Genomic DNA, 111,719 nt, shown 5'->3' with positions numbered 1-111,719 from the left:
CCGTCCCCGTCGACGGCGGTCATCTCCGAGCGCAGCCGCACCTCGATGCCGTACCGGCCTGCCACCTTCTCCAGCACCCGCGACCAGGCGGGCACTTTGAACAGCGCCGGATCGGGGACGACGAGGACGATCCGGATGTCGTCGAGGACCCTTTGCCGGCGCCAGTGGTCGGCGGCCAGGTAGGCGATCTTCTGCGGTGCGCCACCGCACTTCAGCGGGGTCGCCGGATGGGTGAAGACGGCCGTGCCCGAGCGCGTCCGCCGGATCAGCTCCCAGGTGCGCGGGGCGTACTCGGGCGCGTAGTTGCTGCTCACCCCGTCGTGCCCGACGGCCTCGGCCAGGCCCGGCACACCGTCCCAGTCGAGCTGGAGACCCGGCGCCATGACCAGGTGCTCGTAGGTGAGTTCGTGCCGCCGGACAGGGTCACCGTGCGGGCCTTGGGGTCGACGGCCAGGGCGCGTTGGCGGATCCAGCGCACGCCGTCGGGGATTACGGACCCCTCGGGACGGTGGGTCGAGCGCAGGGGGGCCTGGCCGCCTCCGACGAGGGTCCACAGCGGCTGGTACCAGTGGGTGTCGGAGGGTTCGATCAGGGTGATGTCGGTCACGCCGGCGCGGCGCAGGCGGGCGGCGACGCTGACGCCGGCACTGCCGCCGCCGATGACGGCGACGCGGTGGCGACCGGAGATCGGGGCGTCGGTGGGGGAAGGGATGGCGGCCAAGGTGGTACTCCTTTCCAGCTGGCAGCGTGTGCGGGGGCGGACCGGGGGTCAGGCGGCGTGCTCGTGGGAACCGGCCGCGACGGGACGCCCGCCGCGGGCCCAGGCGCCGGTGCCGCCCGCCACGGAGTAGGCGTCGACGCCGCGGGAGGTCATCCAGTCGGCGGCGGTCCTGCTGCGGTCGCCACTGGCGCAGATCACGAACACTGGCCGGTCGGCGGGAAGTTCACCGCACCGGACGGGCACGGTGCGCAGCGGCATCAGGCGCGCGCCGGGGACGTGCCCGGCCGCGTACTCGTCCGCCTCCCGTACGTCGATGACGAGTGCGCCGTCGGCCCAGGCCGCCGCGAACGCTTCCTGTGCCACTTCACGAGCCACTTCGTTGCCTCCTCAATTACCCCCGGGGGTATCTCTCTGGTGAGAGTACGGCGGTCCCGAGGTGAGCGTCAAATACCCCTGGGGGTATTTGCCCCGGGAGGCAACTCGCGGCTCGGTGACGGAGCCCGGACCGAGTCGTGATCCCTGCGGTGCGGGCCTGGGCAGCCGGAGCGTCATCCGCGTTCCGCCGCCCGGCTCGGAGGCCGCGGTGACTGTGCCGCCGTGGGCGGTGACCAGCTCCTTGACGACGGTCAGACCGATGCCGCTGCCGCCCGTGGCGCGAGCGCGGGCGCCGCGCCACAGACGGTCGAAGACATGCGGCGGCTCGTCGGTGGGAATGCCGGGGCCGGTGTCCGCCACCTCCACGCGCGCTTCGGAAGGCGTGGCAGACGTGGTGACAGTGACGGTGTCGGCGGGACGGCAGTGGCGGGCGGTGTTGCTGAGCAGATTGCCCAGGGCATGATGCAGCCGGTCCGCGTCCGCGCGGACCATCAGGGGAACGGGGCTTGGGACAGTGCGCACGGTCAGTCCGGCGGTGCGCAGTTCGGGCTCCCGCTCGGCCGCGGCTGCCTCGGCCAGAGCGGTCAGATCCACCTCGGCCAGGTGCAGGGACACCCGGGCCGACTCCGCCGCGTCGCCCGAGCGGGCCGAGCCCGCCGGGCGGCCACACGCCGCCGCGTGGCGAACGCGGCTCAGGGGTCACGAGACCACCCCAGCCGATAGCCCATGCCCAGCACCGTCTCCACGAGTTCGGGGCCGACGACCCCGAACTTGTGCCGCAGATTCTTCACATGCGAGTCGATCGTCCGCTCGTAGCCGGCGAACTCATAGCCGCGGACCCGGTTGACCAGCTCATAGCGCGAGTACACCCGGCCCGGCACCGACGCGAGCGTGGTCAGCAGACCCCACTCGGTGGGCGTCAGCTCCACCGGCACCCCGTCCAGCACCACCTCGTGCCGGGCCTCGTCTATCCGCAGTCGCCCCTCGCCGTAAGACAGAACCGGTGCCGCGCCCGTCGCCGTCCCCCGTGACCGCTGCAGCACCGCGCCCACCCTGAGCACCACCTCGGTGGGGCTGAACGGCTTGTAGTCGTCGGCGCGAAGCCGCAGTCCGTGGATGCGGTCCTCGACGGTCGTACGCGCGGTCAGCACCACCACCGGCACCCGCCCGCGCTCACGAGCCTCGCGCAGCACCTCGTCCCCGTCCACGTCCGGCAGCCCGAGATCCAGCAGCGCCAGATCGATCCCCGGCTCACCGAGCAGCCGTACGGCCTCGGCACCCGACGCGGTCGTCAGCACCCCGTACCCGGCGCGCTCCAGGTAGCGGCGGAGCAACTCGCGGATCTCCTTCTCGTCCTCGACGACGAGCACGGTGGCGGTCATGTCCCACGTCTACGTGCCGCGCGCCCGCTCCCGGGAGGGGCCGAACAGCCCCAACCCGCCCGGCGGTCGTCTCCATCCCGTCTCCACACGCAGCGCACGGCGACTGCAGGGTCCGGCGCGACGGTGACGGTGCAGGAACGCAAGGACACTCCTGCGGACCCGAAGGAGGTTCGGCATGAAGCGCAACATCAAGATCGCCACGGCAGTCACCGCCGGCGTGCTCGCCATCGGCGGAGTGCTGGCCGTCGGCCCGGCGACCGCGGGCACGGGCGGTGCCGCGTCGGTGGCCGCGCGGACCACGGCCCAGAGTGTGCCGACGGACGCTCAGCACCAGGCCCGCCACCAAGGCGGCCCCACGGACGGCATCCGGCAGTACGACGCAACCTGCAACGGAGCCGCCCCAGCCGAGCGGGGCACCCTGACGGCCGCTCAGAAGGCTGCTGCCAGGGCTCCGGCCAGGCTGTCCTCGCTCTGCTTCAGCAGCCGGGTGCAGGCCGCATGGTCGAGACCGACGACATCGCCGTGCTGACCAAGGCGCTGTCCGGACTCACCGCCCCGGACGCGCACCAGGTGTACACCAACCTGCTCGCCGCCTCCGAGCGGCACCTGGCGGCATTCGAGCACTGGATCGCCGACGAGTAGGGCGAGCAACACAAGACGGTCCCGGCCTGTACCTGGCCGGGACCGTCGGGGCTCCTCGGAGAGAGGCCGGCACCTACACGGCCGCCGTCGGCGTCCCCGCACGCGCCCTGCGGCGGCGCAGCGCGAACACGGTGGTCATCGTGCCGGCGGTCAGCAGACCGGAGCCGACGGTGATCGGCAGGGTCGGCGAGGTGGAGCTCGCGTCGGTGACGTTCTCGGCCCGAGTGGTGGTGCGGGATCGGCTTCACGGACTTGACCGAGCCGTCCGCGTTCAGCAGCACCTGCTTGTTGTTGGGGTGCTTGAAGTCGAACAGGCCCCTCAGGCTGCCCGCCTGCTGGTCGAAGGAGGCGTCACAGATACGGCCGGTGCCCCGGTTGTTCTCGATGAACTTCGTGATCGACGCCTGCTCGGTTGCGGTGTGGTCGACCGGGTTCCCCCTGCTGTAGGGGGAGATGACCGGCAGCGGCTGCCGGGTGCCGGGTCCGCAGCGGTCCGCGTAGCCGCCCGCGGCGGACGGGCCGGCCGAGGGTGGAGTCCCTGGAGCCGTTGAGGACCTTCGAGGTGACGTGGTCGTACCAGCCCTCGGAGTCGTCGTAGGCGACCACGACTGCGGTCACCGGGGCGCCGCCGACGAACAACACGGTGCGCCGCCCGACGACCGGGGCGGGCCTCGGCAGGGCCGGTACGGAACCGGGATCGGCGTCGTGTGCGGCTTCGGGCACGCCGGGCCTCCAGACAGTCGTACGAACGAGGCGGCGCCGACGACCCTAAGCGGGCCGGGGGAGCACAACCGTGTTCGAACCTCGCGGCTTCTTGACGGCGACGGAAGCCGGACCGGCGTTCTCACCGCTCAGGCCGGGCAGGTGGTCGACTACAACTACCGGCCCCTGGTTCGTGCCGCGTGTGCTCTGCGCCGCTCGAACAGCCGGTCCCCCACCGTCCACTGCATGTGTCCGAATGCCGACGGCAGCCGACCTGGAGCGCGGAGGCATCAACGGGGCGACAAGGAACCATACTTGACATGCGGGGACAGCCCGTGATGGCTCGGCAGCGGGAGAGGCAGCAGCACGGTGAGCAGCGGCAGCAAGGGGCTGGGGAAGGTCGAGGTACGGCTGAAGTGGGACCCGAGTCCCTTGCGTCAGCCGCCTCATCACCTCGACATCATTGCGGCGACGTACGCGGCGGATGCGCCGTACGGGCGGCCGGTCTACATCGTCCATTACGACAGCCGTTCGCCGGACGGCACCATCAACATGAGCCGGCACAGCCAGACCGGCCAGGGCTTGGGCTATGTCGAGGCGATGACTCTGGAGCTCGACCGCCTCGCCCCCTCCTTCGCGCGCGTGGTCGTGGGCGTGGCGATCCACCAGAACAGCGGGCCCAAGACCTTCGGGGACCTGTCCAACGCCGGAGTTCTGGTCGTCGAGGGGTACACGGAGCTGCTGAAGGACGACTTCGCGCAGATCGCCGGATCCACGGCCGGGACGGTGGCGGAGTTCACCAGGGACGGTTCCGGGGCGTGGGAGTTCCACGACATGGTCCGCGGGTTCGACAACGACCCGGTGGCCTTCAGCGCGGAGATGGGATCGGCCTCGTAGCGCTGATGGAGCCGCAGCGTGCAGAGCCGTGGCCTGCCGCAGTGTTGGTCAAGGACGCACGGCGCCCCGCCCCGGTGAACGGAGGGGCGGGGCAAGAGATGTGATCTACAGAGTCCGGCATCAAGAGAACGTAAAGATTGCCGGGAACGGGAAATGCCGAGAAGTGCCCGTGCATGTGAACATGCACGCACCGGCACGGTGACGAGGAGGAGAGGCGGTGTGAGCAGGTGGGCTGGTTTCTTGGTCTCGGCATCGGGGGAGTCGTGCTCCTCGCGCTGTCCCTCGTGTTCGACGGCGTCCTCGAAGGACTCTTCGACGGCGTCGGCGTCCTGGACGGTCTCTTCGACGGACTGCTCTCGCTTCCGGTCATCGCCGGGTTCGTGTCCATGCTCGGCTTCTCCGGGGCCATCGCCATGGGCACCACGGGTGTGGGCGCGGTCGGGGCGACCGCGATCGGCACGCCGTCCGGCATCGCCACAGGCTGGCTCGCGTACCACCTGAGCCGAGTGCTGTTGCGTGACCGGTCCGGTGCGGCTCCGCGCGACGACGATCTGATCGGCGCCCCGGGATCCGTGGTCACGGCGATTCCGGCCGACGGCTACGGCGAGGTGCTGGTTCACCTGGCCGGTCAGCCGGTGAAACTCGCCGCGAAGAGTCAGGCGCCGGTGGCCCGGGGGGCCGAGGTCTGGGTGGAGGGCACTCTGTCCCGGACAGCGGTGTCCGTACGCCCCGTGGAGTGCTGACGAAACCGCAGCCCGCTGCCGCTCCCGTCGCACCCCTGCCGGTGTCTGTTCCAGCACGTTCCTTCACCAGTAACCCGTATCGATCCGCCGTCCCCTGGGAGGGCTGAGGGGAATTCGCCATGAGTCCAGTCGTCTTCGCCGTGGTGGGAGTCGTCGTACTCCTCGTCCTGCTCGGCCTGGTCGTCATCACCCGTTACAAGGTGGCCGGCCCGAGTGAGGCGTTCATCGTCACCGGTCGCCGCGGCAAGCAGGCCACCGACCCGGAGACCGGCCGGGTCTTCACCGACAACAGCGGGCAGAAGGTCGTGGTCGGCGGCGGTGTGTTCGTCGTTCCGTTCGTGCAGCAGAAGTTCACCCTCGACCTGTCCTCACGGCACATCCCGGTCGCGGTGCGCGGCGCGGTCACCCTGCGCGGCGTGAAGGCTCACCTCGAGGGTGTCGCGATCGTCAAGGTGGGCGGCACCGAGGACTCGATCCGGGCCGCCGCGCAACGGTTCCTGATGCAGCAGGACGGCATCGTCGGCTTTACCCAGGAAGTGCTTTCCGGTGCCCTGCGTGCCATCGTCGGCCGAATGTCGGTCGAGGACATCATCCGTGACCGCGCCGCCTTCGCGGGCCAGGTCGCTGAGGAGGCCGAGGCGAGCCTGTCCGGGCAGGGTCTCGTGCTGGACGCGTTCCAGATCCAGGACATCACCACCGAGGGCTCCTACCTGGAGGACCTCGGACGTCCCGAGGCCGCCCGCGCCAAGCAGGAGGCCGACATCGCCGAGGCCGTTGCTCGGCGGGCGGCCGAGCAGGCCCGGCTGAAGGCGGAGGAGGAGATCGCCGTCGCGCAGCGGACCTTCGCGCTGAAGCAGGCGGAGATCAAGGCCGAGACCGACGAGGCCGCCGCCCGTGCCGCTGCGGCCGGCCCGCTGGCCGAGGCGGCCCGGCGCCAGGAGGTGCTCGCCGAGCAGGAGAAGGTCGCCGAGCGCCAGGCCGCGCTGACCGACCGCGAGCTGGACACCAAGGTGCGCAAGCCCGCCGACGCCGCCCGCTACCAGGCCGAGCAGGAGGCCGAGGCCCGCCGCATCGCGCTGGTCAAGGAGGCCGAGGCGGCTGCCGAGCGGGCCCGGCTGACCGGTGAGGGCGAGAAGGCCCAGCGCGCGGCGCTCGCCGCAGCGGTGCGTATCGAGGGTGAGGCGGAGGCCGCCGCGATCGGCGCGAAGGGCGCCGCCGAGGCCGAGGCCATGCGGAAGAAGGCCGACGCGTTCGCGCAGTACGGTGACGCGGCGGTGCTGCAGATGCTCGTCGAGGTCCTCCCGCAGGTCGTCGCCAAGGCATCCGAGCCGCTCAGCGCTGTGGACAAGATGACCGTCATCTCCACCGACGGCGCCTCGCAGCTGTCCCGCACGGTCGCCGACAACGTCGCCCAGGGCGTCGAGCTGCTGAGCTCCACCACTGGCGTCGACCTTGCCGAGCTGCTGAAGACCATCACGCAGCGGGCCGGCGGTGCGCAGTCCGAGGCCGCGGCGTCCGCCGAGGCGAACGGCAAGATTGAGATCACCGGCTGACGTTGGTACGGGCAAGGGTGTGAGCCCGGGCTGTTGCCGACCGCCCGGGCCTCTGGGGATGAATGCCGGCGGTGTCTCCGAGCCGCTGCGAAGAGGGAGTGTTGGACGTGTTCCTGTGGGTGTGGGTGGTCGGTTGGTCCGCCTTCGTGCTGCCTCTGTCGATCGCTTCGCTGCGGGGCTGGGCGCCCCGGCGGGTCCGCAGCCGTACGACTTCCTGGGGCATCCGTGTCCGGGGCGTGGCCCTCCTGGTTATGTGGCTCGGCGGGCTGATCGTCCCGCTGGGACGGTGGGGCGGGCTGGTCGGAGGGGACGCGATGTTCCTCCTGCCCGTGGCGGAGGCCGGTCTGTTGCTCTTCGCGGCCGGGCTCATCGCCGGGTCGCAGCTCGGTGACCGGTTCCGGCGGAGCGCCGCGTCCGCGCAGGCCCGTGACCAGGGCATCGGTGTGGAGCCCTGATGGCGTCCCGCCGGCCGGGCCTTGGCCTGTTCTCCCCCTCGCGCTGGTTCTTCCGGTGCCGCCGCGTATGTTTCGCGTCAATGAGCTGGCTCGCTCACCGATGACGTAAGACGGTGGGTACAGCAATCTTCCCAGCAGACGAGGAGTCCGCCATGCGCGCCCGTGACCTGGCGGTCGAGTACGAAACGGTGAGCGTCGACAGCGACGCCCTGGAGGCTGCCTGGCTGATGGCCGAGCACAAGCTGCCGGGCCTGCTCGTGGTGGACGAGCGGGGCGAGCCGAAGGCGGTCCTTCCCGCCTCGCAGATGATCAAGGTGCTCGTGCCCTCCTATGTCGTCGAGGACCCGACACTCGCGGCGGTGGTCGACGAGAAGCACGCCGACCGTCTCTGCCGGGCCCTGGCAGGCCGCCGGGTCGGAGACTGCCTGCCCCACGAGGCAGCCCCGCCACCCATCGCCGGTCCGGACGACACCGCGCTGGAGGTGGCAGCGCTGATGGCGCGGCTGCGCAGCCCGCTCGTGGCGGTGACGGCGGCGAAGGGAAGTCATGGGGAAGGGGGCACCCAACTGCTGGGCGTGATCACGGCCTCGCATCTTCTGCACGAACTCCTCGGGGCGGCGGGAGCACCGGACACCGCTTGAGGGGAGACGCGGCAATCAGCCAGGGGCACCGCTCCCGTGGTGGCACCGGCTCAGGTCGGACGTTCGTCACTCGTCGCCCGGCCGGGCCGCGTGTCGGGCCGTTGGGTTGGCCATGAGATGGCGGGGGTCGGCGGCGCGGTCGATGGCGGACTCCACGGCGGCGATCCTGTCCGCGAGGAGTCCGAGGGCGGCGATCGCCCGGGTGAGCTGGTCCTCCTCCGGGCCGCCGAGCGTCTGCGCGCGGACGTGGGCGGTCTTGATGTCGGCCCAGCGGCTGGCCTGCTCGGACGTGAGGGTGCCGCGTAGTTCGGCCAGCTTCAGCAGGTTGGCCTCCGCGCCGGTGGTGAGGGTCTGGGCCTCGGCCGTGTAGTGGTCGTCGATCAACGCGGCCAGTTCGGCGTCGTTCATGACCGGCTGGACGCGTTGGGCGATCTTGTTCATGTTGCGGTAGGAGCCCTGGAGCTGGAAGGGCGGTTCCGTTCGCGTGGTGTCCGACTGGGCCGGCGACGTGATGTAGGCGCTGTTGACCGCCAGCACCGTGTCCCGGGCTCTGAGCAAGTGGCGTAGGACGGCCAGGATACGTTCCAGCTCGACCGGCGCGTACGGGTGGATGAGCCGGTCGGCCCGGGCCGTGGAATCGCCCTGGGCGAGCCCGATCATCAGGTCCAGGTCCGTCCGGTCGCGGCCCGCGAGCGGGGCCAGGACCGGGTTCGCGGTGAGGGCGTTCTCGATGAAGCTGAGCGCGAAGGCGTCCTGCTTGCCGGTGAGGACGTCGCCGAGGTTCCAGACGTCGGCGCGGTTGGCGAGCATGTCGGGGATGCGGAAGCGGCCGCCGGACTCGGTGTAGGGGTTGCCGGCCATGCAGACGGCGAAGCGCTTGCCGCGCAGGTCGTAGGTGCGGGGCTCGCCGTTCCGGACGCCCTCGATGCGGCGAGTGGTGTCGCACAGCGGAATGAACTTCTGCAGCAGCTCGGGAGAGGTGTGCTGGATGTCGTCCAGGTACAGGAGGGTGTTGGTGCCTGCCTCCAGCGCGAAATTGATCTTCTCGATCTCCTGGCGGGCCGCGGCGTTCGGAGCCTCGGCCGGGTCGAGGGAGGTGACGGTGCTGCCGAGGGCGGGTCCATTGACCTTGACGAGGAGGATGCCGAGGCGGTCGGCGACGTACTCCATGAGGGTCGTCTTGCCGTAGCCGGGTGGGGAGATGAGCAGCAGCAGGCCGCCTGTGTCGGTGCGCCTGCTCTCACCGGTGGTACCGAGCTGCTTGGCGAGGCTGTCGCCGATCAACGGGAGGTAGACCTCGTCGATGAGCCTGCTGCGGACGAACGCGGACATGATCCGCGGCCGGTACTCGTCCAGGTGGAGCCGCTTCTGCTCGGCGGCCACCAACTCTGCGCGGCGGCGCTGGTAGGCGTGGTGACCGGGAACGTCGTGCGTGCGGAACGCGTGGGTGCGTGCGAGGAACTCGTCGATACGGAGGGGCAGGGACCGGTCGGTGATGCGGGGATGAGCGCCGAGCAGTCCTGCGACCGTCTCGGTCAGCGGCGCGTCGGATTCATAGCGGGTCAGGCCGGGGCAGAGTTCGGCGGCCACCGCTTCGGCCAGGTCGCCGGGGGTGATGTCCGTGCCGGTCGCGGCGGTGTACGAGGAGAGCCACGCCTCGACGAGCTGCCTGCGTGCGGCCAGGTCGCCGAGTGCGGCGAGGTCGTCGTCGTAGGCCGACGCGCCGACCGTGTGGTGGAACTTGTCGAGCAGCGTGCGGGCACTGGTGCTGATGACGAAGCCGTCGGGGCCGCTCGTCAGCTCCTCGAAGAGATAGGCGGCCGCTGCTTCCGTGCCGATCGTCTCCGCCAGCTCGGCCCGCAGGTCGTCGATCGCGGGAGTCACGCCGAACGTGTCCCGGGCGCGGGCGAGCGAGACGGCGCGCCGCCGCCAGTCCTGCCGGGCCTCGGCGGTCGTGCCGTGGGCCCAGAACAGCTGGGCGGTGGCACGAGCCGCGGGCTCGTGACGCAGTGGTCCCACGTTCTCGTACAGACGCAGGAGGGCGGTGAGGATCAGGACCGCGTCGTGGTCGTGGACACCGCGCTCGTACCCCTCGTCGTAGGCGGCCTCCGCAGCCTGCCGGACCAGGGCGGGCAGGTCGGCGTCCGCGAGTGCCGTCGGACCATGGTCGTGCAGTAGCCGGGCGGCGAGGTGCTCCGCGCGGTAGACCTCCGGCGACTCCGACAGCAGGTTCCGGTCCCAGTACGGGCGGGTCGCGGCGAAGTCGGGATCGGTCACGGGGGAGCGGTAGTCGGTGCCGGTGAGGGCGAAGGCAAGACCGTCGCCATGCGGGACGAGGGTGAGGTCGAGGGGCTGGCTGTTGACGGCGAAGCGGTGGGTGCCCAGACGCAGGGTGCGACCGTCGTCGGTGTACAGGTCGGTACGGTCGCGCAAGGACCTCAGGGCCTCCTGACGGGCGGCCTTGAGGCGGGCGTCGAGATTCTCCGCCCTGACTTGGTCGCCGAGTTCGCGCAGCTCGTCGGCGATGCGGCGGACCTTCACGACGAGGGGGTCGGAGGTGAAGTACGTGGTGACGGCGTCCGCGTCGGCGAGCGTGCCTCCGCGGCGGGCGACGGTCCGCAGGATTCGGGACGCCGACTCGGAGAGGCGTTCGGCGCGGCGGGCGCGGGCGTCGGCGAGGGTCTGCCTGCGGGCGGAGAACGCCTCGTGGACCTCGTCGCGTTTGTCGGCGAGGTCGCCGAGAAAGTCGTCGAACTCCGCGAACCGGGACTCCAGGTTCTCCACCTGTACGAGGACGCGGGCGAGCTGCTCCTCGCACGCCTCGGGGCTGTCCGCGACGGCGAGCGCGCCGGTGACCGCCTGACCCAGCAGGGCGAACTCGGCGGCGAACTCGGCCCGTCCCTCACGGTCCAGGAGCACGCGGCGACCGCCGTCGAGGAGGGCGCGGGCCCGGTTGACGCCGCCGAGGACCCCGGCGATGCGCTCCAGGATGGACGTACGGACGGTGGCGTCGCCGATGTCGAGACCGGTGACGACCTCGGTGACCGTGCGCAGTCCGTCGGCGAGTTCGTCGAGGCGGGCGGCGACGGGAGCGGTCTCGGCGACGGTGGTGATCGCCTCCGCGTCGGCGACGAGCTGCTCGATGTCGGTCTGGTGGCCGATGAAGGCGTCCTCGCGGGCGAGGTGGGCGACGGCCCGCTGCCCGAAGGTGGCGAGGTCGGCCGCGGCGTCGGCGGCGAGTTCGTCGATGCGGGAGGCGTCGGCGTACCGCATGTCCTTGAGGGTGAGCAGGTGCCCCTGGGCGTGCCTCAGTTCGGTCAGTCCGGTGACCCAGGCGGCGGTGCTGCGGGGTGCTTCGCCCCGCAGACGTCGTACGACTGCGTCGACCCTCGCCGCCGCCTCCGCCAGCGTCTCCGCGGCCTGGCGGGTGAGGGCCTGGACGGTCTCGAACTCGGCCAGGACCTGCTCCGCGGTGGCGCGCACCTGGGTGAGCGGCTCGTGCAGATCGCCGAGTGCGGGCTCGCCCAGCCAATGGTAGGAGTCCCCCGCCCGGACGCACGCGGCGGCCAGAGCCTCGTACATCTCCCTCGTCGGGGTGGTCTCGGTGACGGCGCGCGTGATGGACAGGCAGTCGGAGATGCCGCGCACGAGGTCGGCGTTGCCGACGCGGGCGAGCGGGCCGGTACCGACGGGCCTGGCGGCGGCATGGGTGTCGGAGACGTACGGGGAGTCCCACAGCTGGACGGGGTGCACGCGTTGCGGCTCGTCGCTGTCGGCACGCAGGACGACGAGCGCGCCGTCGTCGAACAGGGCCCAGCCGTGGCAGGACAGCGGGGTGGCGACCTCCTTGCTGATCATGTTGTACGGCAGCAGCAGGCTGCGTCCCTCCACGCGCGCGTGGAAGGCGAACAGCACGTCCTCGCCGTTGGGCGAGCGGACCGCCCGCTCGAACTCCAGCCCCTTGGAGTCGACACCTTCGAACGTCTTGTGCGTGCCTGCGGCCAGGCAGTAGCCGCCGGGAAAGACGATGCCCTGGTCCTCCGGCAGCCGGCGGCACCCCTGCCCGATGCCGTCCATGCGGACGACCGACCTGCTGAGCGTGTTGAACACCAGGTGGCGGTCGGTGTCCTCGTTGTAGGGGCGGATACGCAGCAGGATCAGGGCGCCCACGCGCGCGTACGCGATGTCCGCGTCGGCGAGGGACTGCAGGGGCTCGTCGACGGGCTCGGAGTGGACGCCCTCGCCGGTCTCCGTGTTGTTCTCGACCTTGACGGTGAGGGTGCCGCCGACGGTCTCGACGAAGACCTCGCCCTCGACGGAGACGTGCGGGTGGCGGCCGAGGACATGGTCCTCACGGGACGTCGGCGTCCACGCGAAGTCGTGGGCGGACGGGAAGACGTGGTCGCGCTCGCCCCGCCCGTCCAGGAAGGACACCTGGCCGTCGTCGGTCACGGCCCAGCGCAGGACGCGGATGTCGCCGGCCTGCTCGCCGGTCTGGAAGACGGCCAGCAGCCTGCCGTCGACACGGCGGAGCTGGAGGAGGTGGGCCTGCCGGTAGTAGCGGTAGAGGGCGGTGAACTCACGGACGAAGGCGGGGTCGTCCAGCAGGCCGGGCACGGCGTCGTCGGGCAGCCGGTTCAGGTCCCGGTCGTGCAGCGCGAAGATGTCACCCACGGTCGTCTCCGGCCCCCGGCCGAGGAATACGTTGTGGCCGAAGAGCAGGACGTGGCCCACGGACACGATGTCCCGAGGTACGCAAGTCTGCTCGGTGCGCAGCCGCTCGGTGCCGGCGAGTTCCAGCCGCGTGGAGCCGAACTCCTCGGTGCGGCGGGCGTTCAGCTCCTCGGCGCGGCGGGCGAGTTCCGCGGCCTGCGCGGTGAGGCGGTCGCGCAGCACCTCGTACGTGCCGGTGTCCAGGCCGGTGGTCATGGGATCCCTCTCAGGAAGTCGGAAGGAGAAAATGCGGTCCGGAGCTGCCGTCCCCTGTGCGGCAGCTCCGGACCGCGGCCTGTCAGACCCTGGCGCTGCCGTTCAGCGCGGCGAGCGAGGTGTCGGCGACGCCCAGTTCGCCGGCCCTGCTGAGCAGCTGCTCCAGAGCGCCGGAGTCGGCTCCGCCCGTCTGCATCAGCTTCATCAGCAGGGCGGAGACGGTCAGGTTCTGCACGTCGGCCGTGGAGACCGATCCGAGGACGCGGCCGAGGTCGTCGGTGAAGCTCGACGTACCGTCCAGCCAGGGCCGCGCGAGCGCCTGGGCGGTCTCGGAGTGCTGGACGAACCCGTCGACGCTCCTGCCGAGCGCGATCGAGGAGACAAGGCGGTCGAAGAAGACGGACTCCCCGCCGACGATGTTGATGTCGGCGTTCTCCAGACCCGTGGCGAGCACCGTGGCCTGTGCCTCGGCGACGTGCTTCTGCACGTCGAGTCCGGCCAGCCGGATCTCCTTCTCCGCCTGGAGCCGCAGGCGGTACTCCTCGTGGCCGCGGGACGCCTCGTCGAGCGCGGCCATCGCCGCCGCCTTCTCCGTCAGACCGGCCGCCTCCGCCTTCAGCTTCTCCCCGATGCCCTCGGCCTCGGCGAGCGCCTTCGCCCGGGCGCCCTCCGCCTCGGCCCGCATCCGCGCCTGGGCCGCCTCGGCCTCAGCCCGGCCAGCCTTCTCGATAACCTCGGCCTCCTTGTCCCGGACCCGGACGGCCGCGAGCCCTTCTGCGGCGGCCTCGGCCTGGACGCCCTCGGCGATCCGCAGCTTGGCCTGGGCGTCGAGTTCGGCGCTCTTCAACCGGGCCTCGGCGAGGGTGAGTTCCTCGGCTGCGCGGTGGACGGCGGCCTGCTCGGCGGCCTCCGCGGCCTTGATGTCCTTGACCAGCTTCTCCTGCGCCTCCGCCTCGGCGGCGATGATCACAGCCTGCCGACCGCGCTCGGCCTCCTCGACCGCACGCAGCTTCTTGATGGCCTCCTCCTGCTCGGCGACCGTACGGTCCACCGCGACCCGCTCCCGGGTGACCTCGGCGATCTCCCGCTTCTCGCCCTCGACCTCCTTCGAGGCGGCGATCTGCGTCAGCTGGGTCTCGCGCTCCCGGGCGATGACCTCGAGGAGCCGGTCCTTCTCGATACGCTCGTTCTCGATGGCGATGACCCGCTCACGGTTCTTCTGCGCGACGGCGACCTCACGGGCCTGGTTCTCCCGCTGCACCCCGAGCTGCTCCTCGGTCTTGAGGAACGCCGACTGCGCCCGCAGCCGCTCCTCCTCCACCACCCGGGCCGTCTCCGCCTCCTCACGCGCCCGTACGGTCTCGATTTCCCGCCGCTGCTTGATCTCGGCGTCCGCCTGCCGGCGCTCCAGCTCCAGGATGGCCTCCCGGGCGTCGACGTTCTGCCGGGTGATCTCCTTCTCCTCGGTGCGCTGGGCCTCGTTGGTGCGAACATGCTCCACGGCCGTCAGCTCGGTGATCTTCCGGATGCCCTGCGCGTCCAGGACGTTGGCCGGGTCGAGCTGCGTCAGGGGCGTCTGCTCCAGGTAGTCGATCGCCGCGTCCTCCAGGTGGTAGCCGTTGAGGTCGACGCCGATCAGCTCGATGATCTGGTACCGCAGCTCCTCGCGCTTGGTGTAGAGGTCGGTGAAGTCCATCTGCTTGCCGACCGTCTTCAGCGCCTCGGAGAACTTCGCGTGGAACAGCTCCTGCAGCGTTCTCTGGTCGCTCGCCCGCGCCGTGCCGACGGCCTGGGCGACCTTGATGACGTCCTCGACGGTCTTGTTCACCTTCACGAAGAACGAGATCCGGATGTCGGCGCGGATGTTGTCCCGGCAGATCAGCCCCTCCTTGCCGGCCCGGGTGATCTCGATCGTCTTCACCGAGATGTCCATCACCTCGGCCTTGTGCAGCACGGGCAGCACGACCTGCCCGGTGAAGGTCACGTCGACCTTCCGCAGCTTGGAGACGATCAGGGCCTTGCCCTGCTCCACCTTGCGGAACAGCCGGGAGACGACGAACAGCACGGCGATCACGACGAGCAGGCAGGCGACGATGAGCACACCGAAGCCCACGGTGATGGCATCCATACGAAATCCTTGAAGTCTGCGCGGAGTTGACGCCTCGACAGCGAGGCGGGACGGCCCGCTCGGCTGCGGGCAGGCGCGCCGGACGCGAGAGCGGGTGCGGCGCGATGAGGTATGCGGACGGCTCAGCCGCAGGTGCGGGGACTGCCGGGGTCGTACGGCGCACCGCTTGCCGCGGCCCGCCGGTGCGGCCCGGCGCGGTCGAGGAACAGTCTGGAAAGCGGAGCCGCGCACCTTCGGGCCACGGCCCAGGCGGCGAGCACGGACACCACGAGCAGCACGACACGGGCCACGGCCCCACCAGGTCCCGTCAGGCCGGCCAGGGCGACGAGCACCATTCCGCTGAGGCTGACCAGCCAGGCGCCGGGGATCGCGACACTGGCCGCGACGGCGACCGGCATCCCGTTCAGAGATCGGGCCAACGACGGGGCGTCGGCGTCGAAGTCGCGCACGCCGGCTCGGCCCAGCAGGACCAGCAGCCAGAAGGCGAGCAAGACCACCAGAGCGGAGGTGAGAAGGACGGTGGGGAACCGCACTGCAGTGCCGACGACGTGTCCCATGTCCTCACCCCCGAAGCGATCCCCGAATCCCCTGCCTCTGTCACCGCCATCTTGAACTGGGCATGCCTGCCTGCGCATTGCCGTGCTCCGGCAGTCTTGATGCCTTCTTGATGCCGGGCGACGACAGATCCCCGCAGGCCGGTGTCCGGGAAGGTGCAGCGGTGGGGTATGCAGAACCCGGCCGGGTGCGGCACGATCGTTCGTCCTGCCGAGGGACGGGGGCGCATGGACACGGAGTCCATAAGATCCGCGGACAGTGCTGGGGCGTTGCTCAAGGTTCCGGCGGTGCCGCGGCAGGCAACGAATGGCGACGGACGGGCCGGCAGCGGCCCGTCCGGGACGACCGAACCCACACGATTACTCTGCGCGGCCGCACATCTGCGACCGGACAGGGCCCGGGAGTTCGCCGACCACCTCGAAAAGTGGCGGCGGAAGCAGGCCAGACAGATGCGCGAGAGGCTCACTCCCAGGAAGGTGCGGCAGCGGCGCTTGGAGAAGGCGGCCAAGGAAGCCCTCTCCGGGGAGAAGACCGCGATGGCGAGACTCCTCACCGACGACGAGCCGACCGCACCCAAGCAGCCGAGGGTGGTGGTCGGCCACGAGTACGTGCGCTGGGTGCGCCGCCGTGTGGTGACGGACGGGCGGCCGACACCGTCGTACGGATTCGACCTGGAGGCAGTGCTGATGGCGTGCGCACAGGCCCAGCGGCTGCTGTGGCTGCGTCGCATCCTCATGACCCTGGCCTGCGGGGCCGCGGGGCTGTGTGCGTGGACGCCGGTCGCCTACCTCGCCCCGCTGGTCGCCCTGTCCGGACTGTGGGCCGCTTTCTGGATCGACCGGATGCTTGCCCGGCGGCGCCTGCGCGCGGTGTTCGACGATGACGGGGGCGAGGCGTGGGGAGCCCAGGTGCCGCGCCGGTTCCAGGACGCGGTGGAGCGGATCCGCGACGCGTCGTACGGGGAGGTCGTGCCGTACCGGAACCAGGTGCGCGGCTCGGGGGCGCGCCACCACTTCGTCGGCGCCGGCAAGGTCTGGTTCGAGACCCAGATCGGTATCGACGTGATGCCCGCCAGGCCGCGGGACGACGACGCGGGCGACGAAGGCGACAGCGGTTCCCCGAGGATCCCGCCGAGTGTGGCGGACCTGCTGACCGGCGCCCACACGGGCGCCGGGGTGGTCGAGTTCACCCCGGACGACCTGCACGCGCATGTGGCCCGTGAGCTGCAACGTCCCATCGCCCTGCTGCGCGACTTCCATCCCGACAGCGTGCAGGAGGTGTTCGGGGGCGCGGCGATCTCCGCCGAGCGCTGGGAGACGCTGACACCCGACCGGTGGGAGGGGCTGGTCGCCCTGGCCCACGACGGGGTGCGGGCCGCGGACGCCCAGCGGGCGCCGAAGGTCGCCCGGCGGTTCCTGTGCGCGCGGATGACCTCCTGGGACGGCGAGTTGGTTGCCTCGCTGTTCGTCGGCTTCGCCTACGAGAACCACTACCTCCGGGTCGTCGTCCGCCCCCACGTGGTCAACCCGGTCCACCCGGTCCTGCGCGAGGCGGAGAAGAAGGCGTCGACGTCGGGGTGGGCCTGGCAACGGCGTACCGCCTATCTCGCCGCCGTGGACACCGGCTGGTTCGTGGTCCGGTTGTTCAAACGGGCCAGGGCCGGCGACCAGGAGCCCGAACAGGATCCCGGCACGGGGCCGGTGAGCCTGCGGGAGGCGTACTCGACCCGGCACATGGACGACATGCTCCAGTACGACGACGCCCGCCGCTACATCGAGATGATGCAGGGCCGGGTCCTCGCCTCGGTCGACGGCTTCCTGGTCGGACACGACGTCGACACCGGCGCCTACCGGGAGCGCGTCACAGTGGTTCTCAACAGCGGCGTCATCAACACCGGCGAGATGAGCAACGTGCAGAACCAGCCGGGAGCGGTGGGCTCCCAGCAGTCGGCAGGAGGAGCGAAGTGATGTTCAGCCGCAAGGAACCGCAGCAGCCCTCAGGCACCAACTCGGGCATCCAGAACAACGGATCCATGCAGAACGTGCAGAACCAGCCGGGCGCCTACCAGTCGAACCAGACCCAGGACAACTCGGGCACCGGCCGCAACGAGTTACAGGACATAGCCGCACTGCTGGGCCGGATCCGGCAGGGTATGGACAACGAACGGGGCAGCATCAGGGACTACGACCTGTGCGTCGGCTTCCTGGACACAGTGACCGAGCAGCCCCTGGATAGCCCTGAAGGCCGAGCCGTGGCCAAGAGTCTGCTGGGGAAGATCAAGGAGAAGTGCGGAGGAGTGCCGGGCCTGGTGTCCCTGATCGCCTCCACACTGTCGGCGGTCTCGGCTCTGGCCTGACCCACCTGCCCATGGCCACCCTTGGCATCGGTCGGGCTGCCCGTACGAGCGGGCAGCCACATCAGCGAGGGTAGCGACGGGCGCGCTCCCCCGACAGCCGAGCAGGCACACTGGAAGAAGAAGCCGTCGGTTCTCTCGGCGCAGGGGGTGTCGGTCGATGGCGAGAACACCTGGTACGAGGGTGCGATGGTGGCGGTGGCGACGCAATCCGCTCAAGCGGCCCACCGACGTCGTCGAAGCCTGGCTCGTGCTCGTCCTGTGGCTGTGCGCGGTGGTCGCCGCCGCGCTGGCGGGGGTGTGGGCGGGGACCGCGTCAGCGGAGCACCTGGAGCGGCAGCGGACTGAGCGGCAGAGGGTCTCCGCCGTCCTCCTGGAGAATGCCGAGCCCCGGTCGAGCAGCCGGGTGAGCACCGCTCCCGTGTGGGTCGGCGTGCGCTGGACCGGCCCCGACGGTGCACCCCGTACGGACCGGACCCGGGTCAAGCCCGGCCTGCGGGCCGGCACCCGGATCATGGTCTGGACGGACACGCAGGGCCGGCTCACGGCTCGGCCGCCGTCCCCTTCGGCCGGAGTGCTGCAGGCAACGGCGACGGGCGTCCTCGCCGCGTCCATTGCGACGTCGGCCGTCCTGGGGGCCGCAGCCGTCGGCCGTGGCGTCCTTGACCGTCGGCGTATGCGCCAATGGGAGGAGGAATGGAGGCAGGCCGACCTACGGTGGGGCGGAAGGACCTTCTGAGCGTGAACCGGACCACGATGTGCCGGTGTCACGCGTGTCCGACGGTGTCGGCGTCGTCCAGGGTCTCGTACGTGTCCCGCGTCCCGTCGGGCGTGCTGTCCGGGGGAACCGCGGTCACCCGCGGGCGGAGCCGGCTCAGCAGGCGGGTGGCCAGGGGTTCCGTATAGCGGGCGGTCAGTGGGCCGAGGATGACGAGGATCAGGACGTACGCGGTGGCCAGCGGGCCGAGGGCCGGTTCGATTCCAGCGGTGACGGCGAGCCCGGCGATCACGATGGAGAACTCGCCGCGGGCGACCAGGGTCCCGCCGGCCCGCCAGCGCCCCTTGGAGGCGATACCGGCCTGCCTTGCTGCCCAGTAGCCGGTGGCGATCTTCGTGGCGGCCGTGACCGCGGCCAGGGCGAGGGCGGGCAGCAGGACGGGCGGAATGCTGGCGGGGTCGGTGTGCAGGCCGAAGAAGACGAAGAACACCGCCGCGAACAGGTCCCGCAGCGGTGCCAGCAGACTGTGGGCACCGTCGGCGACCTCGCCGGACAGGGCGATGCCGACGAGGAAGGCACCGACGGCGGCGGACACGTTCAGCCTCTGGGCCAGCCCGGCGATCACCAGGGTCAGGCCCAGCACCACGAGCAGCAGCTTCTCGGGGTCGTCGCTGGAGACGAAGCGGGAGATGTGGCGGCCGTAGCGGACCGCGAGGACCAGCACGAGGACGGCCGCGCCGAGCGCGACGGCGAGCGTGACGCTGCCCGCCGCCAGGCCCGCTCCGGCCAGCAGGGCGGTGACGATGGGCAGGTAGACCGCCATGGAGAGGTCCTCCAGGACCAGGATGCTCAGGATGGCCGGGGTCTCCCGGTTGCCCAGGCGTCCCAGGTCACCGAGGATCTTGGCGATCACGCCCGAGGAGGACACCCAGGTGACACCGGCCAGGACGACGGCCGCGACCGGCCCCCAGCCCAGCAGGAGGGCCGTCGCCGCACCGGGCAGGGCGTTGAGGAGGGCGTCGACGAGACCGGCCGGGTAGTGGGTCTTCAGGTTGGAGACCAGATCGCTGGCGGTGTACTCCAGGCCCAGCATGAGCAGCAGCAGGATGACGCCGATCTCGGCGCCGACGGCCACGAAGTCCTCGCTGGAGCCCAGTGGCAACAGCCCGCCCTCGCCGAACGCGAGCCCGGCCAGCAGGTACAGCGGTATCGGCGAGAACCGGAAGCGCCCGGCGAACCGGCCGAGCAGCCCGAGGCCCAGGATGATGCAGCCGAACTCGATCAGGAAGACGGCGGAGGAGTGCATGGCGGGTCACTCCCGCCCGAGTATCGCGGCGGCCGCCTCCACGCCCTCGCGGGTCCCGATGACGATGAGCGTGTCGCCCCCGGCCAGCCGGAAGTCGGGCGTGGGCGAGGGGATCGCCTCGGCGCGGCGCAGCACGGCCACGATGGAGACGCCGGTCTCGGTACGCATCCGCGTCTCGCCCAGCAGGCGTCCGTTCCAGCGCGAGATCCCTGTCAGTTCGATCCGCTCGGCCACGAGCCCCAGGTCCGTGGTGGACAGCAGGTTCGGCGTGTGATGGGTCGGCATCAGCGCGTCGATGAGCGTGGCCGCCTCCTCCGCGGTCAGCCGCACCGACAGGGCGCACGCGTCCGGATCGTCCTTGCTGTACGCGCTGATCGTCCGCTGCCCGTCCCGGTGCGCGACCACCGACAGGCGTCGGCTCTCCCGGGTCGTCAGGTCGTAGCGGACCCCGATGCCCGGCAGCGGCGTACTGCTGAGGCGTGGCGCACCCATGGCTGACCCCTTCTCTCGGCGTGAGCGTCTTCTCCGGCGACTCGCGTGCGGGGGGCGCCTGACGAGCGCCCAGGTTCGGCCTGTGCGGTTCATCCTAGGCGGCGCGGGTGGGCAGTGCTCTGGTGGATCAACAGCACACCGCACGAGACGCACCCGGGCACTGCGCTCGTCCGCTGCCGCTCCCGTGATCCGCCGCGCATCTGCCAGTCTTGTTCAGCCCGCGTCAAAGACGCGTCGGCAGAGTGCCAAGAACACGGGAGGACGCGTGACAGGGCGGGAGGTCCCCGACGAGTATCTGGAGGGGTACGCCGAGACACTGACCGAGGTGTGCGCGACGGGTCGCCGCCTCACCCGGGACGAGCTGGAGTCCTTGCGGACGCAGGGGGAGCGCGCCGCCGAGGCCGGCTTCGGGCTCCGGGCCGTCGTGCGCAGGCACCTGGCCGTGGCCCGGGACATCTGGCCGGTCCTCTCCGCCGCGGCGGGTCATCGCGCGCTCGCCGCCGTCGAGCAGGCGATCGACGCCTTCGCCGAAGGTCACGAACGGGCCCAGCAACTCGCCGTACGGCAGGAGGAGGCGATGCGGCGGGAGTTCATCGATGACCTGCTCTACGGCCGCAGCGACCTCGGCCGCCTGTCCGAACGGGCCGAACGTTTCGGTCTGCTCCTCTCCCGCGCCCACGCGGTTGCCGTCGCGCAGGGCCGCAAGCCCGTCGAGGAGACCGACCCGGCCACCCGGCAGGTGGAGAGCGCCGTGGTGGGCAGGTTCGGCGAGCGGCGCATCCTGCTCACCACCAAGGACGGCCGGCTGATCTGTATCGCGCCGGGCGACCAGGACGACGTACTGGCGTTCTTCGCCAAGCAGGCGTACGCGGCCACCGAGGGCGGGCAGGTCGCCATCAGCCGCCCGCATCCGGGTGCCGGGGGCGTCGTCCACTCCTACGAGGAGGCCCTCAACGCCCTCGACCTGGCGGACCGGCTGCAGATCCGCGAACCGGTGCTGCGTGCCGCCGACCTCCTCGTCTACCCGGTCCTGACCCGCGACCGGCAGGCCATGGCCGACCTGGTCGACAACACCCTGGGTCCGCTGCTGACCGCGCGGGGCGGTGCCCGGCCCCTCGTCGAGACGCTGACGGCGTACTTCGACGCCGGCTGCGTCGCCGCCGAGGCGGCCCGGCGACTGAACCTGAGCGTGCGGGCCTTCACCTACCGTCTTGAGCGCATCCGCAAGCTCACCGGCGCTGACCCGGGCGATCCTGTCCACCGCTACACCCTGCAGACCGCGGTGATCGGCGCCCGGCTGCTCGGGTGGCCCGACGACGAGATGTGACGACCACCAGCCCGTCGTGACGCAACCGTACGGCAAGTGGGTGGGGCGTCGACGCAGCTGCCGCGTCTTGGCGGGGGCCTCGGTACGTCCGACGATTGCCCACCCGAACATCGGTGGACAGCATCGCGAACAGCGCCGGGTCGGCCATGACCGCCACCAACAGCGCGGCGCCGAACTCCACCACGAGCACCATGACGGCTGCCCCGGATCGGAAGAGAGAGTGATCCCCTTCACGCCGACCAGACTGCCCGGCACACGGTCGGGATCTCCTGAGGGGGTCCCACGGCGGTTGTGGTGGCCGCCGCACGACACCCTGCTCCGGTGGAGCGGCTGCTCCTGCAGAGCGCAGTGGGGCCGGCGCCCTGGCCCGACCACGTACGTACCTCGGTGCTCACGTCGTCTTCGCACCCACTGTGCAGTCGGCGGCGTGGACACTGGCTGACAAGCCCTGCCGGGTCCCTCCCGCCCTCGGACCTCCCGGAGTGGCACGCAGGCGCGACCACGGCCCCGTCCCGCAGGGGCCCACACGCCCGCGGTGGGAGACTGAAAGCTCAGGACGGCCTCACGGGAGGCTTCCATGAGAGCACGAGAACCACACAGGGTGACAGGGACGGCGGTGGTCGTCGGCGCGAGCATGGCGGGCCTGTGCGCCGCCCGCGTGCTGTCGGAGCGATGCCGCGACGTCGTCCTGATCGACCGCGACCCACTGCCCGACGGCGCCGACTGGCGCGCCCATGTCCCGCAGGGCCGTCAGCCCCATCTCCTGCTCCACGCCGGCGCCCGGCTGCTGGAGGCATGGTTTCCCGGCATCGGAGAGGAGCTCTACGCGGGCGGCGCCACCGAGTTCGACGTCTGCCGCGACTTCTACTGGTACCAGAGCGGCGGCACGCTGGTCCGGCCGGTGAGCCGGATGCGGGGCCCGGTGATGTCCCGTCCCTTCCTGGAGGCGACCGTTCGCCGACGCGTGACGGCGCTGCCCCAGGTCACCGTTCGGGAACGCACCACCGGCACGGGCCTCGACACCAACGCCACCGGTCGGCGCGTCGCTGGTGTCCGTCTCGCCGACGGCTCCACCCTGTCCTGCGACCTGCTCGTCGACGCCACTGGGCGCCAGGCCAAGAGCCTCGCCTGGTTGAAGGAGCTCGGGTACGCGGAGCCACCCGTGTCCCGCGTCACCGTCAACACCCACTACGCCAGCCGCGTGTACCGCCGTGACGCGCTGCCCGCACGCGACTGGAAGGCGGCCGCGGTGATCGGTGACCCCGCCACCAAACGCTTGGCCATGGTGCTGCCATGGGAGGGGGATCGGTGGATCGTCGGCCTGGTTGGCATCAACGGCGAGGTGCCCCCGGCCGATGAGGCCGGCAGACTCGCCTTCGCCCGCTCCCTGGACTCACCGGTCATCGCCGATGTCATGGCCGCCTCGCAACCCCTGGGTGAACCGGTTACCCACCGGTTCACCGCGAACCAGCGCAGGCACGTCGAGAAGATGCGTCGCTTCCCCCTCGGCTGGGTGATGATCGGCGACGCCGTGTGCAGCCCCGACCCGATCTACGGGCAGGGGATGAGCACTGCGGCACAGCAGGCGGCGGCCCTCGGCGCCTGCCTGGACCGGTACCCCGCACTCGACCGGACCTTCACCCGCCGGTTCTTCCGCGCCGCGGCCAGACCGGTGGCCGTCGCCTGGTCCATCGCCGCCGGAGGCGACTTCATGTACGAGGGCACCACCGGGGAGAAGCCCCCAGGCACGGACCTCCTCAACCGGTACGTCGAACACGTCAGCGTCGCCGCCCAGCACGACGCCGCGGTCTGTGTCCGTTTCACCGAGGTCGCCGGCCTCATCCGGCGCCCGGAATGGCTTCTCACACCCGCCTTCGTCCTGCGGGTGCTGCGTTACGCGCGCCGGGGACCGGCAGGAGTGTGACACGCGCCTGCCGGGGCCACGTCCGGGCGACGCCGGTGCCGCATTCGTGGTCCGCCGCCGCAAGACCAGCGACACTGGGGTAGTCGACCGACTTACCGATCCGGGCCGCCTTCGGAGCAGAGGATCACGAAGGCGAAGACCACGACGACCGAGCGAGCCGGATCCGCGGTCAGCGGCGACGGCCGCGACCGCATCAGCACTCCCGCGTTCTCGCCACTGTCCTCCTGTCGCCCTGTTCCGCACGGCTGGTCAAGGGCTCGTCAAGATCCCGGTCGCACACCTTGCCCGCGGGCTCGGCAGAGGGAGCATGTGCGGCGTGGTGTACTGGCGGTGTCCGTCGCATCGGGGAGTTGTCGTGAGGCGAGTCCCAACCCGCGAGGTCTCCGAGAGCGAGCTCCCTACGCAGGTCGTCGCGACGGGGCACGGACCGCTGGAATTCCGCCTTGAGCGTCGCGGGTCGGACACCGTCGTAATCTTTCACGGCGCACACATGCGAGCCGGACTGGCCCTGGGTGAGGACGTGTTCAGTGGTGCGGGCTGCTCTCTGCTGGTGCCGTCGCGGCCCGGATACGGCGGTACGCCCGTGACCACCGGCGGTTCGGCGACGGGCTTCGCCGACGTCACGGCCGCGCTCTGCGGGCAGCTCGGCGTCACGCGGGTCACAGCGGTGGTCGGCACCTCGGGCGGGGGCCCCACGGCGGTCGCGATGGCCGCACGACACCCTGATCTGGTGGAGCGGCTGATCCTGCAGAGCGCCGTGGGACCGGTGCCCTGGCCCGGCCACCGCACGTACCTGGGCGCGCACGCCGTCTTCGCACCCCGTACGGAGCCCGCGACCTGGGCACTGGTGCACGCGCTCGTACGACACGCGCCGGATGCGGCGCTTCGGATGCTGTTGCGCGACCTCACGGTCCTTCCGGTCCGGAAGGTGGTGGCGGGCCTGCGGCCCGAGCACCGGGAGACAGCGATCGCCCTGTTCACGCGGATGCGCTCGGGGCACGGATTCCTCAACGACCTTCACGACCTCAGGGCCGGCCCCGACCTCGGGCGTCTGGCGACCGAAGTCGAACAGCCCGGCCTGGTGATCGCCAGCGGCCACGACGGCGCCGTACCGTTCGCCCATGCCCGGTCGCTGGCCGCCGTTCTGCGCCGAGCGGAGCTCCTGGAGAGTCTCGCGGACAGTCACTTCGTCTGGTTCGGCGACGACTGGCCGGCCATCGCCGCGCGCATCCGCGACTTCCTTCGGCCCTGAGGCCGCTCCGCGTCAGAGATCCGTCAAGGCTGGGCCGACGGCCGTAAGAGGAGCGTCAAGGGCGGTCGCCTCCACGTGGAGAAGGGGATTTCCTCTAGAGGTCCGTTCTTACCCGAACCTCACCCAGGAGACTGCGATGGCCGACGTGGCCTTCGTCCTCACCACGGTCGCGGTGTTCGCGCTGGTGGTCCTCATCGCCAAGGGGGTGGCGAAGCTGTGACCGCCGAGAACGTCATCGGACTGGTCGTGGCCGTCGCCCTGCTGGGCTATCTCGTCCTCGCCCTGATCTTCCCGGAGAGGTTCTGAGCCGCGACATGAGCCCGGTACTTGCTGACGTGCTCCTGGTGACCGCGCTGATCGGCGCGCTTGCTCTCGTGCACCGTCCTCTCGGCGACTACATGGCCGCCGTCTACTCCTCCAGGAAGCATCTGCGCGTCGAGCGGTGGATCTACCGCTCGGTCGGCGCCGACCCGGACGTGGAGATGCGCTGGCCCGCGTACCTGCGCGGCGTGCTCGCCTTCTCCGCGGTGAGCGTGGTGTTCCTGTACGTGCTGCAGCGGGTGCAGGACAAGCTGCCGCTGTCGCTCGGTTTCAAGCCGATCAGTCCGGACCAGGCGTTCAACACCGCCGCTTCCTTCGTGTCCAACACCAACTGGCAGTCGTACTCGGGCGAAGTGGCGATGAGCCACGTCACCCAGACCGCCGGGCTGGCTGTGCAGAACTTCGTCTCGGCGGCGGTCGGCATCGCTGTCGCCGTGGCGCTGGTGCGCGGCTTCGCCCGGTCCCGGACCGGGGACCTGGGCAACTTCTGGGCAGACCTGGTACGGGGCACCGTCCGCATCCTGATCCCGGTCTCGGTGGCCGCCGCCGTGCTGCTGATCGCCGCCGGCGCCATCCAGAACTTCGGCGACATCCACACGATCACCACACTCACCGGTGACAGGCAGGCCATCAGCCCCGGCGCGGTCGCCTCGCAGGAGGCCATCAAGGACCTGGGCACCAACGGTGGCGGCTTCTTCAACGCCAACAGCGCCCACCCGTTCGAGAACCCGGGCGGCTTCACCAACCTGCTGGAGATCTTCCTGCTGCTGGTGATCCCGTTCTCGCTGCCGCGCACCTTCGGCAGGATGGTCGGCAACGTCAGGCAGGGCTATGCCGTCGTCGCGGCCATGGGCGTCATCTGGTTCGCCGGTGTCGTGGCGGTGACGTGGATCGAGTACGCCCACCCCGGCACCGCCTCGCAGTTGGCGGGCGGGGCGATGGAGGGCAAGGAACAGCGGTTCGGGGAAGGACCGTCGTCGCTGTTCGCCGTGTCGACCACGATGACCTCGACCGGCTCGGTCAACTCCTTCCACGACTCCTTCAGCGGGTTGTCCGGCGGTGTGCTGCTGCTCGGCATGATGCTGGGAGAGATCGCGCCCGGCGGTGTCGGCTCCGGCCTCTACGGCATGCTCATCATGGCGGTCATCGCCGTCTTCATCGCCGGTCTGATGGTCGGCCGCACGCCCGAGTACCTGGGGAAGAAGATCGGCACCCGTGAGATCAAGCTGGCCGCCTGCTACATCCTCGTCACCCCGGCTCTGGTGCTGATCGGCACCGCGGTGGCCATGGCCCTGCCGGACGGCAAGGACGCCATGACCAACATCGGGGCGCACGGATTCTCCGAGGTCCTGTACGCCTACACCTCGGCGTCCAACAACAACGGCTCCGCGTTCGCCGGCTTCGGCGCCAACACGGACTTCTTCAACACCACCTTGGGGCTGTGCATGGTGCTGGGCCGGTTCCTGCCCATGGTGTTCGTGCTCGCGCTGGCGGGCTCGCTCGCCGAGCAGAAGCCGATCCCCGCCACGGCGGGCACCCTGCGCACCGAGAAGCCGCTGTTCACCGGTCTGCTGGTCGGCGCGATCCTGATCATCACCGGTCTGACGTTCTTCCCGGCCCTCGCGCTGGGCCCGCTCGCCGAGGGGCTGGCGGCATGACCACTCGTATCGAGAAGCAAGAGGACCCGATGCCCACGGCCGCTCCCACCCGGGCGCCGCACAGCGACGTCCCGACCGGTCACCAGGACCATGGCCGTGTCGGTGCGGGCCTGTTCGACCCGAAGCAGCTGCTCAGGTCGCTGCCGGACGCCTGCCGCAAGCTCGATCCGCGGGTGATGGTCACGTCGCCCGTGATGTTCGTCGTGCTCATCGGCTCCGTCGTCACCACCGTGCTGGCCGTCAAGAACCCCGGTGACTGGTTCGGCTGGACCATCGCCGCCTGGCTGTGGCTGACGGTCGTCTTCGCCAACCTGGCGGAGGCCGTCGCCGAGGGCCGCGGCAAGGCGCAGGCCGACACCCTGCGCAAGGCCAAGACCGACACCGTGGCACGACGGCTGCTGAAGGACGGTACGTCCGAGGAGCAGGTGCCGGGGACGGACCTGACCATCGGCGACCTGGTCGTCTGCGAGGCCGGCGACATCATCCCCGGCGACGGTGACGTCGTCGAGGGCGTCGCGTCGGTCGACGAGTCCGCCATCACCGGAGAGTCCGCACCGGTCATCCGGGAGTCCGGCGGCGACCGCAGCGCCGTCACCGGCGGGACAAAGGTCCTTTCCGACCGGATCGTCATCAAGATCACCACGAAGCCGGGCGAGACCTTCATCGACCGGATGATCAACCTCGTCGAGGGCGCCGCCCGGCAGAAGACCCCCAACGAGATCGCGCTGAACATCCTGCTCGCGTCCCTCACCATCGTCTTCCTGCTCGCGGTCGTCACCCTGAAACCGTTCGCCATCTACGCGGGCGCGGACCAGCAGACCTCGATGATCGTGCTCACCGCGCTCCTGGTCTGCCTGATCCCGACCACGATCGGCGCGCTGCTGTCCGCGATCGGCATCGCGGGCATGGACCGACTCGTGCAGCGCAACGTCCTCGCCATGTCCGGCAGGGCGGTCGAAGCGGCCGGAGACGTCTCCACCCTGCTGCTCGACAAGACCGGCACCATCACCCTCGGCAACCGGCAGGCGTCCGAGTTCGTGCCGGTACGCGGGACGACCGAGGCCGAGGTCGCCGACGCCGCCCAGCTGTCGTCGCTGGCCGACGAGACGCCCGAGGGCCGCTCCATCGTCGTCCTGGCGAAGGAGAAGTACGGGCTGCGCGAACGCCACCAGGGCGAGCTGACGCACGCCGAGTGGATCTCCTTCACCGCCCAGACCCGCATGTCCGGCGTGGACGTCGACGGCAGGAAGATCCGCAAAGGTGCCGCGGGATCGGTCGTCACATGGGTGCGGGAGCAGGGTGGCGAAGTCGCCCAAGACGCCTCCCGGTTGACGGACCGGATCTCCGAGGCCGGCGGTACCCCGCTGCTCGTGGCCGTCGAGGACGACCGCGGGGCACGTGTACTCGGGGTGATCCATCTCAAGGACGTGGTCAAGGAGGGCATGCGGGAGCGGTTCGACGAACTGCGCCGGATGGGCATCAAGACGATCATGATCACGGGTGACAACCCGCTGACCGCGAAGGCCATCGCCGAGGAGGCCGGCGTCGACGACTTCCTCGCCGAGGCCACCCCCGAGGACAAGATGGCCCTCATCAAGCGGGAACAGGCGGGCGGCAAGCTTGTCGCGATGACCGGCGACGGAACCAACGACGCGCCCGCGCTCGCGCAGGCCGACGTCGGTGTCGCGATGAACACGGGTACGTCGGCCGCCAAGGAGGCCGGCAACATGGTCGACCTCGACTCCAACCCGACCAAGCTCATCGAGATCGTCGAGATCGGCAAGCAACTCCTCATCACCCGGGGCGCCTTGACCACGTTCTCCATCGCCAACGACGTCGCGAAGTACTTCGCGATCATCCCGGCGATGTTCGCCGTCGCCCATCCGTCGCTGGACAGGCTCAACATCATGGGCCTGGCCTCGCCCGAGTCGGCGATCCTGTCCGCCGTCGTCTTCAACGCGCTGATCATCATCGCCCTGGTCCCGCTCGCCCTGCGCGGCGTGCGGTACCGCCCGATGAGCGCGGACAGGATGCTGCGCCGCAACCTCGGCATCTACGGCCTGGGCGGACTGATCGCCCCGTTCATCGGCATCAAGCTCATCGACCTGCTCATCTCGCTGATCCCCGGGATCGGATGAAGGACATGAACAACTCCGTTACGAACACCGCACGGATGCTGTGGGCGGCCCTGCGTATGCTCCTCGTCCTCACCGTCGTGACCGGCCTCCTCTACCCCCTGCTGGTCACCGGCATCGGGCAGGCCCTGTTCCATGACAAGGCCAACGGCTCGATGGTCGAGGTCGACGGCAAGGAGGTCGGCTCGAAGCTGATCGGCCAGAGCTGGAACATCCAGGGCACCGACAAGCCCGACCCGAAGTGGTTCCAGGGCCGTCCGTCCCACAGCGGCTACGACCCGCTGGCCACCGGCTCCGGCCAACTCGGCGCGAGCGACCCCGGACTGGTCGCGGCCGTCAAGGCGGCCAAGGAGCAGGTCGCCGCCTTCAACGGCGTACCCGAGTCCGAGGTGCCCAAGGACGCGGTCACCGGCTCCGCCTCCGCCATCGACCCGGACATCTCACCGCGGTACGCGGACATCCAGGTCAACCGGGTGGCCAGGGCGAACGGGCTGACCGTCGCCCAGGTCCAGAAGCTGGTCGAGAACCAGACCCGGGGCCGCACGCTCGGCTTCCTCGACCAGCCACGCGTCAACGTCCTCGAACTCAACATCGCGCTCAGGGCACTGGCCGAGAAGAGCTGAGACCAAGGGGCCCCCGCCCGGCTCAGCTCCCGCTCCCCAAGGAAGGCGGCACGGCAATGACACGGGTGCTGGTCGTGGACGACGATCCCCAGCTCCTCAGAGCTCTTGTGATCAACCTCAGGGCCCGTAGGTACGAGGTGGACGCCGCAGCCGACGGGGCGACCGCCCTGCGGGTGGCCGCCGCCCGGCCGCCCGACGTGGTCCTGCTGGACCTGGGCCTGCCGGACATCGACGGCCTCGACGTGGTCCGGGGGCTGCGCGGCTGGAGCCGGGTGCCGATCCTGGTGGTCTCCGCCCGCCGGGCCGAGGGCGAGAAGATCGAGGCGCTCGACACCGGCGCCGACGACTACATCACGAAGCCGTTCAGCATGGAGGAACTCCTGGCGCGGCTGCGGGTGGCCCTGCGCCACCTGGAGACCGCGCCACTGGGCGACGGCAGTCCCATGGTCGTCCGTACCGAGGCGTTCACCGTCGACCTGTCGGCGAAGAAGGCCACCCGTGACGGCGGGCAGGTGCGCCTGACCCCGACCGAGTGGCACATCCTGGAGACGCTGCTGCGCAACCCCGGGCGGCTGATCACCCAGCGGCAACTGCTCCAGGAGGTGTGGGGCCCCGCCAGCCACGCCAAGACCCACTACCTCCGTGTCTACATGGCCCAGCTGCGGCACAAACTGGAAGCGGACCCCTCCCATCCGCGTCACCTCATCACCGAGCCCGGCATGGGCTACCGCTTCGAGGAGTGAGAGAGCCATGGCACGCGGCAGGCTTCGGATCTACCTCGGCGCGGCGCCGGGTGTCGGCAAGACGTACGCGATGCTGTCCGAGGCCCACCGCCGCGTCGAACGAGGTACCGACTGCGTGGTCGCCTTCGTGGAGCACCACGACAGGCCGCGCACGGAGGTGATGCTGCACGGCCTGGAGCAGGTGCCGCGCCGCGAGATCTCCTACCGCGGCACCGTCTTCACCGAGATGGACGTCGACGCGGTCATCACCCGCCGTCCGGACGTCGCGCTGGTGGACGAGCTGGCCCACACGAACATCCCCGGCTCCCGCAACGCCAAGCGGTGGCAGGACGTCGAGGAGCTGCTGGCCGCCGGAATCGACGTGGTCTCGACCGTCAACATCCAGCACCTGGAGTCCCTGGGAGACGTCGTCGAGTCGATCACCGGCGTACGGCAGCAGGAGACCGTCCCCGACGAGGTGGTACGGCGGGCGGACCAGATCGAGCTGGTCGACATGTCCCCCGAGGCGTTGCGCCGCCGTATGGCGCACGGCAACGTCTACCAGCCCGACAAGATCGACGCGGCCCTGTCGAACTACTTCCGCCCCGGCAACCTGACCGCCCTGCGGGAGCTGGCTCTGCTGTGGGTGGCCGACCGGGTCGACGCCTACCTGAAGCAGTACCGCAGCGAGCACCGCGTGTCGGCGATCTGGGGCTCGCGGGAGCGGATCGTGGTCGGCCTGACCGGCGGCCCGGAGGGACGCACACTGATCCGCCGGGCGGCGCGGCTCGCGGAGAAGGGCGCCGGCGGCGAGGTGCTGGCCGTCTACATCGCCCGCAGCGACGGGCTGACCTCGGCCTCACCCAAGGAACTGGCCGTCCAGCGCACCCTCGTCGAGGACCTCGGCGGCACCTTCCACCATGTCGTGGGGGACGACATCCCAGCCGCGCTCCTGGACTTCGCGCGCGGAGTGAACGCGACCCAGATAGTCCTCGGCGCCAGCCGCCGCCGTACCTGGCAGTACGTGTTCGGCCCCGGGGTGAGCGCCATCGTGGCCCGCGAGTCGGGTCCCGACCTGGACGTCCACATCGTCACCCACGAGGAGGTCGCCAAGGGGCGCGGGCTGCCCCTCGCACGCGGCGGCCGTCTGGGCCGCTCGCGCATCATCTGGGGCTGGCTGGTCGGCGTGCTCGGCCCCCTCCTGCTCACCTACGCGCTCACCCATGTCGACACGGGCCCGGACCTCACGAACAACGTGCTGATCTTCCTGGCCCTGACGGTCGGAGCGGCCCTGCTCGGCGGCCTCCTCCCGGCGCTGGCCTCGGCAGCGGTCGGCTCGGTGCTGCTCAACTGGTACTTCACCCCGCCGGTGCACACCTGGACCATCGCCGACCCGGAGAACATCGTCGCCATCGCGGTCTTCTTCGCCGTCGCGGTGTCGGTGGCCTCGGTCGTCGACCTGGCGGCCAGACGCACCCACCAGGCCGCCCGACTGCGCGCCGAGTCGGAGATCCTCTCCTTCCTCGCGGGCAGCGTCCTGCGCGGCGAGACCAGCCTGGAGGCGCTGCTGGAACGCGTCCGCGAGACCTTCACCATGGACACGGTCGCCCTCATGGAACGGGAGAACGACGTCAGCCCGTGGACGATCACCGCCCGTGTGGGGAGCACCCGGCCCCTGCGGCGCCCCGAGGACGCCGACGTCGACATGCCGGCCGGCGACCACCTGGCACTGGCCCTGTCCGGCCGCGTCCTGCCGGCCGAGGACCGGCGGGTGCTCGCGGCCTTCGCCGCCCAGGCCGCCGTGGTCCTGGACCGCCAGCGGCTGCAGCACCAGGCCGACCAGGCCAAGGAACTCGCCGAGGGCAACCGCATCCGCACCGCGCTGCTGGCCGCCGTCAGCCACGACCTGCGCACTCCGCTCGCCGGGATCAAGGCGTCCGTCTCCTCACTCCGCTCGGACGACGTGGCCTGGTCCGAGGAGGATCAGGCCGAACTCCTGGCCGGCATCGAGGAAGGCGCCGACCGCCTCGACCACCTCGTGGGCAACCTCCTCGACATGTCCCGCATCCAGACCGGCACCGTCACCCCGCTGATCCGGGAGACCGACCTGGACGAGGTGGTGCCCATGGCACTGGACGGCATACCAGATCCCGAGGAGGGTGTGGAACTGGACATCCCCGAGACCCTGCCCATGGTCGCCGCCGACCCAGGACTGCTGGAGCGGTCGGTCGCCAACGTTGTGGAGAACGCGGTCAAGTACAGCCCCGACGGCAAGCCGGTGCTGGTGTCGGCCAGCGCCATCGCCGACCGGGTGGAGATCCGCGTGGTGGATCGCGGGCCGGGCGTCCCCGACGAGGCCAAGGACCGCATCTTCGCTCCCTTCCAGCGGTACGGCGACGCCCCACGCGGCACGGGAGTCGGCCTCGGTCTCGCCGTCGCACGCGGCTTCGCCGAGGCGATGGGCGGCACCCTCGACGCCGAGGACACCCCCGGCGGCGGCCTCACCATGGTGCTCACCCTGAAAGCGGTGCCCGGTCAGCCGACCGCAGACCCCGGTCGCTCGGCCACTGCTTCGGGATAGGGGCGGTCGGGTGATGAGCTGCCAACCGGCCCGATCGCCTCAGGGCTGATCGCCGTCCGCGGGGAGGCCCGAACCCCGGAAGACCGCCCTGGCGGTCTCCTCGTCGAACCGCCGGGACATCTGCGCCAAGGCGGACGCTCCACGTCGGAGGCTCCCCTGCGCCAGGGAACTACGGACGCCCGCGTCCACCAGCCGCCAGAGCGGCGCATTGGCCACGAGCACATCCGGATCCACCTCGACCTGGGCTCCGTACACGTCACGGAGGATCAACCGCCGCGGGCCCGCACCCGACCAACGCACGGCGACCAGCCGATCGGTGCGTACCAGGCGTTCCCGCCACAGCCGAACGGAAGGCCAACCACCCCTCTCCCGCCACCACCCTCGGAGGGACCAGGACCGTGAACGGCCCCGCCGAGCCCCAGCCACAGGAGCGCCCGCACGACGGTGACGGTCCCCGCACCCGCGTCGATGGCCAGGAGCATCGTCCGGAACGCCGCCAACCCCAGGTACGCCGAGCACATGTCGCCGCGCCACCGTTCGTCCCGGGCGGTTCTGTGAGCGGCTCCCAGGCCGCCCGGTTCCTGTGAGGAGACCGACTTCGCCCGTTCTCGTGGGATGCGCCGTTGCATGAGGACGAGGCTAGGGAATTAGGACATGGAACTGCCGCCCTCTGATGCGTTACTGACGCCTTTTCGCGTCGACCTTGACGCACGGCAGACGCGGTGTGGTCGGTGTTTCACAACAGGAGCACCGCCGCACGAGGGTGAAGACGTATGGACCGGCGGGCCGTGCACTCGTGGCACAGGTCTACGACGCGCTTCAACCGGCAATGGGCCGTTCGAACATTACGTAGTGGCGCGTCAGCCACGCTGACGCCCGCTCGTCGCCGGAGAACAGCGTGGGCAGGGCTCCGGACAGCCCCGCTCCCAGGGCTCCCGCGGTGGCACCGACGGCACCTCCGGGAACGCCGGCGACGACACCGCCGACAGCCCCGAGTGCGAAGGTCACGGAGGAACGGCCCAAGCGCTGCATGAAGGCGGACGATCGCTGCGCTCGCTGCAGGGCCGCGCGCCCCTCGAGCAGTGCTTCGCTGAGGCATCGGCGCGTGTCCGCCCTCAGCCCCTGGGCGCGGAGCCTGGCTGCCTCCTGCAGCCCGTTGTTCAGCCGGGCTCGCCAGAGGGCGAAGGCTTCCTCGTCCCTGCGCATCGCTGCGATGTCGTTCCACGTCAATGTGTCCAGGCCAGGTACATCGGTGCGTGCCAGTTCCCGGACACGGGCGGCATCGACGTCCTGGGGGGCCGGATTCGTCGCCAGGAGGAAGCGCGTGAAGAGTGCGGCCGGGGCGTAGATGTCGATCTCACCGCCCATGGCGATCACATCGTCAAGAGTGCAAGAGACGATGTCGACGACGTTGTCGAAGGAGACTTGGGGGCGCCATTTCTGCATGACGTCCAGAAACGTGGACACCGCTTCAGGGCCGGCTTTCCTGACTGCCACCTCCACAAGCGTCAGATCGGGAGCGCGGTCGCCCTTTCTGATGCGCCGCCAGACCTCTTGCAGCGAGGCATGGAGTCCGTCGACATACACCGCCTCGAGTACGTCCCATGCCTCGTCCTCGAACTCTCCGGCACCACCCATGGCGGAGACACGGCCCAGCAGGTGCGCCCGGATCTCGCCCAGCATGCGGTGGTCCTGCGAGGGACGCCAGTAGGGAACGACGATCCCGTCGTCGACCAACTGTGAGATCTCCACGGTCGATCTCGCTGCGGCACCGAGCATCCTCCGGGCAAGCCCCTCGTCTTCAGCAGCGCAGGAGGTGTAGATCGCGCAGGCCACTGCCAGCGGGTCTTCCAGCACGAGCCCGTGACAGTACAGCAGAGCGCGGGCGACGCCCCGCGAGAAGAGCGAGCTCTCAGCGTGCCGCGGATCTGCCGCGACCATGGGGTTCAGGCCCCCCAAGGAGGGGACGTTCGTCCACAAGGGCGAGGAGTCGACCGCAGGTTTCAGTCCAGGCGTCGGCGTCTGGAAGCTGGACATCCTGGAATTGAAGAGGGGCCAGACCTGGAGACGATCACAGGTCTGCGGCGGGCAGAGATCCATGGCCAGCACCGACTCGGCACATTCCCGCGCCTGCCGATGCGAGGCGTTCGCGACGGCGACCACCAGATCCGGGCCCGAGGTGCCGAGCACCTCCTCCAGGGCTGTGAGGGACCAACGCATATGTACGGCCTTTCAGCTGATTGCCGGTGAATGTACCGGTGCGACGCCGGCGAATCCCGACAGTTGCGCTTCATGTGGTCCTGGCGTGCCCGGCCGGGCGGTACGGGTGGCCCATCCTGGGCCACGCGGAGGGTGCCTTCGTCGTATCGGCCGGGCGATGCTCAGCCCGGCGGGTGGCCGGAGGCTGCGGTACCGGCCGACGCACCGCCGAGTCGTTCCCGTTCGGGTTCGTCGCCTGAAAGGCCACGGGTCTCCTGCTTGTACAAGGCCCGGTATCTCGCGTTGCGGATCCTGAGCAGCACGGCAGCGAGGACGGAGGCGGCGAGGGAGCCGAGGAGCACGGCGGTCTTGACGGTGTCCGCTTGGGCGGGCTCCGGGTAGGCGAGTTCGCTCAGCAGGAGGGAGACGGTGAAGCCGATGCCGGCCAGGACGGACAGGGCCAGGATGTCGGCCCAGGCGAGGGCCGGGTTGAGGCGGGCACGGGTGAAGCGGACGGCAAGGTAGGTCCCGCAGAAGATGCCCAGGGTCTTGCCGAGGAGTAGACCCAGAGCGATGCCGAGGGGTTCCGGACGGTCGAGGACGGCTCGCAGACTGTCGGCGGAGACGGTGACGCCGGCCGCGAACAGGGCGAAGAGGGGGACGGCCAGCCCGGCGGACACGGGGCGGGCGAGATGGATGATGTGTTCGAGCGTTCCCTTCTCCGGCCGGTGATCGTGACCGGTGCGGAGCATGAGGCCCATCGCGACGCCCGTGACGGTGGCGTGCAGGCCACCGGCGTGGGTGAGAGCCCAGACGGTCAGGGCAAGCGGCAGGTACCAGTACCAGCCGTGGACGCGTTTACGCTGGTGGAGCCAGTAGAAGACGCCCAGCCCCAGGGCTGCTCCCGCCAGGGCGGCGAGGTTGAGGCCGACGGTGTAGAACACGGCGATGACCAGGATCGCGCCGAGGTCGTCCACGACGGCCAGAGTGAGCAGGAACGCGCGCAGTGCCGACGGGAGGTGGGTGTTGATCACTGCCAGGACGCCGAGCGCGAAGGCTATGTCGGTGGCCATGGGCACGGCCCAGCCGTTCCAGGTGCCGCCGCCCGCGCTCGCGACGGCCCCGTAGACGAGGGCGGGAACGGCCATGCCGCACGCGGCGGCCACCACCGGAAGGACGGCGGTGGCCGGACTGCGCAGGTCACCGGCGACGAGTTCCCGCTTGAGCTCGGCCCCGGCGACGAAGAAGAACACGGCCAGCAGGCCGTCGGCCGTCCAGTGGGCGACGGACAGGTCCAGTCCCCAGGCGGGGATGCCGAAGTGGCTGTCGCGTACCGCCTGATACGACTGCCGCAGCGGAGAGTTCGCCCAGACGAGGGCGGCGGTCGCGGCGGCCAGGAGCAGCATGCCACCGACAGTCTCGGTGCGCAGGGCATCCGCGACGGCCTTGCGTTCGGGCACGGAAAGCCGTCCGAGAACGGTGCGGGCGCGGCCGGGTGCGGGGCTCATCGTCGTGTCTCGCTTCGCGGTGCGCGGACTCCTCACGCGTGGGCGTCCTGCCGCAGGTGTGCCAGCAGCCGGGCGGCGGTGACCGCCCCGACGTACCGGGAAGCACCGTGGGTGCTCCGTTCCTGCACGGCGACCACGGGACAGCCGGTCCGGGCCATCAGCTCGGCCACCTCCAGGACGGTGCAGTCGTGGGCGACGGAGAACTGGCGAGCACGGCCCGGTGGGAGGCAGTCGGCGACCAGCCGCTCGGGCGGGGCGACGCACAGGCGGTCGGCGTGCGGTTCGTCGATCACCCTGACCAGCAGCGGGTCCTGTTCGAGGTAGCGCGGCAGGCACGCGCGGATCAGATGCTCCGCACGCAGCACGGCCACCGGACGCGCCTGGGCGTCGACGACCAGCAGCCCGGACAGCCGCTGCCCCACCAGCAGGTCCGCGGCCAGGGCGAGGGAATCACCGATGCCGATGGATGCACAGGGCTGGGCGAGGTCGCGTGCGCGCACAGGAACTCCCGGTCGGTTGTCGATGCTCGTGACACTGAAGACGTCATACCCGGCTGACCTGCGCAAACCCCGAGATCAGCTGGTCACCGGTGGACAACTGGAGGCGTCCCTCCTTGCCGACCCACGGCAAAGCGACGGTAAAATCACACGTCAGGGAGCGGACAATCCGGAGGGCCCGCGATGACCGACAGCAGCGAACCCCCCACACGCGAAGCGGCAGACGGGCAGCCGTACGAGCGGGTGCTGGTCCTGGCCCTGTCCCGAGGAGGCGGTCTCGACGATGAAGACCGCACCCGGCTGCGCGCGACCGGGGCACATGCCGCCGAGTCCGGCACGCCGCTGCACGAAGTCATCGACGCCCATCTCGGGGTGCGGTGCCAGACCTCCCGGCCGGCCGCGGGGCCGGAGGCTCCGGCCACACCCGCGCACGTGGTGCGGCTCGTGCGCGACGTGGCCGTCGCCCTTACCGAGGGCTACGAATCCGCCCACCGCGCGGCGATCCGCCGCGAGGAGGAGACACGCCACGCTTTCATCGACGAGTTGCTGCGCGGCCCGGGCGACCTCGGCCGCATGGCGGAGCAGGCCCACCGCGTCGGGTTCCAGCTCACCGGGCCGCACCGCGTCGCCGTGGCCCGCGCCAAGACCCCGTTCACCGCCGTTGACCCCGCCACCCGTTACGTGGACGAGGCCATGTCCGCCCGCCGGTACGAGCCCGCCTGCCTGGTCACGGCGAAGGACGGGCTGCTGGTCTGCGTGGCCGGCGGAAGCGGCCCGGCCGCCTGCGAGGACTTCGCCGAAGCGGTCACGAGGTCGGCGGCCCGGCATCCCCTGATCGCCGTCAGCCGTCCACGACCGGGTGCGAACGGCGTCGTCCGCTCCTTTCGCGAGGCCCTCGAAACCCTGGAACTCGCCGATCGGCTCGCCCTGCCCCGGCGTGTGATCCACGCCGCCGACCTGCTGGTGTTCCAGGTCCTGGGCCGGGACCGGGCCGCCATCACGGACCTCGTGGCCACCGTGCTCGGCGGCCTGGAACAGGCGCGCGGCGGACCGGGCCCCCTCCTGCACACCCTCACCGCCTACTTCGACAGCGGCTGCGCCCACACCGTCACCGCACGACGCCTCGGCCTCAGCGTCAGGGCCGTGACGTACCGCCTTGCCCGCATCCGCACCCTGACCGGCTACGACCCCGCGCTCCCCGACGAGCGCTACACCCTCCAGACCGCCGCACTGGGAGCCCGGCTCCTGAACTGGCCGTCCCGCCCGCTGCAGCCCGTCGACTGAGCCCGGCACATCGACGGCCACGGGCCACGCCCGGGAGGGACGCCTCCGACCACGACGGCGACTCGTGAACAACACATCCTGTGGTGAACCCGTGAAGAATTGACGGGAGTTGTGAACAGTGGCAAGAATTCAGCTCGCTTCGCCGTGCCTGAAGTGAGCGAAGTGACGCGAGTGGCGCCAGCAGCCTGCCACCACCATGCCTGTCCTGGCGCCACGAGCACCTGGCCACCCCCCACCCACTCGAAATCCCCGAGGCAAACTTGTCACGTCCACAACACCACAGGACTCTGGCCGCGCTCGCCGCAACCGCTTTCACCACGGCTGCCCTGCCCGTGCTCACGGCAACCGCGGCCGGCGCCACGACAACGACCGGCTGCCAGTCCGCCACCGTCCAGTACCGCATCGTCGACGCCGACGGAAACCGCGTGGGGGCCGACTGGACCTCGCAGGGCGGGTTCCACCTCTGGGACACCGCTCCCGGCGCCGTCGAGGTGCGCCTCGCACCCGGTCAGACGGTCGGCGACGGGTGCAGATACCCGGTCTCCCTCGCCGAATACACCACCGAAGGGTCCAGCTGGTACACCTCCGGCCATCAGACACTCGTGGACAAGGCCACGGTCTACCTGACCGCCGCGGATGTCGCCGACTCCAAGGACGCCAAGCGGACCTGGCAGAAGCTGAGCGTGAAGACGCCCGACTGCTACGGACAGATAGACCTCTACGGCGACGACGTCATCTACGACGGCAAGTCGGAGGAAGGGCACGGCCCGGTTCCCTACGAGCCCGACGGTGTGGTCACGCCCTACCATCTCATCGCCGCCTGGAACGGCGGCGACAAGCCCTGCACCCCCGATGAACCCGGCACGCCCGGCCCGACCCCCTCCGAGAACACGCCGACCACACCGACCACGCCCGGCACCCCGACCGACCCGGCCGACAGCACACCTCCCGCCGAGGAGACGACTCCGCCCACCACCCCGGAGCCGTCCGCCACCACCCCGACCACGACGTCGGACGTGCCGCCGCTCGAGTCCACGCCGCCCGCGACTCCCGAGCCCTCGCCCAGTGGCAGCACCCCGCCGCTCGCGGAGACGGGTTCGAGCGCCCCGGTCGGCCTCATCGCCGGCGGTGCGGCTCTGGCGGTCGCCATCGGCGCCGGGGCGGTCTACGCCACCACCCGCGCACGACGCTCCTGACCGAAACCCGAAAGGGGACGAGGTGGTGGTGCGCCATGGCGCGCGTCCGGCGCCTCCACGGGCAGAGCCGTGCGGGCAGGGCGGCCGTCATGGTCGGCGGACCGCCGCCTCGTCCCCTGATCGACTCCGTTGAGAGGTGCGGTCATAGGCGATGCCGAGCGCGAAGGCGACAACCGCCAGAGTAACGGCGACACACGAACCCACGACGACCACGTCCCGAGCCGCTCCGGCCAGGCGTGGCAGCGCCTCGCTGACCACGGCCCCGTACCCTGCCGCCACCACCGCGGCGAGAAGTCGCGGCGAACCGGAGTCCCGGCGCGGCAGGGGCGGAGTCCACCCGAGGAACACCGCAAGGACGAGTGGCAGGACGATGACGGTGGCCGTACCGAGTGCGACGCAGTGGGTGGCGCTGTTCATGGGAATCCTCGGGCATGGCGGCTACGGCGCCGACCAGACTTCCCGGCTCACCCGCGCGGGATCCTAGCCGCCGGCATGCGCGCAATGTGGTGGAGCCGTGGAATTAGCGTGTTGGCGGCCCTGAGACAAGGTGGGCTGGGTGGCCCACTCGCGGCCACGACGACCGCGGGGTCGAAAGGCCCCTCTCGAGTCCCCGACTGGTCCCGATGGGCGACGCTTTTCGGACTTTCCCGCTGCGGCCGCCAGGACGCGGAGTGGACCGGTCTCGGCGACTCTATGCTTCTACGTGTCTGTAGAGGGAACGGGCGGCTTCCTCGGCTTGTTCCCGAACCCTCAGGTAACGCACGCACGTTAAGGAGTGGACGCCACGATGGTGTTCAAACGACTGCTCGGCTCGCTCGGCGTGGGCGGCCCCACCGTGGACACGGTCCTGGACCCGGGCGCGGTCCTGCCGGGCGGGAGTCTCTCGGGGCAGGTCCACCTCAGAGGCGGACACGCCGACTTCGACGTCGAGCACCTCACCCTGGAGCTGGTGGCGAGGGTCGAGGCCGAGCGCGAGGACGGGGAGGGTGAGGGGGTCGTCGTGTTCGACCGGTTCACCGTCGGGGGTGGCTTCCGGCTGGCGGCGGGTGAGGACCGCAGTGTCGCGTTCGGCGTGGCGCTGCCCTGGGAGACCCCGATCAGCGAGCTGTACGGGCAGCCGCTTGGCATTGTCCTCGGCGTGCGGACGGAACTCGCTGTGGCCGGCGCCAAGGGCAAGGGCGACCTCGACCGGCTCACCGTGTCCCCGCTGCCCGCCCAGGAAGCGATCTTGGAAGCCTTCGGCCAGCTGGGCTTCGGCTTCAAGTCGGCCGACCTGGAGTACGGCCGGATCGGGGGCACCGGCCAGCAGCTCCCCTTCTACCAGGAGATCGAGCTCACCCCGGCCCCGCGGTACGCCCACCAGGTCAACGAGATCGAGGTGACCTTCCTCGCGAACCCCGGCAGCGTGGAGGTCGTCCTGGAGGCCGACAAGCGGGGCGGCTTCCTCTCGGAGGGCCAGGACGCGCTCACCCGCTTCACCGTCGGCCATCACGACGTACGCGACTGGACCGCGGAGGTCGACGGCTGGATGCGGCAGTTGGTCGAACATCGGGCTTCATACGGCTCGCACGGCTCCTTCAGCTCGTACGGCCACGAGAGCCACTACGGGCAGGGCGGCGGCCACGAGCACGACGGGCATCACGACGACGGGCGCCGATCCGGCCCCGGCATGGGCACCGTCGTCGCGGCAGGCGCGGCCAGCCTCGCCGTAGGTGTTGTGGGCGGCATGGTGGCGGCCGAAGTCGTCGACGAGGTCGGGGACTTTTTCGAGGGCGACGAGGAAGACGAGGGCGAGGACTGACGGAACACGGCGGAACCTTTCCGCTCAGCGGCTAGTTTCTACGTTGATGTAGAGATATCGATCCAGCTCGACCTTCTGGAGTTCTCATGGCCCTGTGGGACCGCATCAAGGAGTCCGCGTCGACGATGCAGACGCAGCTCGTGGCGAAGAAGAACGACCTCAAGAGCGGTGCCTTCCGCGACGCGAGCATGGCGATGTGCGCCCTGGTCGCCGCCGCCGACGGCACCATCGATCCCTCCGAGCGGCACCGCGTCGCCCAGTTGATCGCCACCAACGAGGTGCTGCAGAACTTCGACGCCACAGACCTTCAGCGGCGCTTCGACGACAACCTGAACAAGCTGACGGCCGACTTCGACTTCGGCAAGGTCAGCGTGCTGCAGGAGATCGCCAAGGCGAAGAAGAAGCCGGCCGAGGCGCGGGCCGTCATCCAGATCGGCATCGTCATCGGCGGCGCCGACGGCGACTTCGACAAGACCGAGCAGGCCGTCGTACGGGAAGCCTGCTTCACCCTCGACCTGCCGCCGCACGAGTTCGACCTCTGACGGGCCGCAGGCGTCGTGCCGGGCGGGATGCGCTGTGCGCCGCTCCGGCACGACGCTCAGCGTCCCACGACGCGGTGTACCAACCCCTCCTGGAACCACACCAGCACGAACACCTCGGGGGAGCCGGTCGTGAGCAGCGCCGAGAGCGCCCGGTCGACGGCCTGTGCGCGCTGCTCTCCATCCCTGACGAACATGTCACGCGCGCCCGTGGTCGCCGACTTGACGGCGAAGGGCGCGACTCGCTCTGGCGAGCATCCTGACCAGCCGGCTGGTGCTCCTCGTCTGCCTGCTCGCGATCCTCGCCTTCGTGGGGACCGGCTGCCGGACCGGCCGCGCTGGTCGACCACACCTGACAGCCGGCCGGCCGGTTCAGAGGGGTGTGGCGGCGCGCAGGATGAGCAGCATGGTCACGGCGGAGTTCGCCGACGACATCGCCGACACGGCCGTCCCCGCGGCGGCACCCCATACCGCGAGACCCACAGTGGTGAAGACCGAAGGCCAGTCCCGTACCGCCGGAGCGGGGCCGAGCAGGGCCCTCACCCGGCGCGGCACCGGCCCCGGCGCCGCCGCGAACCCGGCGAGCGTGGGCGCCGGTGTGCCCCGGGAGACAAGAGCGGCCTTGCCGATCGCCCGGGCCACGGTACGGCGGCTGCCAACCGCCTGGGCCGCGTCCTCGTCCGCCCAGCGCTCGGTGGTGTAGGCCACGACCGAACTCAGCGGGCGGAGGAACGGGTTGGCCTGAGCGGCGAGTTGGACCGCGAGCAGGTGACGGTGGTGGCGGGCGGCGAGGTGGGCGCGCTCATGAGCGAACAGGGCGCGCCGCTCGGCGGGTTCGAGGTGGTCCAGCAGGCCGGTGGTCACCACGATCCGGTTCCGACGGAAGCCGTCACGATGGTTGCGGTCACCTAGACCGCGGTTGCCGGACAGGGCGTACGCGTACGGGGTCTCGTCGGGCAGGACCGCGACCTCCGTGCCGGGCAGCCCGGCGAGCGCCCGGTGGGCGCGGCGGTGGACCCGGCTGTGCCGCCAGAGGGTCCGGCCGCAGACCGCGGCAACCACGCACAGCGCGGGGATGGCGAGCCGGCCGGCGATCCCGTCGTAGGGGACGGCCTCGCGCACCTCCGGGTCCGACCAGCCGTCGGGGAGCGGGTTGCCGGGGAGTTGGGCGGTGCCCACGACCATGAGCAGCCCCAAGCACACCGTGCTGCACACCGCCATCACGGCGGCCACGACGGTCAGCAGCCGGGTCGCGGTGCGCGGGTGAAGGTGCTGTTCGGCCAGCCGCGCCACCGGCCAGGCCGTGAGCGGCAGGACGAGCGGCAGAAAGACGAAGACCCCCATGAGGCGTCAGTCTTCCCCTCCGTCGCCAGGCTCGGCGAGCAGTTCGCGCAGCAGCCGTTCGTCGTCAGGGCCCAGGCCGGTGACGAAGCTGGCCAGCACGGCCGCGCGGTCCCGCTCGGCATCCAGCACCCGACGCATCCGGTGCGCGGCCAGACCGGCCTCGTCCGACGCGGGCGTCCAGGCGAAGGACCGCCCCGCACGCTCGCGGGTGACCGCCCCCTTGGCCAACAGCCTGGTCAGGATCGTGATCACCGTCGTGTAGGCGAGACCGCCGCCCAGGCGCTCCTGCACCCAACCGGCCGTCGCGGGGCCTTCCGCCTCCCGCAGCGCCGACAGGACCAGCACCTCCAGTTCGCCCTGCCCCCGCCGCCGGGGACGCTGCCGGTGATCCGTCACGCCCTGTCTCCTCTCCGTCGCCGCCGGTTCCCCGGCTGGACATCGTAGCGATGACCGGAGTGCCTCCTCAGGATTGCAGAAGCCAGGTCCACTCTCTCTACAGTGGTGTAGATTCATGATCCCGGTCCGGGACACGGGCGGGATCGCACAGGCCGAGGAGGAGTACGCAGTGGGAGTTTCCCTGTCCAAGGGCGGCAACGTATCGCTGAGCAAGGAGGCGCCCGGTCTGACCGCGGTCCTGGTCGGACTGGGCTGGGACGTCCGCACGACCACCGGCACCGACTACGACCTCGACGCCTCCGCCCTGCTCCTCGATGCCACCGGCAAGGTGCCGTCCGACCAGCACTTCGTCTTCTACAACAACCTGCGCAGCCCCGACGGGTCCGTGGAGCACACCGGCGACAACCTCACGGGCGAGGGCGAGGGCGACGACGAGTCGGTGAAGGTGGACCTGGCCGGGGTGCCCGCCGAGATCGACAAGATCGTCTTCCCGGTCTCCATTCACGACGCCGAGAACCGCGGCCAGAGCTTCGGTCAGGTGCGCAACGCGTTCATCCGGGTCGTCAACCAGGCAAACGGCCGGGAACTCGCGCGCTACGACCTGTCCGAGGACGCCTCGACCGAGACCGCGATGATCTTCGACGAGCTCTACCGCAACAGCCAGGAGTGGAAGTTTCGTGCCGTCGGTCAGGGCTACGCCTCCGGACTGGCCGGCATCGCCTCCGACTTCGGGGTGAACGTCTGAGTCGCCCGGGCGATGCGCGACCCGCTCCTCCCGCGCGGCCGAGGACCTCGCGGACTTCGAGGCGGTGGCGGACCGGGCGCTGGGGAGCACCGGGGCGTTCAAGGCTGCCGACACGATCACGGCGGCCGCAGGGGAGTGCGGCGCCTACCTCGCCGTACGGGCTGCAGCTGAGCCCGGACACGGCTCGGGTGACGGCGCGCTGCCCGCGCTCGTGGTTCTGACCCCACTCATCTCCGCCGCGATCCAGCTGGCGCTGGGCACCGTGCTCCAACTCGCCGCGGTGACAAGCACCATGCAGCACTCGCTCGTCACGGCGGGCTTGATACCCGGAGCTCGTCGCGGCGGCGGGCACTCTGATGGCTCTCGTCGCCCTCGAGTTGCATCGCGGGACGGCAACGCGGCGGCCCGTCCTGCGTAGAGGCCACGCGGAACGGGCTCGCCTGGTCTGGCAGCAGGCGCTGCTCGACCGCGGGACGCTGCCGCATGTGCGTCGGCGCGCCGCCGAGGACCCGCTCCTGCGCTCAGCGCCGATACATGTCTCACCACCGTCACAGGACAAACAGAACAGGACCCCATGTTCGGACTGAGCGAACTCGCTGTCATCCTTGTCGTCGTCATCGCCATCCTCTGCGTGAAGAGGCTGCCCGACCTGGCCCGCTCGGCGGGCAAGTCCGCCCGCATCCTCAAGGCGGAGGCACGTGCCGCGAAGGACGAGGGAGAGGGCACGGAAGCAGGTCACGCTCCCCGGATCGTCCAGGGCGAGACGCTCACCCCGGGCAGCGCCCCGCACTCGGGCACGGAGCGGTCGGCCGGAGAACCGAGCGGGACGACCGTGCGAGCGGTACGGCCTGACCGGCTCCGCAGCACCTGAGCCGCGCCCTCTTCGCAGGCCGGTCAGTACAGGGCACGCAATCCGAGGACGTCTCCCCGGCCGAGAGTCCTTGCGCTCGTGGAGCAGAGGAACGACGTCGGGTACATGGTGAGGCCCTCGTGTCCCGGGCCGACGTGGGCCAGGCCGAAGACGTGGCCGGCCTCGTGTGTGGCGACGCTGCGGATGTCGTACGCGTCGGTGCAGTCGGCGGAGGGGTTGTTCGTGAAGACGTAGTCGTCGACGTTGAAGCGGACGTCGGCCTCGCGCAGCGCGTCCGGACGCCCGGTGACCCGACGGCTCCACGAGCAGGTCAGGGCGACGACATCGCCGCCAAGGTCCCCGGCGTCCCAGACGCTCAGCCCGTCGCGTGCGGTGCAGTGGCCCTTGCGGTCGATGCCGGCCCTGCGGCTGGTCCGGGACACGTACCTCGCCTTCGCACTGACCTTGTCGGCGAGTCCGCAGTCGTTGCGGCTCGTGGTGATGGTGGCGATGGCTTCCTCGAACGCCCGGCGGGCGTCGGCGCGGGAGAGGTTGCCGGGCAGGGGGCCGTCGCCGAGGAACCACTGGTACGTGCCGTACTTCTTGCGGCCGGCGGTGGCGTAGGCGCCGTCATCACACGCCCCGCCGGCACGGGCCGGGGCAGCGGCCGCGTGGGCGGGCTTTTCGGCCGCGGTGTCGGTCAGGTCGTAGGAGATCCTGCCATCGGCGTCGACCTCCAGGGTGAAGCCGTGTGCCGATCCGTTCACCGTCAGGGCGTCGACGGCGGCTTTCATACCGGGTTCGGGGACGGTCACGCCGGTACCGGCGTGGGTGACGAGGCGTCCGACGGCGGCACAGGCGATCACCGAGGACCCGGCGGGCAGGTCTTCGACCGTCAGCACACGGGGCGGAAGCACACACTCTTCTCGCTCCGCAGGCGTAGGTGCGTCACTTCCGCACGCCGCGCACACGGACGCGGCCACCACGGCCGCCGCGATCGCCCTGGCCACACGCCCGGGCCCGCACCACCCTGTCACTTCGCCCCTCTCCTCCAGCCGGCACAGCCGACAGGGCTTGATCGATACCGGGAGGGATTGGCCATACGGCACGAGCCGCACCCCTTTCGTGGCCGCCGGACGCGAATCCGGCGCATGTCACCAGCCGCTTACCGAGTGGCCTGCGACGGCGTGGTCACGGTGTGGCCGGTCACCGGCTCCATGGTGGGCCTCGGACGGGGTGTCTCGCCGTCTCCTCCGCCCGGCACCCGCCTGGTGGCGTTCTCCGGCGCGGTCGCCGCGCTCGTCGTGGCTCTCTTCGGCACGGTCACGGTCAGGGAGGGAGACCTGCGCGAGGTGTTCGTCCCGTCCGATACGTCGATGCTGTACCGGTGACGCGTGCCGGAGCTCACCGAGTCGGTGTAGGTCATCTTCGGAAGGTCCCAGTAGGTGGACCGCTTCGTCTGCCGTGCGACGAGCTTCCCGTCCCGGTAGATCCGGTACGTCAGCGACGCGTCGTCCCGGTCCCATGTGGCGCGCCAGGCGAGCGTGACCTTGCCGGGCGCGGCCGAGGACAGTGAGAGGGCCGGCACCTTCGGCGCTCCGGTGTCGCGGCTCCCGAAGCGGGTGAGACCCTGCTGCGGTTCCTCGTTGACCCTGGTGAACTCACCTCCCACCCACAGGACACCCCCCGCCACGACCAGGGCACGGGGCCCCACTTCCTCGCCCAGCCCGCCGTCGGTGTCGGGGAACCAGTGCAGGATCCTGCGGTTCTCGACCGACTGGGCCAGCAGGTGCTGCCGGTCCGCCCGCTCGGGGAACCCGCCGGGCGTCTCGTTGCAGTCGTGCGCGTGCGACGCGCTGTACAGCACGCCCTTGTAGGGCACGACGGACTGGGTGGCGCCCCGACAGGTGTCGTTCCACACCATGCTGCCGCTGGCGATCCGGCCCGCGATCCGGCCGTCGTAGATGCCCGGCCCGTGCCCCTCAGCGCCTACGAAGAAGCGGGTCCTGTCCTGGGCGATCGTCTTCACCGACGACTGGGGCGGGAACCAGCCCGGAAAGGTGAGCACCGTCGCGCCGCTGGTGGGGCTGAGTGCGACCAGCGAGCGGGCGGCCTGCCCGTTGACAGATTCGAAGTCGCCTCCGACGAAGAGCCTGCCGTGCGAGGACGCGGCAGACAGGGCGCGCACCGGACGGTCGAGGTCCGCCCTGAAGGGCAGCAGCGTGCCCTCGGGACTGACGGCGGCGACTCGGTTTCTGATCTGACCGTCGACGCGGCCGAGGTCACCACCCAGGTAGACCACGCCGTCGGTGGTCTCGATGGCCCGGACCGTGGCGGACACGGCCGGATGAAACCCCTTGCGCACGGAACAGCCAGCCGTGTCGAGGGCGGCCACGTTGGCCACGCGCTGGGATCCGACGCTGTCGAAGGAGCCGCCCACGTACAGCACGCGACCGTCCGGCGAGGCCTTCATGGCCCGCACGGTGTGGCTGTATCCGGTGAACGAAGGGGCACAGGGCAGCAGCTTGCCGGTCCTGGCGTCGAACGCGGCGAAGTTGCGGCGTGCCACCTCTCGTTGACCAGGTGCCGCGCCCGGCGGGCGGACCGAGTCGAAGGTGCCGCCGACGTAGACGACACCGTTCGCGGAAGCCAGCGACCAGACGATGCCGTTGGTCTGCCAGGTGGCCAGCGGATCGGCGGAGAGTGTCGCGGGATCACCGTCGGCGGCCGCCGCGAGAGAGGCGTCGAGCAGGCAGGTGGCGGAACAGATGAGGGCTACGACGGCAGCCCTCGTGACCTTCCTTGTGCGGAGCTTTCTCAGGCGCAAGTGTCACCTCGGGATGGCAGTGGTGCGAGGGTGTTGCGGCGACCGGGTGCTCCCGCGGCGCGGCGACGCCGCACTCGCCCGGCCCGCCCACACTCAGCGATGTCCGATTCCTCTACAAGTTAGTAGAAAATACGCACTGTCCCAAGACCATTCATATGGCGAGTCCGACGGAGCGTCACCTCCTGCCTGCGGCGCCTTCCTTCCGGAAACCGAACGCGCCGTTACGGACGGCCCACGTGCCGGGCACCCATGCCGCAGCTGGCGCAGCCCCGACGGGTTCGTGAAGGCACCGCCGCCAGCGGCGCTCACGTGTGTGATTCTGTTCGCCACGGCAGAGTCGCGCGCCCGCGCATCCGGAATGCAGAACGAGAAGAAGAGCGGCCTCGAACCGCTCGGAATCCACCGGCCCATTCCGGGTGCGGTTGCCCTCATGACTCCTCAGAGAACCCTCAGAAGTCCACCAAGCGCAGGCCTGGCGGTGTGCCCGACGATGGAGGCCTGTGCGCCGCGACGGACCTGCAAGGCCGTTCGGGCAGGCTGGGCGGGGCACATGGGGGACAGGGACGGGTGATCACTCGACGCCCGCGGGCCGACGAACGCGACCTGGGGGAGGAGGTGGTCGCTCGGCCGGCCGTTCGCTTCCGAGGCCCACGCGCATGGCCGGGCGCCACGGCCAGGCCCAGCCCACACAACGTGTCGAGCTATACGGAGATGTGATGATCTATCAGAGCAAGTACCCGGACGTCGCCCCAGTCGATCGTCCCCTCCATGAGTGGGTGCTCGGCGAGGCCGCCCGACGCGGAAGCCGGCCGGCCCTGGTGGACGCCTCCAGCGGACGGACGCTCACCTATGGCGAGTTGACGGCCCTGGTCCGCAGGCTCGCCGCGGGCTTCGCCGCCGCGGGCATCGGCAAGGGGGATGTGGTGGCGCTCCACTCGCCGAACACGATCCTGTTCCCGGTGGTGCTCTACGCCACCACCGCCGCGGGCGGGACGGTGACCACGCTGTCACCGCTGGCCCTGCCCGCCGAGATCGCCAAGCAGCTGATCGATGCAGAGGCACGTCTGATGGTGAGCGTGTCGGCCCTGATCGAGACCGCGCGGGACGCGGTCGAACTGGTCCGGCGCCAGACCGGCCGGGAGATCGACATCCTGGTCTGCGACGCGGCCGCCGGCCATCCTTCGGTGCTGGGACTGATGACCGGTGACGGCGTTGTGCCTGCCTTCGAGATCGATCCGGCCACAGACGTCGCCGTGCTGCCTTACTCGAGCGGCACGACGGGTGTGCCCAAGGGCGTGATGCTGACCCATCGCAACCTGTGCACCAACCTCGTGCAGATGAACGCCCTGCACCGGATCGAGGAGAACGACCGCGTCATCGCGATCCTGCCGTTCTTCCACATCTTCGGGCTGACCGCGTTGGTGAACAACGCGCTCCACCGCGGTGCGACGGTGTACGTGCACGCGCGGTTCGACCTGGACGCGTTCCTGACGAGCCTGGAGCGCGACCGGATCACCCACGCGTACGTGGCCCCACCGGTGATGCTGGCGCTGGCCAAGCACCCCGCGGTCGGGAACCTGGACCTGTCGCATCTGCGGCGTGTCATCTGCGCCGCGGCGCCGCTCGACGCCGGAGTTCAGTCGGCGGTGGTGGCCCGGCTGGGAGTGGAGGTGGGGCAGGCGTACGGCATGACCGAGTTGTCCCCTGCCTCGCACCTCCATGCCGACGGCAACCTCGACGAGCCCGTCGCCTGCGTGGGGCACCTGCTGCCGTCGACCCAGGCGCGACTGGTCGACCCGATCTCGGGGCTGGATGTGGCGGTCGGCGAACCGGGTGAGGTGTGGATCCGGGGTCCGCAGGTGATGAAGGGGTACTTCGGCCGACCGGAGGAGACCGACGCGTTGATCGACGCCGACGGCTGGCTGCACACCGGTGACATCGGCCGGGTAGACGAGGACGGCAACTGGTTCATCGTCGACCGGGTCAAGGAACTGATCAAGTACAAGGGTTATCAGGTGGCGCCGGCCGAGATCGAGGCGCTTCTGGTGAACCACCCAGGCATCGCCGACGCCGCGGTGATCGGCGTCAGCGACGAGGACGGCAACGAAGTCCCCAAGGCTTTCGTGGTGTCGGCCCCCGGGGCGTCGGTCACCTCCGACGAGGTGATGGCCTACGTCGAGGGCCAGGTCGCTCCGTACAAGAGGGTCCGCCGGGTCGAGTTCATCGAGGCGGTGCCGAAGGCGGCTTCCGGCAAGATCCTGCGGCGCCGGTTGCGGGAGCGTGAGTCGGTGCGGTGATGGCCGGGTGGTGTTTGTACCCCAACAGCGCTGGCGCACAGGCGATTTGAACCGCGCGCCCTGCTCCCGTGCGGACAGACGCCGGATATACAGTCTGTGGTGTGGACGGCGCGGTTTATCTCTTCGGACAGTACGAGTTGGACACGGATCGCCGTCGGCTCAGCCATGACGGGCAGCAGGTCCGCGTCGAGCCCCAAGCGGTGGATCTGCTCTGCCATCTTGTCCGGCACCGCGACCGCGTCGTGCCCACGCCGGAGCTCATCGACCTCATGGGGCGCGGCCGCACCGTCAGCGAGGCTGCACTCGCCACCTGCCTGCGCACCGCCCGCCAGGCGATCGGTGACACCGGCGCACGGCAGGACCTCATCCGCACGGTGCGACGGCGCGGTTACCAGTTCGTCGGGCAGGCCACGGTCGCCTCCGCCGCTCCGTCCGCCGCGCCCGTCGCCGTGTCGGGCACGGCGGCGACGGAGGCGGACCACGAGGTCATCCGGTTCTGCCGGTCCGTCGACGGCACCCGCATCGCCTACGCCACCACCGGCGACGGTCCGCCTCTGGTGAAGACCGCCAACTGGATGACCCACCTCGACCTCGACCGGACCACCCCGATGTGGGCTCACTGGTTCGACGGGCTCACCCGCGGCCGACAGCTCATCCGCTACGACGAGAGGGGCTGTGGCCTCTCCGAATGGGAGCTGGCCGGCTTCACCCTCGACGACCTGGTCGACGACCTCGACTCCGTGGTCGGTGCCGTCGGCCTCGACAGCTTCCCCCTCCTCGGGGTGTCACAGGGCGGCGCCGTGGCGGTCGCCTACGCCGCGCGTCATCCCGAGCGGGTCAGCCGTCTGGTGCTCACCGCGGCCTACGCCCGGGGACAGCTGATCCGGGCCCGGAGCGACGCCGAGCGCGACGCCGCGGAAGTGGACCTGAACATCGCCCGCGCCGGATGGCGTTCCCAGGACAGCAGCTTCCTGCGCTACTTCGCCTCGCAGTTCCTCGCCGACTCCACGCCCACGGAGTGGGACGCGTTCGCCGCCTACCAACGGCAGACGACCTCGCCGGCCAACGGGCTACGTTTCATTGAGGAGTTCGCCCGTATCGACGTCTCCCACATAGCCCATCGCGTGACCTGCCCCACGCTGATCATCCACTCCCGCGACGACGCGCGCGTCCCGGTCTCCCAGGCCCTTGAACTGGCCGCTCTGATCCCCGACAGCCGGCTGATCCTTCTCGAAAGCCGCAACCACCTGTTCACCGCTGCCGACCCCGCCTGGCCCACCTTCCTCTCCCATCTCGACACCTTCCTCGCCGACTAGTGCCGCATCAGGCAACGTTCGCCCTGTCAGAGGGGAGGGCTATCCTCTGGCCGGTCAACCGCGTTCCATTAGCAGGAGGTTGAGATCCTGATGGCTGTGCCGTCTCGTGACTCGATGCTGGAGCTGCTCTCGGCAGACGGCCCTGACCCGGACCACGCCGAGGCGATGATGCTGTACGGCCGACTGGTCGGAACGTGGAACATCAGCAACCGGTACCGCTTTGGTGACGGTCAATGGCGCAGGGCGGCGGGCGAGTGGCGTTTCGGCTGGGTCCTCGGCGGGCGGGCGGTGCAGGATGTGCTCTTCTGCCCGGAGTTCCACGACCGGTACCCCGGCACCACCATCCGCATGTATGACGTCACGACCGGGCTGTGGCAGATTACGTGGATCTCACCGAAGCTTCCTTCGTACTTCTCCCAGATCGGTCGGTCTGACGGTGCCGGTGGGATGATCCAGGAGGGAAACAACTCCGAGGGCAGGCGCTCGCGGTGGACATTCACCGATGTCACGCGGACCTCGTTCCGCTGGCAGGGATTCAGCGCCGCCCCCGACGGTGAGTTCGAGTTGTTTCAGGAGATGCACGCGACACGCGCGTAGTGCGGCATCCGCGACGCGGTGGTGCGGTCTTGGCAGGCTGCCCTGGTGGCAGAACGAGTAGGGGTCCGCGAGATCGATGACGACGAGGGGCAGCGGCTGCTGCGGATCATCCGCAGGGGCACCGGGTCGGTGGTGACCTGGCGGCGGGCCCAGATGGTGCTTTATCCGCGCAGGGCATGCCCGTGTTGAAGATCGCCGAGGTGACGTTCACCAGCGCGGACCGTGTCCGGGACGTGATCCACAACTTCAACGCCGACGGCTTCGAGGCGCTCTACCCGAAGTACAGGGGCGGGAGGCCGAGAACCTTCAGCCTCCCAGAGCGCCGGGAGATCAAGAAGATCGCCAAGTCCAGCCGGCCGAGCACGGCCTGCCGTTCTCGACCTGGAGCCTGGCCAAGCCGGCCGACTTCCTGGTCGCCGAGGGGGGCGACGACATCAGCCACGAGGGCCTTCGGGTCCTGCTCCGCGAGGAGGGCGTGTCCTTTCAACGCATAAAGACCTGGAAGACCTCCCGCGACCCCGACTACGCCGCCAAGAAGGCCCGCGTCGAGCACCTCTACGCAATCGCCGACGGCGAGGTCATACCCGAGGACGGCGAACCCGATGTCGTCTTATGCCTCGACGAGTTCGGGCCGCTCAACCTCCAGCCCCACCCCGGGCGGCAGTGGGCCGAGCGCGGCGGGAAGCACAAGGACCCCGGCCGGGAACCGAGACCGCGCCGACGGGCGACCTACACCCGCCTGCACGGGGTCAGGCACCTGTTCGCCGCCTACGACCTGGCCCAGGACAAGCTCTACGGGCACATCAAACCGAAGAAGAACCGGACGAGGTTCCTGGAGTTCTGCCGCTACCTGCGCAGCCTCTACCCACGGGACATCCGGCTCGCGATCGTGCTCGACAACTTCTTCCCGCACCTGACCACAAAGAAGGACACCCGGGTCGGCGGCTGGGCCGCGGCCAACAACGTTGAGTTCGCCTACACGCCGACCAACAGTTCCTGGCTGGACCGGATCGAGGCCCAGTTCACCGCCCTGCGCTACTTCGCTCTGGACGGCACCGACCATGCCAGCCACAAGGCGCAGGGCAGCATGATCCGCCGCTACATCATCTGGCGGAACAAGCACGCCGCCGACGAACGCCTACGCGACATCGTGGACAGGGCGAACGTTGCCTGATGCGGCACTAGCCTGGAGAGCAGCTCCCGCCGCCGTCGTCCGGCACGCGCGAAGGGCCGCCCGGTGTGAGACCGGGCGGCCCTCGTCATCTCATCGTGTCCGGCGGCCTTGCCAGGCCGTTCCGGTCAGCCGATCACGATGTCGCAGTCGGCCCTGCCGTGGTCGGCGATGTCGGCGAAGTCCGCCTGGATGTCCGGGTCGTACGCGGCCGAGCTGACGGTGCGGGTCTTCTTGCCGGGCACGGCCTTCTTCCCGGTCGCGTGCGAGACCTCCGCCGCGTCCCAGGTCAGGTCGCAGGTCCAGTGGATCGTGCGGACCAGGAGGTTGGAGTTGTGCCCGGTTCCCGTGATCTGCCAGTTGCCGTCCGCGTTCACGGTGAACTCGACGCTGCCGCTGACGTTGCGGCTGCTGTCGCTCGTGGCGAACACGACCGACTGGCCGTCGGCCGAGACCTGCTTGGTGGTGTCGTTCGCCTGTGCGGGAACCGTGCCCAGCAGCAGGGAGCCGAGCCCGGCTCCCGAGGCGATCAGCAGCGCCAGCCCCCGACGAGTCCGCGTCGTGCCGGACATCCTGGTGTTGGTGATGCGCATGGTCCGTCCTTCTCTTTCGTGTCCCGTGTCTGAGGTGAGCGCCGGGCCGTCGCGGGCTCTTGCCGCTTCCGGTCCGCCCGGCACCTCTCAAGCATCGGGCCGGCCACCGGGCCGATGCTTGACGGAGGTCTGAGGCTTTCCTGAGGGGGACATGAGGGCGTCGCCCTCAGCGGACCGTTCGGGATCACTCGGCCAGGAAGGCGTCGACGTGGGCGAGGAACTCGTCCCAGGCCGGCTCGAAGGCCGTGAGGAGGTGGTTGCGGCTCTTGAGCAGGACAAGCCGGCTGTCGGGAATGAGCGCGGCCAGCTCACTGGCCTGTGACATCGGAACACGCTCGTCGTCGCGGGAGTGGACGATCAACGTCGGGCAGGTCACCCGATGGGCGATGTCGGTCACGTCGATACGGGCGAACTCCTCCAGGAAGCGCACCCCGTTGGCGGGCGAGGTCGTCTGGCGTTGGAACGCGGTGAACGCCTCCCAGTCCGCCGGTGTGCCCTCGGGCAGGAACTGGGAGGCGAAGACCCGGAGGAATCTGGGGTCCTGGTGCAACCACCCCACCCGTGCCAGATCCAGGTCGAGAGCCGCCTCCTGCGCCTCGTCCTCACCCTGCGCCCGGACCTGTCGTCCTTGGGCGTAGGCCCCGGCGAGGATCAGCCGGCTGACCCGTTCCGGATGGCGTACGGCGTAGGCGACCGCCACCGCACCACCCTGCGACACGCCGAGCAGCGGAAAACGGTCGAGCCCCGCCGCCTCCACCACGGTTTCGAGGTCGTCCACCCAGCGGTCGAACGAGAATCCCGGAACCACCCAGTCGGAGAGGCCGCAGCCCCGTTCGTCGTAGCGGATCAGCCGGCGCCCGCGCGCGAGGCCGCTGAGCCAGTGCGACCACAGCGGGGTCGTCCACTCGAGGTCGAGATGGGTCATCCAATTGGCCGCCTTGAGCAAGGGCGGGCCCGAACCCACGGAGGCGTACGCGATGCGCGCGCCGTCGTCGGCCCGGCAGAACCGGATCGTCTGATGGGCGGCGTCGCCGGGACCGTCGGCCGTGGTGCCCACCACCACGGGTCCTCGGTCCGAGTCGGGCTCGCCGGCCGTCACCGGTGCAATGAACTGGTAGCCGCGCCGGTGCGCGGTGCGGATCACCCGCTGCGCACTGCCGGTGTCGCCGACGGCCAGACGCGCGGTCCGCAGCGCCGTGGTGAGGGCGGCCTCGCTGACGAAGCGGTCCCCCCACACCTCGTCCAGCAGTTCGTTCTTCGGCACCACCCGGTCCCGGTGCCGGACGAGATGACACAACAGGTCCAGGGCGCGCGGTTCCACATGGACCGGCTGACCTGATCGACGGAGCTGGATCCGAGCGGTGTCCAGCTCGTACTGCTCGAAGAAATACTTGTCCCCAACCACCTTTGCAGCGTACAACTCTGCCTCGTAGACGTACACACGGACGATTCCCGGTGTGTCGAACCGGCGTGAACGGGACCTGAGTCTCGTTCGTATGGAACCAGAAGCCCATCTGTTCGAGGAGTTGCCGGATGTACCGCACGTGCCACCGCGGCGCAGCGCGCCGGGGAGGCCGCTCGGTATGGCGTGTGGAGAGCCCCGGTGTCCTGCGCCTGCTGCGGTCCGGTGTCTTCGCGGCCGTTTGTGTGGCGACCACGGCGCTGGGACACGCGCTGATGTCCGGTGACGTCCTGCCGTGGTGGGCGGTCGGCTCGGGGCTCGCCCTGACGGCTGCCCAGGGCTGGTGGCTGACCGCCCGGGAGCGTCGTGCAGCCGTTGTGGTCGGGGTCACCGTCGCCGCTCAAGCGCTGCTGCACGTGGTGTTCGACCTGGCCCACGCACTCACCCGAGGGCCCGGCGGTGTGGGGACGGCCGGTCATGTGCCGGTCATGGACGCGCGGATGTTCTCGCGTTCCGGGCTGGTCATGGACATGGGCCATTCGGCTTCCGGTCCGGTCATGCATCATCCCGGGACGGCGGGCACGTCCGTCGGCTCGATGATCGACGCGACCGTCGTCGGACAGGGCTCCGTCGGGATGGTCCTGGCGCATCTACTGGCCGCGCTGGTGTGCGGAACGTGGCTCTGGCGGGGCGAGGCAGCGGCCCATCAGGTGAGCCGGGCCCTCGCCGCCCTGCTCTTCACGCCGCTGCGGCGGATCTGTGGTGTGCTCGCCCACCCCGCACTGGAACTCCGGGCGCCCACGCCGTGGGCATGCGAGGACTGGGCGGAGACATCGCGAAGCAGCCCCGCCCTGTTGAGACATGCGGTGGTGCGCAGAGGGCCGCCGCCGGGCATCGGATCCGTAGTTCTCCGTCTGCCCTTCGGCTGATTTCCCTTCCGCTCGCGGGACGGGACAGGGCCGGGGCAGACGCGTGGCCGACATGCCCGTTCGCGGTGTCGGCCCGTTCGCTCCGGTCCATGTGTCTCCTCTGCCCGACGCGTGTCTGCTCGACGGCCGTCGACGCAGCCGCGTCCGCGCGAGGGACCGTGGCCCGTCCACCGATCGGGAGTTTCCACTCATGCTTCATGACATCTCCGTGCCCGCGTCCAGTGGTCCGAGGCCGCCCCTGTCCGCCCACCGGCGACCTCGCCTCGCCGTGGCCGGCGCCCTGCTGGCCACCACCGCCCTCCTGTTGTCGGGCTGCGGCGGCGCGTCGTCCGACCAAGCCTCCGCGAAGACCGGATCCTCGCCCTCGTCCTCCGCCCACGGCATGGACGGCATGGACGGTATGTCCGACATGGCGATGGGGGATCCCTCCGCCACTCCGGCCGACAAGATCCCCGGAGCAACGGTGGTGAAGGGCGCCTTCAAGCTGCTCGACACCCGCCCGCCCGGCATGGACGACGTCGAGGGCACCGCCTGGCTGGCACAGGGCTCGAAGGGCACCACCGTGACCGTGTCCTTGACCGGTCTCGAACCCGGTGCCTCCTACATGGCCCACCTGCACGCCCAGCACTGCTCGGCGGAGAACGGCGGGGAGCACTTCCAGTTCGAGAAGGGCGGCGCCACCACGCCCCCGAACGAGATCCACCTGATGTTCACCGCCGACAAGTCCGGGAAGGGCATGACGACCGTGAACAACTCCCGCAAGACGGAAGAGGGCGCGGTCGCCGTCGTCGTCCACCCCACCGAAGCGATGGACAACCGGATCACATGCGCGGACTTCGACTTCTGAGGGCGGCGGGCACGCTCGGCTGCGCGGGTGCTCTGCTGCTCTGCGGCGGCGCGCCGGCCCACGCCCACACCGCGCTGAAGGACGCCACCCCGGCGCCGGGCGCCAGGGTCGTCGCCGGGACCGATGTCGTGGCCCTGACGTTCAGCGACCTGAAGTCGGGCGTCGCGCCCGAGATCGGTCTGGTCGGCCCGGACGGTACGGCTCTCGCGGTCGGGCAGCCGATCGTGACCGGTGGCGGCACCGCCTGCGCAGCGGTCACCCCGTTGCCCACGGGGGTGATCACCCTCAGCTACCGGATCACCGCCGCGGACGGTGACACTCAGTCCAGTGCGTTCCAGTTCGAGGCGGTGGACGGGGCCGGGTCGGCCGAGCCGCCGTCCGAGTGCGCCGGCCTCGGCCTGCCGACACCCGGCGCCGCGGACAGGTCGGACACCGTGGCGGGGCTCGACCCCACCACCGCGACAGCCGTTCTCGTGGCGGCGGTAGTCGGGGTGGCGAGCGGGGGAGTCCTCGCCTTCCGCAGACGACGGCGGGCGCGACGAACGCGGGAAGGAAGGGAGCTCGCCCCTGACCTGACACCCGGGACATGACATGGCGGGCGGCGCGGCCAGGAGGGGCTGCGCCGCCCCGACGATCAGGCGGTGCCCAGCAGCTTCGCCGCCCGGCGCAGCACCTCCAGGATCTCGTCGCGGGCAGCCGGCCTGGAGGCGAACACCCGAGGGCTGGGATGCCAGGTGGGAAGCGTGTGCACTTGGGGCGCGTACCGCGCCTGGTACGCAGCCCAGCCGGCCTGCGCCTTGCGGCCCATCGGCACGACCACTTCCAGGGCGGGGAGCAGCGAGATCACCTCGTGCAGGAAGGGCGCCGCGCGCTGTATCTCCGTCTGTCCGGGCGCGGCGATGCGATCGGCGCTGCCCAGATACCACGGCACGATGTTCCAGTGCAGGGACTCCCGGTACGGCAGACCGGCCTCCGAGCGGAGCGTCCAGCAGTTCTGTGCCGTCTGGTCGTCGTTGTCGACGGAGATGATGCCGCTGCCCGTCCGGCGCAGCCCGGCCTCCTCGCCGACGGACTTCTGGCCCGGTGCCTCCAGCAGGAAGAGGCTGCGGGCCTCGACCCCGCCGGAGGCGGGGTCGAACCACGGCACGGACTCACCGTCGCCGAGTCTCTCGCGCAGCTTCTCCACCCACTCGTTGAGGGGACGCGTGCGCGGTTCCGTGGGGACGGCCTCCAGGCGGGTGCTCAGGGTGACGGGGTCGCGCAGCGCGCGAGGGGTTGTGGTACGAAAACGATCGTTCGAGGACATGGCTCCGCAGTGTGCCAGGCACCTCTGACAATCCGGTGCGGGTATGGAAGGACTTGGGCGACACTGGGCGAGTTCGCGCCCGACGGCTTGTCAGTGGCGAGCCGTAGGGTCCGGTGCCATGAGCATCCCCGCCGTCGAAGAGTCCTGGGCCCGCATCGACCTCTGGCTGGCCCGGCACGCTCCCCTCAGCCACGCCCGGCTGCGCCCTCCGGCATCCATGGAGGAGATCGAAGCCGCCGAGCGCGCGCTCCAGGTCGACTTCCCTGCCGACCTGGTGGCGTCGCTGCGCTGTCACGACGGAGTGGAACTGCAGGAGGGAGCTCCGGTACTGGCGTACTACGGGCCGCCCTCCGGCGTCGCCGACATCGTGAGGAGCACGACGTTCCTGCGCGATGTCGGCGCCGGTATGGCCGAGGCGGAGGACGAGGAAGAGGAGCTGGCGGTCTTCTGGCGCCGGGAGTGGCTGCTGATCACGCTGGGCATCGGCTGGCAGTCTTCCGACGGGCTGTTTCTCACCTGCCGCGCCGGACCGAACCGCGGTCGCGTGGGCCGCTACTTCGACGAGGACGCCCCTTCCTTCACTCCATGGCCGTCGCTCCGGCACGTGCTGGCCGACTTCGCGGACGCCCTGGAGAACAGCCGTATGTTCAACGGCCGCGTGCCCCTGGCCGTGGACGGCGTGCTGCTCTGGGAGGACGAGGTGTCCGTCATCCCGGACCCGGTGTCCCCACTGGCCCTGGCCGCCGCGGCCGCCGAACCGGAACAAGGGCCTCCTGCCGCTGCCGCACCCGACATCGCTCCCACCGGACCGGCGTACGGAGGAGCAACCGGCATCGTCGCCTTCGTCCGTATCGCCCACATCCACCCGCAACCGCCTCCGGACCAGCCGGACGTGGTCTTCGTGGAGGGCGTCCCCCCGGCCGAGCTGTTGTGTCGGCTGGACGCCGTCCCCGCCACGGTCCGGCCGCGCAACCGGCAGCGAGCGCGACAGATGGCGGACTCACCCTGGGCGGCGTACCGGCCGCTGGTGCGGGTAGGCGCCGTCGGCGGGTGGGCCTATGCCACGCAGGAGACCGGCGCCGCCCAGTTCAGCCGGCCGGAGGTGCTGCGGCTGCTGTCCGTCGGCACCCGCGCCGTGGCTCTGACCAAGCGCGGGCCGGAGGCGTGTGTCACCGTCACCGCGGACGGGGCAGAGCGCCCGGAAGCCGCACGCCGTGTCCGGTCGCCGCGCGAGGACTACGTCCAGATGCCCGGCGGACAGACGGCCCGACGCCACGGCGTGGAGCCCTGGCCAGGATCCACTGCGGCGTACGCCCGCCTCCTGAGTGATCTGGCGGAGGACTTTGGCATCACCTACCGCCCCGAGGACGACACGGCCACGGAGCTGACCAGCGCCCTGCTGCTGCCGGTCCTGGACGACTTCCGTGAGTACGAGTGCCGACCCGCGCCCCGGGTACGGGGATTCGACCTGGCGGAGCTCGTCGAACGCACTCCGCCGGACCGGCTGCGCGGAGCGGTCGCGGCACAGTTGGTCCGGCTGGCAGCGGAGACGCGCGTCGACACGTACGAGGAGGTGGCGGCGGCCCTGGAGCGCATCCGCCGCGGCGAGACCGTCCCGCTCACCCACGACGATCCTCTGGACGTGCGGATGCGCACGCTGGCCGCGGAGACCTGGGCGGCCCGCCAGATGGTGCAGCCCGCGTGGCGCAGGGATCCCGGACCCCTCACCCAGCAGGACCTCAGCGCTTGGGCCGTACGGGAGAACGCGACTCAGGCACTACGGGCGTTCATACAGCTGCCGATCCCCGTCGCGGCGGCCAAGATCCTTCACCAGCGGATGTCCGTCCACTGGCGAACCGAACTCGCCGCCGATCTGGTGGAGCCGTGACGCCGATCGGCGACACCGGCGTTGCCCTGGAAGTCTGTGGCGGCGAGCCTGAACTGCCCGCATGCGGCAGGGGGCGGCACCCCCTTCAGAACATCGACGTCGATCCCCGTGTCGGTCCGGATCCCTGGCCTGCTCATCTCGGTCGGCGCTCTTGCGGCACGGGAGCTGATGAGCGTCGGCGCCTGGGGCGGGGGCGTCCGGGAAACATGAGGGCCCGAGTCATGCCCTGCGTACGGTGGTCTGGCCGACCACCAGGGCAAGTGAGTCCGCGTCAACGGCGGACCGGCCGCGGCGGGTCGGCCGAAGCGCTCGGTACGTCGGCGGTGCTCCCGCCGGGGTGGCCCCGAGTGTCGTACGACGCTCAGCCGCCGACCTTTCCGGCGTCGATGCGCCGGCCCCGGGCGGTGTCCACGACGATCGGGATGCCGTCCGGGATCCGTCCCTCCAGACGGGCGAGCAGAGCTTTCACCGGCGGGAGGTCTCCAGGCGCGCGGACATGGATGTACATCGTCCGGGATGCCATGTCGATACTGGTGACGGACGCCCCCGGAGTGTCGTCGAGCCACTGTTCCGCCGTGCTCTTGGCCTGGTTGGTCCAGGAGTTGATCAGGAGCGTGAGCGCGGTGTTGACCGCCAGCGGTACGAACACGACTACGAACAGCAGGCCCATGGCGGCATAGGTACGGCGCGTGGGCCGTTCGGCGGCCTTGTCGGCCTGAGTGCCGTAGCCGAGGGCGGCGAAGATCGTCATGCCGCCGAAGACCAGGGCGAAGAAGTTGGACACGAACAGGAGCAGCGCTCCCAGGGCGAGTGATCCCGCCAGTTGCCCCAGACAGACTCCGGCCACGACCAGTGGGGGGACGAGGGAGATGGCGATCGCGACCCCGGGCAGTACGGCGGCGACGTCTCGGCGGGCGAGCGCCACCGCGCCGGCGAAGCCGGTGGCCAGGGCGGCGACCAGGTCCATCAGTCCCGGTGACGTCCGTGATGAGATCTGGCTGTTGGAGAGCAGGTCGTAGTTGTCGGGGAGCACCAGGGTGAAGAGCACGCCGACCGCGATCACCACCGCGCAGGCGGCCAGGACGACCCTGACCGCTCCGATCCGCCGGCGTTGCACCGAGCCCAGAGCGATGCCCATGATCGGCGTGGACAGCGGTGCGATGATCATCGCACCGATCACAGTGGCGGTCGAATCCGTCAGGACCCCGGCGGCCGCGATGAGTGACGACAGCGTCAGCATCGTCCAGAAGGCCGAGCGCTTGGACCTGGTGTCCCCCGAGGACAGGTCCAGGTCCTGCGTCAGCTCGTCCAGCGAGCGGCGCTGTGAGACGGGTAGGACAAGGGCGCGAACTCCGCTGAGCATGCCCTCAAGTAAGCACCAGTGGTTCGGTCGCAGGGGAGCACGACACGTCTGTCTGCCTCGATGTGGTGAGGCGGTCCGGTCCGGGTGTTACCGACCGACGGTCGTGTGCCCCCTCGGCTCCGCCACGACTTCCGCCGGACGGGCTGCCTGTGATCGACTACCACTCGTCCCTGCCTTCCCTGGACTCACAGGCGGTGGGCACGATGCATTCGGCCCGCCCCGCCCCCGCGCTTGATCACCCAAGGTGGGGCACCCAGGGACGTCTGGTGCAGCCCCTCCCCTGGTGGCGGCGGCTGTTCTGACGTGCCATGTGCGTCGCGGGTTGTGGACGGCGGGGAGTACCAGGGAGTCCCCGCTGTGGACGCCGTCGCGCGGACTGACGGTCGTCCCGCGGCCGGACGCCTCGTCTCGCCGATGCCGCGGGCCTTCGCCGGGGCCATGGAGGGGTTCGTCCAGGCGGACACCCTCCTCGTCCCGGGGCTTGGTGCGACCTGCTGTACGACGCCTACGTGAGGGAGGCACGTGCGGGTGCCGCTCCCTGCGTCACCGCCCCGGCTGTTCCGTTGTCGTGGCCTCGACGGCCGCGTGGTCCCTGATCGTCTTCACGACCTGCGTGATCACGGCAGCCGTTCGGCCTTCCGCGGACTGGGGCTCGCCTGTCTGTTCCGCTCGGCGTCACGGGAGGTAGCTTGGTAAAGAGGGCCCCAAGAGGAGGGCGATTCGATGCCGTGGTTCGTATGGCTGCTCACTGCCGCGGCGCTGGGTGTCGCGGAGTTCTTCACCCTGACACTGGTCTTCGGGTTGCTGGCGGGCGCAGCGTTGGTCGCCGCTGTGGTCGCGGGCGTCGGCGTCGGTCTTCTCGGCCAGTTCGTGGCTCTCGCACTGGCGGCGGCAGCGGGTCTCGTCCTCGTCCGTCCTGTCGCGCTGCGGCACATGGAACAGCAGCCCCTCACCCGCGAGGGCAGTGACGCGCTGATCGGCAAGCGGGCCGAGGTCATGCAGGAGGTCACGGCGACCCGCGGTCTGATCAGACTCTCCGGCGAGGAGTGGTCCGCCCGAGCCCTCGACGAGAGTCTGGTCATCCCGGCGGGAGCGCTGGTGGACGTCATGGAGATCGAGGGCGCCACGGCCATCGTCTACCCCCGTGAACTCCTTCCGTGAACGGCTGAACACATAGCGACGGAGGCACTGTGGATCCAGTTGTCATCCCCATTCTTGTGGCGGCCATCGTTGTTGTCTTCCTCGTGGCCTCCGCCGTGCGGATCGTTCCGCAGGCGCGCCGCTACAACATCGAGCGGTTCGGCCGGTACCGCCGGACGCTGCAGCCCGGCCTGAACCTGGTTCTGCCGGTGGCGGACCGCGTCAACACCAAACTCGACGTGCGCGAGCAGGTCTATTCCTCCGACCCCAGGCCCGTGATCACCGAGGACAATCTCGTGGTGAACATCGACACCGTGCTCTACTACCAGATCACGGACCCGCGGGCGGCGGCCTACGAGGTCGCCGACTACCTGCAGGCGATCGACCAGCTCACCGTGACCACGCTGCGCAACGTCATCGGCAGCATGGACCTGGAGGAGACGCTCACCTCGCGCGAGGAGATCAACTCCCGGCTCCGCGCCGTCCTCGACGACGCCACCGGCAAGTGGGGCATCCGCGTCAACCGTGTCGAGATCAAGGCCATCGATCCACCGCACACCATCAAGGAGGCGATGGAGAAGCAGATGCGGGCCGAGCGCGACAAGCGCGCGGCCATCCTGCACGCCGAAGGGGAGCGGCAGGCCAAGATCCTCACCGCGGAAGGCACGAAGCAGAAGGACATCCTGGAGGCACAGGGCACGCAACAAGCCATGATCCTGAGGGCGGACGGCGAGGCGAAGGCGGTGGAGCTCGTCTTCCAGGCCGTCCATCGCAACAACGCCGACCCGAAGGTCCTGGCCTACAAGTACCTGGAGACGCTCCCGCACCTGGCGAGCAGTGACAACAACACGTTCTGGGTGATCCCGGGGGAGCTGACCGAGGCGGTTCGGACCGTCACCCGTGCGTTTGGTGATCAGTCGACGGTGGCCTCTCCGCAACCCGAGCGACCCCAGGGAGAGGGCACCGTCGACGCCGACGACACCTCGCGGGCAGGCCGGGTTCCGGAACTCGACGCAGGCTCGACGGTTTCACTCGACGCCGCGGCGGCCGCCGACGAGGCCGGGAAGCAGGCCGCCGCCGCGGTGAGCGATGCCAGAGCGGAGGCCGAGGCCGCGATGTCTCCCCAGGGTCCACGCCGAGGGCAGTCGTCCGGCGATTGAGCCCACCTTCGGTTGTCGCCGGGGACCGCCATGACGCTTCCGTGGTCCTCGGGCGACCGTGCCCGAAACAATGACCCGTACGTGTCAACAGCGCTCGTGATCAATCCATCCAGGGCGTGCACGACGGCACGGGGCCGATCGGGCCGGAGTCGACGTCGACGCGGCTGCACGACCTCCCACCAACAGGAGAGGTTCTGCCCGACCTGCTCCCGCCAGGCCGGTTTTCCGTGGCGCAGGCGGATCGTGAGCGGGCGGATGGCGATCCGCCCTGCCCACGTCCGGTCCGGTTCCGGCAACTGGGCGTACGGGAAGCTGGAGCCGGTCACCGCAGGTGCCGCGCTCCCGCATCAGATCGCAGGAGAGGCGGATACCGACGAGCCCGATGGCGCCGGCCACCCGCGGAGGGGCGTCCGGCAGCCCTCGCCCGGCAGGACCTCGGCCACTCCGGGTGACGTCCTTGAACGGATTCCGCAGATCCCCTTCCTGCGGGTACGAGCCGCACATCGTGCCGCGGTCGGTCCGTCCGGAAAGCAACGGCCTGCCCGGCGTCGGGTCAACCCGCGGCGGGGTCAGCCGGTTCACCTCCGGACTCGGGCGCAGCCTGCGGGCACCACGTACGCTGCCCGTAGGGACTTTTCTCGTGCGGGAGTACGAGCGACCGGGGTGGAGGGACGCGTACGAGCAGATGCGGGCAGCCGAGGTTACGGGCAGCCCGCTATGAACGGGGCGGCTCCCCGCCTGGAACGGGTCTGTACGGTGCGGGTGACACGAAGCGGAATTTGGACCGGCCACGCCCTCTCTTCCCTCCTGGGGCGCGGAGCATGGCGAACATCCTGATCCGGTGGCCGGGACGTGGTCGTGCATCTACTCGCCCTGAGCGGCGCCAAGGTGCGCGACGGGCTGCCCGAGGCCACTCCTGCCTGGTACGGGCCGTGCCGCTCCAGGCATTGCCGCAGATCCTGTCCGTCACGTCGGCCGTGGAGGGCACGGGGCTCGCGATGGTGCGCGTGTCGGCGGATCGTAGGAGAGCGGACGGGCGGCTCAACACCGAGCGGGCACGCGCGGCTGCACGAGGCGATCGAGAGGTGCGCAGGTCCCGGACCCGCCGAAACCTGCCCCGCGTCGTATCCCATCGCAGCAGGTCACACCTGTTCCACAAGTCGCGCTTCCAGGTCGCGCAGGTCCTTGACCAGGCTGCCGCGGACCTGTCGGGCCAGCAGCGGTGCCGCAAGCCGGTAGAAGCCGCCCTCGCCGCCCCGGACACGGATGCGGGCCAGGGTGCCGCGCGGGTGGGGCTCGAAGGCGTAGGTGACGTGCATGGGCATCGGGCCCGCCACTGAGACCATGTCCAGCAGCCGGGGCGGCTCATGGGCGGCCACCCGCAGCACATAGTCGATGCGGCGGCCGAGGAAGTACGCGGTACGGGTCACCTCGGCGCCGACGCCGAAGCCGCCTCCGTCCGCCTCCCGGGTCAGCTCGGCGGTGCGGATGCCCTGGGTCCACTCGGCATCGTGCCGCCAGTTCATGGCGTACCCGGCCACCCTCTCCGGCGGCAGCGGGACCACCCGCTCGGCCGTCACGTCGATGCCCATACCCTCACTTTCCGTCTCCTGGACCGGTCTCACCACCCGGTGCGCAGCAGATGGTTGAGGAGGAGCGCGAGCATTGCCTGGGCGGCGAGCCACGCGCGGGGGTGGGTGAGAAAGGCGCAGGAGGGGAGGAGCCACATCGCGAAGGGGAGCCAGATGCGTTCCGTCTCCGCCTTGCTCATGCCCGAGACGTCGGCGACCAGCAGAGCGAGCAGAGCGGCGGTCACGAGGAGCGCGAGGCGGAGAGTGCCACCCTCCGCCGGGCCACGCCGCAGCAGGACGGACCCCGTGCGCCGCAGCCCCGCCGCCGTCGCCAGACCCGTGATCAGCACGGTGCAGGCGAGATTGGCCCACACCCAGTAGCCGTACGGGCGTACGCCGCCCGCGCCCTGCCGGTAACGGGTGACCAGCAGCCGGTACGCCTCCCACCAGTCGAACCCGGCGAGCGTGAACATCGCCGGCACGACGGCCACTCCGGCGAGCAGTGCCACCACCAGAGCCGGCCGCTCCCGCACACCGCGCCGCCCCAGCCACAGCACCGCCGCGGCGATCAACGCGACCAATGTGAGGCCGTAGGAGAGGTAGCAGGTCAGGCCGAAAAGCAGCCCCGCTGCCCCGGCGGAGGCCAGGGAACCCCGGGTGACGGCGAGCGCGAGCACCGCCACCGCCCAGGCGGCCACCGCCGCGAAGTACGCGTCCGCCGAGGTGCCCATCCACACCGCCGCCGGTGCCAGGACCAGGAAGGGGGCCGCGCGCCGGGCCAGGTGCTCGCCGGCCAGGGCGCGGACGGTGACCAGTACCGCCACGCACGCCGTCGCGCCCACGGTGATGCACCAGGTGCCGGCCCAGCCGCCGCCCCGCAGCCCGATCCGGTCGAGCAGGACGAAGGTGAGGGTGGCGGCCGGGGGATGCCCCGCGACATGGGCGGGCCAGTTGTCGGGGGAGTGGAGCAGGATGTGGTGGGTGAAGTCCCGCAGCGCGGCCGGGATGTCGTCGAAGCGGCCGATGACCTGGAGGTACTCGTGGCGGGTGGTGAGGCGTACGGCGATGCCGCGCTGCCAGCCGTCGACCAGGGCGAGGGAGAAGGTCCAGGCCAGGGCCGTGGCCCAGGCCGCCGGGATCAGGGCTCGCCAGGAGAGACGGGCCGCCAGGGCCGGGCCGTACGCCGCGACAGCGGCCGCGACGAGTACGGCCGTCGGGGTGCCGGGGCCCAGGTGCGGTCCCCAGGACGCCAGCAGCGGCGGCCAGCCGACTCGGAGCGTGTGATCGGTGTCCTGGATGTGGCGTCCGATCAGGGCGGCCGCAGTCACCAGCAGAGCGGCGGTTGCGGCGGCGTACAGGTCACGGCGGAGATCGCGCGAGGGACCGCCGGAGCGCGGGGCGCGCGGCTCGGTGGAGGGCACTGTGTCGGGCACACCGGAACGCTAGGCCGGGCGGATGTCCCCGCACCGCCGTCCGGGCCGGACGTCAGCGTTTCGTCACAGGTCAAGGAGCCGTTCCGGGGGGTGTTCCGGCCTACGGTCGGTTCATGCGAGACGACCCGCGGCTCCCCACATCCCCCCGTTTCTGGCGCAGCCCGCTGCGTGGCCCCTGGTTCACGTCCGTACTGGGCGTCGTCCTGCTCGTCGGCGTCACCGCGCTGTTCGTGACGGGCCTGGTGTCGTACGCCGCGTACAACCCGGATCTGTCGCCGGTGAACGACAAGACGCCGGACAAGGGGGTCCTCGGCTTCTACCTCTTCGCCTGGCCGACGGACCCGCCCTGGCTGTACCGGTTCAACCAGGGCGTCCACGTCACCCTGGGCATCACCCTGATCCCCGTCCTGCTGGCCAAGCTGTGGTCGGTGGTGCCGAGGCTGTTCGCGCTGCCGCCGGCCCGCTCGCTCGCCCACGCGCTGGAGCGGATCTCGCTGTTGCTGCTGGTCGGCGGCGGGCTGTTCGAGTTCGTGACCGGCGTCCTGAACGTCCAGCTCGACTACGTCTTCCCGGGCTCGTTCTACCCGCTGCACTTCTACGGCGCGTGGGTGTTCTTCGCGGCCTTCGTGGCCCACGCGCTGCTCAAGATGCCGACGGCGCTGCGCAACCTGCGAGGACTCCGAGAGGAACGGAACGATCTGGTGCCCCCGCGTCCCGACGAGCCGACTGTCTCCCGGCGGGGCGCGCTGTGGTTCGTCGGGGGCGGCTCGCTGCTGCTGTTCGTCACGACGGCGGGGCAGAACTTCGACGCCCTGCGTCGCACCGCGCTGCTCGCGCCGCACGGCTGGGCCGACCCGGGCAGCGGACCCAACGGCTTCCAGATCAACAAGACGGCCGCGTATGCCCGCATCGCCCCGGCGGAGACGAGTGCCGACGTCTGGCGGCTGGTCGTCACCGGACGCTCCGGAACTCTCCGTCTCAGCCGCGCCCAGCTCGTCGGACTCCCCCTGTACAGCTCGGCGTTGCCCATCGCCTGCGTCGAGGGCTGGTCGACGTCCGACCAGTGGTGGCGCGGGGTGCGGCTGCGGGACCTCGCCGCGCTCGTCGGCTTCGAGGACGACCCGCCGGACGTGTTCGTGGAGTCCCTCCAGCGGCACGGTGCCTTCCGCCGCGCCGCCCTGCGCGCCAACCAGGTCGCCGACCCGCGCTCCCTGCTCGCCCTGTACGTCAACGGCGAGGACCTGTCCCCCGACCACGGCTACCCGGCCCGGGTGATCGTGCCCGCCGCGCCGGGTGTGCTGAACACGAAGTGGGTGGCCCGCCTGACCTTCGGAGACCTGTGATGCGCACGCCCCGGATCCCGGTCGGCAGTCCCTTTCAACTGCTTCTGCTCGCCGCGTCGTTCGCCCTCGCCGCCTACGCGGGGGTACGCCTCCTCGCCGATGACTGGCTCGGTGTCGCCCTGTGGATCGTGGGGGCCGCGCTGCTGCACGACCTCGTGTTGCTGCCCCTGTACGCGGCGGCGGACCGGGCGGTCGCGGGCGGACTCGGCGCGGTCGGCCGCCGGGGGTGGACGATGTACGTCCGCGTCCCGGCGGCCCTGTCGGGCCTGCTCCTGCTCGTGTGGTTCCCACTGATCAGCGGTCGGGTGGACCGGCGCTACCGCCTGGGGACGGGGCTGTCCCCGGAGGGCTTCCTGTCCCGCTGGCTGCTGATCACCGCGGTCCTCTTCGCGGGTTCGGCGCTGCTGCTGGCGATGCGCGTTGCCCCGTTCGGGCGAAGCCGGCAGCCGGGGAGGCTGCGCAGGGCGACGAAGCGGCGTCCGCCGACCGTCCACTGACCGGCCCGCTCCCAGCCCCGCGCGTACCGCAGGAGGGCGGGGGTGCCGAGCCGGGCCCAGGGGAAGGGGGAGCCGGCGGTGTCGTGGGCATCGGTGATCCGACGGGCAGTTCCTGCAGGAACAGGACTTCATCGACGAACAGAAGTTCCACCTCGACCGCGAGCGCCGGCAGAGCCGACTGCTGCGGTTCACCGGTGTCGCCACCGGTCTGACGGTGACCTCGGACGCCGAACGCCGGATCACCGTGGCCGCCGGCATGGCGGTGGACGCGCTGGGCCGCCACCTCGTCCTGGCGGCCGGCACGACCCTGGAGCTCGACGAGGACTTCGACGACCAGCAGGGCATCGAGGTGCACCTGGCCCACCGGGAGACCGCGACGGACCTGACGCCCGACGAGGCGCCCGGCGGGGCGGGAGCGCGGCGCTGGGACGAGAGCCCCAGGATCGTGGTGGTGGCTCCGGACGGCACCACCGCGGTCGCCCCGGACGACGCCCCGCGCGATCTGGACGACCACACGGTGCTGCTCGCCCGGCTCGCGGTCGCGAACGACCAAGTCTTGGTGGACCTCACCGCGGCGCAACGCTCCACCCTCTCGGTCGCGGGCGCGCTCGGCATCGGTACCACCGCCCCCGGCAGCGACCTGGAGATCGGCGACTACGGACCGCGGGACCGGCACCTGACGTTCAAGGTCGGCGGTGACGGCCATCGGAGCGGGATCCGGCTGCGGGCCGGGTCGGAGAGCGCCGACGAGGGCTACTCCCTGGAGTACGACCGGCGGCCGGTCGCGGGAGTGGGCCTGCACGTCAGGACCCACGGCCCCGACGACCCCGAGGACGGCACGACGAGGCTCTTTGTCTCCCCGGACGGCGACGTCGGCATCGGCACCACCGTCCTGGACAACACCGACGCGTGGGACCGGGTCGTCGACGTGATGGGCGCCACGAAGACCCGGCTGTCGGTGCGGACGCAGAACATCGAGGGGCGCGTGGTGGCGCACCAGGGGGGCGCGTTCGGCGCGGCGGCGGGCATGGCCGTGGCCACCGTGTCCGCCAGCCCGCTGACCCTGGTCACCTCTGTGGCGCCCCGGCTCAGCGTCACCGCCGCCGGCCATCTGGGCATCGGGACCAACACGCCTGCGAACGTCGACGGGTGGGGCCGGGTCGTCGACGTGGTGAGCACCGCCGGTGCCAAGCTGGCCGTGCGGAGCAAGTCGGTCGACGGGCAGGTCGTGGCCCACGACACGGGTGTGTACGGCGCGGCTCCGGGCATGGTCGTGGGTACCGCGACCACCAGCCCGCTGACCTTCGTCACCAGCCAGGCCAGCCGGCTCACCATCGGCGGGTCCGGCAACGTCGGCATCGGCCCCAACAAGCCCACGTCCAGACTGACCGTCAGCGCCGAGGACAACCACCTGCAGCTGCGCCGGGAGAGGATCGAGCCGGACGAGGACAACAAGTACGTCTTCCTGGAGCTGTACCAGGACGACACCGGACCGGCGACTCTTCCCGCGGTGTCCTTCAACATCAGGTTCATGCATCGCGGCTATTTCCAGCATCGGATCGAGGCTGGACGGTACGGGTTTCACTTCAAACACGGCGACCTGGCTGACGACACATACCGGGACATCTACGCCGCGCGGGTCACCGCCACGGAACTGACCGTCGGATCGGTCACCATCGGCGAAGCCGAGCTGGCCGTGCTGAAGAGACTCGCCGCAGGGGAGTTGAAGGTCACGCTCTTCAACCCCCGTCTTGCGGAGTACCTCTATGCCGACAATCGGAAGGCGGACACGGACAAGCACTACGCCCTCACGCACGTCGCACCAACGGCCACGTTCGGCGACTGGGTTGTCCAGCCCCTGGCTCAGGCATGACCACGCACCCCTGTGAAAGGCGACCGTTATGAGAGCAGAGATCGAAAAGCGCGTCTCCGAACTGGAGGCCGAATACCGCGAAGGCCAGCGGATGCTCGCCGACCTGGAGGCCAGGCAGGCAGACCTCCAGCAGACCGTGCTCCGCATCAGCGGCGCCCTCCAGGTGCTGAACGAACTGCTGGCCGCCGACGGCGCCTCGGACGCGGCGGCCCGGCTGTCCGAGCCGCTCGTGGGCGATGCCGGGCAGACGGAACAGGGCCCGACCGGTCTCGCCGTGGCGACGTAAGGGTTTCGTCATCGCTCGGGGGCTCCACGACGCCCGCCCACCGCGTTGAATGAGACGGTGACGGAACGATCTCCCGGAAGGCGAAGAGGAATGCGGCGGACTCGGAAGGCACGGCGCGGACGGCTGATCAGCGCTGCCCTGGCAGTGGTCGTCGCGGGGGCGGGATTCGGGCTGTACTGGTTCCAGCCGTGGAAGCTGTGGCAGAACGAGACAGTGAAAGAGGCATTGCCCGGCACGGTGCAGACGTCCGGAACTCCCCGTGCGAAGCCTTCCGTCACCGTCTCCCCGGCCCCCGGGCCGCAGACGGTGGCCAGCGGCGAGCTGGTCAGCCACGAACACGCCACGTCCGGCACGGTGAAGCTGATCCGGCTGGCCGACGGCTCCCATGTCGTCCGGCTGGAGAACCTCGACACGAGCAACGGACCGGACCTGAGGGTGTGGCTGACCGACGCGCCGGTGAAGGAGGGACAGGCCGGCTGGCACGTCTTCGACGACGGGGAGCACGTCAGTCTCGGCAGGCTCAAGGGAAACAGGGGCAGCCAGAACTACCCCGTGCCCGATGGCGTGGAACCGTCTCGCTACTCCAGTGTCAGCATCTGGTGCGACCGCTTCGACGTCTCGTTCGGCGCGGCCGAACTGGTCGGCTCCTGAACCGACCTCGGGATCGATGGAACCGAGGTTGTCGGTGCCTCACCGCGGCGGGGTGCCGGCGCGTCTTCGCCGACACGAAGTCCCGTAAGGACGACCTGCGCCAAGAACTCAAGGCGTGTCACGGCTTCCTGCAGTCCGGCGACACCCTGGTGATGCCCGCGCTCGACCGCTACGGCCACTTGCCCAAGGACCTGGTGAACATGTGCGGCGAGTCCCGGCGCCGGGGGGTCGGCTCCTGCCCGCTGCACGACCGCCTGGACACCACCATGCCCGGCGGTCGGCTCGTCTTCCGCGTCTTCGCCCTGCTTGCCGAGCTCATCCGCGAGTTGATCGAGCTCGCTGCCAGACCGCTACCGCTGAACTCCGGCGGGACCAGTCCCACGGGCGGCTGGTCCTGGGCGGTCGAATTCCTCACGGATACGCTGGGCCTGGAGCCTGATCGTGCATTCCCGGGCGTGGTCGTTGATCAGCCCCATGGCTTGCATGAACGCGAACACCGTCGTCGGCCCGACGAACTTCCAGCCGCGCTTCTTCAGGTCCTTCGACAACGCGACCGAAGCTGGGGATGTCGACAGGGTTTGCGGCTCGGCCAGGTCGCCTGCGTCGGGTTCGTAACGCCACACGAATGCCGCCAGTGATCCCTCGCGTTCGACCAGTTCCTCCACCCGTCGGGCGTTGTTGATCACTGCCTCGATCTTGCCGCGGTGCCGGACGATGCCCGCGTCGCCCAGGAGTCGCTGGACGTCGCTCCGGTCGAATCGGGCGACGGCCGGGACCTCGAAGCCCGCAAAGGCGGCTCGGAAGTTCTCGCGCTTGGCGAGGATCGTGCGCCAGCTCAGTCCGGACTGGAAGCCCTCCAGGCTCAGCTTCTCGAACAGGCGACGGTCGTCGCCGACGGGAAAGCCCCATTCGGTGTCGTGGTAGGCGAGGAACTCGGGGGCGGCTCGACTCCAAGGGCAGCGCGGCTCGCCATCGGGGCCGAGGAAAGGCGCCGTCACAGCAGGAAACTCAGCCGCTCGTTCGCCATCCCGGGCGCGATCTCGATGATCTCCGCCCTGACGACGTCCTGTGCGACGAACGGGTCCTCGTCGACGCGCTTCTGCAGCAGTTCGTGCGAGGTGTCGTGGGCGAGGACCGCGCCGCCGAGGCCCGGCTGGATGCTGCCGACCAGCAGGAAGACCCCGTCGTCCAGACCGCGCTTGATCCACTCCTGGTGGCCGGCCATGTGCTGCCCGGCGGCGGCCTTGTTGTCGGAGAACCGAAGCAGGACCACGAACATGCGATCTCTCATTTCTCGTAGGTGTGCAGCCAGTTGCGCATACGGTCGACTTCACGCTGGATGAATCCCTCGTCGCGGAAGGCGTTGGCCATGACGGCGACGCCTTGGCTGAAGGCGAGCACGCGCATCGCCAGCTCGTCGGCCTGCTCGGCTGCCCCGAGCAGCGCGAACTGCTCGCGGAGCCAGGTGCGGAACAAGGCGAACGGACGGCCGGCCTGGCCGAGCATGGCGTGGTCCAGCTTGGCCAGCTCCGTGGTCAAGGTGCCCACGGGGCAGCCGTAGTCCTGAATGTCGGCGCGGTTGGTCGACACGATCTCGATGTACCGCATGATCCGGCCGGCCGGGGTGGACGCTTCGGCCTCCCACTGCTCCAGCATCCGCCGGGTGTCGGCGAGGCGGGCTTCGATCACCGCGTCCAGGATCGCGTCCTTGGACTTGAAGTGGTAATAGAAGTTGCCCCGCGACAGGCCGACGGCTCTGGCGATGTCCGCGAACGAGGTGTGCTCGTAGCCGTGATGGTAGAAGAGCCGGTCGGCTGCCGCGACGATCTGCTCGCGGGTCGCCGCAGCAGTCACAGTGATCTCCTCACGTCGTAGGACAGTCGACCTAGAGCCATCAACGTAGGTCAGCTGTCCTAGATCGTCAAGCGGTTGACACCACCGGTGCGGGCGATCTGACATGACGGCGCTCTGGGGCAACGGTCCTGCGATTCGCCACAGCGCTGGAGTTCCCCACGCCCCTCGAATTGTTCGCGCCGTTCGCCGGCGCCGACGGGTGCGTTTCGCTGTTGATGGTCGCCCACTACCGCCACCTCACCAGCGCACCTTCGACATTTCCAGCCACTTGACGATCTACAGGAGCTTCAGAGTCAAGATGAGAGCCGTGTCTGAACCGGTGATCCGTTCGGCAATTGGTGGACTTCTGGTCGAAGGCGATGCTCAGAGTCGGCGGACGTACCACAGCACGGCGGCCACCACAGCGACGGCAAAGATCACGACCAGCACCGTGATCCCGTGGCTGCCGACGATGCGGACATCGGCGGCCAGGGCAATCCAGGCAAAGAGAGCCGGCAGGAAGCAGGCGACCAGGGTACGAAGCGCCACCAGGAGAAGCCCCGGCCGCAGGATGGCCTGCTGCGCCGGCTTCTGCGCGTCCGATGTCTCATGCGGGGCGAAGTGGCGTGCGGTACGTGCGGCAAGTCGGTGGGTCGCGCGTCGGTACATCTCCCCGCTCGCCGGGACCCAGACGAGCGGCAGCACCATGCCGATGGCGACCAGCGCTCCCACGCCCGCCCACAGCGCGGCTTTTCCGATCTTTCCGCGCGGTTGGTCCTCCGGAGCGAGCAGGCCGATGAGATACGCCTGCCGCCTGACCGTACTGAGCCAGCTGCTGCGAGATGCGTCGGCCCCGCTGCCGGGTTTCGTGTTCCTCAACGCCGACTCGGCTTGTCCGATGGTCGGATAGACACCCTGGATCACCAGAATGTCCGCCACCACCGCCTGATCTCTGGGGTCGCGTCCGGACAGGGCGGCCAGTTCAAGCACCATGCGGAGCTGTGCGAGCAGTGCGCCGCAGAACGCAAGCGGCAGCAGCACCATGAGCGGGCCTCCCAGGAACGACCCCTCAACCACGGCTGTGCGCACCCCACGGCGTACCACCCGCTCCTCCAGATCGTCGGCGTTTGCCTCACGTGCCGACGTGGACTGCTGCTGGGCAACCCACTCCGCCGCTGCCGGGCCGAGGAGTTCGACGGCGAACACAGCCATGCGTTCCGGCATGTGGCGGGGATCGGAGCGGACCGTCCTCAGCAGTCTCCTGGTCGCGCCGGGAGTACGGCGCCCCGCCGGCTCGGCGTCGTTCATCCTTCGCAGGCTAGCCAGCGTCTGACGGTGACGGTGACGAGGCACTGGGGCATGTCGAGCCGCCGATCGACTTCGGGATGTACACGCCGCCCGTGCAGGGTGCGACCTGGAAGATGTAAAGGGAGCCTTGGGTGCCCATCATGTACACGCGGCCGCCGTATCCGATGTTGATGAGGCTTCCTGTGGTCGTGGCGGGATGGGCCTCGCTCTGGGCGAGAGTCTTTCCGGTCTTCTCTTCCAGCCACATCAGTGTTTCCTCGTAGTTGGAGTCCTCGGCGAACGCCTTGGCGGGGGTGTTGTCGAGGACGTTCTGTGTCAGGAGGACCCGCTGGTCGGTCGGTCCGATCGTGGCGAAGTAGTCGCCCATGGTGATGTCGTCCCGCTGCCATTTGACGGTCATCTTGCCGGTCGCCTGGTCGAGGTGGACGGCCCAGATGCCCGGGACGAGCCAGTCCTGCATGAACAGCAGGCTGTTTTCGGGGTCGGTGGAGAATGCGGCTGCGGACGTGCTCAGGCTCGCTCCACGGGCCGGCAGCTTCTCGCCCCACGGGCACAGGCGGCTGGAGTCGTTGGGATCGTCCTGGCTGACCGCGAACGCGCAGATGGGCACGGTTTTCGATGGCGCGGCGTTGGCGTTGGCGATGATCCACTTGCCGATAACGGCGGGGGCGTCACCGGCGCCCTGGCCCTTGAGCAGGTACTTGGGTGCCCACTCTTTGTCTTCGGTGAGCTTTCGGGCCTGCTCGTCCCAGCGGACTCGGATGATGGTCTCGGTTCCGGCGATGTAGCTGTAGATGTTGTTCTGCCAGGTCGTCACGATCGGGCGGGCCACGACGGCCTGGCTCAGTTTGATCTCGTTGACGACCGCGAGCGTCTCCGGGTCGAGGACAGCCATGGTCGTCTTCGGGTTCGCTGCGGTGGCTCCGGGGCAGGAAGACAGGGCGTAGTTGCCGTAGGTATTGCATCCGGCCGCACGGTTCTGGCTCTTGAGCAGGATGTGGCCCCGGTCGTCGGGCAGGATGTGGAACCCGTCGAAGTTGGCGTCTTTCTGCGGGCCGTCGAGCATCCGCACCTCTTCATGGGCGAGGATTGCGCCCGTACCGGGGTCGAGGCGGTAGACGTGCGGGCCGAATGCCGCGTAGACGCCGCTCTTGCCGACCGCCATGCTCGGGGCGGGGTTGAACTGGCCGTTGATGTTGATGTTCAGCAGTGGTCGGCGCCAGATCTCCTTGCCGGTCGAGGGGTTGAACTTGGACACGTACGGTCCGGGCGCGTAGACCTCCAGTCCGCTGCTTCCGCCGATGAGGTAGGCGTCGTTGGGTCCGCCGAAGGTGACGAAGACGATGCCACCAGGGTAGTTGGTCTCGGACTTGTACATGAAGACCTGGTTGGGCCCCTTGGAGTCACCGGTCCACGTCGCGCACGGGTATACGCCGCTGTGGATCGAGTCGGTGTGCTCGGGGGCCCCGATCACGGGCGGGTAGTTCACCATGCTGTTGGCCGGGTCGGCGGCGTAGCTCTTCATGCACGCGACCTCTGTGGGGATCGCGTTCAGATCCCCCGTGAGGGGCCCGGTGTTGGCCAGGGGGCTTTCGGCGAACCCGCTGAGGCTGTTCGCGATCTGGGGCGTGGCGCCCTTCACCAGCGGCACGATGATGAGCACCGCCAGCACAGCCACCGCCACGACCACCTCGAGCAGCGGCTTGAGGACACGCCAGAGAGCATGCAGGAACCGTCTCATGCCCCTGCCCCTTCCGTCGTGGGCCTGGTCGGGACGGGCCCCGACTTCGCGGGCTCCTCGGGGCGGCGGTATTCACGGAAGGTGAGGACGAGGCTGGCGAGCAGAAGCCACACCACGAAGGCGGTCCACCAGGTCCACAGCCCGAGTGCCCCGGTGGCGGGGTTGAGTACTCCACTCAGCCAGAACGGGCTGGTGAACGCCAGTACGGACAGCACCGCGGTCAGCAGCGCCAGCCATCCCAGCCAGCGGCTCATCGCCCCGGTGTGCAGGATCACCTTGCCCACCGCGAAGAAGAACAGCGAGAGCACTCCGCCGCCGAGCGCGAACAGCACAGCCGAACAGGTGAAGAGGGCGGGTGCGGCGTTCGCCTGCGCCGGACTCGTCGTCAGTAGCACCGAGTACGTCAGAGCAAGGCCTACCAGCATCAGCACCGAACCGGCACCCGCCCCGACCAACGCGATCACAGAGCCCCGCGCCGACTGACCCTCGGCTTCGCTCAGGACCCGCCACAAGGACCCCAAGAACCAGAGGAACAGAGCGATCCCCAAGGTGGTGAACAGCACCTGCAACCTGATCTGGTTCGGGTTCTGGGAGAAGAAGTCATTCACCGTCTGTGCGTTCTCGATCGACGGGTACGGCGTGTCCCCTGTGGGATCGGTGCTCATGAACATGATGAATGCGATCACGAACATGACCGTCGCGAGCAGCCCGCTCGCCGCACCCATCTGGTCCCAGTCGCGGCGTTCAGCCACGGAACCGCTCCTCTCCTGAAAACGCGCCTCGGCGTTCTCCAGCTACCTGCGGGGCATCCGTCCCTACAAGGTCGATGGAACGCAAGCGGCTATACCTTTGCCTGATTCGGCACATTAGCCCGGTGGATGATCTAAGTCATATTTTATGTATCTTTAGAGTGATTTGACTTGATCCGGACTGGGCGTCCCGTTTTCTGTGGCCGTGGGATCAATAGCCGGCGACAAGCGGCCCGCGCGCAAGCCCAGCATGGTCAGGAAGAAGAATGCGACACCTGCGAGAACGACCACCGCGCGGCGGTGTTCACCCCTGATCCGGAAATCCTCGCGCATCTCAGGCTGCCTGCGCGAGGTAGTACGGGGTGACATCGCGCCGGTCGGCGGGCTTGGCCTTGCGGCGGGTGAGGCGGCGGGTCATGAGGGTGATCGCAGCCCATGTGATCAGCGATTCACTGACCTCGGGGAGGTGTTCGTGGTCGCGGCAGTGACGGCGGGCCCTCGTGATCCACGACCAGGAGCGCTCCACCACCCACCTGCGCGGCAGGACGACGAAGCCCTTGGCGTCCGGCGGGCGCCGCACCGTTTTGATGGTGATGTCGAGGTACTTCTTCGCCCAGTCCACCAGCTTCCCCGCGTAGGCGGAGTCCGCCCAGACAATGGCGATCTCGGGGTGCGTAGAGGTTGCAGAGTCCTCCCGTTTCCCGTCGTGACCACGCGACCTGCGAGTTCTCGCCCGTCTGATGCAATTCCCGAGGGTTCAGGTAGATCTCCGTGGTGGATAGATGAGCGTGGCCGAGGACCCACTGCACGTCGGTCAGCGACATCTGCGGGTCGCGGGCCATCCGGTAGGCCGCGGTGTGCCGGAGGTCGTGCAGGGTCCAGTTCGACCCGAGCAGGTCGTTGGCGCGGTTCAGCATGGCCCGGACGGCGTGGTAGTTCAGGTGCCGCCACGGACGCCGCAGGGTCCACCACAAGGTGTGGTTGCGGCCGCGGGGTGCCCCCTTGCACCAGGCCTCCTCCTGGCCCGCCGCAGCCAGACGAACGCGTCGGTGGAGGCGGGAAGCTGCTGGTAGGCGCCGGTTCCCTTGCGCGTCACGCCGATGAGCTGCTGGCCGGGCAGGGCGTCTTTCTCTCGGCTGGTGAGCAGTTCCTCGGCGCGGGCACCGGTGGAGACCCAGCAGGCGAGCAGGGCCCGGTCGCGGTTGTACTTCAGCGTGGCGAACAGTGCGTTGAACAGCTCGTCGGGATCCGCCGCGGGATGCGCTTGGGGACTTTCGACCGGTAGCGGCCCTGCCGCTCGGGACGGAAGGGGGCCATCGGGTTGTGGTGGGCATGAGCCCGGCTAGCGCGGCGGGAGCGGTCCAGCGGGAAGGGATTGACGATCGGCCCGGTGCCTTCTTCGAGGTGGAAGTCGTAGAAGGTCCGCAGCACCGTCTCGCAGTGGGCTCGAGTGGAGGCTGCGTACTTCTGGCTCGGCGCGGGCCTGCCAGTGACGGGGTTCGGCGTCCCTGGTGCCGCCCGACGCGATCCTCGCTGAGTGGGCACGGTGTCCGCCGGGATGCCCTTGCGCTGGTGCCGCCAGTGCACGCGTACCGGTTTGTCGGCGAGCTGAAACCAGAGGGAGAAGTCCCGGGCCTCGATCCTGGTTGCCTGGTTCCAGGGCACATCCAAGGCCCACAGGAAGCGGTACCACCGAAGCAGATCCATGCCGTACGAGCGGATTGTCGTTGGCGGCTTCGACGCAGCGTGGAGCTCCGCAACGTAAGCCGCCACCGGCTCCACGGCAGTCCCGGCCGGGTCAACCAGCACGTATGGCTTCCACGGATCTCCGGTCTCGACTAACCGGCCGATTTCAGGCAGGACAAAGCTCGCCAGGTCCCTCCCGGGACCGGTTGGATCAACCATGGCGGGAACCTAGCAGAACCGCATCTGACCTGCGAAAACTCCGGATCTAGTTCAGTCAAAACACCGCGCACCCGTGCCACGTTCGCATGCACGACGGTGCGTCGTCATCGATCAGATGCCGATGGGACTGGTCCGCTCGAAGTGCTCGCGGGCATGGCGGCTGTGCTCGACCTGGGCGTGATTGACCTGGTGCCTGGCCGTGTCGTCGCTCATGGCACGGAAGGCGACGTCCGGGCGGCGCAACATGTCCGTGGTCCCCTTGCCCGCTACCTCCTCATCGCGGGCCAGGATGTGGATGGCGTTGACCTTCTCCTGCGTGGTCACTTGGTGCCCGACCCGCCGCTTGGCCGCATCCGGAGTCCACCAGCGACGGACGGTAGACTCGTCCAGCGGCGGGTGCTCCAGCGCGTCGAACCGCTCGGTCTCGTCCGCGATGTGCGCCAGAGTTCGGTGGACGGTGTAGGAGACGTCATCTCGGCGGCGGTTCCCGGGGAACCGCGAGGCCGTCCAGCGCCGGCTCGCCACCGCGGCATAACTCAGACCGATGTCCTCCGCCAGCATGAACAGCGCCTCACGCACCGTCAGCAGGTCCTCGCCGGGGCCGTCTCCTGCTGCCCGCCATGTGGGCGCATCGGCTCGATCTCCAAGGCCCGGTCCCCAATTTGGAACTGCCCCTTCGTCTGCTGCAGCACCACATCCCGCAGCTCGGCCACGATCTGTTCATACCGCTGCCTGCTGACGCTTCCGACCTTGTTCGTGACGGCCGCCATCGTGGCCACCACCCCTCGCGGCCGGAGCCCGGTGGACCGGACCGCCGGTGAGAACACCCCGGTCCTGCCAACACCGGTGTCGCATCCGCCAGATCATCCTCCGACAATGGCGAGAACTGGCGGAAAGTGGGCGAGCCATATGAAAAATGGGGCCTGTTGACCGTTCACTCAAGCGTCACCCGGACGGCTCGGCGAACGCATCCCTCCGATGGCGCCAAGCCCTCTTGCGGCAGCCGGGCGAGCAGTACACCGCGTCGCCGCGGTGATCCACCCCACCAACCCGGCCCACCCCGCACTCCGGGCAGATCCGCCGCCCCTCACCGTGCTCCAATGCCGTCACTCGCCGCCGTAACCGCTGCACCCGGCGCCACTGCCTTGAACGACACAACCCCGAGCAGTACACAGCCCGGGGTGCGGCATCCGGCCCCAACAGCACGCCACACCCGGGACAACGCCGCTCGCTCAGCGGCCCGCTGACCCCGGCCACTCGATCAGCCCAGCCCCGCCCAACGGCCCAGAAAGCCGGTTCGGAAACGGGCACTGATGCAGGTTATCCACGTGCTTGGTCGGCGCGATACGCCGCTGCAGTGACCGCCCGTCCCGCGAGGTAACCCGTTCGTGCGTGCCGCGCCCCGTTTCCTGACGCCTCGTCGACGGCGTCCTGACGGCATCCGGCATGCGGACCCTTGTGAAGACTGCCGGTGGGCGGCAGTGCGCGGACCGGTGGCCGTCGAGGAAGATTGGTTCAGGGAAGCACGGTTCCGATGCCGGACACCGGAAGGTGCGGCCACCGGAACTGGAAGCAACACCGCTGCCGGACCCGGACGTCCAATGGACTTCAGCGACCGGTACACCACCCGTGCTCACCCGCCCACGCTGCGGTGAGCACAGGTCTTGTACCGAGAGAGAGGAGCAGCTGTGACGCCGTTTCTCGTGCCGCTCGCCGTGGCTGCCCTGGTCGTGGCCGTCTGCACGACGGTGCTGGTCCGTCGGGACCGGCGCCGGATGGCGGAGAGCGTGGAGAGCCTCCGCATCGAGACGGCCGCCACTCGTGGCCTGCGGGACTCCCGCCGCAGGGCGCATGCCTACCAGAACCGGTTCTTGCGCGAGCACGACTGAGCGCCTGGACCTTCGCAGGTCCGGGAGCGCCTTCGCCGGGGGCTGCGCTGGCCGCCGCCCCCAGGAGTTCGAACAGCAGACGCGAGGCCTGACCGCTTCGTATCCGAACGCCGGGTCGAGGGCGCACGTGACGGGTTCCCAGCCGGCGGGAAAGGCTGCTGCGCTCGGCGTCGTACATCGCCGGAGCAGGAGCCGTCGCGTTGACGCGAACCTAGCGCGGTGTGTCCCGCTGCGGCTGCCGGGAAGCGAAACGCTCGGCGAGTTGCGAGCCGCACATCAGACCGGCGGCGAACATCATCAGCCCGAACTGCGCGGGAGACGCCAGGAACGCCGACTCCTCGTCGTCCAGGCCGCTCAGCCGGATCACCGGCGTGACCATCCCGCTCGCCCAGAGCACCAGCAGTGCGACGCCCCGGACGCGGACTCCCGCAGGGCTGAGGCGTAGCCGCACCCATCGAGGAGCCCAGCCTCGCCATGAAGCGAGGGCGAGCGGCAGAGCAAGCAGCGACCAGCCGCACAGCCACAGCAAGTCGAACACGAGTCACCCTTTCTGTTTCCTGTCGGATGTGCCGCGCCATGCCGGCGCATCCGACACCGTTTCCGCTTCAGGCCGACGCGAAGTAGCGCAGCCACACGTACCCGGCCGACAGCGCCACCGTGACGACGGTGACCACGAGGCCGTACTTGGTGAACTGCCAGAAGGAGATGGGCTGGCGGTTGCGTTCGGCGATACCGAGGACGACGACGTTGGCGCTGGCGCCGATCGCGGTGGCGTTGCCGCCGAGGTCCGCGCCGATGGCCAGCGCCCACCACATGACGTGGTCGGGGTCGCCGCCCATGCTGTGCACGAGGTCGGAGGTGATCGGGGCCATGGTGGCGACGTAGGGGATGTTGTCCACGATGCCGGACAGCACGGCCGAGGCGCCCAGCAGCAGCATGGAGCCGCCGAGTTCGTTGTCGCCGATGGCGTCGGCGAGCGAGCGGGAGATCTCGCCGATCACGCCCGTCTCGATCAGGCCGCCGATCATGATGAACAGCCCCGCGAAGAACGCCAGCGTGGGCCACTCGACCTCACCCAGAACGTCACGCGTCTCCGCGGAGGAGACAGCGATCAGCAGGCCGGCGCCGAGCAGGGCGACGACGCTGGGCGCGTAGTGCAGCACCGGATGCAGCACGAACCCGGCCACTACCAGGGCCAGTACCGCGAGCCCCTGGACCAGCAGCCGGGGGTCGCTGATGGCTTCCTTCTCCTCCAGCGCCATGATCTCCTCGGCGCGTGTCTCGTCGTAGACGAAGGACGCGCGGAACAGGAAGCGGCACAGGGCGAGGAGAACCACCACCAGAACCGCCGACAGCGGGGCGAGGTGGACGAGGAAGTCGTTGAAGGACAGCCCGGCACGGCTGGCGATGATGATGTTCGGCGGATCACCGACCAGGGTCGCCGTACCACCGATGTTCGACGCGAACACCTCGGCGATGAGGAAGGGCGCGGCGGGCAGCGCGAGTCGCTCGCAGACCAGGAGGGTCACGGGGGCGACCAGCAGGACCGTGGTCACGTTGTCGAGGAGCGCCGAGGCGAGCGCGGTGATCACGACGAGCATCACCATGACCCGGAACGGCCTGGCCCGTGCCCGCTTCACCGCCCAGATGGCCAGGTACTCGAACATGCCCGTCTTCTTCAGCACGCCGACGATCATCATCATGCCCATGAGCAGGAAGATGACGTTCCAGTCGACGCCGGAGTGCTCGGAGAAGAAGGCCGACGAGTCGTCGGTCGCGCCGATCGCCAGCATCAGCGCGGCACCGCCCAGCGCGGCGCCGACCCGGTGGATCTTCTCGCTGATGATCAGGCCGTACGTGGCCACGAATACGACGACCGCCGCCCAGCTCTGCCAGTTGTTCACGTTCCTCCGACAAGTCGTTCCGACAGACGGGCCGCCGTATCCGCCCCCACCAGCCGGGGGCGGCCGTCGCCATGGCGCTCGACGACGGCGACCAGCGGGGTGTGGGTGCGGGCCACGAGAGCCGCGACGTGCGTGACTCTCGCCTCCAGGGTGACCGCCGGTGGTCGCACCCGGTGGCGTGGCAGCCACTGCGCCACCGTGAGCCTGGCGAGCCTCTCCAGCGCGTCGTCCAGGACCCGGTCGTCGAATCCCGCGGCGTACTCCGGGTCCGTCAGCGCCTCGGCGGGCAGAAGCGGGCCGATCAGCTGCGGGCCCGCCACCGCGGCGTACGGCCACCCGGCACGGTCCACGACCAGCAGCGCGGGCAGCCGCCGCTCGACCAGCAGCCGGGCCGCGCCCCGCGCGTCGTCGTCCACGCCGACGCACGGATAGGGCTCCGAGAGGTCACGCGCCGACACGGTCGGCCCCCTGGGCGGTCCGGGGTGAGTCGTTGCCGCCGGACACACCGGCCAGGTCCTCGACATCGAACATGCGGGCGATCGGCACGTCCGTCGAGCTGTGCGCGACGATCGAGAACGCGATGCACACCGCGATGAGCGTGTACGCCTCCTCGCCCTGCGGAATCCCCGCCTGGAGCACCAGCAGCCCGTACACGACCGAGGCGAACCCCTTGGGCCCGAACCAGGCGGCGACCAGTTTCTCCTGGCGGGTGAAGCGGGTGCCGAGCAGCGACAGCAGCAGCGACGCCGGCCGGATGAGGACGATCGCCAGGACCACGGCGACGTACCCGCCGAACGACAGGTCCCCGAAAAGCTGCGGTGTCAGCAGCGCACCGAAGACCAGCAGTGCCGCGAACTTGGCCAGCTCCGCCAGCGCCTCTCCCAGCGGCTCGAACGACTCCTTCGCCTCCAGGGAACGCGCGGTGAGTACGGCGCCCGCGGAGAAGGCGGCGAGGTAGGGATTGGCGTGCGTCAGGTGGCAGGCCGCGTAGAGGATAACGCCGATCGCCAGCGGCAGCAGCGGTTGCAGCTTCGGCTCGGCGCCCAGCAGCCGGAACCGCACCAGCTCGATCACCGCGAACGGCAGGACGACGCCGAAGACCAGTCCGAGGGCGAGTTCCAGGGCGATCTTTCCGAGCGACGCCTCGGCGTGCCCGGTGGTCGGCCCGGCCGCGGCGATCAGGACCAGGACGACCGGCAGGGCCAGCCCGTCGTTGATGCCGCTCTCCACATTCAGCAACTGCCGCAGCTTCGCCGGGACTTCCTTGCGACTGACGATGGCGGAGGCGAACACCGGATCGGTCGGCGCGAGCACCGCTCCGACCAGGAAAGACGTCGTCCAGTCCAGGCCCACCAGGTAGTGGGTGATCAGCGCCATGCCCACGAACGCCAGCGGCATGCCGAGGCCGAGCGCACGGGCCGGGCTGCGCCAGTTGGCCCGCAGCTTCGGGAACGAGACGTGCATGCCGTCGGTGAACAGCACCGCGAACAGCGCCAGGTCGGCCGTGACGGACACGATCTCGCTGTCCGGGGTGATGTGGATCAGTCCCAGGAAGCCGTCGCTGACGAGCGCGCCGCCGACCAGGAAGAGGAAGGAGGTGGACAGGACGGTCCGGGCGGCCAGACCTGACAGCAGTACCGCGATGAGCAGCGCCACCCCGAACACCACGACGAGCACCATGACCCGGACCCCCGATCGGTGAAGAGACTTGTCCCTGAACCGCCGACCAGACTTCCCGGCACACCGTGGGGAACCCTACACGTTCTTTACGCGACGATGGCAGGTCCTTGACGCGCACCTCTGCGCTCCTGTGCGTTGCCGGAACCCGGCAACGCACAGGAGGCGGTGGTTACTCGGGGCTCGTTCCGCGAACGGGGGGCGGAGTAGCCGGACCGTCGGCGGTCGGCGGATCGTCGGTGGCGCTCTCGGACTGACCCGCCGTCGGCCGGTTGCGTCCCCCCGACGCCCCAGGGGCCTCGGCGGGCAGCCAGGAGAAGAGTCCCAGCAGTGCCACGAAGGCGGCCACAGCGCCCAGGATCCGCAGCACCCGTCGGGTCCTCGCCCGGACGTCGAGGTGCCGCCATGAAGGGTCGGGCCATGGGTCGTCCGGCAGCCAGATGTCGCCGATGGAATCGGTCTCAGGCAGGAGGGTGCCGTCGCGGTGGGCCGCGCGCTCGCGCGCCGAGGGCTCCCGCGGGGCGGATCTGCGGATCGCTTCCTCGGTGTCGGTGAGGAACTTCAGCCAGACACTCTCGGGGACGAGAGGATCATGGGGAGTCACTGCGTGCGACCTCTCCCTTTCCGGGCAGTGGGGAAGTCTGCCGACGGCCGGCACGCCTGACCCGTGCCGCATCCAATGTGCCAGCTTCACTCCTGGGCGCCGAATCGGCGGACGACCGCCGGCCGACTCCCCCGGACTCGATCATTGCACAGTGCAAAATAAGATCGCCACCCCATGGTCCAACGGGGGTGTCGCGTGTCCCGTGTCCGTGTGTCAGCGGAGTGGGTGCTGCGGGTCGAACGCTTCGAGGCGGACGAACGGGATGGCTCGGCCCGCCTCGCGGTACGACGACTCGCCGCGGTCGGTGGGCAGGCCCAGGAATCCGCACAGCCGGCGAGCCGCCCGAGGGTGGCGCCGGGCGTACTCCGCCATGATGTCCGAGCCTTCGTCGGCAGAGAGGAAGACCGCGGTGACGGCGTGATGGCGGTTGCCGGACTGTATGACGGTCTTCGGGTGCGCGCGCAGGTTGCGGAACCAGTCCGAGGCGGGACCGAAGCCCGCGGCGACGGTCCATGAGCGGCTCGGCGCCTCGTGCGCCACGACCTCCAGGACCGCCTGGCGGTCGAGGCCGGTCCTGCGGCCCACGTGGTGCAGGAGCAGGAAGCGCCCGCCCATGACGGGGCCCAGTCCGGCCCGGAAGAGGAAGACGGGGGTGCGGGCGGCCAGGCGTCGCCAGCCGGTGGGGAGGGGTGGATTGACGGAACGGGTCTCTCTGTGGGGCAACGTCGCCTGCCATGAGGGTCGTCGGGCGCCGCTCGGGGCTCGATCGGGTAGAGGGCTGGTGTGGAGGCCGCTTCAGTGGGGCAACTTTTGCATAGTCTAAACTCGGCAGGGGTGCCTTTGCCTGCTGATGGGGGAAGGCTGCCCCGGAGTCGCGACACCGCAGGAGGACGTCCATGGCCACGACCAGACGGGTGCCCCGTTCCGGTTCCGGGGTCCTGGCCTGGATGCCGGTGGCCGCGATGATCGTGGTTGCCGTCGCGGACGTCGTGGCCGGACCGGGCGTGGGGTTCCTGCCGCTCGTCTCGCTCGGGCCCGCCTTCGCGGGGCTGGTGGGAGGCTGGCGGCGGACCGCGCTGATCGGCTTACTCGCTCTGGTGCTCTGCCTCGCCCTCGGGATCTACGACGGCCTGTTCGAAGGCCGTCGTGGCTTCACCGCGCTGGTTTCGGTGGCCGGTGTCACGGGGGTGGGCATTGCCGCGGCCGTGATGCGCTCACGCCGGGAGGCCGAGCTGGCCAGCGTGCGCTCCATCGCCGAGGTGGCTCAGCGGGTGCTGCTGCGCCCGGTGCCGAGAACCGCGGGCCCGCTGCAGGCGGCGGTGTCGTACACCTCCGCCGTCGCGGAGGCGCGCATCGGTGGCGACCTGTACGAGGTGGTCGCCTCGCCGCACGGCATCCGGGTCATCGTGGGCGATGTCCAGGGCAAGGGACTGGCCGCGGTGGAGACGGCCGCCGTGGTGCTCGGCGCCTTCCGGGAGGCGGCCCACGACGAGCCCGATCTGATGGGGCTCGGGGAACGGCTGGAGCGGAGCGTGGCCCGGGAACTCGAGGGGGAGAAGTTCGTCACGGCCGTTCTCGCCGAGATCGGGCGGGACGGCGGGGCGGTGTTCCTGAACTACGGGCACCCACCTCCCATGGTCGTACGCAGGGACGGCGCGGTGGAGTTCCCCGAGCCGCTCGCCTACGCGCTGCCGCTGGGCCTGGGCGCCCACGGGGCCGAGGGGCCCAAGCCCTACCAGGTGGACTTCGAACCGGGTGAGCAGATCCTGCTGTACACCGACGGGGTGAGCGAGGCGCGGGACGAGGGCGGGGCGTTCTACCCGCTCGCAGACCGGGCCTACCTGCTCAAGGAGCCGGACGCGCAGCTGGCCCTGGAGGCGGTGAGGGAGGACCTGGTACGGCACACGGCCGGGCCGCCGCACGACGACGCGGCGATGCTTCTGCTGCGGTTCCATGGTCATGAGAAGGGAAAATCTGTTCCCGACGCGTGAGTGACCAGGAGCTTCGGCACGATAGAAAGGACATATGCCGGAGCACACGAGCCCCCTCGGGGCCATGGACGATGTCGACGAGGTCACCCGGGCGGTGCTGACCGCGTCCCGGCTGCTGGTGGCCGTCTCCGCCCGCTCGCTGGCGGCGGTCGAGGAGCGCGTCACCCTCGCGCAGTTCCGCATGCTCGTCGTGCTCTCCAGCAGAGGTGCCACCAAGCTGGTCGCCCTCGCCGACCTGCTCCAGGTGGCGCCGTCGACGGCCATGCGCATGGTGGACCGGCTCATCGCCGCCGGGCTCGCCGACCGCCGGACCAACCCCGGCAACCGCCGCGAGACCCTGCTGCAGCTCACCGACGAGGGGCGGCGCACCGTCGAGGAGGTCACGGCCCGGCGCCGAGAGGAGATCGCCGCGATCGTGGCGCGACTCAGGCCGACGCAGCGACTGGCGCTCGTCGAGGCCCTCGGGGCCTTCAACGAGGCCGGCGGGGAACCGCCCGCGCCGACGGCCGCGGACGACGCCGAACCGCATCCGCTCGGGTGGGGGCCCGACGCGGTGATGGCCCACGAGTGATCCTCCCCTGACCTCGGTGCCGCTCTGGGCTGTGTGGTCCGGACCGAGCACGGAGCACGTACCCGGCGTTCCCTCTGCTCCCGCTCGCTTTGCATAATGCAAGGGATACGGAGCCGAACTGGTCCGGGGCGGGACGGAAGGACGGGTGGCCATGCGTCGGTCGAGTCGCCCGTCGTGCCCCGTGGAGTCGCGGCTGGCGGGACATGTGCGTGCCACCGTGTGGGGGCCTGCCGAGTTCGTCGGGCTGCCGCCTCGCTGGCTGGTCGGGGAGGGGGTGCTCGCGGTCGCGCTGGCCGTTCTGGGCATCGTCGGTACGGCCATGGTCGGTGCGTGGACGGGACGTGCGGCGCTGGCCGACGGCGCGGTCGGCCTGGTGTGCGCGCTGGCCCTCGCTGTCCATCTGATCGTGGTGCGGGCGGGCCGGGCGCTGGTGGGCGTCGTCGCCGTGCTCGCGGTGGGCCTGGCGGCGCAGGCTCCGCAGGCCGCCGCCGGCGTCGTCCTGGCGGAGCAGGGGCGGGTGCAGATGGTGGAGGTGACGTCCGTACAGGACGGTGCGGACGCTCGGGGCGGGCGCAACCGGTTTCTCTGCTCCGTGGCCGACGACCGCGGTGTGCCGCTGTCGGTGCGTATCTGGCGAGGTTGCGGGCAGGCCACCCGCCCCGGCGACGCTCTCGCCGTCGTCTATGACCCACGGGGGCGGGTGCCTCCGCGCGGCGTCGTGGCCGACGGGGGAGGAGCGCTGCGTGCGCTGCTCGGCCTGGCCGGGTGGGTGGTCGCTCTTCTCGCCGTGACGGTCGCCGCGGTCGTGCGCTCCTACCGGTCGTCCATCCCGTCGGCCGGTCGGTGCGGGGGCGCCGGCAGCCGTTGATCATCCGGCTGTCGGGCTGGGTGTCGGGTTCGCGGTATTGACGTTGAGGTCGGGGCGGGGGGTGAGGACGACCATGGGGGCGCCGGGCTGGGGCGGGGGAGGGGTGAGCTGGTCCTTGGGGAGCTTGGGCGGGGTGCTCTGCTGGAAGTTGACCTGTTCGCTGTTGATCACGCCGGTGTTCTCCAGCACGGTGATGTGGTCCAGCACGGTGTCGTTGGCGAGGTCGGCGAGCTGACGGACCAGGCTGTTCCTGGTGGTCGCGCGGATCTTGGCGATGGTCGGGAAGATCTGGCCGTGCGTGACGCGCATGATGTTGGCAGCGGTGCTGTCGAACTGCCTGCCGGACTCCGCCTGCGAGGTCGCCACGAACTGCTGCTGTTGTGGGCTGGCCTGGTTGGGCAGCGTGATGTTCAGCATCGGCGCGATCTTGCGGCACATCTCGTCCAGGCCCGCGTGCCCGACGATCAGGTGCGCACCGGCTTCCTTCATCTCCGGGGTCGAGCCCTTCTCCATGGCGATCTCGCCCAAGGGGTATTCCCAGAGGCCGGCCGCCCGGACCTTGACGACGAAGTCGCGGTCCGCCTCGGTCAGAGGGCCGAACTGGGTGTTGGCGATGATCCGGTCGGGGGCGGAGGCCGTGGTCTGGATCCCGAGCATGGAGGGGTAGGCGAGGGCGCTGAGGGTCAGGGCGAGGGCTCCGCCCACGAAGACCGTGCCGAGCGTGTTGCGCGAGAAGGGCATGAGTGCCTCCCGGACGTGGTGGCGTGCGGATGTACGTCAGGAGGTACGTGCGGTCGGGGCCGATCAATCATTGCAGTGAGTAAATGTTGCATAGTCTGGAGTGACATGCGTCACGTTTACGTGGTGTCGAGTGGGTGGTGCTGACGGTCGCGTGCCGCCGTTGCTCACGTCTCGTACAGGTGGGCCGAGGCGACGCGCCCCGGGCGCATGATGCGTATCTTGTGGCCCTCGCAGGCCGGGCATTGGGGTGACTGGAGCGGGGAGGGCACCCGTTCGCCGTCGACCTGGTACTTGGCTGTGATCCGGGAGTGCTCGTCCACTGTCACGTCGATGTCGTACGTACCTTCCCAGCCGTGCCCGCAGTCGAGGCAGGCGAACGAGTATGCGCGTCGGACGTGGTCGGTGGTCATGGTCGCCTCCGGGGTTGATGGAGCCCATCGGGATTGCCTCGGCCTATTTTTGCATAGTGCAATTTAAGTAAAAAGGGCCCACGTCCCGGCTGTGGCCCGACGAGGCGGACTACACGGCTCCCGAGTGCAGGGCGCGAAGCACGTTCTGGTGACTGAGCCAGCCCACGGGCTTCTCGTGGGCGTCGTCGAGGACCGGGACTCCCGTGCCTCCCGCTGAGAGCAGTGTGTGCAGCGCCTGCCCCACGAACTGGTCGGTGGTGACGGGGGACGGCCGCTGGGCCAGCTGCCCGACCCGGGTAGGCGCGGTCTGAGGCTGCTCGGCGAGTGCCTCGGCGACGGCCTGGGCGGTGACCACGCCCCCGTAAGCCCCGGTGTCGTCCACGACGGGCAGGGCGCCGTGACCAGAGAGGCCCAGCAGGTCCGCGGCGTCGGTGAGCGGCGTCGACGAGGGCAAGGGTGAGGGCAGCGGCTCCATGACGGCGCCGACCCGCTGGGTGCCGAGCGGGGCGCCGGGCGCGGGTCCCTCCAGGTCGATGCCCCTGCGGCGCAGCTTGAGGGTGTAGACGGTGTCGCGGGACAGCAGTCGGCTCGTGGCCGTGGCGAGCACGATCGCCAGCATCAGCGGCAGGATGATCGAGTACTCGCCCGTGAGCTCGAAGAGGATCACCACAGCGGTGATCGGTGCACGGGCCGCACCCGCGAACACGGCGCCCATGCCGACCAGCGCGTAGGCCCTGACCGCGCCGGCCGTGCCGGGCAGCAGGGCGTGCGCGCCGGCGCCGTACGCGGCGCCCAGCATCGCGCCGATGAACAGGCTGGGGGCGAAGACGCCGCCCGAGCCGCCGATGCCGATCGTCAGGCTCGTCGCCAGCATCTTGCCCGCCAGCAGCAACAGCAGGAAGCCGACCGCGTAGCCGCCCTCGGTCGCCTTCTGCAGCACCGGGTAGCCGACGCCGTACATCTCGGGCAGGGCGAGCAGCACCAGGCCGAGCGCGAGGCCGCCGACTGCCGGACGCAGCCACTCGGGTCCGCGCCACAGCCAGTCGCAGGCGTCTTCGATCAGGTAGAGGACGCGGGAGAAGCCCACCCCCACCGCAGCGGCCAGGACGCCCAGTACGGCGAACAACCCGTACTGCGCGAGATGGTCCACATGGAATCCCGGCAGGGCCAGGAAGGCCACATCACCGAAGGCTGCACGGCCGATGACGCTCGCCGTCACGCTGGCCAGTACCGTCGCGCCGAACGCCTCCGCGGTGAACGTGCCCAGGATCAGTTCCATGGCGAAGAAGACGCCGGCCAGCGGCGCGTTGAAGGTGGCGGCGATACCGCCCGCCGCGCCGCAGGCGACCAGGAGCCGCATCTGTCCCTCGGTCACCCGTGCCACGCGGCCCAGGGTCGAGCCGAGCGCCGAGCCGATCTGCACGATCGGCCCCTCCCGGCCCACCGAGCCGCCCGAGCCGATGGTCAGGGCGGAGGCGAGGGTCTTCACCACGGCGACCTTGGGGCTGATCCGTCCACCTCGCTGGGCGACGGCCAGCATCACCTCGGGCACCCCGTGTCCGCGGGCCTCTTTGGCGAAGCGGTGGACGAGCGGCCCGTAGAGCAGGCCGCCGAGCACGGGCGCGAGCAGTACGAAGAACGGCCCCAGCCACGGGACGTGGGGGTTGGCGGAGCCGGGCGCGGCGGCGTAGTCGTCGTGGCCGGAGAAGAGACGGGTGAACCCGCCGATGCACCAGCGGAAGACGATCGAGCCGACACCGGCCCCGGCGCCGGTCAGGGCGGCCAGAACCGGCAGGCTCCCGGAGGCGGAGCGCAGGCGCGTAAGCCTTCGTCCGGGGGCCCGGGCCCCCGGTGCGCGTTGGGCCGCCGCCGTTTCGTCCTCGGTCGTCTCGATGGCGTGCATTACTACCCCTTCCATACGTTTGCATTATGCAAAACATGTCAAGGGTGCGGTGCGGGGGGTGAACGCCGAGGGCGCTGCCGCCGTACCCCCGAGAACGGCAGCCGGACCTGAGGGAGGAGACGGGTCGTGCGAAGCGTCGGTCTCGCGGGCCTCCCGCCCTCGGTGCGCGGAGAGCGGGTCGATCCGCTGGGCGCCTGTGTCCGTGCGGGGGCGTTCGCCCTGGCGGGCAGTGTGCTGGCGGCGCTGGGGCACCAGGCGGCCGGGGGCGCGACCGTGTCCGGGCGACTCCTCGCGGCGCTGGTCCTGCAGTTCGTCTGCGTGTGGCCGGCGGCCCGACGGCACTTCTCCCCGTTGGTCACGGCCGGATGCACACTGGCGGTCCAGGGCCTACTGCATCTGGTACTCGCCCGCGCCCCTGGGGAGCCGTTCGCCCACGTCGCGCACACCGGCTCGACGGCAGAGTCGCTGAGCGGACCCGTGGTGCCGGGTTCGGCCGACACTCACGCCTGGCATCAGGCTTCTGCCGTGATGACGGCCGTTCACGTGGGCGTCGCGCTCCTGCTGGCCTGGGTGCTGCACCGGGCCGATGCGGCCATGGAGGCCGCCAAGTCGGCGCTCCACATGACACGACGGGCCATGGAGGCCGTGGGCGGATGGCTGAGGCGGGTCAAGGCCCGACTGCTGGCGCGTCCTGTACTTCCGGCGTCCCCCATCCCGAGGGCGATGCCGTACCCGGATCCTCTCGTGCCGGTCCCGTCCCGGCCCCCGGAACGCGCACTGCCCCGCAGGGGACCACCGGTGAACCTCACCGCCTTGGTCCCCTCGTCCCTTCCCCGGGCAGGCCGAAGCCCGCCCGGTCCCATGTATCCGGAGTTCCTACTTGTCGTTGCCTCCGTTTGCCAGGGGGGTCGGCGCCACAGCCGCCCCGCTGACGCCTCTCGCTCCCTCGGGCCGGTCGGCCCCCGGTATCCGCCGCGCGGGCCTGTCCCTCCTCGTGCTGGTGGCGGCACTCGTGGGTGCCCTCTTCATCGGCGCGGCCCCCGCCTCCGCGCACGCAGTGCTCAAAAGCAGTGATCCCCGCGAGGGCGCCGTGCTGAAGACCACACCACGGCAGATCACGGTGACCTTCGACGAGGACGTCGCCCTCGTCGAGAACTCCGTCCGCGTCCTCGACCCCGACAACAGGCCCGCGACGGCCGGCGATCCGGAGCACGCCGACGGACAGGGCAACACCGCCCGTGTGCCGCTTGCGAGCGGGCTGGGGCAGGGTACGTACACCGTTTCCTGGCGTGTGGTGTCCGCGGACGGTCACCCCGTCACCGGGGCCTTCACCTTCTCCGTCGGCAAGCGCTCGCCGGCTCGGGCCGTCGTCGCCGGTCCGCCGTCCGTGCCCAGGGCCACCAGCCTGCCGTACGACACCGCGCGCCATGCCGCCTACGCGGGACTGGCACTGCTCATCGGCATCGCCGTGTTCGTCCTGGCCTGCTGGCCGACGGACACCGCCCGGCGCGTCGTGCGCCGCCCGTTCGTGGCAGGCTGGTGGGTGATCACGCTAGCCACCCTGGCCTCGCTGCTGCTGCGCGGACCGTACGACAGCGGCGAGGGGCCGGACGCGGTACTGGACCCGCGGCTGCTGAGCGGCACGATGGACAGCAGGCCGGGCGCCGCTCTGCTGGCGCGGCTGGGGCTGCTCCTCGTCCTGGCCGTGCTCGTGCGGAGCAAGAGGGTCGGGCGGGGGGCCGACCGGCGTACGACGAGGGCGGCGGGCGTCCTGCTCGCCCTTGCCCTGGCCGCGACCTGGGTCGTGGCCGAGCACGCCGCCGTCGGCGTCCAGGTTCCGGTCGCGATCGTCTCCACCGCACTGCATCTGCTCGCCATGGCGGTGTGGCTGGGCGGGCTGGCCGCCCTGCTCACGGCTCTGTACCGGGCGCCGGCCGAGGATCCGCTCCCGCCTGCCGCGGTCGCCCGTTTCTCCCGGCTGGCGTTCGTCTCGGTGACGGTGCTCGCCGCGACCGGTGTCTACCAGTCGTGGCGCGGGCTGGGCTCCTGGGACGCGCTGCTGCACACCGACTACGGCCGGACGCTGTCTTTCAAGGTGTGGACGGTGCTGGTGGTGCTGGCGGTGGCCGCGCGGTCACGGCGTTGGACCGCGCGGCTGCTCACCGTGCCCGAACCCGAGCTGGAGCGGGAGCCGGTCGCGGTGGGCGAAGGACAGGCCGACGGCTCCTCCGGAGCGGCCCCTTCCACGCCCGGTGCGGAGACGGAGCAGGCGGCACGTCGGTGCGGACTGCGTCGCTGTGTCCTGGCCGAGCTGGCGGCCGGCATGGTGGTCCTGGTGCTCACCACGATGCTGACCGGGACCCCGACCGGCCGGGCCGCCGAGGAATCGGCCGGCCTGGCGGCTCTTGTACCGGGTCAGCCCACCCAGACCCTCTCCGTGGTCCCCTTCGACACCGGCAGCACCACCCTGGGCCCCTTGGGAAGGGGCAAGGTGCAGATCGTCCTGGAACCGGGTCGTGTCGGCCGCAACGCGGTTCAGGCGGTCGTCTATGGCGCCGACGGCGGCCTCGTCCCCGTACCCGAACTGCGCCTGAAGTTCATCCTGGCCGGGAAGGGCGTGGGTCCCCTGGACGCGGGGCTCGTGGACGAGCGCGGCTACTGGGGGAGCGACAGCCTCACCCTGCCGACCGAGGGAACGTGGACGATGCGGGTCACCGTGAGGGTCTCGGAGATCGACCAGGTCACCGTGGAGAAGCCGGTCCTTATCGGCCCCTGACTGCCTCTCGCCCCGTGCTTTGCATTGTGCAAAACTTGCCGTGATGCGATCCATGCTGGGGGCGAGGGACTTGGAAGACCAACGACACGTGCCCGATTCGCCCATGTCGCGACGGTCGAGATCCCAGGGGCCCGGCCCCTGGGACTGCCCTCGCCCCCCTGGGCGGGAAGGGGGAAGGACGGCGCCCGTCGTCGTCCACGAGCCCCTCGGCACCGGAGGGCGTCCCGTGTCGGTCAGGGGCCAGGTGGTGGCCCTGGCGCGGAGCGTGGCGGACGTCCTCGCCGTCGTCCACCGGATCGGCATCGCGCTGGAGTGGGAGGAGGCCGGGGGCACACCGCTCGTCGAGTGGCAGGGAGGGGGAGTTCATGTCTGGCGCAAGCGGCGCTGACTCCCCAAAGGTGACGGAAGGCGTCGGCGACGAGGTGTCGCAGCGGCGCTGCGATGCCGCACCCATGTCCGATGAAGACTGCCGGAAGGCGGCAATGACAGTCCACCGCGGTCGGTGTGAGGATGCGGTGCGGCCGACGATCTAGTACGGCGCTGACGGCCCGCGCGCAGTGTCGGCCGATGTCCGTCACGCAGAGCAACCCTCGACGACAGGAGCCCCCGCACCATGGTCTGGCAGCTGACCGGTCTCGCATTCTTCTCCCTCACCCTGCTTCCGTTGGGGGCGGCCCTGGTGGCCGGACACGTGCCGGACCGACTGCGACACCGGCTCCCGGCCGACGCGCGCCCACTCGGCTGGGCCCTGCTCTCCCTCTACGCCGTCGCGCCCCTCAACGCGCTGCCCCGCCTGTGCCAGGCACCGCCTTCGATCACTCTGGCGGCCACCGCGATCGCGGCGGTCGTAGCAGTGGCGGGCTCCACCTACCTGGCCTTCACCACCGGCCGAGCCAGGAAGGTCGCCCCATGACCGGCGGACCCCGGCTGCGGCGGGTCGCGGTGTCGCTGGCTGCCTGGTGGCTGGCGCTCGCGCTTCTGCTGTGGATTCTGGGCCAGGCCGTGCACCAATCCGCCTCGCCGGTGCGGTGCGGGGCTTCGGCCGCGTTCCTCGTGTGCCTAGGGGAACTCGGGGACCTGCTGCGCAGGTGGTGGAGGACCCGCCTGGGTGTGCGGCGGCGTCGGTCGGGGGCCTCGGGGCCTCCACCGGCTGCGCGATAGCCGTTGATCTCCTGATCGAGTCCGGCCGCTGTGATGGGCGATGGAGGAGTTCCCGGTCGGAGTCCCTGGGACTTTGTGGGCGTGCCGTTGTGTGGACGATTCACCGGGGGAGCCGGAGCAGTAGGCCGTGCGCCGCGTCTGGGACGGGAGGGGAGGCCGCGCCGGATCCACTGCCCCCGGGAGTCCGCTGGACACAGAGTGATCACCGATTACTCAAGGGGAGGTCAAAGCGGCTCTTCTCGTTTGAGATCTTGCCGTGCCTCGGGAAAGTCTTGCGGTGATCAGGGAAATGAGTTCCCGGAGTGCGGGCCGGTACCGGTTGCGGTGTGCCATACCCGGCGCGCCCGGGACATGGAATCAAGGGGTGGGGATGTCCAGCCATCGGTTGTCAAGGAAAGGCCGCTACGTCGCGTGGGGCGTGGCGGGTGCCGTAGTGGTCGCGGGTGGCGGGATCGCGGCGCAGACCTCGATGGCCGCCACGACCTGGCCCGCGCAGAAGACGTACAAAGGACGCGCCTTCGACACGTGCACGGCCCCGTCGCTGAAGGCGATGAAAGCCTGGCACACCGGCTTCTACGGTGCCGCCGCCGTGTACGTCGGAGGCAAGAACCGCGGCTGCAACCAGCCCAACCTCACCGCGTCCTGGGTCAAGTCCGTCGACTCGCTCGGCTGGAAGCTCATCCCGATCTACGTCGGAGCCCAGCCGCCCTGCCAGAAGAGCGCTAACCCGGAACGGCTCACCGCGTCCACCGCCGCGTCCCTCGGCGCGAGCGACGCCAAGGACGCCGTGGCCAGGGCGTCGGCCCTCCGTATGAAGGCCGGCAGCCCGATCTACCTCGACATGGAGCCGTACGACATCACCGACAAGTCGTGCAACGACGCCGTGCTGACCTACGTCCGCTCCTTCACCAAGACCCTGCGCGCGAAGACGTATCGCGCCGGCTATTACGGCTTCAGCAGCTCCAGTGCCAAGGCGATCGCCACCGCGTCCAACAAGAAGGACCTGCCGGGGAACCTCTGGTACGCGCTCTGGGACAAGAAGAACACGACCACCTCGGACTGGCCGTGGGGCTCCCAGCAGTTCACCGGCCACAGCCGGGGACACCAGTACATGGTCAACAGCAAGGAGAAGCGCGGCGGTTACACCATCACCGTGGACCGGAACGCGTGGGACGCGCCCGTGGCCATCATCGGCTGAGCCCGTCGGGCCCCTGGCTGGACCAGTCGGCCCGGCGCAGTGTCCCAGCCATCTCGACCGGGTCGGCTTCGGCGTCGCGGGGCTGTTCGGGCCACCGCGCGACGACATCGGTTGCCCAATCGGCCCAGGCGGCCACGAGGCGGTAGTACTCCGTCAGGAAACGACCCACGACCATCGTCTGCGCGGCGCGCTCGGGGAACGGCGCCCGGCCCTCGGCGTAGGCGCGGGCGGTGGTGAGGTTGTCCGCGTTGCGTTCGACGGCCCAGGCGCGGGCGGCGTCGAGGGTGGCCAGGGTGTCGGACGTGGTGCCCGAATCCGCGAAGAAGACCTGCAGGAGCTGCTCGGACTCCAGTACCGGGCCGGCGCCCGGGCGGCGGAGCCACTCGGCCAGGGCGCGCCGGCCGTCGGCGGTGATGCTGTAGACCGTGCGGGGCCGTCGGCCGACGCCCTCCGCGGACGCGCGGGCCAGTCCGTGACGGACCAGCTTCTTGGGCTCCTCGTACAGCTTGCTCTGTGCTCGAGGCCAGATACGGCCCAGGCTCCGGTCCATCTGCCGGGTGAGTTCGTATGTGCTCCACGGGCGCACGGCGAGCAGGCCGAGGATCGCGTACGAGGTGGTCGTGAGAGGGGTCTCTGTTGACATGACCCACCTTGGGGTGTAATCAGGTAAATAGTCCCATGGGGAGTATAGGGCAGGCGGTGACGGCCATGACCAGCGCGCTGGATGTCGACCCGGCCAACGCCGAGCAGGCCCGAGCGTGGGACGGGGACGAGGGCGTCTACTGGGCCGAGCACGCGGACCAGTTCGACCGGGCCTTGCGGTCGTATCGGACACGGTTCCTGGAAGCGTCGGCCGTCGGCGCGGGACAGCGGGTTCTGGACGTCGGCTGCGGTACGGGTGAGACCACGCGTGAGGCGGCACGTCGCACCCTCGCCGGTGAGGCCCTCGGGGTCGACCTGTCCGCGTCGATGCTTCGGGTGGCCCGCCTGCGGGCGGGAGAGGAACACCTGGACAACGCGGCCTTCCTCCAGGCCGATGCCCAGACGCATCGCTTCACCCCCGAAGCGTTCGATGTGGCGATCAGCAGGACCGGAACCATGTTCTTCGGCGACCCCGTCGCCGCGTTCCGTAACATCGCCCGGGCTCTGCGCCCCGGAGGCCGCTTCGTGCAACTGGTGTGGCAGGCGCCGCCGCGCAACGAATGGTTCGGGGCGTTCACGAAAGCCATGGCCGCGGGCCGGGTCCTACCGACGCCTCCGCCCGACGCCCCGGGACCGTTCTCCCTGGCCGACCCGCAGCGCACCCGCACCCTGCTGGCTCGGGCCGGGTTCACCGGCCCGGGCGTGGAATCCCTTCAGGGCCCCATGTACTTCGGCCCCGACACGGACCGTGCGTACCGCTTCGTACTCGGCCTCCTCGGCTGGATGCTCGACGGCCTCGACCGCCCGGACCGGGACAGAGCGCTGGCGGACCTCCGGGAGACCATCGAGGCGCATGAGGGACCGCAGGGCGTCGAGTACGCTTCGGCGACCTGGCTCGTCACCGCCACCGTGCCGTGACGCGCCAGAGCGTCGCCGCCCGGGTTTCTCTCCGCGCCTGTCGCCGGAGACGTGTACGCCTGCGGCGGAGCCTCGTAGGCTGCCGCCCATGAAATCCGTCATCACGGCGATCGACGAGGTCTCGCCCGACAGCAGTCGCAAGTGCAGCATGCACTCCGCGTCGAGCCCGACCTGCAGCGGGCCCGTGGTGGCCGTGGTCACGTTCGACGACGCCGGCGGCAAGGACAATCACTGGAACGTGTGCCGGCGGTGGCTGACCGACAACCCTGCCGCAGCGGTTGGCGGGAAGAAGTTGACCGGGGCGTAGTCACAGGCCGTACGTCCGGGAACGCCATGCAAACGGATGATCAACGTTGGCCCGCCATGTCCGCCTGGCCAGAGGAGCATGCCCGAATCTCACCGCGTGGGGACGACCGCGACGGGACCGTCTGCCATGTGCAGGACTTCGGCGCTCACCGAGCCGAGCAGGAGCCGACGTCGACCGGACCGCCTGCGAGAGCCCATCACCAGGAGAGCGGCATCCTCGGACGACTCCACAAGGCACCGCGCCGGACGTCCCCAGCCGAGACGCAATCCGACTGTCACGCCCGGATACCGCCCACCGACCTCGCCGATCCGTTCGTCGAGGAAGCTCCGGGCCGCCTCCTCGACCTCCCGTATCCGGCGTCTCGCCGCCGTGCCGGTGTGGGGGAGGGGCGACGGTGTCGGCCGGTGCAGGGCGTGCGCGATCAGTAGATGGGCCGATCGACGATCGGCCTCGGCGAACGCGAACTCCAGGACCTCGGGAGAGTAGTGCACGCGGTCGATACCCACGACTACGCGGTCGTCCTGGACGCCACCGGCTCCGCCTGGCCGCCACACCAACACCGGGCACCGGGCCTGACCGGCGACACGAAGACTCACCGAGCCGAGAGGCAGACGCGGAAATCCCCTGCCTCCGCGGCCCAGCACCACAAGCACTGCCTCAGCCGACTGCTTCGCCAGGAGCCGCACGGGATCGTCAAAGGTCAAACCGCTGGCCACGACGAGCGAGGGGAAGGCGGAGCGGACCGTCTCCACGAGTCGCTCCACCAGCACAGCGCGCCGGTTCATGACGCCCCTTCCGGTCTCCTTCGCGTGGCTGCGCCCGTACGAGCTCGGCAGAGTGACGGCGTGGGCGATGCGCAGGGGCGCTGAACGCATCACGGCCTCACGGGCGGCGTACAGCACGACGCCCTCCTGACCGCTGAGGTCGCCGACCCCGACGACAACGGGTCCCGTGTCCACGCTTGCGCTCCCCTCCGCCGATCCTTCAGCGCGCGGCTGGTGTCCGGCGGTCGTCACGGGCCAGACACCTTCAACCGCGTTCCGTAGAGGTGTGACCTTCCAGGACTCCTGACGGAAACCGGGTACCCTGCGCCGGTCGTGCCAAGCCTGGACCGAGCTGCTGCGGCTGGGACCGCGTCGGCGGGCCGGCGTCGGCGGACGTGCGTCTAGTTGGACTCGTCGAGCTGGTCCTTGGCCCACCACAGGAATGCCGCGGAGTGCTGCTGATTGGCGAACCCGGCACCGACAAGTGTGTACAAGAGGTCGTTGCTCCAGAAGATGAGGCGCCCGAGCGTCCAGTTCACCGATTCCGGCGCCGGCAGCTCCAGCCCGTAGACCTTCCGTGCGATCTCCCGCTTGCCGCCTGCCTCAGTCGTGTACTTGAGGATCGACAGGAACCGCCCGGGCTGCGTCACACAGAGAACCCGCGTGAGAAGGGCCTCCTTGAAGCCGGTCATGGCGAACGACTTCGTGCCGTCGAGGAGCTCTTGCAGCCGATCCTCGCAGGGAACGTCGTCGGGCCCGTGGAGAAGGTACTCGATCGTCCGGCGCGTCGATTCCGCGGCCGCCGCGTCGCCCATGGAGTTCCACGCGGCGTTGAACACGGACTGGTTGCCGGGGTGGGCGCCGACGTCGGAATTGGCGAAGTCCTTCAGGAGGCGGGGGTCACACGTACGCAACCCGTCGGGCGAGAAGATCCGCTGGTACTTCTCCCAGTAGGCCGCCACCTCGGGGTCGAAGCCGGGTCTGGTGGCGAGGTACCGCTCCTTGAGGCGATCTGCGCGTTCCAACACAGCGGGCTCTACGTCCTCTGCCTTGGGGAAGCGGGCCCTGAGATCGTCGAAGGCACGCGGGCGCTGCTTCTTCAGGCCGTCAGGCTCTCCACGCTCCCACGCGTAACCGCACCGGTGCCTGACCAGTCGACGCCCGCCCTCAAGGTCGCGGACCAGCTCGATGTCCTCGTCGTCGCTGCACAACGGGCACATGGCCAACGTCACGTCTACTCCCCTCCACATGGTGCCGTGCCGCACCGGAACCACGACACACCTGGCTGAACAGCATTCTTCCGCCCAGGATGCCCCCGGCCTGCACCGGGTGTTGGCACAGTCGTACCGCCGTACGTCACCTCGTGGAGATCGACGTGCGGCGGCTCGTTGTCGGACGGACTCGCTCTCGCGGCCCCACGACCTCGCGGATCAGCAGTTGTCGCTGCCAGTGCTTCGATGCCGGTCCTGCCAGGGGCGGAAGCGACGAGCGTCGGTCTGCGGCCGACCGGCCAGGAGAACCATCCACTCGTCAGCCGGCGCGACGCCACCGGTAGTCGTTGCCCGCACCGTACCGACACTGCATACGGGTTCCGGCGTCCGTGTAACCGTAGGCTCCAGGGTCACCGCACCAGGAACCGGGGCGGACGCCCGTCCTGGAGCCCCGGTCCGGGGCTCCAAGTGTGGCGGGAGTGACGTCGTCCTCGACCCCGGGCGTTCGAACTTCGTCCCCCGCACCGGATCGGTCTTCCGGAGTGGCTTCTGGTTCGTGAGAGCCCGTTTGGCAGCCGTCGTGAGGACTCGCTATTGCCACGGTCACCAGCCAGCCCGGCTCATCGAGTGAGCCGCTGGTCAACTCCGCGGCACACACAGTCCACTGGTCGCGTCGCGGATCACCGTCGTACGCGAAGCTCAACGGCAGACCGGTCACACGGTCCAGGACACGGATCTCGCCGTCGTCCAGGCTGTCCGCCACCGCGTCCCAGGCATCGCCCCAAGTCCTGCCCGGGAGTTCGGACAGCGAGAGAGAGTCGAGAACAGGGTTTTGCCCAGGGGAGGACGAACTCGCTGACGCGTCTCCGGACGCCGACGCGTCTCCTGTCTCAGCAGTGGACACAACCGCCAACACCCCCAGCGCGAGCACGAGAACCGCCGCGACGACGCACTGAAGGATCACGCTGTCGCGGAGGGTGTCGAGAGCCCGGCGCATGACCCTGGAGGGCCCCGATTCCCCGGCGCGGACGGCCACCCGGTCAGGTGAGGCGCCTCGTGTCGTACCGGGTCCAGGCTGTTCGTGTTCGGCCGGGGCGGGGTGACGGAGCCGTGCGGACTCCTGCTTCTGCTCCCGGTCCCTTTCGCGGTCTTCGGGCGTACGCCACCGCTGTGTCATCCCGTGGGAGGACTCTCTGCGCACACTGGACGGAGGATGCCCGGTCTCGCGTGCGTGCCTGCGCACCGCTGCGGCCGTGGTCTCCTCCTCGGCCTGGGGCACTGCTCCACCACAAGCCTCACACGTCCACGCACTCACCTGACGCCCCTTGCTGTCCCCGGCGCTGCCATCTTCACACTTGTCAGCGCATACGCCCATCAAGACCTCTCACCTCGAGTCCGGTGGGCGACGGAGGCACGCGGCAGCGCTGCGGCGGTACTTCCGGCTCGTACAGAGGAGAACCGGACCCTGTCCGCCGACACTCGCGCACACCGAAGGTACGCTGCCCGGCGAGCAACCGCCCGGCCGTGGAACCCCACCACCGTCCCGGTGCAGGCTCCGGAAAGGAAGCAGAAGATGAGCAAGCCCCTGACACACAAGGAAGCCTTGGCCGCGGTGATGCGGGCCCTGGGGGGTGTGTGGGATCCCTCAAGGGCAGCCTTGGCACTACGCGTCGCCGGCCACGAGCCGACCACACCGCAGGCCGGTGAAAAGGAGGCTCGACGGGCCCTGCGCGAGCTCACCGACGAAGGAGTCATCATTCGCCCCGACCCCGAGCGCACGGAGTACAGGCTGCCTTAGCTTGTGTGGCTGCGAGGTGCGACGTTCGAGGGAACGGTCCCGGTCGGCTCACCACGACGGGATCGAGACGGGCATCTGCGCCGAGGAGCGTGCATGAGGGCGGGAGACCAGCCTGCTCGCGGCTTGCGAACAGGCCGTGACTGCCTGATGCTGCGAACATGATCAAGGTGTTGGTGGCGGAGGACCTCCACGTGGTACGTGCCGGGCTGGTCTCCCTGCTCGACAGCGCCTTCGACGTGGACGTCGTAGCGCACGTCGGCTCAGGGGAAGAGGTCCTCAGGGCAGCACTGGAGCACGCACCGGATGTGGCCGTTCTCGACATCGGCATGCCGGGCCTGGACGGTCTGGCCGCGGCCGCCCTGCTGCGCACGCATCTTCCCACCTGCCGCCCGCTCCTGCTCACGGGCATGGACGGCCCCGGACATCTGCGCAGGGCGCTGGACATGGGGGTCACCGGGTTTCTCCTGAAGACCACGACGCCCGAGAGACTGCTCGACGGCGTGCGCACGGTGGCGGCCGGTGGCCGTGCCATCGAACCCGAACTCTCGGAGGACTTCTGGGCCTTGGGGGAGTGCCCGTTGACCGAAAGGGAGGCGGAGATCCTGCGGGCCACCGCCGAGGGTCTCGCCCCGCGGGACATCGCCGTCCTGCTGTCGCTGAGCGTGGGGACGGTGCGTAGCCGGCTCTCGGACGTCATGGGCAAGCTGCAGGCACGGACGATGGTGGACGCCGTACGTATCGCAGAGCGGTGCGGCTGGATCTGAGCGTGGCTCAGGACAAGGCCGGCAGAGCGGCGAAAGCTCAGTGACTTCCTCGACGCGCCTCGTTCGTCGGCACCACCACGCGCAGCCGGAAACCCTCCGCGCCGCAGACCGAGGCCCGCAGTGCTCCGCCCATCACCGCCACCCGTGCCGCCAGGTTTCCCAGGCCGCCGTGGCCGTGCGAGCCTCCGCGAGGCTCCACACCGTCGTTCTCGACCGTGAGCTCAGCCGTGTCGTCCGTGCACCGAACCGTGATGGAGCACGCTCTGGCCTGACTGTGGCGCAGCACGTTCGCCACGCCCTCGCGCAGCACGGCGCTGAGGCAGTTCTCCAGGTCCGGGGGAAGGTTGGGGCCTTCCCGGCTGATCCGAACCCGGATCGCTGCCGTGTCCAGGGCTGTGCGAGCGGATTCGAGTTCCTGCGCCAGCGCGAGGGAGACCTGATCCCGCACCATGTCGCGCACCTCGCCCAAGGCGCGCCGAGCCAGTTCGGCGATGTCGAGGAAGTGTTCACGGCTCGTGGCGGGATCGTCCGGTTCACGAGCCGCCGTCTCGCTCCTGGTGGCTATGGCCGACAACGCGGACCCGAGCAGATCGTGCAGGTCGCGGGCGATGCGCACACGCTCCCGGTGCACGGCGAGCCGTGCCGACTGCCCCCGCAGGGCGTGTGCCTGCGCGGCGACCGAGGACAGCCGCACCACCCCGTACACCACGAGGCCGACCACGACGGTCCTGACGCCCACCTCGAGCGCCGTACGGTTGCTGACGGGCAGCGCGAAGACCGCCAGCGGGCCCGTGGCCGTGACGAGGGCGGCCCCCACCAACCCGTTCGGCCGGGGCAGCGCCACCAGCACGACTCCGGCCAGTAGGCCGAGCACGCTGAGCCAGATCTCGTCGAAGATCAGCACGGGCACATAGGTCAGCAGTACCTGACCTGCCAACAGGAGAGAGCGGTATCCCGGCGAACGGCGCTTCGCGTACTGCCCGAGGAGCGTCACTAGGAGGAGACCGGCCAGCAGCCAGCTCACCGCGAGCAGCCCGGACTGCACCTGCCTGCCTTGCAGTTCGCGCGCCATCCGGATGAAGACGATGCCCGCGGCCGCGGCCAGCGCCACCAGACACAGGCGTTGCGCCAGCCGCTCCCGATCCACCTCGGCCGGCACGGCCACCGAATCCGTGAACGGTCGATCAGGTCCCCTGTGCGCCACCGCCCCGGCCATGCCACTGTCCCCTTCGCACCGCATCTCCACCACAACGGGCCGATCCTGCCACGACCGCGTCCCGGGCCGACAGTCGACAGGACGCGCTCCAGGAACAGGCGTCACACAGCGGATTGGTGAAGATCTCACTTCCTCCCTGTGCGAGGTGCCGCGACTCTACAGGCGTAGTAGTCCGAAACCTGCGTGTGAGGAGCCTCTTCTTGCGTTGGAGACGTACACCTGTCAGGAGACCCGGGTGGGGTGCCGGCCGCCCCGCGGCCGGCACCCTGCCCCGGATCGCCCTTGCCGTGGCCGCCGTGCTCGCCGTCGAGAGCGCTCTGATCGTCGGCGGCAGCGGGCAGGTCGTCGCATTGCCCGCGGGGACGCCGATCGCCGAGTCCGCTGCCACGAAGAACGAGAAGGGGCCGAAGCAGGCAGCCGACATCCCGTCCGCACGGGTGGCGGCCCGCCTGTATGGACACCGCGTCGAGGCACTCGACGAACGCACCGAGACCTCCACGACCTGGGTCAACAAGGATGGTTCCCTGACGACGGAACTCTCCGCCGGCCCGATCCGGTTCCAGCGTGACGACAAGTGGGTCGACGTCGACGTGGATCTCACGGAACGCGCGGACGGTTCGATCGCGGCGAAGGCCCACCCCAGTGGCCTCGTTCTCGCCGGCAAGGGTGGCACGGTCGCGAAGTCCCTGGCGGCGGCGGAGGACGCCAGGGCACGCGACCTGATCACCCTGGGCTCGGGCGACGAGGAGATCACCCTTCGGTGGAAAGGCGGACTGCCCCAGCCGAAGGTGAAGGGCACTACCGCCCGCTACGAGAACGCGATCCCCGGCGCGGACCTTGTCGTCGAGGCGACCAGGACCGGATTCGAGCAGTTCGTCGAGATCGCGGAACGACCTGACACCGGCTCCGGCACCTATGCCTACACCCTGCCCCTGGACACCAAGGGCCTGAAGGTCAGGCAACTGAAGGACGGCAGCCTGCTCTTCACCGACGAGAAATCGGGCAAGAAGAAGCGCGCCGTGACCCCTGCCCCGGTGATGTGGGACGCGACCGTCGACAAGAGGTCCGGCGGACACACCCGCAAGGCTCCTGTCGACCTGAGCGTGGTCAAGAACGGTGACGGCGTCGACCTCGTCGTCACCCCGGACGCCGGCTTCCTCGCCGACAAGGACACGAAGTACCCCGTGACCGTCGACCCCTCGACATCATCCCTGGGGAACGTCTTCGACACCTACGTCCAGCAGGGTGAGACGGTCGACTGGTCCGCGGACACAGAGCTGGACTTCGGCAACCCGGGAACGACCAACTCCGACGGCACCGCGCGCACAGCGCGCTCCTTCATCACCTTGAACACCAAGCCGATCGCCGACTCCCTGGTCTCCAGTGCCCGGCTGAGCCTGTACAACTTCCACTCGGGCAACACCGACTGCGCCGCCCAAGCCTGGCAGGTCTGGTCGACGTCGGCGCCGTCCACGTCGTCCCGCTGGACGGCACAGCCCACCTGGAACACCCAGTACGCGACATCGACCGAGACGACCGGAAACTCCGCCTGCGCCGCAGACGGCTGGATCAACGCCGACGTGACAACGCTGGCGCAGGCGTGGGCGTCGGCCAAGAACTCCACCTCCCACCTCGGTGTCCGAGCTGCCTCGGAGGGCACATCCCTGGCCTGGAAGCGCGTCAATTCGGCCAACGCGGCGACCAACCCGCCGAAGCTGACCGTGACCTACAACTACCGTCCCAGGACCGGCACCGCTCAGCAGGCCGGTCCGCCGTACTTCGTCGAGGACGGTGTCTGGACGGTCGACAGCACGACCCCCACCCTTCAGGACACCTTCACCGACACCGACGGCGACAAGGTCGACGGCACCTTCGAGATCCGCGACGCGGCCACGGACACCCAGGTCGGCACGTACCTGGTCTCGCCCTACGTCCCCTCGGGCCGGCCCGCCTCGGTGACCGTGCCCGCCGGGGTCCTCACCGACGGCAGGACGTACAAATTCCGCACCAGTCCCTACGACGGCACGCACTACAACACCGGCTGGTCGGACTGGGCCACGTTCACCGTGGACGCGACCGCGCCCTCCGCTCCGGCCGGCGTGACGTCAGCCGACTACCCGAGCGGCGCATGGGTCAAGGGAGCGGGACAGCCGGGCACCTTCACCGTCACGCCCCCTTCCGGTTCCGACCACCGCTGGTTCGAGTGGTCCCTGGACGGTGTCGAATGGACGAAGAAGGACACCGACGGCTCGAGCCCCGTCGACCTGACGGTCACTCCGGACGAGGACGGCACCCACACACTCCAGGTGCGAACCGTCGACGCGGCGGACCACCGTTCCGAGACCGTCGAGTACACCTTCCACGCGGGCCCCGGCGGCCTCTCGTCCCCCGAGGACGGCACCCGCACCGCACGGCGCCTGTCCCTGGTCGCCGACGCCGACCCCGCCGCATACGACTCGGTGACCTTCCTGTGGCGACGCTCGGAGGAGGACGACTGGACCGATGTCCCCGTCGGCCATGTACGGGTGGGCGGTGAGGCACTCCCCGCCTGGCCGCTGCCGCTGACCGACGGAGCGAACGAGGCCGCGGTCTGGGAGGCCACGGACACCGTCGACCCGGACGGCACCATCCAGCTCAAGGCCGACTTCACCGGCCCGTCCGATGCCGCCGCGAGCACCGAGCCCATCACGGCGGTGGTCGACCGCGACGCGGACACTGCCGCCTCCACCGAGGTGGGCCCCGGTCATCTCAACCTGCTGACCGGCGACCTCACCCTGGCCGGCACCGAGGAAACCTACTTCGGTCTGTCGGCCTCCCGCACGGCCAAGTCCCGGCAACCCGCCGCCGGAGCCCAGGAGGGGCAGGTCGCGATCTTCGGTGAGGAGTGGACGTCCGGCGTGGTCGCCGAAGTGGCATCCGCCGGATACACCCACATTCGCAGGACCTCCGACACGTCGCTCGACGTCGTTCTCGACGACGGGACCAGCATCTACTTCACGGCCAAGGCGGCCGACACCGGCGGCTGGGTACCCGAGCCGGGAGCCGAGGCCATCACCCTGACCGGGACCTTCGCGGCCGGATTCACCCTGACGGACACCGACGGCGGTGTCTCCACATTCGACAAGGTCGCCTCCGACGCGGAAACCTGGCAGCTCACCTCCGCCGCGCAGAGCGGCGTGCAGAACTCCACCACGGACATCGTCTCCGAAGCGGTCACGGTCGACGGCAAGGTCCTCGCCCGGCCCAGGCTGCTGGTCGCCTCCGGCGGCGCCGTCGACGCCGACACCTGTGCCACGGCACCGTCGACACGCGGTTGCCGGGTCCTTCAGTTCACGTACGCGGACAGTACGACCGCCACCGGCACCGATTTCGGCGACTTCGTGGGACAGGTGAAGGGCCTCGTCCTGTGGTCCACGGAGACGGGTGACACCGCGGCCACAGCCCGCACCGTCCAGGCGTACTCCTACGACGCGTCCGGCCGTCTGCGCGAAGCGTGGAACCCCCTGATCACCCCGTCGCTGAAGACGTCGTACGCCTACGACTCCGACGGCCGCGTCATCGAGATCACCCCGCCGGGACAGCTGCCGTGGACGTTCGGATACGGCGACGCGGGCGGTTCCGCGGGCGGGGACGGGATGCTGCTCACCGTCAGCCGCGCCACCCTGCAGCAGGGCAGCGCGACCGTGACGGACGGCGACGCGGTCACCTCCGTCGTCTACGACGTGCCTCTCTCCGGAGACAGCGCACCCCACGCGATGAACGCCTCGGCGGTGAGGGAGTGGGGCCAGCTCGACCACCCCACCGACGCCACGGCTCTCTTCCCCGCCGACTCGACTCCCGCCTCCCACCAGGGCGGGGAGCTGACGGCCGACGGATACGGCCGGGCCGTCCTGCACTACCTCGACGCCTCCGGCGAGGAGGTCAACAGCATCGACGAGGCGGGTGGGATCACGACCACCGAGTCGGACAGGTTCGGCAACACCGTGCGCGAACTCTCCGCAGGAGACCACGCCCTCGCCCTCGGAGCCACCGGTGCGGACCAGGCTCGACTGGACGACCTCGGTATCGGCGCCCTGAGCGTCGCCGAACGCGCGCGACTGCTGTCCACCCTCTCGTACTACAACGGCGACGGAACCCGTCTTCTCGAGCAGTTCCAGCCGCTGCGCCGGGTCGACCTGACCGAGGACTTCAAGGACGGTGACACCGTTCTGATCGAGGCGGGCACCTCGGTCTCGGCCCAGCCGTGGACGGTCAACGAGTACGACGAGGGCCGCCCCTCCGACGGCAGCGCGAGCATCAAGAACCAGGTCACCCTGGCCGTAACCGGTGCCCGCGTCCGCGGCCACTACTCGCTCATGAGCGAGAAGCGGCTCACCGAGACGCAGTACGACTGGGTCCAGGGGCTGCCCGTCCACTCCATCGAGGATCCGGGCGGCCTCGATCTCGTCACGACCACGGAGTACGACGCCCAGGGACGGATCACTGCCGTCGTACCACCGGGCGGGACAGGCGAGGACGCCACATCCCGCATCACCGTGTACTGGTCGGCCGACGGCGACGGCTGGTGTGAGGGACGCCCCGAATGGGTCGGTCTGGAATGCTGGACGGGCCCGGCCGGCGACATCACCGGCGGGGGCGACAACCCGGCCCAGCTCGTCGACGTCTCCACCGAGTACGGCTACTACGGCCAGGTCACGGAGAAGACCGAGACCTCGGGCGACGAGACCCGCGTCACCACGGTCACCTACGACAGCGCGGGCCGGGTGAAGAGCACCCAGATCGACGGCGGTCCGGGAACAGCGGTCCCCGGCACCTCGTTCGCGTACGACGAGGCCATCGGCAAGCCCTCCGTCACCATGTCCGCAGACGGCGGCACGATCTACACGGAGTACGACTCCCTCGGCCGGGTGATCTCCTACACCGACGCGGACGACGGCGTCACGACCACGGAGTACGACGAGTTCGACCGCCCGGTCAAGGTCACCGACTCGGCACCGTCGACGACGACGTACGCCTACGACCACACGGCGGAGCCCCGCGGTCTGCCCACCTCTCTGACCGACTCCGTCGCGGGCACCTTCACGGCCGTGTACGACGTGGACGGCGCCGTGGCCGAGGAGACCCTGCCCGGTGGCTACACCATGACCCAGACCGGAGGAAAGGCCGGCCTGCCTTACGAGAGGGTGTACACACGGGACTCGGACGGGGTGATCCTGCTGACGGACATCGTGACCGAATCCGTCCACGAGGAGTGGACGACGCACTCGGGAGGAGCGGGCGCCGGCGAGTCGCAGACCTACGCGTACGACGCGATCGGACGCCTGACGGCGGTCGACGACACGTATGACAGCGTCTGCACCAGCCGTGAGTACTCCTTCGACCAGCGCACCAACCGGACCGCGCTGAAGACCGCCACCGCAGGCAATGGCGCCGACTGCACCACCGACGGAGCCACGACGGTGACGCACGCGTACGACAGTGCGAACCGCATCGTGGACGCCGGGTACGCGTACGACGCGTTCGGCCGCACCACCTCTCTGCCCGACGGAACGACGGTCAACTACCACACCAACGACCTCGTCCGGCAGCAGACGGCGGGTGACACCCGCCAGACCTGGACACTGGATGCGGCGGGCCGCTTCCGGGGCTGGACCACGGAGTCCCAAGCGTCCGGGCAGTGGACCGGGACAGGCGCGAAGACCAACCACTACGGCGGCTCCTCGGACAGTCCACGCTGGATCACTGATACCGGCGACGGCACCATCGCCCGCATGGTCACCGGCCTGTCCGGCGGTATGTCGGCCACCACCGCGTCATCCGGCTCGGTCGTCCTCCAACTCGCCGACCTGCACGGGGATATCAGTCTGACTGTCCCGCTGGACGACTCGATCGCGCCGACAGCGCTCAGCACGGACGAATACGGCAACCAGCGGACGGGCGGCGCGGCGCCCGGCTACGGCTGGCTCGGTACCGCACAGCGGTCCGCCGACACCCCCTCGCGGCAGATCCTCATGGGTGTACGCCTGTACAACCCCATTGCCGGACGCTTCCTTCAGGCCGACCCCGTGTTCGGAGGCAGTCGAAACGCCTACGAGTACGCGGCCGCCAATCCACTGAACAACTACGACCTGGACGGCCAGAAGGTATACCGCTACCAGAAGCGGACGCTTTACCGATCCTGGGGGAAGGTGATTCTCAAACGCTGGAGCAACAAGAGCAACATGAAACGCTCCTACAGCACGAGGTGGATCTTCAACAAGCGCTGGACCAGCAGGATCGCCTACTACGGGCCGTACGCCTCCGGATTCCTGGCCATCGCGGCCGGAGTCGTCGCGTTCATCCCCGGCGGGCAGCCGACCGCACTGATCCTGCTCGCCTTGTCGGCCGCGGCACTCGCCATCGCCCTGGTGGCGGGGTACGCGGAACGATCCGGTAAGTGCCTCAGTGTCTACAGTCGGACGACGGTGGTATACCGCAAGACGTTCGGCTACACCCACTTCTACTATTTCACGGGGTATGCGTACCCCTGGAAGGCGAGATGTTGAGTTCCAAGGTTGTCGTCACGCTGGCGTACGGAATCGCCGCAGTGGTGGCCATGACGGTCGTCGCCCTGTCCTTCACCTGGGGAATCCGGGACGTCGCGCGCTATTACATCCCGGCAGCGCTCATCGTCCTCGCGGCGGGCGCGATTCACTACCGCATGCGAGGCGGTAACTGAGGGCGGTGATCGACCGCGTTCCGGCGCATCCGTGGTGATGCTCCGGTGCTGTGAAAGACATCTCACGGCGCTAAGAGGTCCTAACAGAAGTTGTTGATCATGTGACTTTCGGCTGGGGTGGTCGTTGGTCTGGCCGTGGGGAAACGTCAGTCGCAGCCGTGGATCGTG

General features: G+C 70.0%; 99 protein-coding genes and 6 pseudogenes. 55 read left to right on the top strand and 50 right to left on the bottom strand.

Translation table 11 applies throughout. The annotated features are described in order from the left end of the window. The 4 genes and pseudogenes from ACIRF9_RS43355 to ACIRF9_RS43340 all read right to left on the bottom strand — a co-directional run. Positions 1-721 (bottom strand): annotated as a pseudogene (locus tag ACIRF9_RS43355) (FAD-dependent oxidoreductase); the annotation flags it as partial. A gap of 48 nt (positions 722-769) precedes the next feature. Continuing rightward, on the bottom strand, positions 770-1,096 hold the full coding sequence (locus ACIRF9_RS43350) for a rhodanese-like domain-containing protein (RefSeq protein ID WP_403834385.1): 327 nt from the start codon (positions 1,094-1,096) through the stop codon (positions 770-772). A 12-nt stretch (positions 1,097-1,108) separates the two neighbouring features. After that, a complete protein-coding gene (locus tag ACIRF9_RS43345) occupies positions 1,109-1,711 on the bottom strand; it encodes a sensor histidine kinase (protein ID WP_403834383.1) in 603 nt (200 codons plus the stop codon). A gap of 77 nt (positions 1,712-1,788) precedes the next feature. Beyond that, positions 1,789-2,478: a response regulator transcription factor gene (locus ACIRF9_RS43340; protein ID WP_403834381.1), complete on the bottom strand. Its 690-nt coding sequence runs from the start codon at positions 2,476-2,478 to the stop codon at positions 1,789-1,791. Between the two features lie 175 nt (positions 2,479-2,653). Here ACIRF9_RS43340 and ACIRF9_RS43335 point away from each other — a divergent pair, with 175 nt between their 5' ends. Then, on the top strand, positions 2,654-3,007 hold the full coding sequence (locus tag ACIRF9_RS43335; RefSeq protein WP_403834378.1) for a hypothetical protein: 354 nt from the start codon (positions 2,654-2,656) through the stop codon (positions 3,005-3,007). Beyond that, positions 2,977-3,120, top strand: a complete 144-nt coding sequence (locus ACIRF9_RS43330) for a hypothetical protein (RefSeq protein ID WP_403834376.1) — start codon at positions 2,977-2,979, stop codon at positions 3,118-3,120. Before ACIRF9_RS43335 ends, ACIRF9_RS43330 begins: the two co-directional genes overlap by 31 nt. Positions 3,121-3,193: 73 nt before the next feature. Here the strand turns inward: ACIRF9_RS43330 and ACIRF9_RS43325 are convergent. Further along, positions 3,194-3,735, bottom strand: a pseudogene (locus tag ACIRF9_RS43325) (alkaline phosphatase family protein); the annotation flags it as partial. 456 nt (positions 3,736-4,191) lie between these two features. On the opposite strand from ACIRF9_RS43325, the gene ACIRF9_RS43320 reads away from it, so the two are divergent. From ACIRF9_RS43320 to ACIRF9_RS43300, 5 genes are all read left to right on the top strand, one after another. Further along, positions 4,192-4,719, top strand: coding sequence for a TerD family protein (locus tag ACIRF9_RS43320; protein WP_403834374.1), 528 nt, complete (start codon positions 4,192-4,194; stop codon positions 4,717-4,719). A 227-nt stretch (positions 4,720-4,946) separates the two neighbouring features. Continuing rightward, the gene (locus ACIRF9_RS43315) at positions 4,947-5,462 is read left to right on the top strand and encodes a hypothetical protein (protein ID WP_403834371.1); all 516 of its coding nucleotides are present in this window, start codon (positions 4,947-4,949) and stop codon (positions 5,460-5,462) included. A 119-nt stretch (positions 5,463-5,581) separates the two neighbouring features. Continuing rightward, positions 5,582-7,015, top strand: a complete 1,434-nt coding sequence (locus ACIRF9_RS43310; protein ID WP_403834369.1) for an SPFH domain-containing protein — start codon at positions 5,582-5,584, stop codon at positions 7,013-7,015. A gap of 107 nt (positions 7,016-7,122) precedes the next feature. Continuing rightward, complete coding sequence (locus ACIRF9_RS43305) at positions 7,123-7,470, top strand: hypothetical protein (protein WP_403834366.1); 348 nt, start codon at positions 7,123-7,125, stop codon at positions 7,468-7,470. A gap of 152 nt (positions 7,471-7,622) precedes the next feature. Then, the gene (locus ACIRF9_RS43300; protein ID WP_403834364.1) at positions 7,623-8,111 is read left to right on the top strand and encodes a CBS domain-containing protein; all 489 of its coding nucleotides are present in this window, start codon (positions 7,623-7,625) and stop codon (positions 8,109-8,111) included. A 66-nt stretch (positions 8,112-8,177) separates the two neighbouring features. On the opposite strand, the gene ACIRF9_RS43295 is transcribed toward ACIRF9_RS43300, so the two are convergent. The 3 genes from ACIRF9_RS43295 to ACIRF9_RS43285 form a co-directional block, all read right to left on the bottom strand. Further along, entirely contained in the window at positions 8,178-13,040 is a 4,863-nt protein-coding gene (locus ACIRF9_RS43295) for a DNA repair ATPase (RefSeq protein WP_403834361.1), read from the bottom strand. 82 nt (positions 13,041-13,122) lie between these two features. Further along, entirely contained in the window at positions 13,123-15,168 is a 2,046-nt protein-coding gene (locus ACIRF9_RS43290; protein ID WP_403834358.1) for an SPFH domain-containing protein, read from the bottom strand. 122 nt (positions 15,169-15,290) lie between these two features. Continuing rightward, on the bottom strand, positions 15,291-15,725 hold the full coding sequence (locus ACIRF9_RS43285; protein ID WP_403834356.1) for a hypothetical protein: 435 nt from the start codon (positions 15,723-15,725) through the stop codon (positions 15,291-15,293). 447 nt (positions 15,726-16,172) lie between these two features. Between ACIRF9_RS43285 and ACIRF9_RS43280 the strand changes: the two genes are divergently transcribed. The 3 genes from ACIRF9_RS43280 (at position 16,173) to ACIRF9_RS43270 (ending at position 18,815) form a co-directional block, all read left to right on the top strand. Then, positions 16,173-17,690, top strand: coding sequence for a hypothetical protein (locus ACIRF9_RS43280; protein WP_403834354.1), 1,518 nt, complete (start codon positions 16,173-16,175; stop codon positions 17,688-17,690). Beyond that, positions 17,690-18,079, top strand: coding sequence for a hypothetical protein (locus tag ACIRF9_RS43275; protein WP_403834351.1), 390 nt, complete (start codon positions 17,690-17,692; stop codon positions 18,077-18,079). The genes ACIRF9_RS43280 and ACIRF9_RS43275 overlap by 1 nt, the downstream gene beginning before the upstream one ends. 157 nt (positions 18,080-18,236) lie before the next feature. After that, positions 18,237-18,815, top strand: a complete 579-nt coding sequence (locus tag ACIRF9_RS43270) for a hypothetical protein (protein WP_403834348.1) — start codon at positions 18,237-18,239, stop codon at positions 18,813-18,815. A 28-nt stretch (positions 18,816-18,843) separates the two neighbouring features. Here ACIRF9_RS43270 and ACIRF9_RS43265 read toward each other — a convergent pair whose 3' ends face one another. Then, on the bottom strand, positions 18,844-20,100 hold the full coding sequence (locus tag ACIRF9_RS43265; RefSeq protein ID WP_403834346.1) for a cation:proton antiporter: 1,257 nt from the start codon (positions 20,098-20,100) through the stop codon (positions 18,844-18,846). A gap of 6 nt (positions 20,101-20,106) precedes the next feature. After that, positions 20,107-20,592 carry a cation:proton antiporter regulatory subunit gene (locus ACIRF9_RS43260; RefSeq protein ID WP_403834344.1) on the bottom strand — a complete coding sequence of 162 codons (486 nt, stop codon included), beginning with the start codon at positions 20,590-20,592 and terminating at the stop codon, positions 20,107-20,109. 265 nt (positions 20,593-20,857) lie between these two features. Here ACIRF9_RS43260 and ACIRF9_RS43255 point away from each other — a divergent pair, with 265 nt between their 5' ends. The 9 genes from ACIRF9_RS43255 to ACIRF9_RS43215 all read left to right on the top strand — a co-directional run bounded on the left by ACIRF9_RS43255 (position 20,858) and on the right by ACIRF9_RS43215 (position 33,135). Then, on the top strand, positions 20,858-21,919 hold the full coding sequence (locus ACIRF9_RS43255) for a PucR family transcriptional regulator (RefSeq protein WP_403834343.1): 1,062 nt from the start codon (positions 20,858-20,860) through the stop codon (positions 21,917-21,919). Between the two features lie 601 nt (positions 21,920-22,520). Then, entirely contained in the window at positions 22,521-23,843 is a 1,323-nt protein-coding gene (locus tag ACIRF9_RS43250) for an FAD-dependent oxidoreductase (protein WP_403834340.1), read from the top strand. Positions 23,844-24,333: 490 nt separating this feature from the next. Beyond that, positions 24,334-25,095, top strand: a complete 762-nt coding sequence (locus ACIRF9_RS43245) for an alpha/beta fold hydrolase (protein ID WP_403834338.1) — start codon at positions 24,334-24,336, stop codon at positions 25,093-25,095. A gap of 216 nt (positions 25,096-25,311) precedes the next feature. Next, entirely contained in the window at positions 25,312-25,401 is a 90-nt protein-coding gene (gene kdpF / locus ACIRF9_RS43240) for a K(+)-transporting ATPase subunit F (RefSeq protein ID WP_037667570.1), read from the top strand. 8 nt (positions 25,402-25,409) lie between these two features. Beyond that, the gene (gene kdpA, locus ACIRF9_RS43235) at positions 25,410-27,074 is read left to right on the top strand and encodes a potassium-transporting ATPase subunit KdpA (protein ID WP_403834335.1); all 1,665 of its coding nucleotides are present in this window, start codon (positions 25,410-25,412) and stop codon (positions 27,072-27,074) included. Beyond that, positions 27,071-29,212 (top strand): potassium-transporting ATPase subunit KdpB, encoded by a 2,142-nt coding sequence (gene kdpB / locus ACIRF9_RS43230; RefSeq protein WP_403834332.1) that lies wholly within the window; start codon positions 27,071-27,073, stop codon positions 29,210-29,212. The genes kdpA and kdpB overlap by 4 nt, the downstream gene beginning before the upstream one ends. Positions 29,213-29,217: 5 nt before the next feature. Continuing rightward, positions 29,218-29,832 (top strand): potassium-transporting ATPase subunit KdpC, encoded by a 615-nt coding sequence (gene kdpC / locus ACIRF9_RS43225; protein ID WP_403834330.1) that lies wholly within the window; start codon positions 29,218-29,220, stop codon positions 29,830-29,832. Between the two features lie 56 nt (positions 29,833-29,888). Then, positions 29,889-30,575 carry a response regulator gene (locus ACIRF9_RS43220; protein ID WP_403834328.1) on the top strand — a complete coding sequence of 229 codons (687 nt, stop codon included), beginning with the start codon at positions 29,889-29,891 and terminating at the stop codon, positions 30,573-30,575. Positions 30,576-30,582: 7 nt separating this feature from the next. After that, on the top strand, positions 30,583-33,135 hold the full coding sequence (locus ACIRF9_RS43215) for an ATP-binding protein (protein WP_403834326.1): 2,553 nt from the start codon (positions 30,583-30,585) through the stop codon (positions 33,133-33,135). Between the two features lie 39 nt (positions 33,136-33,174). On the opposite strand, the gene ACIRF9_RS43210 is transcribed toward ACIRF9_RS43215, so the two are convergent. The 4 genes from ACIRF9_RS43210 to ACIRF9_RS43195 form a co-directional block, all read right to left on the bottom strand. Beyond that, a complete protein-coding gene (locus ACIRF9_RS43210; protein ID WP_403834323.1) occupies positions 33,175-33,390 on the bottom strand; it encodes a hypothetical protein in 216 nt (71 codons plus the stop codon). Positions 33,391-33,954: 564 nt separating this feature from the next. Beyond that, positions 33,955-35,325, bottom strand: a complete 1,371-nt coding sequence (locus ACIRF9_RS43205) for a hypothetical protein (RefSeq protein ID WP_403834321.1) — start codon at positions 35,323-35,325, stop codon at positions 33,955-33,957. A 191-nt stretch (positions 35,326-35,516) separates the two neighbouring features. After that, positions 35,517-36,842: a Na+/H+ antiporter NhaA gene (nhaA, locus tag ACIRF9_RS43200; protein ID WP_403834319.1), complete on the bottom strand. Its 1,326-nt coding sequence runs from the start codon at positions 36,840-36,842 to the stop codon at positions 35,517-35,519. 32 nt (positions 36,843-36,874) lie between these two features. Next, the gene (locus tag ACIRF9_RS43195) at positions 36,875-37,342 is read right to left on the bottom strand and encodes a histidine kinase (protein ID WP_403834317.1); all 468 of its coding nucleotides are present in this window, start codon (positions 37,340-37,342) and stop codon (positions 36,875-36,877) included. A 180-nt stretch (positions 37,343-37,522) separates the two neighbouring features. Between ACIRF9_RS43195 and ACIRF9_RS43190 the strand changes: the two genes are divergently transcribed. Both ACIRF9_RS43190 and ACIRF9_RS43185 read left to right on the top strand, forming a co-directional pair. Next, positions 37,523-38,623 carry a PucR family transcriptional regulator gene (locus ACIRF9_RS43190; RefSeq protein WP_403834314.1) on the top strand — a complete coding sequence of 367 codons (1,101 nt, stop codon included), beginning with the start codon at positions 37,523-37,525 and terminating at the stop codon, positions 38,621-38,623. Between the two features lie 332 nt (positions 38,624-38,955). Beyond that, positions 38,956-39,819, top strand: coding sequence for a hypothetical protein (locus ACIRF9_RS43185; RefSeq protein ID WP_403834312.1), 864 nt, complete (start codon positions 38,956-38,958; stop codon positions 39,817-39,819). Positions 39,820-39,906: 87 nt separating this feature from the next. Here the strand turns inward: ACIRF9_RS43185 and ACIRF9_RS43180 are convergent, their stop codons facing one another. Next, on the bottom strand, positions 39,907-40,236 hold the full coding sequence (locus tag ACIRF9_RS43180; protein ID WP_403834310.1) for a hypothetical protein: 330 nt from the start codon (positions 40,234-40,236) through the stop codon (positions 39,907-39,909). A gap of 370 nt (positions 40,237-40,606) precedes the next feature. Here ACIRF9_RS43180 and ACIRF9_RS43175 point away from each other — a divergent pair, with 370 nt between their 5' ends. After that, positions 40,607-41,620, top strand: coding sequence for a sporulation protein (locus ACIRF9_RS43175; protein ID WP_403834308.1), 1,014 nt, complete (start codon positions 40,607-40,609; stop codon positions 41,618-41,620). Between the two features lie 86 nt (positions 41,621-41,706). Then, positions 41,707-42,162, top strand: a complete 456-nt coding sequence (locus ACIRF9_RS43170; RefSeq protein ID WP_403834306.1) for a tellurite resistance TerB family protein — start codon at positions 41,707-41,709, stop codon at positions 42,160-42,162. Positions 42,163-42,218: 56 nt separating this feature from the next. On the opposite strand, the gene ACIRF9_RS43165 is transcribed toward ACIRF9_RS43170, so the two are convergent. The 3 genes from ACIRF9_RS43165 to ACIRF9_RS43155 all read right to left on the bottom strand — a co-directional run bounded on the left by ACIRF9_RS43165 (position 42,219) and on the right by ACIRF9_RS43155 (position 43,899). Further along, positions 42,219-42,356 carry a hypothetical protein gene (locus ACIRF9_RS43165; RefSeq protein ID WP_403834303.1) on the bottom strand — a complete coding sequence of 46 codons (138 nt, stop codon included), beginning with the start codon at positions 42,354-42,356 and terminating at the stop codon, positions 42,219-42,221. Between the two features lie 175 nt (positions 42,357-42,531). Continuing rightward, the gene (locus ACIRF9_RS43160) at positions 42,532-43,503 is read right to left on the bottom strand and encodes a M56 family metallopeptidase (RefSeq protein ID WP_403834301.1); all 972 of its coding nucleotides are present in this window, start codon (positions 43,501-43,503) and stop codon (positions 42,532-42,534) included. A 6-nt stretch (positions 43,504-43,509) separates the two neighbouring features. Continuing rightward, positions 43,510-43,899, bottom strand: coding sequence for a BlaI/MecI/CopY family transcriptional regulator (locus ACIRF9_RS43155; RefSeq protein ID WP_403834298.1), 390 nt, complete (start codon positions 43,897-43,899; stop codon positions 43,510-43,512). A gap of 169 nt (positions 43,900-44,068) precedes the next feature. Between ACIRF9_RS43155 and ACIRF9_RS43150 the strand changes: the two genes are divergently transcribed. Further along, entirely contained in the window at positions 44,069-44,644 is a 576-nt protein-coding gene (locus tag ACIRF9_RS43150) for a TerD family protein (RefSeq protein WP_403834391.1), read from the top strand. A gap of 574 nt (positions 44,645-45,218) precedes the next feature. Beyond that, positions 45,219-45,515: a twin-arginine translocase TatA/TatE family subunit gene (locus ACIRF9_RS43145; protein ID WP_403834295.1), complete on the top strand. Its 297-nt coding sequence runs from the start codon at positions 45,219-45,221 to the stop codon at positions 45,513-45,515. 23 nt (positions 45,516-45,538) lie between these two features. On the opposite strand, the gene ACIRF9_RS43140 is transcribed toward ACIRF9_RS43145, so the two are convergent. Both ACIRF9_RS43140 and ACIRF9_RS43135 read right to left on the bottom strand, forming a co-directional pair. Then, positions 45,539-46,411: a matrixin family metalloprotease gene (locus tag ACIRF9_RS43140; RefSeq protein ID WP_403834292.1), complete on the bottom strand. Its 873-nt coding sequence runs from the start codon at positions 46,409-46,411 to the stop codon at positions 45,539-45,541. A 248-nt stretch (positions 46,412-46,659) separates the two neighbouring features. Beyond that, positions 46,660-48,321 (bottom strand): fibronectin type III domain-containing protein, encoded by a 1,662-nt coding sequence (locus ACIRF9_RS43135; RefSeq protein WP_403834290.1) that lies wholly within the window; start codon positions 48,319-48,321, stop codon positions 46,660-46,662. 716 nt (positions 48,322-49,037) lie between these two features. Between ACIRF9_RS43135 and ACIRF9_RS43130 the strand changes: the two genes are divergently transcribed. The 4 genes and pseudogenes from ACIRF9_RS43130 to ACIRF9_RS43115 all read left to right on the top strand — a co-directional run bounded on the left by ACIRF9_RS43130 (position 49,038) and on the right by ACIRF9_RS43115 (position 53,705). Further along, a complete protein-coding gene (locus ACIRF9_RS43130; RefSeq protein WP_403834288.1) occupies positions 49,038-50,618 on the top strand; it encodes an AMP-binding protein in 1,581 nt (526 codons plus the stop codon). A gap of 101 nt (positions 50,619-50,719) precedes the next feature. Next, entirely contained in the window at positions 50,720-51,934 is a 1,215-nt protein-coding gene (locus ACIRF9_RS43125; protein ID WP_403834287.1) for an alpha/beta fold hydrolase, read from the top strand. 114 nt (positions 51,935-52,048) lie between these two features. Then, positions 52,049-52,531 (top strand): hypothetical protein, encoded by a 483-nt coding sequence (locus tag ACIRF9_RS43120; RefSeq protein WP_403834285.1) that lies wholly within the window; start codon positions 52,049-52,051, stop codon positions 52,529-52,531. Positions 52,532-52,576: 45 nt separating this feature from the next. Continuing rightward, positions 52,577-53,705, top strand: a pseudogene (locus ACIRF9_RS43115) (IS630 family transposase). A gap of 125 nt (positions 53,706-53,830) precedes the next feature. Here ACIRF9_RS43115 and ACIRF9_RS43110 read toward each other — a convergent pair. Together ACIRF9_RS43110 and ACIRF9_RS43105 are read right to left on the bottom strand one after the other, a co-directional pair. Further along, positions 53,831-54,295 carry a hypothetical protein gene (locus tag ACIRF9_RS43110; RefSeq protein WP_403834284.1) on the bottom strand — a complete coding sequence of 155 codons (465 nt, stop codon included), beginning with the start codon at positions 54,293-54,295 and terminating at the stop codon, positions 53,831-53,833. A 184-nt stretch (positions 54,296-54,479) separates the two neighbouring features. Continuing rightward, on the bottom strand, positions 54,480-55,700 hold the full coding sequence (locus tag ACIRF9_RS43105) for an alpha/beta fold hydrolase (RefSeq protein WP_403834282.1): 1,221 nt from the start codon (positions 55,698-55,700) through the stop codon (positions 54,480-54,482). Between the two features lie 185 nt (positions 55,701-55,885). Between ACIRF9_RS43105 and ACIRF9_RS43100 the strand changes: the two genes are divergently transcribed. The 3 genes from ACIRF9_RS43100 (at position 55,886) to ACIRF9_RS43090 (ending at position 58,063) form a co-directional block, all read left to right on the top strand. Further along, on the top strand, positions 55,886-56,626 hold the full coding sequence (locus ACIRF9_RS43100) for a hypothetical protein (RefSeq protein WP_403834279.1): 741 nt from the start codon (positions 55,886-55,888) through the stop codon (positions 56,624-56,626). A 190-nt stretch (positions 56,627-56,816) separates the two neighbouring features. After that, positions 56,817-57,473 carry a superoxide dismutase family protein gene (locus ACIRF9_RS43095; RefSeq protein WP_403834276.1) on the top strand — a complete coding sequence of 219 codons (657 nt, stop codon included), beginning with the start codon at positions 56,817-56,819 and terminating at the stop codon, positions 57,471-57,473. Then, complete coding sequence (locus tag ACIRF9_RS43090; protein WP_403834273.1) at positions 57,452-58,063, top strand: copper resistance protein CopC; 612 nt, start codon at positions 57,452-57,454, stop codon at positions 58,061-58,063. The genes ACIRF9_RS43095 and ACIRF9_RS43090 overlap by 22 nt, the downstream gene beginning before the upstream one ends. A gap of 44 nt (positions 58,064-58,107) precedes the next feature. Here ACIRF9_RS43090 and ACIRF9_RS43085 read toward each other — a convergent pair whose 3' ends face one another. Next, the gene (locus tag ACIRF9_RS43085) at positions 58,108-58,779 is read right to left on the bottom strand and encodes a uracil-DNA glycosylase (RefSeq protein ID WP_403834271.1); all 672 of its coding nucleotides are present in this window, start codon (positions 58,777-58,779) and stop codon (positions 58,108-58,110) included. Positions 58,780-58,897: 118 nt separating this feature from the next. Here ACIRF9_RS43085 and ACIRF9_RS43080 point away from each other — a divergent pair, with 118 nt between their 5' ends. After that, on the top strand, positions 58,898-60,667 hold the full coding sequence (locus ACIRF9_RS43080) for an SMI1/KNR4 family protein (protein WP_403834269.1): 1,770 nt from the start codon (positions 58,898-58,900) through the stop codon (positions 60,665-60,667). Between the two features lie 361 nt (positions 60,668-61,028). Here the strand turns inward: ACIRF9_RS43080 and ACIRF9_RS43075 are convergent, their stop codons facing one another. Then, positions 61,029-62,030 carry a TIGR00341 family protein gene (locus ACIRF9_RS43075; RefSeq protein ID WP_403834267.1) on the bottom strand — a complete coding sequence of 334 codons (1,002 nt, stop codon included), beginning with the start codon at positions 62,028-62,030 and terminating at the stop codon, positions 61,029-61,031. Positions 62,031-62,753: 723 nt separating this feature from the next. Between ACIRF9_RS43075 and ACIRF9_RS43070 the strand changes: the two genes are divergently transcribed. Both ACIRF9_RS43070 and ACIRF9_RS43065 read left to right on the top strand, forming a co-directional pair. Then, positions 62,754-63,191: an NfeD family protein gene (locus ACIRF9_RS43070; protein ID WP_403834265.1), complete on the top strand. Its 438-nt coding sequence runs from the start codon at positions 62,754-62,756 to the stop codon at positions 63,189-63,191. A 29-nt stretch (positions 63,192-63,220) separates the two neighbouring features. Further along, entirely contained in the window at positions 63,221-64,330 is a 1,110-nt protein-coding gene (locus ACIRF9_RS43065; protein ID WP_403834263.1) for an SPFH domain-containing protein, read from the top strand. A 1,142-nt stretch (positions 64,331-65,472) separates the two neighbouring features. Here the strand turns inward: ACIRF9_RS43065 and ACIRF9_RS43060 are convergent. Both ACIRF9_RS43060 and ACIRF9_RS43055 read right to left on the bottom strand, forming a co-directional pair. Further along, positions 65,473-65,922, bottom strand: coding sequence for an SRPBCC family protein (locus tag ACIRF9_RS43060; RefSeq protein WP_403834261.1), 450 nt, complete (start codon positions 65,920-65,922; stop codon positions 65,473-65,475). Positions 65,923-65,951: 29 nt separating this feature from the next. After that, positions 65,952-67,322, bottom strand: a complete 1,371-nt coding sequence (locus ACIRF9_RS43055; protein WP_403834388.1) for a hypothetical protein — start codon at positions 67,320-67,322, stop codon at positions 65,952-65,954. 125 nt (positions 67,323-67,447) lie between these two features. On the opposite strand from ACIRF9_RS43055, the gene ACIRF9_RS43050 reads away from it, so the two are divergent. From ACIRF9_RS43050 to ACIRF9_RS43025, 6 genes and pseudogenes are all read left to right on the top strand, one after another. Then, on the top strand, positions 67,448-68,677 hold the full coding sequence (locus ACIRF9_RS43050; RefSeq protein ID WP_403834258.1) for a molybdopterin-dependent oxidoreductase: 1,230 nt from the start codon (positions 67,448-67,450) through the stop codon (positions 68,675-68,677). After that, positions 68,677-69,174 (top strand): hypothetical protein, encoded by a 498-nt coding sequence (locus ACIRF9_RS43045; protein WP_403834256.1) that lies wholly within the window; start codon positions 68,677-68,679, stop codon positions 69,172-69,174. Before ACIRF9_RS43050 ends, ACIRF9_RS43045 begins: the two co-directional genes overlap by 1 nt. Positions 69,175-69,388: 214 nt before the next feature. Beyond that, positions 69,389-71,047 carry a hypothetical protein gene (locus tag ACIRF9_RS43040; RefSeq protein WP_403834253.1) on the top strand — a complete coding sequence of 553 codons (1,659 nt, stop codon included), beginning with the start codon at positions 69,389-69,391 and terminating at the stop codon, positions 71,045-71,047. A gap of 28 nt (positions 71,048-71,075) precedes the next feature. Beyond that, positions 71,076-71,333: a hypothetical protein gene (locus ACIRF9_RS43035; RefSeq protein ID WP_403834251.1), complete on the top strand. Its 258-nt coding sequence runs from the start codon at positions 71,076-71,078 to the stop codon at positions 71,331-71,333. Positions 71,334-71,423: 90 nt separating this feature from the next. Next, positions 71,424-71,984, top strand: a complete 561-nt coding sequence (locus tag ACIRF9_RS43030; protein WP_403834248.1) for a DM13 domain-containing protein — start codon at positions 71,424-71,426, stop codon at positions 71,982-71,984. Beyond that, positions 71,933-72,307, top strand: a pseudogene (locus ACIRF9_RS43025) (recombinase family protein); the annotation flags it as partial. The gene ACIRF9_RS43030 and the pseudogene ACIRF9_RS43025, both read left to right, overlap by 52 nt. 27 nt (positions 72,308-72,334) lie before the next feature. Here the strand turns inward: ACIRF9_RS43025 and ACIRF9_RS43020 are convergent. From ACIRF9_RS43020 to ACIRF9_RS42970, 11 genes and pseudogenes are all read right to left on the bottom strand, one after another. Further along, positions 72,335-72,982, bottom strand: a complete 648-nt coding sequence (locus tag ACIRF9_RS43020) for a DNA-3-methyladenine glycosylase I (RefSeq protein ID WP_403834245.1) — start codon at positions 72,980-72,982, stop codon at positions 72,335-72,337. Next, the gene (locus tag ACIRF9_RS43015; RefSeq protein ID WP_403834242.1) at positions 72,979-73,263 is read right to left on the bottom strand and encodes a YciI family protein; all 285 of its coding nucleotides are present in this window, start codon (positions 73,261-73,263) and stop codon (positions 72,979-72,981) included. Before ACIRF9_RS43015 ends, ACIRF9_RS43020 begins: the two co-directional genes overlap by 4 nt. An 8-nt stretch (positions 73,264-73,271) precedes the next feature. Further along, a complete protein-coding gene (locus ACIRF9_RS43010) occupies positions 73,272-73,838 on the bottom strand; it encodes a TetR/AcrR family transcriptional regulator (protein ID WP_403834239.1) in 567 nt (188 codons plus the stop codon). 363 nt (positions 73,839-74,201) lie between these two features. Next, entirely contained in the window at positions 74,202-75,125 is a 924-nt protein-coding gene (locus ACIRF9_RS43005; RefSeq protein ID WP_403834237.1) for a hypothetical protein, read from the bottom strand. A 10-nt stretch (positions 75,126-75,135) separates the two neighbouring features. Beyond that, positions 75,136-76,866, bottom strand: a complete 1,731-nt coding sequence (locus ACIRF9_RS43000) for a hypothetical protein (RefSeq protein WP_403834234.1) — start codon at positions 76,864-76,866, stop codon at positions 75,136-75,138. Then, positions 76,863-77,618, bottom strand: a complete 756-nt coding sequence (locus ACIRF9_RS42995; protein WP_403834231.1) for a hypothetical protein — start codon at positions 77,616-77,618, stop codon at positions 76,863-76,865. The genes ACIRF9_RS43000 and ACIRF9_RS42995 overlap by 4 nt, the downstream gene beginning before the upstream one ends. Before the next feature lie 355 nt (positions 77,619-77,973). Beyond that, positions 77,974-78,291 (bottom strand): annotated as a pseudogene (locus ACIRF9_RS42990) (transposase); the annotation flags it as partial. 133 nt (positions 78,292-78,424) lie between these two features. Next, a pseudogene (locus ACIRF9_RS42985) lies at positions 78,425-78,532 on the bottom strand (site-specific integrase); the annotation flags it as partial. Positions 78,533-78,824: 292 nt separating this feature from the next. After that, positions 78,825-79,520 carry a hypothetical protein gene (locus ACIRF9_RS42980; RefSeq protein WP_403834228.1) on the bottom strand — a complete coding sequence of 232 codons (696 nt, stop codon included), beginning with the start codon at positions 79,518-79,520 and terminating at the stop codon, positions 78,825-78,827. A gap of 111 nt (positions 79,521-79,631) precedes the next feature. Further along, the gene (locus ACIRF9_RS42975) at positions 79,632-80,099 is read right to left on the bottom strand and encodes a DUF6192 family protein (protein WP_403834226.1); all 468 of its coding nucleotides are present in this window, start codon (positions 80,097-80,099) and stop codon (positions 79,632-79,634) included. Between the two features lie 2 nt (positions 80,100-80,101). Next, positions 80,102-80,290, bottom strand: a complete 189-nt coding sequence (locus tag ACIRF9_RS42970) for a hypothetical protein (RefSeq protein WP_403834223.1) — start codon at positions 80,288-80,290, stop codon at positions 80,102-80,104. Positions 80,291-81,208: 918 nt separating this feature from the next. Between ACIRF9_RS42970 and ACIRF9_RS42965 the strand changes: the two genes are divergently transcribed. After that, positions 81,209-81,409, top strand: coding sequence for a hypothetical protein (locus ACIRF9_RS42965; RefSeq protein WP_403834222.1), 201 nt, complete (start codon positions 81,209-81,211; stop codon positions 81,407-81,409). 211 nt (positions 81,410-81,620) lie between these two features. On the opposite strand, the gene ACIRF9_RS42960 is transcribed toward ACIRF9_RS42965, so the two are convergent. From ACIRF9_RS42960 to ACIRF9_RS42935, 6 genes are all read right to left on the bottom strand, one after another. After that, on the bottom strand, positions 81,621-81,947 hold the full coding sequence (locus ACIRF9_RS42960) for a hypothetical protein (protein ID WP_403834220.1): 327 nt from the start codon (positions 81,945-81,947) through the stop codon (positions 81,621-81,623). Positions 81,948-82,014: 67 nt separating this feature from the next. Further along, positions 82,015-83,313: an ArsB/NhaD family transporter gene (locus ACIRF9_RS42955; protein WP_403834218.1), complete on the bottom strand. Its 1,299-nt coding sequence runs from the start codon at positions 83,311-83,313 to the stop codon at positions 82,015-82,017. Continuing rightward, entirely contained in the window at positions 83,310-83,771 is a 462-nt protein-coding gene (locus ACIRF9_RS42950) for a hypothetical protein (protein WP_403834216.1), read from the bottom strand. The genes ACIRF9_RS42955 and ACIRF9_RS42950 overlap by 4 nt, the downstream gene beginning before the upstream one ends. Further along, complete coding sequence (locus ACIRF9_RS42945; protein ID WP_403834213.1) at positions 83,758-84,993, bottom strand: cation:proton antiporter; 1,236 nt, start codon at positions 84,991-84,993, stop codon at positions 83,758-83,760. Before ACIRF9_RS42945 ends, ACIRF9_RS42950 begins: the two co-directional genes overlap by 14 nt. Positions 84,994-85,162: 169 nt before the next feature. Then, a complete protein-coding gene (locus ACIRF9_RS42940) occupies positions 85,163-85,594 on the bottom strand; it encodes a hypothetical protein (protein WP_403834210.1) in 432 nt (143 codons plus the stop codon). Positions 85,595-85,807: 213 nt separating this feature from the next. Then, positions 85,808-86,317 carry a nitroreductase family deazaflavin-dependent oxidoreductase gene (locus ACIRF9_RS42935; RefSeq protein ID WP_403834208.1) on the bottom strand — a complete coding sequence of 170 codons (510 nt, stop codon included), beginning with the start codon at positions 86,315-86,317 and terminating at the stop codon, positions 85,808-85,810. A 173-nt stretch (positions 86,318-86,490) separates the two neighbouring features. Between ACIRF9_RS42935 and ACIRF9_RS42930 the strand changes: the two genes are divergently transcribed. The 3 genes from ACIRF9_RS42930 to ACIRF9_RS42920 all read left to right on the top strand — a co-directional run bounded on the left by ACIRF9_RS42930 (position 86,491) and on the right by ACIRF9_RS42920 (position 89,024). Continuing rightward, entirely contained in the window at positions 86,491-87,585 is a 1,095-nt protein-coding gene (locus ACIRF9_RS42930) for a PP2C family protein-serine/threonine phosphatase (protein WP_403834205.1), read from the top strand. A gap of 34 nt (positions 87,586-87,619) precedes the next feature. Further along, positions 87,620-88,156, top strand: coding sequence for a MarR family winged helix-turn-helix transcriptional regulator (locus tag ACIRF9_RS42925; RefSeq protein ID WP_403834203.1), 537 nt, complete (start codon positions 87,620-87,622; stop codon positions 88,154-88,156). A 151-nt stretch (positions 88,157-88,307) separates the two neighbouring features. Further along, the gene (locus ACIRF9_RS42920; RefSeq protein ID WP_403834201.1) at positions 88,308-89,024 is read left to right on the top strand and encodes a hypothetical protein; all 717 of its coding nucleotides are present in this window, start codon (positions 88,308-88,310) and stop codon (positions 89,022-89,024) included. Here ACIRF9_RS42920 and ACIRF9_RS42915 read toward each other — a convergent pair whose 3' ends face one another. The 3 genes from ACIRF9_RS42915 to ACIRF9_RS42905 all read right to left on the bottom strand — a co-directional run bounded on the left by ACIRF9_RS42915 (position 89,025) and on the right by ACIRF9_RS42905 (position 92,093). Continuing rightward, positions 89,025-89,765, bottom strand: a complete 741-nt coding sequence (locus tag ACIRF9_RS42915; RefSeq protein WP_403834198.1) for a DUF4142 domain-containing protein — start codon at positions 89,763-89,765, stop codon at positions 89,025-89,027. A 164-nt stretch (positions 89,766-89,929) separates the two neighbouring features. After that, on the bottom strand, positions 89,930-90,175 hold the full coding sequence (locus ACIRF9_RS42910) for a hypothetical protein (RefSeq protein WP_403834196.1): 246 nt from the start codon (positions 90,173-90,175) through the stop codon (positions 89,930-89,932). 109 nt (positions 90,176-90,284) lie between these two features. After that, entirely contained in the window at positions 90,285-92,093 is a 1,809-nt protein-coding gene (locus ACIRF9_RS42905) for a chloride channel protein (protein WP_403834194.1), read from the bottom strand. 985 nt (positions 92,094-93,078) lie between these two features. Here ACIRF9_RS42905 and ACIRF9_RS42900 point away from each other — a divergent pair. The 4 genes from ACIRF9_RS42900 to ACIRF9_RS42885 all read left to right on the top strand — a co-directional run bounded on the left by ACIRF9_RS42900 (position 93,079) and on the right by ACIRF9_RS42885 (position 97,213). Continuing rightward, the gene (locus ACIRF9_RS42900; protein ID WP_403834191.1) at positions 93,079-94,854 is read left to right on the top strand and encodes a copper resistance CopC/CopD family protein; all 1,776 of its coding nucleotides are present in this window, start codon (positions 93,079-93,081) and stop codon (positions 94,852-94,854) included. A gap of 226 nt (positions 94,855-95,080) precedes the next feature. Further along, entirely contained in the window at positions 95,081-95,242 is a 162-nt protein-coding gene (locus ACIRF9_RS42895; protein ID WP_403834188.1) for a hypothetical protein, read from the top strand. A 225-nt stretch (positions 95,243-95,467) separates the two neighbouring features. Continuing rightward, on the top strand, positions 95,468-95,767 hold the full coding sequence (locus tag ACIRF9_RS42890) for a hypothetical protein (RefSeq protein ID WP_403834186.1): 300 nt from the start codon (positions 95,468-95,470) through the stop codon (positions 95,765-95,767). A gap of 618 nt (positions 95,768-96,385) precedes the next feature. Then, entirely contained in the window at positions 96,386-97,213 is an 828-nt protein-coding gene (locus tag ACIRF9_RS42885; protein ID WP_403834183.1) for a glycoside hydrolase domain-containing protein, read from the top strand. Here the strand turns inward: ACIRF9_RS42885 and ACIRF9_RS42880 are convergent. Beyond that, entirely contained in the window at positions 97,203-97,856 is a 654-nt protein-coding gene (locus ACIRF9_RS42880) for a PadR family transcriptional regulator (protein WP_403834180.1), read from the bottom strand. The genes ACIRF9_RS42885 and ACIRF9_RS42880 overlap by 11 nt on opposite strands. 65 nt (positions 97,857-97,921) lie before the next feature. On the opposite strand from ACIRF9_RS42880, the gene ACIRF9_RS42875 reads away from it, so the two are divergent. Both ACIRF9_RS42875 and ACIRF9_RS42870 read left to right on the top strand, forming a co-directional pair. Continuing rightward, positions 97,922-98,773: a class I SAM-dependent methyltransferase gene (locus ACIRF9_RS42875; RefSeq protein WP_403834177.1), complete on the top strand. Its 852-nt coding sequence runs from the start codon at positions 97,922-97,924 to the stop codon at positions 98,771-98,773. A gap of 88 nt (positions 98,774-98,861) precedes the next feature. Continuing rightward, on the top strand, positions 98,862-99,080 hold the full coding sequence (locus tag ACIRF9_RS42870; protein ID WP_403834175.1) for a hypothetical protein: 219 nt from the start codon (positions 98,862-98,864) through the stop codon (positions 99,078-99,080). 89 nt (positions 99,081-99,169) lie between these two features. Here the strand turns inward: ACIRF9_RS42870 and ACIRF9_RS42865 are convergent, their stop codons facing one another. After that, the gene (locus ACIRF9_RS42865; RefSeq protein ID WP_403834172.1) at positions 99,170-100,039 is read right to left on the bottom strand and encodes a universal stress protein; all 870 of its coding nucleotides are present in this window, start codon (positions 100,037-100,039) and stop codon (positions 99,170-99,172) included. Between the two features lie 206 nt (positions 100,040-100,245). Further along, positions 100,246-101,109 (bottom strand): hypothetical protein, encoded by an 864-nt coding sequence (locus ACIRF9_RS42860; RefSeq protein WP_403834169.1) that lies wholly within the window; start codon positions 101,107-101,109, stop codon positions 100,246-100,248. Positions 101,110-102,628: 1,519 nt separating this feature from the next. Between ACIRF9_RS42860 and ACIRF9_RS42855 the strand changes: the two genes are divergently transcribed. Both ACIRF9_RS42855 and ACIRF9_RS42850 read left to right on the top strand, forming a co-directional pair. Continuing rightward, entirely contained in the window at positions 102,629-102,853 is a 225-nt protein-coding gene (locus tag ACIRF9_RS42855) for a hypothetical protein (protein ID WP_403834167.1), read from the top strand. Between the two features lie 158 nt (positions 102,854-103,011). Continuing rightward, a complete protein-coding gene (locus ACIRF9_RS42850) occupies positions 103,012-103,617 on the top strand; it encodes a DNA-binding response regulator (RefSeq protein WP_403834164.1) in 606 nt (201 codons plus the stop codon). 37 nt (positions 103,618-103,654) lie between these two features. Here ACIRF9_RS42850 and ACIRF9_RS42845 read toward each other — a convergent pair whose 3' ends face one another. Next, the gene (locus ACIRF9_RS42845; protein WP_403834162.1) at positions 103,655-104,776 is read right to left on the bottom strand and encodes a sensor histidine kinase; all 1,122 of its coding nucleotides are present in this window, start codon (positions 104,774-104,776) and stop codon (positions 103,655-103,657) included. Between the two features lie 257 nt (positions 104,777-105,033). Between ACIRF9_RS42845 and ACIRF9_RS42840 the strand changes: the two genes are divergently transcribed. Together ACIRF9_RS42840 and ACIRF9_RS42835 are read left to right on the top strand one after the other, a co-directional pair. Further along, positions 105,034-111,378, top strand: a complete 6,345-nt coding sequence (locus ACIRF9_RS42840; protein ID WP_403834160.1) for a DNRLRE domain-containing protein — start codon at positions 105,034-105,036, stop codon at positions 111,376-111,378. Then, positions 111,375-111,551 carry a hypothetical protein gene (locus tag ACIRF9_RS42835; RefSeq protein WP_403834157.1) on the top strand — a complete coding sequence of 59 codons (177 nt, stop codon included), beginning with the start codon at positions 111,375-111,377 and terminating at the stop codon, positions 111,549-111,551. Before ACIRF9_RS42840 ends, ACIRF9_RS42835 begins: the two co-directional genes overlap by 4 nt. The last annotated feature ends 168 nt before the right edge of the window (positions 111,552-111,719 follow it).

The sequence above is a fragment of the Streptomyces sp. NPDC096132 genome (assembly GCF_044763345.1).
Lineage (GTDB): Bacteria > Actinomycetota > Actinomycetes > Streptomycetales > Streptomycetaceae > Streptomyces.
Note: the sequence above shows the minus strand (reverse complement) of the source record. Positions and strands in the feature narration are given on the sequence as shown.

What these genes read in the sequence shown, in the direction of transcription:
- ACIRF9_RS43340 (WP_403834381.1), bottom strand. Translation starts at nt 2,478, where the DNA reads ATGACCGCCACCGTGCTCGTCGTCGAGGACGAGAAGGAGATCCGCGAG.
- ACIRF9_RS43335 (WP_403834378.1), top strand. Translation starts at nt 2,654, where the DNA reads ATGAAGCGCAACATCAAGATCGCCACGGCAGTCACCGCCGGCGTGCTC.
- ACIRF9_RS43330 (WP_403834376.1), top strand. Translation starts at nt 2,977, where the DNA reads ATGGTCGAGACCGACGACATCGCCGTGCTGACCAAGGCGCTGTCCGGA.
- ACIRF9_RS43310 (WP_403834369.1), top strand. Translation starts at nt 5,582, where the DNA reads ATGAGTCCAGTCGTCTTCGCCGTGGTGGGAGTCGTCGTACTCCTCGTC.
- ACIRF9_RS43300 (WP_403834364.1), top strand. Translation starts at nt 7,623, where the DNA reads ATGCGCGCCCGTGACCTGGCGGTCGAGTACGAAACGGTGAGCGTCGAC.
- ACIRF9_RS43295 (WP_403834361.1), bottom strand. Translation starts at nt 13,040, where the DNA reads ATGACCACCGGCCTGGACACCGGCACGTACGAGGTGCTGCGCGACCGC.
- ACIRF9_RS43290 (WP_403834358.1), bottom strand. Translation starts at nt 15,168, where the DNA reads ATGGATGCCATCACCGTGGGCTTCGGTGTGCTCATCGTCGCCTGCCTG.
- ACIRF9_RS43285 (WP_403834356.1), bottom strand. Translation starts at nt 15,725, where the DNA reads ATGGGACACGTCGTCGGCACTGCAGTGCGGTTCCCCACCGTCCTTCTC.
- ACIRF9_RS43280 (WP_403834354.1), top strand. Translation starts at nt 16,173, where the DNA reads ATGCGCGAGAGGCTCACTCCCAGGAAGGTGCGGCAGCGGCGCTTGGAG.
- ACIRF9_RS43275 (WP_403834351.1), top strand. Translation starts at nt 17,690, where the DNA reads ATGTTCAGCCGCAAGGAACCGCAGCAGCCCTCAGGCACCAACTCGGGC.
- ACIRF9_RS43270 (WP_403834348.1), top strand. Translation starts at nt 18,237, where the DNA reads ATGGCGAGAACACCTGGTACGAGGGTGCGATGGTGGCGGTGGCGACGC.
- ACIRF9_RS43265 (WP_403834346.1), bottom strand. Translation starts at nt 20,100, where the DNA reads ATGCACTCCTCCGCCGTCTTCCTGATCGAGTTCGGCTGCATCATCCTG.
- ACIRF9_RS43260 (WP_403834344.1), bottom strand. Translation starts at nt 20,592, where the DNA reads ATGGGTGCGCCACGCCTCAGCAGTACGCCGCTGCCGGGCATCGGGGTC.
- ACIRF9_RS43245 (WP_403834338.1), top strand. Translation starts at nt 24,334, where the DNA reads ATGCGAGCCGGACTGGCCCTGGGTGAGGACGTGTTCAGTGGTGCGGGC.
- kdpA (WP_403834335.1), top strand. Translation starts at nt 25,410, where the DNA reads ATGAGCCCGGTACTTGCTGACGTGCTCCTGGTGACCGCGCTGATCGGC.
- kdpB (WP_403834332.1), top strand. Translation starts at nt 27,071, where the DNA reads ATGACCACTCGTATCGAGAAGCAAGAGGACCCGATGCCCACGGCCGCT.
- kdpC (WP_403834330.1), top strand. Translation starts at nt 29,218, where the DNA reads ATGAACAACTCCGTTACGAACACCGCACGGATGCTGTGGGCGGCCCTG.
- ACIRF9_RS43220 (WP_403834328.1), top strand. Translation starts at nt 29,889, where the DNA reads ATGACACGGGTGCTGGTCGTGGACGACGATCCCCAGCTCCTCAGAGCT.
- ACIRF9_RS43215 (WP_403834326.1), top strand. Translation starts at nt 30,583, where the DNA reads ATGGCACGCGGCAGGCTTCGGATCTACCTCGGCGCGGCGCCGGGTGTC.
- nhaA (WP_403834319.1), bottom strand. Translation starts at nt 36,842, where the DNA reads ATGAGCCCCGCACCCGGCCGCGCCCGCACCGTTCTCGGACGGCTTTCC.
- ACIRF9_RS43190 (WP_403834314.1), top strand. Translation starts at nt 37,523, where the DNA reads ATGACCGACAGCAGCGAACCCCCCACACGCGAAGCGGCAGACGGGCAG.
- ACIRF9_RS43180 (WP_403834310.1), bottom strand. Translation starts at nt 40,236, where the DNA reads ATGAACAGCGCCACCCACTGCGTCGCACTCGGTACGGCCACCGTCATC.
- ACIRF9_RS43175 (WP_403834308.1), top strand. Translation starts at nt 40,607, where the DNA reads ATGGTGTTCAAACGACTGCTCGGCTCGCTCGGCGTGGGCGGCCCCACC.
- ACIRF9_RS43170 (WP_403834306.1), top strand. Translation starts at nt 41,707, where the DNA reads ATGGCCCTGTGGGACCGCATCAAGGAGTCCGCGTCGACGATGCAGACG.
- ACIRF9_RS43165 (WP_403834303.1), bottom strand. Translation starts at nt 42,356, where the DNA reads ATGTTCGTCAGGGATGGAGAGCAGCGCGCACAGGCCGTCGACCGGGCG.
- ACIRF9_RS43160 (WP_403834301.1), bottom strand. Translation starts at nt 43,503, where the DNA reads ATGGGGGTCTTCGTCTTTCTGCCGCTCGTCCTGCCGCTCACGGCCTGG.
- ACIRF9_RS43145 (WP_403834295.1), top strand. Translation starts at nt 45,219, where the DNA reads ATGTTCGGACTGAGCGAACTCGCTGTCATCCTTGTCGTCGTCATCGCC.
- ACIRF9_RS43130 (WP_403834288.1), top strand. Translation starts at nt 49,038, where the DNA reads ATGATCTATCAGAGCAAGTACCCGGACGTCGCCCCAGTCGATCGTCCC.
- ACIRF9_RS43120 (WP_403834285.1), top strand. Translation starts at nt 52,049, where the DNA reads ATGCTGGAGCTGCTCTCGGCAGACGGCCCTGACCCGGACCACGCCGAG.
- ACIRF9_RS43110 (WP_403834284.1), bottom strand. Translation starts at nt 54,295, where the DNA reads ATGCGCATCACCAACACCAGGATGTCCGGCACGACGCGGACTCGTCGG.
- ACIRF9_RS43095 (WP_403834276.1), top strand. Translation starts at nt 56,817, where the DNA reads ATGCTTCATGACATCTCCGTGCCCGCGTCCAGTGGTCCGAGGCCGCCC.
- ACIRF9_RS43090 (WP_403834273.1), top strand. Translation starts at nt 57,452, where the DNA reads ATGCGCGGACTTCGACTTCTGAGGGCGGCGGGCACGCTCGGCTGCGCG.
- ACIRF9_RS43085 (WP_403834271.1), bottom strand. Translation starts at nt 58,779, where the DNA reads ATGTCCTCGAACGATCGTTTTCGTACCACAACCCCTCGCGCGCTGCGC.
- ACIRF9_RS43080 (WP_403834269.1), top strand. Translation starts at nt 58,898, where the DNA reads ATGAGCATCCCCGCCGTCGAAGAGTCCTGGGCCCGCATCGACCTCTGG.
- ACIRF9_RS43075 (WP_403834267.1), bottom strand. Translation starts at nt 62,030, where the DNA reads ATGCTCAGCGGAGTTCGCGCCCTTGTCCTACCCGTCTCACAGCGCCGC.
- ACIRF9_RS43070 (WP_403834265.1), top strand. Translation starts at nt 62,754, where the DNA reads ATGCCGTGGTTCGTATGGCTGCTCACTGCCGCGGCGCTGGGTGTCGCG.
- ACIRF9_RS43060 (WP_403834261.1), bottom strand. Translation starts at nt 65,922, where the DNA reads ATGGGCATCGACGTGACGGCCGAGCGGGTGGTCCCGCTGCCGCCGGAG.
- ACIRF9_RS43050 (WP_403834258.1), top strand. Translation starts at nt 67,448, where the DNA reads ATGCGAGACGACCCGCGGCTCCCCACATCCCCCCGTTTCTGGCGCAGC.
- ACIRF9_RS43045 (WP_403834256.1), top strand. Translation starts at nt 68,677, where the DNA reads ATGCGCACGCCCCGGATCCCGGTCGGCAGTCCCTTTCAACTGCTTCTG.
- ACIRF9_RS43035 (WP_403834251.1), top strand. Translation starts at nt 71,076, where the DNA reads ATGAGAGCAGAGATCGAAAAGCGCGTCTCCGAACTGGAGGCCGAATAC.
- ACIRF9_RS43030 (WP_403834248.1), top strand. Translation starts at nt 71,424, where the DNA reads ATGCGGCGGACTCGGAAGGCACGGCGCGGACGGCTGATCAGCGCTGCC.
- ACIRF9_RS43015 (WP_403834242.1), bottom strand. Translation starts at nt 73,263, where the DNA reads ATGTTCGTGGTCCTGCTTCGGTTCTCCGACAACAAGGCCGCCGCCGGG.
- ACIRF9_RS43005 (WP_403834237.1), bottom strand. Translation starts at nt 75,125, where the DNA reads ATGAACGACGCCGAGCCGGCGGGGCGCCGTACTCCCGGCGCGACCAGG.
- ACIRF9_RS43000 (WP_403834234.1), bottom strand. Translation starts at nt 76,866, where the DNA reads ATGAGACGGTTCCTGCATGCTCTCTGGCGTGTCCTCAAGCCGCTGCTC.
- ACIRF9_RS42980 (WP_403834228.1), bottom strand. Translation starts at nt 79,520, where the DNA reads ATGGTTGATCCAACCGGTCCCGGGAGGGACCTGGCGAGCTTTGTCCTG.
- ACIRF9_RS42970 (WP_403834223.1), bottom strand. Translation starts at nt 80,290, where the DNA reads ATGGCGGCCGTCACGAACAAGGTCGGAAGCGTCAGCAGGCAGCGGTAT.
- ACIRF9_RS42945 (WP_403834213.1), bottom strand. Translation starts at nt 84,993, where the DNA reads ATGGTGCTCGTCGTGGTGTTCGGGGTGGCGCTGCTCATCGCGGTACTG.
- ACIRF9_RS42930 (WP_403834205.1), top strand. Translation starts at nt 86,491, where the DNA reads ATGGCCACGACCAGACGGGTGCCCCGTTCCGGTTCCGGGGTCCTGGCC.
- ACIRF9_RS42925 (WP_403834203.1), top strand. Translation starts at nt 87,620, where the DNA reads ATGCCGGAGCACACGAGCCCCCTCGGGGCCATGGACGATGTCGACGAG.
- ACIRF9_RS42920 (WP_403834201.1), top strand. Translation starts at nt 88,308, where the DNA reads ATGCGTCGGTCGAGTCGCCCGTCGTGCCCCGTGGAGTCGCGGCTGGCG.
- ACIRF9_RS42915 (WP_403834198.1), bottom strand. Translation starts at nt 89,765, where the DNA reads ATGCCCTTCTCGCGCAACACGCTCGGCACGGTCTTCGTGGGCGGAGCC.
- ACIRF9_RS42910 (WP_403834196.1), bottom strand. Translation starts at nt 90,175, where the DNA reads ATGACCACCGACCACGTCCGACGCGCATACTCGTTCGCCTGCCTCGAC.
- ACIRF9_RS42905 (WP_403834194.1), bottom strand. Translation starts at nt 92,093, where the DNA reads ATGGAAGGGGTAGTAATGCACGCCATCGAGACGACCGAGGACGAAACG.
- ACIRF9_RS42890 (WP_403834186.1), top strand. Translation starts at nt 95,468, where the DNA reads ATGGTCTGGCAGCTGACCGGTCTCGCATTCTTCTCCCTCACCCTGCTT.
- ACIRF9_RS42885 (WP_403834183.1), top strand. Translation starts at nt 96,386, where the DNA reads ATGTCCAGCCATCGGTTGTCAAGGAAAGGCCGCTACGTCGCGTGGGGC.
- ACIRF9_RS42880 (WP_403834180.1), bottom strand. Translation starts at nt 97,856, where the DNA reads ATGTCAACAGAGACCCCTCTCACGACCACCTCGTACGCGATCCTCGGC.
- ACIRF9_RS42875 (WP_403834177.1), top strand. Translation starts at nt 97,922, where the DNA reads ATGACCAGCGCGCTGGATGTCGACCCGGCCAACGCCGAGCAGGCCCGA.
- ACIRF9_RS42870 (WP_403834175.1), top strand. Translation starts at nt 98,862, where the DNA reads ATGAAATCCGTCATCACGGCGATCGACGAGGTCTCGCCCGACAGCAGT.
- ACIRF9_RS42855 (WP_403834167.1), top strand. Translation starts at nt 102,629, where the DNA reads ATGAGCAAGCCCCTGACACACAAGGAAGCCTTGGCCGCGGTGATGCGG.
- ACIRF9_RS42850 (WP_403834164.1), top strand. Translation starts at nt 103,012, where the DNA reads ATGATCAAGGTGTTGGTGGCGGAGGACCTCCACGTGGTACGTGCCGGG.